Annotated in this window: 95 protein-coding genes and 1 pseudogene (1 of these 96 only partly in view); 52 read left to right on the top strand and 44 right to left on the bottom strand. The window is 54.7% G+C overall.

Going from position 1 to position 115,343, the window contains the following annotated elements:
• Nucleotides 1-2,567: the 3' portion of an SUMF1/EgtB/PvdO family nonheme iron enzyme gene (locus E9954_RS11365; RefSeq protein WP_136079286.1), read on the top strand. 949 nt of this gene lie to the left of the window's left edge; only the last 2,567 of its 3,516 coding nucleotides appear in the window; the start codon falls outside the window, past its left edge; its stop codon occupies nt 2,565-2,567.
• Between the two features lie 21 nt (nt 2,568-2,588).
• On the opposite strand, the gene E9954_RS11360 is transcribed toward E9954_RS11365, so the two are convergent.
• On the bottom strand, nt 2,589-3,791 hold the full coding sequence (locus tag E9954_RS11360) for an adenosine deaminase family protein (protein ID WP_136079285.1): 1,203 nt from the start codon (nt 3,789-3,791) through the stop codon (nt 2,589-2,591).
• A 46-nt stretch (nt 3,792-3,837) separates the two neighbouring features.
• Between E9954_RS11360 and E9954_RS11355 the strand changes: the two genes are divergently transcribed.
• The 5 genes from E9954_RS11355 to E9954_RS11335 all read left to right on the top strand — a co-directional run bounded on the left by E9954_RS11355 (nt 3,838) and on the right by E9954_RS11335 (nt 7,384).
• Complete coding sequence (locus E9954_RS11355) at nt 3,838-4,659, top strand: lipoate--protein ligase family protein (protein ID WP_136079284.1); 822 nt, start codon at nt 3,838-3,840, stop codon at nt 4,657-4,659.
• Between the two features lie 62 nt (nt 4,660-4,721).
• Nucleotides 4,722-5,201: a hypothetical protein gene (locus tag E9954_RS11350; RefSeq protein WP_136079283.1), complete on the top strand. Its 480-nt coding sequence runs from the start codon at nt 4,722-4,724 to the stop codon at nt 5,199-5,201.
• Complete coding sequence (locus tag E9954_RS11345; RefSeq protein WP_136079282.1) at nt 5,201-5,473, top strand: HPr family phosphocarrier protein; 273 nt, start codon at nt 5,201-5,203, stop codon at nt 5,471-5,473. Before E9954_RS11350 ends, E9954_RS11345 begins: the two co-directional genes overlap by 1 nt.
• Before the next feature lie 228 nt (nt 5,474-5,701).
• Nucleotides 5,702-6,772, top strand: coding sequence for a class II fructose-bisphosphate aldolase (gene fbaA / locus E9954_RS11340; protein WP_136079281.1), 1,071 nt, complete (start codon nt 5,702-5,704; stop codon nt 6,770-6,772).
• Nucleotides 6,773-6,931: 159 nt separating this feature from the next.
• Complete coding sequence (locus tag E9954_RS11335) at nt 6,932-7,384, top strand: thioredoxin family protein (RefSeq protein WP_222847154.1); 453 nt, start codon at nt 6,932-6,934, stop codon at nt 7,382-7,384.
• A gap of 523 nt (nt 7,385-7,907) precedes the next feature.
• Here the strand turns inward: E9954_RS11335 and E9954_RS11330 are convergent.
• On the bottom strand, nt 7,908-8,666 hold the full coding sequence (locus E9954_RS11330; RefSeq protein WP_136079280.1) for an IclR family transcriptional regulator: 759 nt from the start codon (nt 8,664-8,666) through the stop codon (nt 7,908-7,910).
• 89 nt (nt 8,667-8,755) lie between these two features.
• Here E9954_RS11330 and E9954_RS11325 point away from each other — a divergent pair, with 89 nt between their 5' ends.
• The 9 genes from E9954_RS11325 (at nt 8,756) to E9954_RS11285 (ending at nt 20,595) form a co-directional block, all read left to right on the top strand.
• Entirely contained in the window at nt 8,756-9,022 is a 267-nt protein-coding gene (locus tag E9954_RS11325) for a hypothetical protein (protein WP_136079279.1), read from the top strand.
• Nucleotides 9,023-9,070: 48 nt separating this feature from the next.
• Nucleotides 9,071-9,454, top strand: a complete 384-nt coding sequence (locus tag E9954_RS11320) for a VOC family protein (RefSeq protein ID WP_136079278.1) — start codon at nt 9,071-9,073, stop codon at nt 9,452-9,454.
• Between the two features lie 76 nt (nt 9,455-9,530).
• Nucleotides 9,531-10,403 (top strand): DUF4861 family protein, encoded by an 873-nt coding sequence (locus E9954_RS11315; protein WP_136079277.1) that lies wholly within the window; start codon nt 9,531-9,533, stop codon nt 10,401-10,403.
• Between the two features lie 41 nt (nt 10,404-10,444).
• Nucleotides 10,445-12,799, top strand: coding sequence for a glycoside hydrolase family 88 protein (locus tag E9954_RS11310; protein ID WP_168442176.1), 2,355 nt, complete (start codon nt 10,445-10,447; stop codon nt 12,797-12,799).
• 83 nt (nt 12,800-12,882) lie between these two features.
• The gene (kduI, locus tag E9954_RS11305) at nt 12,883-13,710 is read left to right on the top strand and encodes a 5-dehydro-4-deoxy-D-glucuronate isomerase (protein ID WP_136079275.1); all 828 of its coding nucleotides are present in this window, start codon (nt 12,883-12,885) and stop codon (nt 13,708-13,710) included.
• A 108-nt stretch (nt 13,711-13,818) separates the two neighbouring features.
• Nucleotides 13,819-17,481 carry a glycoside hydrolase family 88 protein gene (locus E9954_RS11300; RefSeq protein ID WP_222847153.1) on the top strand — a complete coding sequence of 1,221 codons (3,663 nt, stop codon included), beginning with the start codon at nt 13,819-13,821 and terminating at the stop codon, nt 17,479-17,481.
• An 89-nt stretch (nt 17,482-17,570) separates the two neighbouring features.
• A complete protein-coding gene (locus tag E9954_RS11295; protein WP_136079274.1) occupies nt 17,571-18,587 on the top strand; it encodes a TRAP transporter substrate-binding protein in 1,017 nt (338 codons plus the stop codon).
• 11 nt (nt 18,588-18,598) lie between these two features.
• Entirely contained in the window at nt 18,599-19,087 is a 489-nt protein-coding gene (locus tag E9954_RS11290) for a TRAP transporter small permease (protein WP_222847152.1), read from the top strand.
• A complete protein-coding gene (locus tag E9954_RS11285; protein ID WP_136079272.1) occupies nt 19,087-20,595 on the top strand; it encodes a TRAP transporter large permease in 1,509 nt (502 codons plus the stop codon). Before E9954_RS11290 ends, E9954_RS11285 begins: the two co-directional genes overlap by 1 nt.
• A 34-nt stretch (nt 20,596-20,629) precedes the next feature.
• Here the strand turns inward: E9954_RS11285 and E9954_RS11280 are convergent, their stop codons facing one another.
• The 5 genes from E9954_RS11280 to mntA form a co-directional block, all read right to left on the bottom strand.
• Nucleotides 20,630-21,709, bottom strand: coding sequence for a Gfo/Idh/MocA family protein (locus tag E9954_RS11280; protein ID WP_136079271.1), 1,080 nt, complete (start codon nt 21,707-21,709; stop codon nt 20,630-20,632).
• A 59-nt stretch (nt 21,710-21,768) separates the two neighbouring features.
• Nucleotides 21,769-22,914: a Gfo/Idh/MocA family protein gene (locus E9954_RS11275; RefSeq protein WP_136079270.1), complete on the bottom strand. Its 1,146-nt coding sequence runs from the start codon at nt 22,912-22,914 to the stop codon at nt 21,769-21,771.
• 175 nt (nt 22,915-23,089) lie between these two features.
• Nucleotides 23,090-23,764 carry a type 1 glutamine amidotransferase gene (locus tag E9954_RS11270; RefSeq protein ID WP_136079269.1) on the bottom strand — a complete coding sequence of 225 codons (675 nt, stop codon included), beginning with the start codon at nt 23,762-23,764 and terminating at the stop codon, nt 23,090-23,092.
• Nucleotides 23,765-23,868: 104 nt separating this feature from the next.
• A complete protein-coding gene (gene hepT, locus E9954_RS11265; protein WP_136079268.1) occupies nt 23,869-24,330 on the bottom strand; it encodes a type VII toxin-antitoxin system HepT family RNase toxin in 462 nt (153 codons plus the stop codon).
• Nucleotides 24,314-24,685 (bottom strand): type VII toxin-antitoxin system MntA family adenylyltransferase antitoxin, encoded by a 372-nt coding sequence (gene mntA / locus E9954_RS11260; RefSeq protein ID WP_168442175.1) that lies wholly within the window; start codon nt 24,683-24,685, stop codon nt 24,314-24,316. The genes hepT and mntA overlap by 17 nt, the downstream gene beginning before the upstream one ends.
• 440 nt (nt 24,686-25,125) lie before the next feature.
• On the opposite strand from mntA, the gene E9954_RS11255 reads away from it, so the two are divergent.
• A complete protein-coding gene (locus E9954_RS11255) occupies nt 25,126-26,211 on the top strand; it encodes a formylglycine-generating enzyme family protein (RefSeq protein ID WP_136079266.1) in 1,086 nt (361 codons plus the stop codon).
• A gap of 46 nt (nt 26,212-26,257) precedes the next feature.
• On the opposite strand, the gene E9954_RS11250 is transcribed toward E9954_RS11255, so the two are convergent.
• From E9954_RS11250 to E9954_RS11240, 3 genes are all read right to left on the bottom strand, one after another.
• Complete coding sequence (locus tag E9954_RS11250) at nt 26,258-30,061, bottom strand: DUF3857 domain-containing protein (protein ID WP_168442174.1); 3,804 nt, start codon at nt 30,059-30,061, stop codon at nt 26,258-26,260.
• A gap of 115 nt (nt 30,062-30,176) precedes the next feature.
• A complete protein-coding gene (locus tag E9954_RS11245) occupies nt 30,177-31,109 on the bottom strand; it encodes a LamG domain-containing protein (RefSeq protein WP_136079264.1) in 933 nt (310 codons plus the stop codon).
• A gap of 118 nt (nt 31,110-31,227) precedes the next feature.
• A complete protein-coding gene (locus E9954_RS11240; protein WP_136079263.1) occupies nt 31,228-31,398 on the bottom strand; it encodes a DUF362 domain-containing protein in 171 nt (56 codons plus the stop codon).
• A gap of 144 nt (nt 31,399-31,542) precedes the next feature.
• Between E9954_RS11240 and E9954_RS11235 the strand changes: the two genes are divergently transcribed.
• Nucleotides 31,543-32,022 (top strand): Fur family transcriptional regulator, encoded by a 480-nt coding sequence (locus E9954_RS11235; protein WP_136079262.1) that lies wholly within the window; start codon nt 31,543-31,545, stop codon nt 32,020-32,022.
• A gap of 8 nt (nt 32,023-32,030) precedes the next feature.
• On the opposite strand, the gene E9954_RS11230 is transcribed toward E9954_RS11235, so the two are convergent.
• Nucleotides 32,031-32,243, bottom strand: coding sequence for a hypothetical protein (locus tag E9954_RS11230; RefSeq protein WP_136079261.1), 213 nt, complete (start codon nt 32,241-32,243; stop codon nt 32,031-32,033).
• Nucleotides 32,244-32,378: 135 nt separating this feature from the next.
• On the opposite strand from E9954_RS11230, the gene E9954_RS11225 reads away from it, so the two are divergent.
• The 3 genes from E9954_RS11225 (at nt 32,379) to E9954_RS11215 (ending at nt 36,366) form a co-directional block, all read left to right on the top strand.
• Nucleotides 32,379-33,653: a tetratricopeptide repeat protein gene (locus E9954_RS11225; protein ID WP_136079260.1), complete on the top strand. Its 1,275-nt coding sequence runs from the start codon at nt 32,379-32,381 to the stop codon at nt 33,651-33,653.
• Nucleotides 33,654-33,681: 28 nt separating this feature from the next.
• Nucleotides 33,682-34,803, top strand: coding sequence for a glycosyltransferase family protein (locus tag E9954_RS11220; protein ID WP_136079259.1), 1,122 nt, complete (start codon nt 33,682-33,684; stop codon nt 34,801-34,803).
• A gap of 81 nt (nt 34,804-34,884) precedes the next feature.
• Nucleotides 34,885-36,366: a ComEC/Rec2 family competence protein gene (locus E9954_RS11215; protein ID WP_168442173.1), complete on the top strand. Its 1,482-nt coding sequence runs from the start codon at nt 34,885-34,887 to the stop codon at nt 36,364-36,366.
• Here the strand turns inward: E9954_RS11215 and trhO are convergent.
• The 12 genes from trhO to E9954_RS11155 form a co-directional block, all read right to left on the bottom strand.
• The gene (trhO, locus tag E9954_RS11210; protein ID WP_136079257.1) at nt 36,349-37,332 is read right to left on the bottom strand and encodes an oxygen-dependent tRNA uridine(34) hydroxylase TrhO; all 984 of its coding nucleotides are present in this window, start codon (nt 37,330-37,332) and stop codon (nt 36,349-36,351) included. The genes E9954_RS11215 and trhO overlap by 18 nt on opposite strands.
• Before the next feature lie 60 nt (nt 37,333-37,392).
• A complete protein-coding gene (locus tag E9954_RS11205) occupies nt 37,393-38,055 on the bottom strand; it encodes a ferredoxin--NADP reductase (RefSeq protein ID WP_136079256.1) in 663 nt (220 codons plus the stop codon).
• A gap of 59 nt (nt 38,056-38,114) precedes the next feature.
• Nucleotides 38,115-39,050 (bottom strand): putative 2-dehydropantoate 2-reductase, encoded by a 936-nt coding sequence (locus E9954_RS11200; RefSeq protein WP_136079255.1) that lies wholly within the window; start codon nt 39,048-39,050, stop codon nt 38,115-38,117.
• Between the two features lie 95 nt (nt 39,051-39,145).
• A complete protein-coding gene (locus E9954_RS11195; protein WP_136079254.1) occupies nt 39,146-39,325 on the bottom strand; it encodes a hypothetical protein in 180 nt (59 codons plus the stop codon).
• A gap of 189 nt (nt 39,326-39,514) precedes the next feature.
• Nucleotides 39,515-40,327, bottom strand: a complete 813-nt coding sequence (locus E9954_RS11190; RefSeq protein ID WP_136079253.1) for a TrmH family RNA methyltransferase — start codon at nt 40,325-40,327, stop codon at nt 39,515-39,517.
• Complete coding sequence (locus E9954_RS11185; protein WP_168442172.1) at nt 40,312-41,592, bottom strand: Mur ligase domain-containing protein; 1,281 nt, start codon at nt 41,590-41,592, stop codon at nt 40,312-40,314. Before E9954_RS11185 ends, E9954_RS11190 begins: the two co-directional genes overlap by 16 nt.
• Nucleotides 41,593-41,602: 10 nt before the next feature.
• Nucleotides 41,603-44,065: a type II secretion system secretin GspD gene (gene gspD / locus E9954_RS11180; protein ID WP_136079251.1), complete on the bottom strand. Its 2,463-nt coding sequence runs from the start codon at nt 44,063-44,065 to the stop codon at nt 41,603-41,605.
• A 123-nt stretch (nt 44,066-44,188) separates the two neighbouring features.
• Entirely contained in the window at nt 44,189-45,937 is a 1,749-nt protein-coding gene (locus tag E9954_RS11175) for an NADH-dependent [FeFe] hydrogenase, group A6 (RefSeq protein ID WP_222847151.1), read from the bottom strand.
• Nucleotides 45,938-45,949: 12 nt separating this feature from the next.
• Nucleotides 45,950-47,728, bottom strand: coding sequence for an NADH-quinone oxidoreductase subunit NuoF (locus E9954_RS11170; protein ID WP_136079250.1), 1,779 nt, complete (start codon nt 47,726-47,728; stop codon nt 45,950-45,952).
• A gap of 12 nt (nt 47,729-47,740) precedes the next feature.
• A complete protein-coding gene (locus E9954_RS11165; protein ID WP_136079249.1) occupies nt 47,741-48,130 on the bottom strand; it encodes a (2Fe-2S) ferredoxin domain-containing protein in 390 nt (129 codons plus the stop codon).
• 16 nt (nt 48,131-48,146) lie between these two features.
• Nucleotides 48,147-48,692 carry an ATP-binding protein gene (locus E9954_RS11160; protein WP_136079248.1) on the bottom strand — a complete coding sequence of 182 codons (546 nt, stop codon included), beginning with the start codon at nt 48,690-48,692 and terminating at the stop codon, nt 48,147-48,149.
• Nucleotides 48,693-48,762: 70 nt separating this feature from the next.
• Nucleotides 48,763-49,248: an NADH-quinone oxidoreductase subunit NuoE family protein gene (locus E9954_RS11155; protein WP_136079247.1), complete on the bottom strand. Its 486-nt coding sequence runs from the start codon at nt 49,246-49,248 to the stop codon at nt 48,763-48,765.
• 299 nt (nt 49,249-49,547) lie between these two features.
• Here E9954_RS11155 and E9954_RS11150 point away from each other — a divergent pair, with 299 nt between their 5' ends.
• Together E9954_RS11150 and E9954_RS11145 are read left to right on the top strand one after the other, a co-directional pair.
• Nucleotides 49,548-50,192 carry a redox-sensing transcriptional repressor Rex gene (locus E9954_RS11150; RefSeq protein ID WP_136079246.1) on the top strand — a complete coding sequence of 215 codons (645 nt, stop codon included), beginning with the start codon at nt 49,548-49,550 and terminating at the stop codon, nt 50,190-50,192.
• A 664-nt stretch (nt 50,193-50,856) separates the two neighbouring features.
• Nucleotides 50,857-52,338, top strand: coding sequence for a tyrosine-type recombinase/integrase (locus E9954_RS11145; RefSeq protein WP_136079245.1), 1,482 nt, complete (start codon nt 50,857-50,859; stop codon nt 52,336-52,338).
• 899 nt (nt 52,339-53,237) lie between these two features.
• Here E9954_RS11145 and E9954_RS11135 read toward each other — a convergent pair.
• The 4 genes from E9954_RS11135 to E9954_RS11120 all read right to left on the bottom strand — a co-directional run bounded on the left by E9954_RS11135 (nt 53,238) and on the right by E9954_RS11120 (nt 57,223).
• Nucleotides 53,238-53,528, bottom strand: coding sequence for a hypothetical protein (locus E9954_RS11135; protein WP_136079244.1), 291 nt, complete (start codon nt 53,526-53,528; stop codon nt 53,238-53,240).
• A gap of 10 nt (nt 53,529-53,538) precedes the next feature.
• Complete coding sequence (locus tag E9954_RS11130; RefSeq protein ID WP_136079243.1) at nt 53,539-54,681, bottom strand: coiled-coil domain-containing protein; 1,143 nt, start codon at nt 54,679-54,681, stop codon at nt 53,539-53,541.
• Nucleotides 54,678-55,934, bottom strand: coding sequence for a Cdc6/Cdc18 family protein (locus E9954_RS11125; protein WP_136079242.1), 1,257 nt, complete (start codon nt 55,932-55,934; stop codon nt 54,678-54,680). Before E9954_RS11125 ends, E9954_RS11130 begins: the two co-directional genes overlap by 4 nt.
• 560 nt (nt 55,935-56,494) lie before the next feature.
• A complete protein-coding gene (locus E9954_RS11120) occupies nt 56,495-57,223 on the bottom strand; it encodes a hypothetical protein (protein ID WP_136079241.1) in 729 nt (242 codons plus the stop codon).
• A 120-nt stretch (nt 57,224-57,343) separates the two neighbouring features.
• Between E9954_RS11120 and E9954_RS11115 the strand changes: the two genes are divergently transcribed.
• The 7 genes from E9954_RS11115 to E9954_RS11085 all read left to right on the top strand — a co-directional run bounded on the left by E9954_RS11115 (nt 57,344) and on the right by E9954_RS11085 (nt 63,022).
• Nucleotides 57,344-57,691 (top strand): helix-turn-helix domain-containing protein, encoded by a 348-nt coding sequence (locus E9954_RS11115; RefSeq protein ID WP_136079240.1) that lies wholly within the window; start codon nt 57,344-57,346, stop codon nt 57,689-57,691.
• A gap of 666 nt (nt 57,692-58,357) precedes the next feature.
• A complete protein-coding gene (locus tag E9954_RS11110; RefSeq protein ID WP_136079239.1) occupies nt 58,358-58,678 on the top strand; it encodes a hypothetical protein in 321 nt (106 codons plus the stop codon).
• A 475-nt stretch (nt 58,679-59,153) separates the two neighbouring features.
• Entirely contained in the window at nt 59,154-59,705 is a 552-nt protein-coding gene (locus E9954_RS11105; RefSeq protein WP_136079238.1) for a glycosyltransferase family 4 protein, read from the top strand.
• A gap of 76 nt (nt 59,706-59,781) precedes the next feature.
• Nucleotides 59,782-60,042 carry a hypothetical protein gene (locus E9954_RS11100; protein WP_136079237.1) on the top strand — a complete coding sequence of 87 codons (261 nt, stop codon included), beginning with the start codon at nt 59,782-59,784 and terminating at the stop codon, nt 60,040-60,042.
• Nucleotides 60,039-60,323: a hypothetical protein gene (locus E9954_RS11095; RefSeq protein ID WP_136079236.1), complete on the top strand. Its 285-nt coding sequence runs from the start codon at nt 60,039-60,041 to the stop codon at nt 60,321-60,323. The genes E9954_RS11100 and E9954_RS11095 overlap by 4 nt, the downstream gene beginning before the upstream one ends.
• A 154-nt stretch (nt 60,324-60,477) precedes the next feature.
• Nucleotides 60,478-61,035 (top strand): hypothetical protein, encoded by a 558-nt coding sequence (locus E9954_RS11090; RefSeq protein WP_136079235.1) that lies wholly within the window; start codon nt 60,478-60,480, stop codon nt 61,033-61,035.
• Nucleotides 61,025-63,022 carry an ATP-binding protein gene (locus E9954_RS11085; RefSeq protein WP_136079234.1) on the top strand — a complete coding sequence of 666 codons (1,998 nt, stop codon included), beginning with the start codon at nt 61,025-61,027 and terminating at the stop codon, nt 63,020-63,022. Before E9954_RS11090 ends, E9954_RS11085 begins: the two co-directional genes overlap by 11 nt.
• A 103-nt stretch (nt 63,023-63,125) precedes the next feature.
• Here the strand turns inward: E9954_RS11085 and E9954_RS11080 are convergent, their stop codons facing one another.
• The 5 genes from E9954_RS11080 to E9954_RS11065 all read right to left on the bottom strand — a co-directional run bounded on the left by E9954_RS11080 (nt 63,126) and on the right by E9954_RS11065 (nt 66,076).
• Entirely contained in the window at nt 63,126-63,386 is a 261-nt protein-coding gene (locus E9954_RS11080) for a hypothetical protein (RefSeq protein ID WP_136079233.1), read from the bottom strand.
• Between the two features lie 216 nt (nt 63,387-63,602).
• Complete coding sequence (locus E9954_RS33890) at nt 63,603-63,836, bottom strand: DUF6527 family protein (protein WP_407947756.1); 234 nt, start codon at nt 63,834-63,836, stop codon at nt 63,603-63,605.
• Between the two features lie 142 nt (nt 63,837-63,978).
• Nucleotides 63,979-65,364, bottom strand: a complete 1,386-nt coding sequence (locus E9954_RS11075; protein ID WP_168442171.1) for a ThiF family adenylyltransferase — start codon at nt 65,362-65,364, stop codon at nt 63,979-63,981.
• Between the two features lies 1 nt (nt 65,365).
• Nucleotides 65,366-65,764 (bottom strand): E2/UBC family protein, encoded by a 399-nt coding sequence (locus E9954_RS11070; protein WP_136079231.1) that lies wholly within the window; start codon nt 65,762-65,764, stop codon nt 65,366-65,368.
• Between the two features lie 3 nt (nt 65,765-65,767).
• A complete protein-coding gene (locus tag E9954_RS11065; protein WP_136079230.1) occupies nt 65,768-66,076 on the bottom strand; it encodes a multiubiquitin domain-containing protein in 309 nt (102 codons plus the stop codon).
• Nucleotides 66,077-66,278: 202 nt separating this feature from the next.
• Between E9954_RS11065 and E9954_RS11060 the strand changes: the two genes are divergently transcribed.
• The 15 genes from E9954_RS11060 to E9954_RS10990 all read left to right on the top strand — a co-directional run bounded on the left by E9954_RS11060 (nt 66,279) and on the right by E9954_RS10990 (nt 77,400).
• A complete protein-coding gene (locus E9954_RS11060) occupies nt 66,279-66,857 on the top strand; it encodes a hypothetical protein (protein WP_136079229.1) in 579 nt (192 codons plus the stop codon).
• Nucleotides 66,844-67,383 (top strand): hypothetical protein, encoded by a 540-nt coding sequence (locus E9954_RS11055; RefSeq protein WP_136079228.1) that lies wholly within the window; start codon nt 66,844-66,846, stop codon nt 67,381-67,383. The genes E9954_RS11060 and E9954_RS11055 overlap by 14 nt, the downstream gene beginning before the upstream one ends.
• A gap of 5 nt (nt 67,384-67,388) precedes the next feature.
• Complete coding sequence (locus E9954_RS11050; protein ID WP_136079227.1) at nt 67,389-68,309, top strand: ImmA/IrrE family metallo-endopeptidase; 921 nt, start codon at nt 67,389-67,391, stop codon at nt 68,307-68,309.
• Between the two features lie 95 nt (nt 68,310-68,404).
• Nucleotides 68,405-68,584: a hypothetical protein gene (locus E9954_RS11045; RefSeq protein ID WP_136079226.1), complete on the top strand. Its 180-nt coding sequence runs from the start codon at nt 68,405-68,407 to the stop codon at nt 68,582-68,584.
• Nucleotides 68,585-69,232: 648 nt separating this feature from the next.
• Nucleotides 69,233-70,519 (top strand): DUF2201 family putative metallopeptidase, encoded by a 1,287-nt coding sequence (locus tag E9954_RS11040; protein ID WP_136079225.1) that lies wholly within the window; start codon nt 69,233-69,235, stop codon nt 70,517-70,519.
• Entirely contained in the window at nt 70,516-70,899 is a 384-nt protein-coding gene (locus E9954_RS11035) for an ATPase (RefSeq protein WP_136079224.1), read from the top strand. Before E9954_RS11040 ends, E9954_RS11035 begins: the two co-directional genes overlap by 4 nt.
• A gap of 91 nt (nt 70,900-70,990) precedes the next feature.
• Nucleotides 70,991-72,466 carry an AAA family ATPase gene (locus E9954_RS11030; protein WP_136079223.1) on the top strand — a complete coding sequence of 492 codons (1,476 nt, stop codon included), beginning with the start codon at nt 70,991-70,993 and terminating at the stop codon, nt 72,464-72,466.
• A 4-nt stretch (nt 72,467-72,470) separates the two neighbouring features.
• On the top strand, nt 72,471-73,850 hold the full coding sequence (locus E9954_RS11025) for a hypothetical protein (RefSeq protein ID WP_136079222.1): 1,380 nt from the start codon (nt 72,471-72,473) through the stop codon (nt 73,848-73,850).
• A gap of 22 nt (nt 73,851-73,872) precedes the next feature.
• Entirely contained in the window at nt 73,873-74,115 is a 243-nt protein-coding gene (locus tag E9954_RS11020) for a hypothetical protein (protein WP_136079221.1), read from the top strand.
• Between the two features lie 87 nt (nt 74,116-74,202).
• Entirely contained in the window at nt 74,203-74,508 is a 306-nt protein-coding gene (locus E9954_RS11015) for a 50S ribosomal protein L31 (protein WP_136079220.1), read from the top strand.
• Entirely contained in the window at nt 74,505-74,753 is a 249-nt protein-coding gene (locus E9954_RS11010) for a hypothetical protein (protein WP_136079219.1), read from the top strand. The genes E9954_RS11015 and E9954_RS11010 overlap by 4 nt, the downstream gene beginning before the upstream one ends.
• 140 nt (nt 74,754-74,893) lie before the next feature.
• Entirely contained in the window at nt 74,894-75,181 is a 288-nt protein-coding gene (locus E9954_RS11005) for a hypothetical protein (RefSeq protein ID WP_136079218.1), read from the top strand.
• A gap of 202 nt (nt 75,182-75,383) precedes the next feature.
• Nucleotides 75,384-75,731, top strand: coding sequence for a hypothetical protein (locus E9954_RS11000; protein ID WP_136079217.1), 348 nt, complete (start codon nt 75,384-75,386; stop codon nt 75,729-75,731).
• 66 nt (nt 75,732-75,797) lie between these two features.
• Nucleotides 75,798-76,685 (top strand): ArdC family protein, encoded by an 888-nt coding sequence (locus E9954_RS10995; RefSeq protein WP_168442170.1) that lies wholly within the window; start codon nt 75,798-75,800, stop codon nt 76,683-76,685.
• 61 nt (nt 76,686-76,746) lie between these two features.
• On the top strand, nt 76,747-77,400 hold the full coding sequence (locus tag E9954_RS10990; protein WP_136079215.1) for a hypothetical protein: 654 nt from the start codon (nt 76,747-76,749) through the stop codon (nt 77,398-77,400).
• 86 nt (nt 77,401-77,486) lie between these two features.
• On the opposite strand, the gene E9954_RS10985 is transcribed toward E9954_RS10990, so the two are convergent.
• The 4 genes and pseudogenes from E9954_RS10985 to E9954_RS10970 form a co-directional block, all read right to left on the bottom strand.
• On the bottom strand, nt 77,487-77,699 hold the full coding sequence (locus E9954_RS10985; protein ID WP_136079214.1) for a hypothetical protein: 213 nt from the start codon (nt 77,697-77,699) through the stop codon (nt 77,487-77,489).
• Nucleotides 77,700-78,247: 548 nt separating this feature from the next.
• Nucleotides 78,248-79,096, bottom strand: a complete 849-nt coding sequence (locus tag E9954_RS10980; RefSeq protein ID WP_136079213.1) for an inositol monophosphatase family protein — start codon at nt 79,094-79,096, stop codon at nt 78,248-78,250.
• A 329-nt stretch (nt 79,097-79,425) separates the two neighbouring features.
• Nucleotides 79,426-81,118, bottom strand: a pseudogene (locus E9954_RS10975) (glycoside hydrolase family 43 protein).
• Nucleotides 81,119-81,224: 106 nt separating this feature from the next.
• Entirely contained in the window at nt 81,225-83,042 is a 1,818-nt protein-coding gene (locus E9954_RS10970; RefSeq protein WP_136079212.1) for a DUF5060 domain-containing protein, read from the bottom strand.
• Between the two features lie 392 nt (nt 83,043-83,434).
• Between E9954_RS10970 and E9954_RS10965 the strand changes: the two genes are divergently transcribed.
• Complete coding sequence (locus E9954_RS10965; protein WP_168442169.1) at nt 83,435-84,868, top strand: sulfatase-like hydrolase/transferase; 1,434 nt, start codon at nt 83,435-83,437, stop codon at nt 84,866-84,868.
• A gap of 435 nt (nt 84,869-85,303) precedes the next feature.
• On the opposite strand, the gene E9954_RS10960 is transcribed toward E9954_RS10965, so the two are convergent.
• The 6 genes from E9954_RS10960 to E9954_RS10935 all read right to left on the bottom strand — a co-directional run bounded on the left by E9954_RS10960 (nt 85,304) and on the right by E9954_RS10935 (nt 92,422).
• A complete protein-coding gene (locus tag E9954_RS10960) occupies nt 85,304-85,924 on the bottom strand; it encodes a sulfatase/phosphatase domain-containing protein (protein WP_136079210.1) in 621 nt (206 codons plus the stop codon).
• A gap of 9 nt (nt 85,925-85,933) precedes the next feature.
• Complete coding sequence (locus E9954_RS10955; protein WP_136079209.1) at nt 85,934-86,863, bottom strand: IS110 family RNA-guided transposase; 930 nt, start codon at nt 86,861-86,863, stop codon at nt 85,934-85,936.
• 208 nt (nt 86,864-87,071) lie between these two features.
• Complete coding sequence (locus E9954_RS10950; protein ID WP_136079208.1) at nt 87,072-87,680, bottom strand: hypothetical protein; 609 nt, start codon at nt 87,678-87,680, stop codon at nt 87,072-87,074.
• 166 nt (nt 87,681-87,846) lie between these two features.
• Nucleotides 87,847-89,370 (bottom strand): MFS transporter, encoded by a 1,524-nt coding sequence (locus E9954_RS10945; protein ID WP_136079207.1) that lies wholly within the window; start codon nt 89,368-89,370, stop codon nt 87,847-87,849.
• Nucleotides 89,371-89,446: 76 nt separating this feature from the next.
• Nucleotides 89,447-90,583, bottom strand: coding sequence for a GntR family transcriptional regulator (locus tag E9954_RS10940; RefSeq protein ID WP_136079206.1), 1,137 nt, complete (start codon nt 90,581-90,583; stop codon nt 89,447-89,449).
• Between the two features lie 57 nt (nt 90,584-90,640).
• The gene (locus E9954_RS10935; protein ID WP_136079205.1) at nt 90,641-92,422 is read right to left on the bottom strand and encodes a beta-galactosidase; all 1,782 of its coding nucleotides are present in this window, start codon (nt 92,420-92,422) and stop codon (nt 90,641-90,643) included.
• Between the two features lie 308 nt (nt 92,423-92,730).
• On the opposite strand from E9954_RS10935, the gene E9954_RS10930 reads away from it, so the two are divergent.
• From E9954_RS10930 to E9954_RS10900, 7 genes are all read left to right on the top strand, one after another.
• Nucleotides 92,731-95,484 (top strand): dockerin type I repeat-containing protein, encoded by a 2,754-nt coding sequence (locus tag E9954_RS10930; protein WP_136079204.1) that lies wholly within the window; start codon nt 92,731-92,733, stop codon nt 95,482-95,484.
• 75 nt (nt 95,485-95,559) lie between these two features.
• Complete coding sequence (locus tag E9954_RS10925; protein WP_136079203.1) at nt 95,560-95,850, top strand: hypothetical protein; 291 nt, start codon at nt 95,560-95,562, stop codon at nt 95,848-95,850.
• A gap of 2 nt (nt 95,851-95,852) precedes the next feature.
• Nucleotides 95,853-96,272: a hypothetical protein gene (locus E9954_RS10920; protein WP_136079202.1), complete on the top strand. Its 420-nt coding sequence runs from the start codon at nt 95,853-95,855 to the stop codon at nt 96,270-96,272.
• A gap of 113 nt (nt 96,273-96,385) precedes the next feature.
• Nucleotides 96,386-100,249: a sulfatase-like hydrolase/transferase gene (locus E9954_RS10915; RefSeq protein WP_168442167.1), complete on the top strand. Its 3,864-nt coding sequence runs from the start codon at nt 96,386-96,388 to the stop codon at nt 100,247-100,249.
• Nucleotides 100,250-100,297: 48 nt separating this feature from the next.
• On the top strand, nt 100,298-103,981 hold the full coding sequence (locus E9954_RS10910; protein WP_136079200.1) for a dockerin type I repeat-containing protein: 3,684 nt from the start codon (nt 100,298-100,300) through the stop codon (nt 103,979-103,981).
• A gap of 12 nt (nt 103,982-103,993) precedes the next feature.
• Nucleotides 103,994-108,370, top strand: a complete 4,377-nt coding sequence (locus tag E9954_RS10905) for a sulfatase-like hydrolase/transferase (RefSeq protein ID WP_136079199.1) — start codon at nt 103,994-103,996, stop codon at nt 108,368-108,370.
• 125 nt (nt 108,371-108,495) lie between these two features.
• The gene (locus tag E9954_RS10900; RefSeq protein ID WP_136079198.1) at nt 108,496-111,849 is read left to right on the top strand and encodes a glycosyl hydrolase; all 3,354 of its coding nucleotides are present in this window, start codon (nt 108,496-108,498) and stop codon (nt 111,847-111,849) included.
• A gap of 152 nt (nt 111,850-112,001) precedes the next feature.
• On the opposite strand, the gene E9954_RS10895 is transcribed toward E9954_RS10900, so the two are convergent.
• On the bottom strand, nt 112,002-113,963 hold the full coding sequence (locus tag E9954_RS10895; protein ID WP_136079197.1) for a right-handed parallel beta-helix repeat-containing protein: 1,962 nt from the start codon (nt 113,961-113,963) through the stop codon (nt 112,002-112,004).
• Nucleotides 113,964-113,995: 32 nt separating this feature from the next.
• On the bottom strand, nt 113,996-115,255 hold the full coding sequence (locus E9954_RS10890; protein WP_168442166.1) for a right-handed parallel beta-helix repeat-containing protein: 1,260 nt from the start codon (nt 115,253-115,255) through the stop codon (nt 113,996-113,998).
• Between the last annotated feature and the right edge of the window lie 88 nt (nt 115,256-115,343).

Below are 115,343 nucleotides of genomic sequence, written 5' to 3'. Positions count from 1 at the left end.
CGCCGGTGATGCCGGAGATCGACAACTACAACGGGGTCTACCTGCCGAACGGCAAGATTCTGTTTTGTTCGACGGCCTCGCTCAACTCCGTCCCTTGTGTCGGCGGCTCCGACTATGTGGGCACGCTCTATGAGATCAATGCCAATGGAACCGGCATGCGCCAGGTGGCCTTCGACCAGGAAAACGACTGGTATCCGTGGGTGAAGGAAAACGGACGGGTGATGTATTCGCGCTGGGAATACACCGATAACTCGCACTATTTCACCCGCATCCTGCTCGAGATGAATCCGGACGGAACCGCCAACCGCTCGATCTACGGATCGAACTCCTACTGGCCCAATACCCTGTTCTATGCCAAGCAGATCCCCGGGCATTCCTCCAAGTTTGCCGCCATCGTGTCGGGGCACCATGGAACCGCCCGTGCCGGCGAACTGATTATCTTCGACCAGAACAAGGGCGATTTCGAGGCCGATGGCGCGTTGCAGCGTATTCCCGGGCGCGGTCAGAAAGTCGAGCCCGTGATTGTGGACAACTACATGAACGGGAAATGGCCGCGCTTTTTGCACCCGTATCCGTTGAGCGAGGATTTCTTCCTGGTCTCGGGGCAGCTCAAACCCAACGAAAAGTGGGGGCTGTATCTGGTGGATACGTTCGACAACCTGATCAAGCTGGGCTCAAGCGATGCATTCATGTTTGAACCGGTTCCGGTGATGGAGCGCAAGCGGCCGCCGGTTATTCCGGATCGACGGAACCCCGACGCCAGCAGCGGAACCCTGTTCATCCAGGATATTTACGAGGGCCCCGGGCTGAAAGGCATTCCGCGCGGCTCGGTGGCCGCCCTGCGGCTGTTCACCTATGGCTATGCCTACCGCCTGAATGGATCGCACGATGCGCTTGCCATCGAAGGCGGGTGGGATACCAAGCGCGTTCTGGGCACCGTTCCGGTCGAGGAAGACGGATCCGTTATGGTAACGGTGCCGCACAGCCGCCCGATCTCCATCCAGCCGCTCGACAAAGAGGGGCGGGCGTTGCAGGTGATGCGAAGCTGGACGGTCGCCCAGCCGGGCGAAATTGTTTCCTGTGTGGGATGCCATGAGCCCAGCAATGCCGCGCCGCTCTCCCGCCCGGCCCTCGCAACGCGGAAGGCGCCGCAAAGAATCACCCCCTGGACCCAGGAAAAAATGCCCTACGGATTTGGCTTCAAACACGAGATCCAGCCCATTCTCGATACCTACTGCGTGGGATGCCACGATGGACGGAAGCCGGAGCGCCCGAATTTCAAGGACGACTCCGAGCAACGGTTTAATGCCAAGGCCAACTTCGGGAAATCCTACATGGCGCTGCACCCCTATGTGCGCCGCCCGGGGCCGGAGAGCAATCTGCACATTCTCGAGCCCATGGAATACCACACCTCGACCAGTCCGCTCTTCCAGCTGCTCGAAAAGGGGCACTATGGCGTGCAGCTGGACGACGCCTCGATGCGCCAGCTGGTCACCTGGGTCGACCTGAACGTGCCGTACCACGCCACCTGGACGGAGGTCAACAGCAGCGACAAAACGCTCGAAACCGCCGCGCTCACCATGAAGTACAAGAAGCAATTCAGCGGCATCAACGACAACATCGAGTGGATGCCGCCGTTGTCGCCCATCCGCCCATCGTTCGTGAAGCCGGAAAGGCAGCGCACCCCGAAGGCGCAGACCCTCGCGGGCTGGCCGTTGGAGCAGCCGGCCAAAGTCGAGAAAAAGACCGTGAAGTTCGGCCGCCATGAATTGACCTTTGTGAAAATCCCCGCCGGAAAATTCGTGATGGGTTCGGTGACGGGTGCGCCGGACGAATTCCCGCAGGCCGTGGTCGGAATCGAGAAACCCTTCTGGATGTCGACCACCGAGATTACCAACGAGCAGCTGCAGGAATTCATGCCGGAGCACGATAGCCAGGTGATCGACCAGCAATGGAAAGACCATATTTATGCCGGCTATCCGGCCAACGAGCCGCAGATGCCGGCCGTCCGCGTGAATTGGAACGACGCCATGGCCTTCACCCAATGGCTCTCCGAAAAAACCGGGGCATCGGTGAACCTGCCCACCGAGGCGCAATGGGAGTGGGCGGCGCGCGCCGGAAGCGACCAGCCGTTCTTTTTCGGGGAAGCCGGTTTTGAGAAGCACGCCAACCTCGCCGATCAAAGCATCGGCCTGCTGGCCGTGCGCGGCGTGAATCCCAAGCCGGTTGCCGAGAAAGCCCGCACCCCGCTCAACGACTTTGTCCCGCGCGACGATTCGTTCAACGACGGCATCATGGTGCCGTCGGGTACCGCCCAGTTTGCGGCGAACCCGTGGGGGCTTCACGATATGCACGGCAACGTGGCCGAATGGACGCGCTCGTCGTACAAACCCTATCCATACAGCGATGCCGACGGTCGCAACGATCTTTCAGCCGATGCCCGCAAGGTTGTTCGTGGCGGCTCGTGGCGCGATCGCCCGCACCGGGCAACGGCATCGTTTCGCCTGCCCTACGAACCCTACCAGCGGGTGTTCAACGTCGGGTTCCGCCTGGTGATCGAGGAATAGCGTTTCCGGGGCAATCCCCGCTCAGCCCAGATGCTGCTTGGCGATGCCGTCGTAGAGGTTGATGGCGCGGCGGACATAGTTGCGCTTGTCGGAATAGGGGCCGGGGAAAAAACTGCGCTTGAACCCGGCCAGGACAAGGTCGCGGAACTGGCTTTTGGTCAGGTCGAGGTGTTCCGAGCAAAGCAACAGCTCTTCGGTCACGCTGGTGTGCGAAACCAGGCGGTTGTCGGTGCTGACGCTAACGGACAGCCCATTGTCGACCATGAGTTGGATCGGGTGGTCGCCCAGGCTTTGAAATTCCGGGATGGTCTGCAGGTTTGAGGTGGGGCAGACCTCGATGGTGATGCGCTGGTTGGCGATGTATTCAATCAGTTGCCCGATATATTTCGATTTGTCCCGGATCGTTTTCAGTTTTATGGCCGCCTCGGAAAACAGGAACGTACCGTGGCCGATGCGGTTGGCATAGCACTCGGTAATCGCCTGGAAAATGGACTCGGGGCCGTAGGCCTCGCCGGCGTGCACGGTCTTTCGCAGGAAATGTTTGTGCGAATAATCAAAGGCTTCCTTGTGGTGGATGGCGGGATAGCCGGCTTCTTCGCCGGCCAGATCGAACCCGACGACCGGAAGGCCTTCGTCGCGTAGTTTGACGGCTTCCTTGGCAAGCCCGAGCGACGCGCGGGCATAGGTGTAGCGGATGTTGGTTTTGCCGACGCGGTTGATGAGCCGGTCGTAGTAGGGCGACATCTGGCGGTTGAAGCGCCGCATGGCGCACAGGATGACGCCGCACTCGAACGGCATGTCGTTCTCCGCCACCGAGGCGTTGAGGTGTTGTTTGGCCCTCCCAAGTCCCCGGCAGACGGCCCGGACGACGTCGCCAATTTCGGTGCCGTGGGTGATGTGCAGCTGCGGGGCGAAGCGCACTTCGATGTAGCGGACGCCCTCGGCATGCGAATCCTCGGCCAGCTCGAACGCGGCGCGTTCGAGGTTTTCGTGGTTTTGCAGCACGCCGACGGTGTAGGCGAAGCCGGCCAGGTATTCGCCCAGGTTGGCGTAGCGTTCCTTGAACACCAGCTCATTCAGGCCGGCCTCCTCGTAGGAGGGCAGTCCAACCTTCCCGGCCTTCGCCATTTCAATGAGGCTTTGCAGGCGCAACGAGCCATCGAGATGCAGGTGCAGGTCGGTCTTCGGGATTTTTCGAATGAATTGTTCAGTGATCTTTGACATTGTTGCGCTACTTTAGCCGCCAACAAGAAACCGGACAAAATAAAAAATGCTGATAGTTGAATCCCAGAGCCTGGACGTCTACCGCAACCTGGCGATCGAACAATATCTCATGGATACGGTGCACGACCAGGGGCCGGTGCTGTTCCTTTGGAGGAGCGAGTGCGCGGTGGTGATGGGCAAGAACCAGAATCCGTGGCGCGAATGCCGGCTGGACCTGATGGAGCAGGAGGGCGTTCCGCTGGCGCGGCGCATTTCGGGGGGCGGCACGGTTTATCACGATACGGGCAACTTGAACTATTGCGTAATCGTCGGGCGTGAGGAATATCGCGAGGAGCGGGCCTATGAAATGGTTTTCCATGCCTTGGAAACCTTCGGCGTCCGGGCCGAGAGGACGGGCAAGAGCAATCTGAGCGTGGACGGGCTGAAGTTTTCGGGAAATGCATTCGCGTTTCGCCAGGGGAGGGCGCTGCACCACGGAACATTGCTGCTCAATACGGATATGGAACGGCTCGGCCGCTATCTGGGAACCATGCTGGAGGGCATTCAAACCCATGCGATTGCCTCCGTCCCCGCATCGGTGGCAAACTTGGGGCTCGATCTCCCGTCCGTTGCCGATGCGCTGAAAAAAAGCTTCGGCATTTTCTATGGCAATGGCGGAATTCCCCGGTTTTTGGACGATGAATTTCCGCAGTCGGGCATTCGCGGGTTGGTCGATCTCCAGCAGTCCGACGTTTGGCGCTACGGCGCGACTCCGCGGTTTTCTTTGCAAATCAACGGGTTGCCGATGGAGGTGGTCCGGGGGATGGTTGTGGCCGGGGATGCCGCCGGAATGCCGTTCAAGGATATTGCGTTTTCCTTGGTTTGCTAGGTTGACTAAAAGGGGTTAAATACTTAGATTGTAGTCCGAAACCTACGATATGGAGGCATTACATGAAGGTGTTGGCTAAGTTTTTTGTTTTTGTAACCATCGCGACCGTGATTGCTGGGTGTGCCAGCGACACGGCCTATATCCCGCGCATCCCCCCGGAAGCGCAGGCTAAATTGCTCGATTATTTTGAAAAACCCGATAACAAGGTGTTCATCATTGCCATCGATCCGGGCGGCGACTTTGCCTATGCCTACGACTATGGCAAGTCGACCCTCAAGGAAGCCGCCCGCGTTGCGGTTAAGAAATGCGACGAAAGCCGCAATGACAATGGAATCATTGCCCGTCCCTACATCTACGCGATGAACAACGAGGTCGTTTATGAAAAAATGATCCGTTCCGCGCAGAAGAGCGGTAATGTTGAACAAGAGCGTGAAGCCCAGAAGCAAGAGCTTGAGCAGGTGGATGAGGCCGAGAATCCCGAAGCCGTCAAAGAGCTCGAAGCCGAAGACGCTTCGGCTGCAGAGCCAGTTGAAGAGATGTAATGTTCGAAGCTCAGGCAGTCGTTCAAAACGAGGCCGGCATCCATTGCCGGCCTTCTGCTATTCTGGTCCGGGAAGGCTCGGCCTATTCCGGCGAGATCCTCGTGAAGGCCGCCAGCGGCGCATGCACCCTGACCTCCGCCCTTGAATGCATCATGCTGGGGCTGGAAAAGGGAGCCGAAGTAACCATCCAGGTGACCGGCCCCGATGAAGACGGGTTTGGCAAAAAGCTTGTTGAGCTCTTTGAAACCCACTTCGACTTTCCCCCGCAGTAGCCGGTTCCTCCGGAGCCGGCCTAGAGTGGGGGAAGCGGTGAGGGGGCGAGTGGGGGATGATTCTCCCTGTCTCCGATTCCCCCCGTCTCCCACTCATGTTTTATCCCCCTCATATAATCCCCCACCGGGGTTGACCCCCGTTCGTTTACTGGTATAGTTCCCGCGAATTTTTGCCAAATACATTGGCTTTAAAGAATAATCCAACCCCATAACCAGGAAGGAAATATCATGTCTACTAAGGTTCTTGACGCTGTAAAACCCGGTGTTCTGTTTGGTGACGACGTTGCCAAGGTGTTCCAGATTGCCAAGGAAAACAAATTCGCCCTGCCGGCCGTCAACGTTGTTGGCTCCGACTCCATCAACGGGGTTCTCGAAGCGGCTGCTTCGGTCAACTCCCCCGTAATCATCCAGTTCTCCAACGGTGGTGCCGCCTTCACCGCTGGTAAAGGTTGCCCGGCCAACGGCGCGGCTCTCGGTGCAATCTCCGGTGCCCAGCACGTTCACATGATGGCCGAAGCCTATGGCGTTCCGGTAATCCTTCACACCGACCATGCGGCCAAGAAACTCCTCCCGTGGATCGATGCCCTGCTCGAAGCCGGCGAAAAAATGTTTGAGGAAACCGGCCGCCCGCTATTCTCTTCCCACATGCTCGACCTCTCCGAAGAGTCGCTCGAAGAAAACATCGAGATCTCCGCCAAATACCTGGAGCGCATGTCCAAGATCGGCATGACCCTCGAAATCGAACTCGGCTGCACCGGCGGCGAGGAAGACGGCGTCGATAACTCCGACATGGACGAGTCCAAGCTCTACACCCAGCCCGAAGACGTGGCATACGCTTATGAAAAGCTCTCTGCCATTAGCCCCAACTTCACCATTGCGGCTTCCTTCGGCAACGTGCACGGTGTTTACAAGCCGGGCAATGTTAAGCTGACCCCAACCATCCTGCGCGACTCCCAGGCCTATGTGTCCGAAAAATTCGGCACCGATGCCCAGCCGCTGAACTTCGTGTTCCACGGTGGTTCCGGTTCTTCCCCGGCCGAAATCGAAGAGTCCATCGGATACGGCGTCATCAAGATGAACATCGACACCGACACGCAGTGGGCCACTTGGGAAGGCATCCTGAACTTCTACAAGGCCAACGAAGCCTACCTCCAGGGACAGCTCGGAAACCCGGAAGGCGAAGACAAGCCGAACAAGAAATTCTACGACCCGCGCGTATGGTTGCGCAAGGGCCAGGAAGGTCTCGTCGAGCGCATCAAGCAGGCCTATTCCGACCTCAACGCCGTTGGCGTCAACTAATCTGTTTTCAGATGGGTTGCAAAAAAAGCCGTCCTTCGGGGCGGCTTTTTTTTGTATCGCAAATGAACATATTGCCCGATAGGCTGTCGTTAATGATGTATCTTATGAACTGGCAGTCGGTTGTTTGGTGAAAAATACTAATCCCCCCAGGAGGGCAGCATGAAGAAATGGTTGATGGTAATAGCGGCGGTGGCAATCAGCGCCGGGGCGTTTGCGGCGGACGGTTGGATGACCGACTTTGAAAAAGCCAAGGAGCTGGCAAAGGAACAAAAACGGCACATCCTGATTGATTTCAGCGGGTCCGACTGGTGCGGATGGTGCATCAAGCTCGATAAGGAGGTCTTCTCGAAGCAGGCTTTCAAGGATTATGCAAAAGACAACCTGGTGCTGGTCTTGGCCGATTTCCCGCGCGACAAGTCCAAGCAAAGCAGCGCCCTCCAGAAGCAGAACGAGGAGCTGTCCAAGAAATTCGGCGTTCGCGGATTCCCGACCGTCTTCATTCTCGGACCCGATGGGGAAACCGTGGCTAAGACCGGATACCAGGCCGGCGGTCCCGAAGCCTACGTCACGCACGTCAAGAAACTCATTGCCGACGTCAAACCGGAAAAGTAGACGGATCTTTTCGGAAGACAACATGGGCCATCCTTGAACAGGGTGGCTTTTTTTTTGATCCGTCCATGGAGGCAAAAGTTTCGTGGTGATTCCTTTCCCGCATTTAGGTTCATGAATCTCAAGACTCTGTGTGGAGGGCGAGGTTCCATCCGAGCCGCCCGCCGCCACGCGGGCAGGCTTTCCTGTCTGCCCATCCCGGCCATGAGCAGGCAAGAAAACCCGCTCCACATTTGGAGGGACCGGTTCCGATCCTTGAAAAGAAGGTTCTTCGTGGAATTGTGTGGGGAAAAATGTGCCGTTGGCACATGAGCTATGGATTGCTCCCATAAAAATCTAAGTAAACCCAAAAAAATAGTGAATATCATACTTATGCAAGTATGATGATTTGCTCCCGGCTTCGAGTCGATGATGCTTCTCTTGAAGGGCAGGATTGAAGCGGTTGGTTGGGGAATGCGTGTGCTCGCCCATCCGTGGCGGGGCACTCCTTCCACCTTTCGCACCGCTCGCCGTGTTGGCCCAGGTTCTAGTGCTCGAAGCCCATGTTTGCGGAAATTTCGGCCGCCGCATCCTTGATCTTGGTGGCCATGGTGGAAATCTTTGCCTTGGTGAAGGTGCTGGTGGAGGCGGTGATGCCGACGGCGGCGATGGTTTTGCCAAAGGCGTTCGTGACGGGCGCGGCAATACAGCGTACGCCGAGGACATATTCCTCTTCGTCCATGGCATAACCCTGTTTGCGGGTTTGTTCGATGCTGGCTAGCACGGCTTCCACCGTGGTGTCCGTGTTTGGGGTGTGCGGGGTAAACTCGAGCGTCTGGCAAAACGTTCCCGGCTCGGGAATGCTGAAGGCCAGGAAAACCTTGCCGGTGGAGGAACAGTGCAACTCCACCAGGGTGCCGGGGCGCGAGGCGATGCGAACGGGGTGGGGACTGTCGGCCACTTCGACGAGCATCGATTTGTCGCCATTGAGCATGGCGAGGTGCGACGATTCGCCTGTGTCGGCCGAGAGCGCCTGGAGCGCGGGGCGGGCGAATCCGCGGATATCGAGGTTGTCGAGCGCCTTCACGCCAATCTGCACCAGCGTGGTTCCGAGCGTCAGCTTTCCATCTTCGCTTGCTGCAAGAAAGCCGGCTCCCAGCAGGGTTTGGGTAATGCGGAGCGCGGTCGTTCGGGGGATATCCAGTTTGGCCGAAATGTCCTTCAACAAGCATCCGCCGGGCGTATTGGAGATGAGCTCCTGCACCTCGCACGCCTTCCCAAGGTTGGGGATGTGGTATTTGTTCATGGGTGCAGTCTGTCCATATTTGAATCAAAGTAAAATTTTTTGAACGCAAAAGTTGAGGTGGGAATTGAATCGGAGCAAATTGCACCATCATGGAAAAGAATACCTTTGCTGCATGTGCTTTGCTTCTGTCCTGCCTTACGGCCCCTGCGAACGATGCAGAAATCGTCCGTAAACAATGCATCGAACAGTTCACGTGCGATACCGTGGTCGGGCGCCATCTGGATACGATGCGAACCGATGGAACGTGGGCGGACGTGGACTCTGCAGGCCAACGCCCCAAAATGGTTGTGCTTAAGGGGGGTATGAGGAAGCTGCTCATCGCTGCTAACTCCGCCGTGAAAAATGCTGAAATTTAGGTTGCTCTCAATCACTCTTGCTCCAAGGGTTGCCAAAAAGGAATAAGTATGAAAATCGAACATTTTGCATTTCAGGTTGAGGAACCGGCGGACGTTGCCGCATGGTACGTGGAGCACTTCGGTTTTACGGTTAAGCGTTCAGCGGACGCGCCTGTCCCGGTTCGTTTCCTGGCGGACGAAACGGGCGATGTGATGATCGAAATCTACAACAACCCCGCGGTCGAAACCCCCGACTATGCCTCCATGGATCCGCTGATCCTGCATCTGGCGTTCATCTGCAACGACATCGAGGGGGCCATCGAGCGCCTGATGGATGCAGGCGCAAACCTGCTGACGATGGATGCCACGCCCCATGGCGACACCCTTGCCATGCTGCGCGATCCATGGGGACTGGCCATCCAGCTCTGCCACCGCGCCGCGCCGATGGTGTAGTTCATATTTGAACAATTTTGGCAAAAGTTGAATCGGCCCGTTGCGTTCCGGAAAAAGCGGAGTAAATTACGGGACTATGAAAACTAAAATCCTTATTCCGTTGGTGGCGCTGCTGGGGGTTGTGTTTGCCGCATGCGCCGAGACCCCGAAACCTGCAACCTTCTGCCGCTTTGTTCCGGAGCGCGCGGACGACTTCGCGTGGGAGAACGACAAGATCGCCTTCCGCGCCTATGGCCCGGCGCTGAAAGAAAAGGGCGAGGACAGTGGGTTCGACTGCTGGCTCAAGCGCGTTGATTATCCGATCGTCAACAAGTGGTATAAGGAAAACACCGAGGGCAAGTCCTACCACAAGGATCATGGCGAAGGATACGATCCCTACAAGGTGGGCTCCTCCCGCGGCTGTGGCGGGCTCGCGCTTTGGATCGACGGAAAAATGGAAATCTCCAATGTTTTCACCGATTCAAAGGTCATCAAGTGCACCCCGGAAGAATCCGTCTTTGTGCTGAGCTATGAATACAAGGTCGGCGGCGACACCTACACCGAAGAGAAGGAAATCTCCATCAAGCTGGGCGATCGCCTGTTTAAATCCACCTCCACCTTTAAGAAGAACGGCAAGATTGCGGCAGACCTTCCGATTGCCATCGGGCTGGTGCGGCATCATAAAACGGATCTGGTTTCCAAGGATCTGGAAAAAGGGTGGATGGCCATCTGGGAACCGATGGATGATTCGGAGCTGGGAACGGGCGTGGTGATTGATCCGAAGCGGATCGCAGACTTCCAGCTTTTGGAAACCGGCAAGACGCTCGAAGACCATGCGCTCATCATCACCAAAACCGACGCCGCCGGGCAGCTGGAGTATTATGCTGGCTACGGCTGGAAAAAGGCCGGCGAAATCAAAACGTCCAAGGAGTGGAACACGTACCTGACTGACTTTTCAAAGGGGCTGTAGTGACGGTCGGAAGTTTCCTTTGTGCTTTTTTGTGCTTTTTTGTGGCTAAAACCTCTGTAGAGGCGCAGCCATATTCGAAGCTGGACGAATATGCGTTCCGGTCGGAGACGATTGAATCGACGATCCGCTCAGCGGCGGAGTATCAGCTGGGGTTGTACGGGAAAAACATCCCGACGAAAAACTGGCTGGTTGGAACGTTTTTCTCGTCGTTTGTGGCAGCCTCTGAACAGACCGGAGATGCATGGTATCTGCAGCAAGCGCTGAAGTGGAGCGACGCTTCGGAGTGGGATATCAATAATGAGTTTCATGCCGACGATGTCTGCCCGGGGCAGACCTATCTCGATATCTGGTTCCTGAAGGGCGGCGATGAAAAGATGGCCAACCTGAAGGCGAAGCTCGAGCCGCTGCTGGATCGTGACGTGATCAAGCCGGGCGAGCTTCATGATTGGGAGAAGAAGGACAAGCCGTTCATCGGTCGCAACATCTGGAGCTGGTGCGATGCGCTCTACATGGCGCCGCCGGTCTATGCCCGCATGGGCAAGGCAACGGGCGATGCCCGTTACTACGCTCAGCTGCATAAACTCTACTGGGACTCGGTCGACTTCCTCTACGATCGGGATGAGCAGCTCTTTTATCGCAACAGCAAGGCGCAGACCGAAAAACTCAAAACGCCCAACGGAAAACAGGTGTTCTGGGGCCGTGGCAACGGCTGGGTGATCGGCGGACTGGCGAGGTTGATTCCCTATTTGGCCGAAGACGATCCGATGCGGCCAAAGTATATCGAACTGTTTAACGACCTCGCATACAGCCTCGCGAAGTACCAAGGCGGGGACGGCCTCTGGCGCCCGTGCGTCAACGATCCGGAGTGGCACCAGATGAAGGAGACGACCGGCTCCGCGTTCTTTGTCTATGCCCTGGCCAAGGGCGTGAACGAAGGCTGGCTGCCGCGCAAATATTTTGAGCCGGTAGTGATGCGTGGCTGGTGCGGTCTGGTGGACTGCGTGTCGCCGGAAGGCCGGTTGGGCTGGTGCCAGTTGGTGGCCGGGTCGCCCCACGAGGCGCGAGCCGAGGATACGAAGGATTATGGCGTCGGTGCCTTCATCCTGGCCGGAGTGGAAATGCTGAAGTTCCAACCCTTGGAAAAGATGCAGGCGGAGATCCTCAGGCCGTTTAAGCCGCGCTCCGTGGCCGACGACGGCGCATGGACGTGGTATAACGACGAGCGCGTGGTGTTCCACAACGGGGTCTTCTATGCGAGCTATGTGAAGAGCGATGGAAAGACCGCGCTGACCGCATTCGGCCTGGAAAAGATGCCCAGCGCCCATGCCCGTAAGGAGATGGTGCTCAGCTCGAGGGAACAAAAGGACGACCACAACAATGCCGCATTCCTCCCGCTGAAGGATGGGCGTCTGCTGGCCTGCTACGGCACGCACAACATGACCAAGTCGTTCTATCAACGCAAACTGACGCTCTCGCAGTGGAAGGAAGCCAAGGCCAGCGATGAGCAAAGCTTCGAGGTGGTGGAAACCAAACGGGGCTTGAGCTATCAGAATCTGCATCGGGTGGAGGATGAGAACGGCCGGATCTACAACTTTTTCCGGGGCAACAATTTTAATCCGCACTTTGTTTTTTCCGACGACGAAGCGGAATCGTGGAGCAAGCCCATCCAGTTGATTCGCATCGGGCAGGGGAACGACCGGCCTTACATCAAGTATGCTTCGAACGGCCGCAACCGCATCGATCTTCTTTACACCGACGGCCATCCACGCATTTGCACGCAGAACAATGTGTATCACATGTTCTATTCCGATGGCGCCTTCCGCCGGTCGGACGGTTCGGTTATCCGGACATTGGAAGAGCTGAAGGCCGATCCCATGACGCCGGAGGAGGGGACGCTGGTGTTCGACGGCTCGACCCCGAACGGCCGCGGCTGGGTGTGGGATCTGGAATATGATTCCAAAGGACAACCGTTCGGTGCGTTTATCTCATCGCCCAGCGGGCAGATGGGCACGGACATGCGCTACTGGACGGCCCGTTTTTCGGATGGCCGGTGGACGTGCGAACAGATCGCATTTGCCGGAAGCAATCTTTATCCGAAGGAGCAGCACTATGCCGGCGGCATTGCGCTGCATCCGGAAAATGATCAGGAGATCATCATTGCGGCCGATGTTTTTCCAGACTCTGGAAAACCGTTGCCGAAGCGGGTCTATCAGTTGTTCAAAGGCTCGAAAACTTCCAGGGGTTGGACGTGGGAACAGCTGACGCACGACCCGGTGAACAACCACCTGCGCCCCGTGATTGTGCGCGGCAAGGAAAACGCCCTCTTCTGGTTTGCGGGTGAATACAGGCGCTACCAGGAATATGATTGTGAAATCATGATGAGCATGGAGTTTTAATATATATATATACTGCATATTGCGTACTGCGTATTAGGAAATACGTAATACGCAGTACGCAATAATCAATACGGAGTAGAATTATGGACGTACGATACACTGTTGGAAAAAACGAATATAAGCGGATGACCACCGATGAGCTGCGCGAAGCGTTTCTGGTTAACCTCTTTGAAACCGGAACGATCAACCTGCTCTATTGCGAAGTGGAGCGTTCCATTGTTGGCGCCGCGGTTCCAACCGTTGGAAGCCTGAAGCTGGAGGCCGGCAAGGAACTCGCTTCCGACTATTTCTGCCAGCGCCGGGAAGTGGGCGTGCTGAACATTGGCGGCAACGGAACGGTGACGGTCGATGGAACCGAATATACCATGGAAAACCTCGATGGCCTCTACATCGGCCGGGGATCGAAGGAAATTGTGTTCGATAGCGTCAGCGGCGAAGAGCCGGCGCGCTTCTACCTGATCTCCTATCCGGCGCATGCCGAGTATCCGACCACGCAGGCGAAGAAGGCCGATGCCAATGCGCTCGAGCTCGGTTCGGTGGAAGATGCCAACAAGCGCACCATCTACCAGTACATCCACGAGAACGGCATCAAGAGCTGCCAGTTGGTGATGGGCTTCACGGCGCTGGAGCCGGGGTCGGTCTGGAACACCATGCCATGCCACACGCACGAACGCCGCACCGAGGTCTATATGTATTTCGGACTCGACGAAGCATCGAAGGTGTTCCATATGATGGGGCCGGGTGAAGAGACGCGCCATATTGTGGTCGGCAACGAACAGGCGGTGATTTCGCCGATGTGGTCGATCCACTCCGGTTGCGGCACGAAGGCTTATACCTTCTGCTGGGGCATGGGCGGCGAAAACCAGCGCTTTGATGATATGGATCATATTGCCATTGGGGATTTGAAGTAGGGGATAGGCTCCAGGGAATGTAGCCGCGATCCATGATCGCGGAGTATGTAGCCGCGATCCATGATCGCGGAGCGAGTTCGCGGAACTCGCCTACGCTTTGAGGGATTGATGATGAAGTGTTATGTGATGATGATTCTTTCAGCTGCCGTGGCGGGCAGCTGCTTTGCAGTGGAAAAACCAACGCCGGGCGACGTGAAGGCGGTCACGAAAAAGGTCGCCGATTGGCAGATGGAAACCTTCGAGGATCAGGTGAAGTATCGCGCCGTGGCTTCCGATAAACGGGAGAAGCTCGAGCGGGCCAGGAAGGATCCGGAATTCAAACCGGATTGGTATACGCTAACCTTTGCGAAAAAATGGCACGACCTGGAATGGCACAACGCCGCGCTTTATGCGGGCATGAACGAATGGCGGAAGGTCGCGGACGATGGCCAGGCCTACACGGATTGGCTGAGCATGATCGGCGAGCGCAACGACTGGCAGCCGCATAATCGTAAATACAATGCGGATGACCACGCGGTCGGGCACTTCTATCTTGCGCTTTACCAGGATTCGCCCGATCCGAAAAAGATTGCGCCGATGCGGGCGCGTTTCGATGAGATTTTGGCAAGCCCGAAAACCGGGTCGTTGGAAATGAAGAAGGGAACGGATGCCCATACCCGTTGGGGCTGGTGCGATGCGCTCTTCATGGCGCCGCCGGTTTGGGCGCGCATGGCCAGGATCACAGGCGAAAGGAAATACCTCGATTTCATGGATCAGGAATACCATGCCACCTACGACCTGCTGTGGAGCAAGGAGCATCATCTCTTTTTCCGCGACTCCCGGTATTTCGTGAAAAACGAAGCCAATGGAGAAAAGGTTTTCTGGTCGCGCGGCAACGGCTGGGTCTTTTCCGGCCTGGCGTTGATGATCCCCGACCTGCCCGCTGATTGGGAGGGCCGGCGGTTCTACATCGAAACGTTCAAGCAGATGGCGGAAACGCTGAGGAACACCCAGCGCGATGGCGGCACTTGGTCGATGGGGCTGCTGGGCGATCCTAAGGATTATCCGATTCCCGAAACCAGCGGCACGTCGTTCTTCACGCACGGGCTGGCGTGGGGCATCAACAACGGTTTGCTGGATCGGGCAACCTACGAGCCGGTGGTGCTCAAGGCCTGGGCGGCGCTTACGGCGTGTGTTCAAGACGATGGTTTGCTGGGTCACGTCCAGCCGGTCGGCGCGGCACCGGGCGAGTCCTATCCCGACAAGTCGGAGGTCTATGGCGTGGGGGCCTTCCTTGCGGCCGGGACCGAGGTTTATAAAATGGTGAGCGGCGGACGGCCGACGCCGAAGCAGGTGGCGCAGCTGACGAAGAAGGTGGCCGATTGGCAGATTGAAACGTTTGAAGACCAGCTCCAGTATCGCGCGCAGAGCGCCGGTACGAAAAAGTCGATTGCCAGGTACCATGCCAATCCAGACGATCCCAAATATGATTCCGAGTGGGGCGTTAGGCGGACGGCCAACAAATGGCACGACCTCGAATGGCACAACGGCGCGCTCTTTGCCGGAATGAACCAATGGCGCAAGGTTTCGGGCGATCCCGACGCGGAGGCCTTCCTGATGAAGATCGGGAAACGCAACGACTGGAAGCTGTTCAAGCGCCCGTACAATGCCGACGACCACACGGTCGGGCAATTTTATCTTTCCCTCTATGAAGAGACGAAAGATCCAGTGATGCTGAAACCGACCCAGGAGCAATTTGACTGGATCCTCGCCAATCCGAAAACCGGGACGTTGGAATGGAAGGCGAAGCCGACGGATGCGCATAACCGCTGGGGCTGGTGCGATGCGCTCTTCATGGCGCCGCCGGTCTGGGCGCGCTTGGCCAAGGTGACGGGCGAGAAAAAATACCTCGATTTCATGGATCAGGAATACCATGCCACCTACGACCTGCTGTGGGACAAGGACGACCATTTCTTCTGGCGCGACTCCTCCTATTTCAAGAAACGCGAGGCGAACGGGCGCAAGCTTTACTGGGCGCGCGGAAACGGTTGGGTGTTTGGAGGCCTGGCCTTGATGATTCCCGACCTGCCGGAGGAGTGGGAAGGGCGGCCGTTCTACATCGACCTCTACAAGCAAATGGCAAAGAGCCTGAAGAACTGCCAGCGCGAGGACGGAACCTGGAGCATGGGACTGCTCGGCGGTGCCGAAGCCTATCCGAACAAGGAGACCAGCGGTACGTCGTTCTATACCTTTGGCATGGCGTGGGGCATCAACAACGGGTTGCTCGATCGCGCCACCTATGAGCCGGTGGTGCTCAAGGCGTGGAATGCCTTGACCGCGTGCGTGACACCCGAGGGCATGCTGGCCTGGGTGCAACCGGTCGGGGCGGCGCCGGGCGAGTCGTTCGGCGACAAGACCGAGGTGTATGGCATCGGCGCATTCCTTGCCGCCGGTTCCGAGGTCTTCAAGTTGGTGGGAGGCGAGGTTCCCGCCTTCGCCAAGGCTACGGCGGGCAAGCAGGCCTCTGGAAAAAAGTCAGGTAATCAGCTGACCACCTTCATGAAGGATACCGGCTGGTGCTGGTACGAGGATCCGCGGGCGATCATCCATAACGGCAAGCTGGTGGTCGGCGGCATCAGTGGGAAGAACGGGGATGCCAAGGTTGGCGTTTATGATCTGAAGGCCGACCAGCTTCTTGGTTCAACCGTGCTCTATCCCAAGTTCGAGCGCGACGACCACGATTCCCCGGTGTTCCATGTCCGTCCCGACGGCAGCCTGCTGACGGTCTATGCCAAGCACGGGAAGGAAAAGATCCACCACTACCACATTTCCGATCCGAAGGATTATCTGAAGTGGGGCGCGCGCAAGGAATTTCATCATACCTACGAAGATAAGCGCGGTGCGACCTATATGAACCTCTACACCATGAAGGACGAAGGGCTGCTCTACTGCTTCTTCCGCGATGGCCAGAACTTCAATCCGGCCTTCATCACGTCGTCGGACAACGGGGAGACGTGGGGGAACTACACGCACTTCATCACGCACGACATCGGAAGCCGCCAGCGTCCGTATGCCCGTTACCACCAGGTGGATGAAAACACGGTCGGCATTTCGTTCACCGACGCCCATCCGCGCCAGTACGGCAACAGCCTGTACTATGCGGAGTTCCGGAACGGGACCTTTTATAACGTCGATGGCACAACGATCAAGGAGCTGTCGGATGGCCCGCTCGTAACCGTTCAGGCGGAGAAGGTTTATAAAGGCAGCGAGATCAAGGAATGGAAGGGCAACAACCACAGTGTTTCCAATGCGGCCTGGACGGTTGCAATTGAAAAGGATGCGCAAGGGAACCCGCACATCGGCTACACCGTCTACCACACGCACGACGACCACCACTACCGCATCGCCTCCTGGGATGGCACAAAGTGGAACGACCGCCAAATCGCCTTTGGCGGCACCTGCCTCTATCCCCGGGAGAGCAGCTACACGGGCCTCCTGGCTTTTGATCCGACCGACCCGACCAGGGTCTACATCTCCACGGACGTCGATCCAAAGACCGGCAAGAGCCTCGGAGGTGTCCACGAAATCTATGCCGCGAAAATCGGAGCCAACGACGATGTGGGCTCCATTGAGTGGAAGCAGCTGACCTTCGATTCCACGCATAGGAACATCCGCCCGATCGTCGTGGCCGGCGGAGGCCATAAGGTGCTGATGTGGCTCGGCGGTGCGCCGTGGAGAAACTTCTGCGACTATGAAACCGATGCCATAGGCATGATCCTCGAGCGCCCCTGAGCGGAGCGCGGGTCATGCGTTCGGAGGATGAGAAGATCTTGACCTCAAACGTTTGAATAAGTATCAATGTATGTTTTGAAAGGGGTTTTATGAATAAAGCGACATCCATGTTTGTGGGGGGAATCCTGGTAGGGGCCATGTTGGCGACCGCCGGATTTTCAGTGTATTTGCGTGGCCAGCAGGCGAGGGGCGGCCGCCAGGGCCAGATGGTCTTGAAGCTGGGGCATGGGCTGGATACCGGACATCCGGTGCATAAGGCCATGGAGTTTATGAAACAACGGATTGAAGAGCTTTCCGGTGGATCGGTCACGGTCGATATCTATCCGAGCTCGGTGCTCGGCTCCGAAACGCAGTGCATCGAGCAACTGCAAAACGGCGCACTGGCCATGACGAAAACCTCGGCCGCCGCCATGGAAAATTTCATCCCCGCAATGTCCGTCTACGGGCTTCCCTATGTGTTCCGGGATTCGGAGCACTATTGGAGCGTGCTCAACGGCGAAATTGGCCGGGGTATGTTGCAGCAGGGCGAATCCAAATTCCTTCGCGGACTTTGCTATTACGATGGCGGAAGCCGGAACTTCTACACCAAGGAAAAGCCGATCCGCACGCCGGAGGATCTCAAGGGGCTTAAGATCCGCGTCATGAATTCCAAGACCGCCATGGATATGGTCAAGGCCATGGGCGGGGCGCCGACGCCGATCGCGTGGGGCGAGCTCTATTCCGCCCTTGCGCAGGGCACCGTGGATGGCGCGGAAAACAATCCGCCCAGCTTTACCTCCAACAAGCACTACGAGGTGTGCAAGCACTTCACGCTCGACGGGCACACCCGCATTCCCGACATGCTGTTGATCAGTTCCAAGGTATGGGAAAAACTCGACCCGCAGGTGCAGGCCTGGGTGCAGCAGGCCGCCGACGAGTCCTCGGAGTTCCAGCGCGAGCTGTGGAAAAAGGAAACGGTGGTTGCTCTGGAAAAGGCAAAGGAAGAGGGCGTCGAGGTTTACGAAGTGGACACCGCCGCCTTTGCCGCCCGGGTTGCGCCGATGCTTGCGGAAATCCCAAATCCTGAAGTCCGCGCACTGCTGAAACAGATTTCCGAGGTCAAGTAATGCTGGAGGGCTTGCTGAAATTTAAAAAGTGGATGACCTCCGCGCTCAACTTCGTATTGATTATTGTCGTTGCGTTGTTGGTCGTTGATGTGGTCTGGGGCGTGTTCTCCCGCCACGTGCTGGGGGAACAGACCAAGTGGACGGAAGAGCTTGCGCGCTTTCTGCTCGTCTGGGTTTCGCTGCTCGGCGGTGCCGTCGCCTTCGGAACCAAGGGGCATCTCGGGGTCGATTATTTTGTCGGAAAATTCCATCCGGAAACCCAGCGGCTCATGGCCATCGTTTCGCACTTGGTGGTGCTCTTCTTCGCCGCGGCCATCTTTGTGTATGGAGGAGGCCGTGTCGTGGCCGACGCGCTAACCATGGAGCAGACCACGCCCGCGCTGGGTTGGAAAATGGGGTATGTCTATCTGGCGCTGCCCATTGCCGGGGTTTTCATGATCATCTACACCATTGAAAACCTCGTTGAGACGCTGGTGACACCGGTTGGGGAGGGTGAATAATGGGAACCGTTGCTCTTGTTCTAGTGGTTGTCTTTGTCCTGCTGCTCGTCATGAACGTGCCGATTGCGGTATCGATCGCGCTGGCCACCTTTTTCGCGATCTTGGCGGACGGATCCGATCCGACGGTCATGGTGGCGGCCAAAATGGCCAACGGGGTAAACAGCTTTGCCCTGCTCGCCATCCCCTTCTTTATTCTCTCCGGCCACTTGATGGGCAAGGGCGGGCTTGCCCGGCGCCTGATTGATTTTGCCGCCACGCTCGTGGGCCGGCTGCCCGGGGGCTTGGGCTACGTGAACACGCTCACCTGCATGCTGTTCGGTTCCATCTCCGGTTCGGCCGCCGCCGCGGTTTCATCGGTCGGCGGGTTCATGATTCCCGAAATGAACCGCAAGGGGTATGGCCGCGAGTTCAACGTGGCGGTCACCACCACGGCCGCCACAACCGGCCTGCTGATTCCGCCCAGTAACATTATGATCGTCTATTCGGTCGCCGCCGGTTCGGTTTCCATCGCCGCCATGTTCATGGCGGGCTTCCTGCCCGGCCTGATCACCGGGCTCTTCATCATGCTCGTAGGCGGCGTCATTTCCATCATGAAGGGCTACAAGGGCGAAGCGCTGGAAATGCCCCGCTGGAAGCCCATTGCTGCAACGTCCGTCATCGCGCTCATGATCATCCAGATCATTTTGTCGCAGAAAGGTCTGATGGATCTTGGATTCTGGATGTTGCCCAACGGGATCATCTGGTTCCTGATCTGGTCTGTCGTGTGCTGTGCCTGCTTCAAGACATTCCGGCGGGCCTATTTCACATTGCTGCTGATCGTGATCGTCATCGGCGGTATCCTGGGCGGTGTCTTCACCGCCACCGAAGCGGCCGCGATTGCCGTGGTATATTCCTATCTGCTTTCCGTCGTCATCTACCGCGAAATCAAGCTGAAGGAACTGCCGCAAATCCTGCTCGATACGGGCATCACCACCGCTGTCGTCATGCTACTCATCGGCGCCAGCTCCGGTATGAGCTGGATCATGACCATGGCCAACATTCCCCAGACGGTCAGCGCCGCATTGCTTGGGCTTTCCGAAAACCCGATTATCATTCTGCTGACGATCAACCTGCTGCTGATCGTGGTCGGCACCTTCATGGATATGACTCCGGCCGTGCTGATCTTCACGCCGATCTTTCTGCCCGTGGTTTCACAGTTGGGCATGCACCCGGTCCATTTCGGCATCATGATGATCGCCAACCTTTGCATCGGCCTCTGCACGCCGCCCGTGGGTACCTGCCTGTTCATTGGCTGCGGGGTGGGCAAGACCACGATTGCGAAGGTTACGGGGACGTTGCTTCCCTTCTTCGGCGCCATGATCGCCGCGTTGATGGTCGTCACCTACATTCCCGCCACGTCACTGTGGCTGCCGGTGAAAACCAAGCAGCTCAAGGCCGAGGATGTCCAGAAGTGCGATTTCATGAACCGCAACGCGGACGACCCCGTCGGCGAGGCCGCCGCTCCTTGATTAAGGGGCATCCGCCTCGATGACGGGGGCGCGCTTACGAGCGGTCGGCCATGGCCTGTGCCTGGAGCGAAAGCTCGGCGGCCTTGAAGGCATGCTCCTGGGTCATGGCGTTTTCGGTGCGGTGGATGCAGTCGAGAATCAGCTCGCCGAAGAAGGGGAAGCCAACATTTTCGAAGCACTCGATTTCCTGCACCTCGTCCCCGGTCGTCAGGAAAATGCGGCTGTCCGGCGCCTTGCGGCCGACATCCATGTATTTACGCGCTTCCAGCGTGCCTTCGGTTCCCACCACAAAAACGCGCCCGTCGCCCCAGACGGGGGAACCGTCGGGCGTGAACCAATCCAGGCGGCAGTAGAACGATGCGCCATTGTCGGCCGTCAACGAGGCTTCGCCGAAATCATCCAGCCCGGGCGTGTCGGCATTGTTGAAGTTCTCGACGCGCGCAAAATTGATGGTTGCATCCTTTGCGCCCGTGTAGTGCAGGAATTGCTCGAACTGGTGCGAGCCGATATCGGTCAGGATGCCGCCATACTTTTCCTTATCAAAAAACCAGTCGGGACGGATCGACTTGCTCAACCGATGCGGCGCGAGATTGATCACCTGCAATACACGGCCGATCGCGCCGTTGGCAATCAGCTCACCCGCTTTCATGCTCGCTTCGTTATGTAGGCGCTCGCTGTAGTAAACCATGTATTTCTGCCCGGTTTCCGCCACCAGTCGACGGGCCGTATCGAGCTGCCCGAGCGTCGTGAAGGGCGCCTTGTCGGTGAAATAATCCTTGCCCGCTTTCATGGCCTTGAAGCCGATTTCCGCGCGCTCGCTCGGAACCGCAGCCGAGGCCACCAACTTGACTTCCGGGTCCTCCAGGATTTGTTCGTAGGATTCGGCCACCTGCGCTTCGGGGTTCTTTGCAACAAAGTCCGCCACCTTTTTAGGGTCGGGATCGTAGACCCATTTCAGCGTTGCGCCCGAATCCTTCAATCCGTTGGTTTGGCCATAGATGTGGCCGTGGTCCAGAAAGGCCGAGGCAAAGACAAACTCGCCCGGCTCAACGACTTTTTCGGCTTCTGCGGTCGGCGCATAGTCGGCGCCGCTGGAAATCTGTGTTTTGCTCATGGTTGTGTCCTGGTTGGGGTCGGTGGGCTCAAGCACACTTGCGCAAGTGTGCTTGGGGGTCACCGGTATGATTTCGACATGTCTACTTTGGCTGCGGTCTGAAGCACTTCGCGGGGTTTCGACTGCGCAATTTTTTCCAGAATCGCCTTTTCATAGGCCATGCTGTCGAGGGGCAATGAAACCTCATCCTGGATCCAGGTGGAAAAAATCATGGCCCCCGCCAGCTGCAGCGACTCGAGGCCGGCATCGGCCGGGGCAATCAATTCCGCCTCGCCGTTGGCGGCTTGCACAAAGTTGTTGAGGATGGCGGCGTGTTGGTTGACCGCTTCCGTTGGGCGGTAGACCTCTTCAGTGGTTTCCGGTGCGCCGAACATTTCATCCGTTCGGCGGCTGAACCCCGAAACCGATTCGCTGTTTCGGAGTAGCCGCGCTTCGTTGCCGTCGGTGATGATGGTGCCGAGATCGCCGACAATTTCGAGCCGGTTGCTTCCGGGGGCCTCGCCGGTGCTGGCGGAAAATTGCCCGGTGGCACCGTTCGGGAATTCGAAGTAGGCATTCACTTCATCCTCTACTTCAATATCATGGTATTTACCGAAAGAGCATTGGGCCCTGACATTGGACGGCATGCCAACCAGCCATTGCAATACGTCGATATTGTGCGGGCACTGGTTCATTAAAACACCGCCGCCTTCGCCTTTCCAAGTGGCGCGCCATGGACTGGACTGGTAGTAGATTTCCGGGCGGAACCAGTTGGTCATCGTCCATGAAACGCGTTGCAGTTCGCCGGTTTCGCCGGCATCAATCCACTGCTTGATCTTCACATAGCAAGGGTGGGTGCGCTGGTTCATCATCAGGCCGATGGTTTGGCTTTCGCTTTGACGCGCCGCAAGAATACGCTCGCCCTCGGCCTTATGGCAGGCGAGCGGTTTTTCCATGATCAGATGCAAGCCGGCTTCCAGCGCCTGGATGCCGATCGGCGCGTGCAGGTGGGTGGGTAGCGCCACAATCACGGCATCGCATAGTCCTGATTCAATAAGCTCGGACGCATCCCCGAAACAGGCAATGCCTTGTGCCTTGAAATCATCCATTGATTCAATGGGTTGGTTCGCAACCGCCACGAGTTCGGCGTTGCCGACCAATCCATCCTGTATGTTTTTTGCGTGGACACGGCCAATGTTGCCGAGTCCGATAATGCCAAATTTCATAGTGAACCCCTAATTTGTCATTTAAAGTAACAATGTGGACGTGGTCATGTCAACCGTCGGGTCGATACGAAATCACGGAAACGGACCATCCCGGAAGTATATCATCCAACCACCACGATCGTGGTGGTTGGATGATATACTTCTTGGACGTGAAGAGCTTGGGAGGGGTGCGGGTTTAGTGGGTAAGCGCGTCCAGCAGGTTTTTCATGGCGGTGTTTATCGATGGGATATGGCGGAGGCCATCCCGTATTTGGTTGGCGGACTGGATGTAGGGGGCTTCGACCAACTCGTGGCCGCAGTTGTTGATCAGGGCCTCCATGCTTGCCGGTGTGGTTTCCATGTGGAACTGGAGTCCTATGGCCTTGTTGCCGTGGATAAAGCCTTGGTTGATGCCCGGTTCGCTGGTGGCCAGCGGAATGGCGCCCTGCGGAATGTCGAAGGTGTCGCCGTGCCAGTGGAAGACGGTTGGCTTTTGGGGAATCAATTCCGGTGCATCCGGCGAGCGCTCGATGGGAAACCAGCCAATCTCCTTGAGCGGGCCGGGGTAGACCCTTGCGCCGAGAACATCGGCCATCAGCTGTGCGCCCAGGCAGATGCCCAGTACCCTTTTCCCGGCATCGATGGATTGCCGGATGAATTCCTTTTCGGCGATGAGCCACGGGTGTTCGGCATGGTCGTAAATGCCCATCGGGCCGCCCATGACAACCAGCAGGTCGAAGGAGTCGATTCCCGGGGGTGTTTCTCCGGCAAACAACCGGGTGCAGGAAAGCTGCGCCCCGTTGGCGTTTGCCCATTCTTCGATATATCCGAGTCCCTCGAACGGGACATGTTGTAGCCAGTGGAGTTTCATATTAGTCCCTCTCTATTCAAATCCTATCATGTTTGCGACGGATTTTTTTACCACTGAGGACACGGAGGCACAGAGGGATGGGGTTCTCTGTGTCTCGGTGCTCTCTAGCGGAGCGGGTGGTAAAATTTGGTTCCGGCTCCGCCGGGTTGGGCAACAATCGTCATGCCTAGTGCAGTGCACAGTTTGACAAAGTCCAGATAGCCTTCCCGCGCGATGTAGTGGAGGATGTCCGTATCCAGTTCCTGATACTCATGGATCGCAACGTTCCTAAATCCAGTCATCGCCCGGAGGGATTTAGCTAGTGAGGTCGGGATTAAGTCACCTTTGCGCAGGAGGTCGAAGGCTTCGGCACTGTTTTGGGGAAGGCCAAGATGTCCGGTCGAAACAAGATGCATAGACATGTCGATCGCCGCTTGGCAGGCACGTTCAATATTCAGTGTCAGGGCATCCACATGGGTTTGGTTCCTAAGGTCGGGGGATGCGGCATACTCTTCCTTAATGCGGCGAATGCAGCGCTCAATGATTGCGGCCTTGTTCAGCAGGACATCGTTAGGCGGTGTAGGCATCCAGAACCTCCTTGCGTTGCTGTTGCAGTTCGGCATACATGGCTAGGCTGGTAGCCATGAACAGATCGGATTTGAAACGGTTGCGCGTGAATATTTCGCGGCCATGGGCAACGACTTCCTTGGCATAAACCACATTGCCCGAACTCAGTTCACCAACATCTACCGCGGCACCGAGTTGGGCTTCCAATTCCGCTGCATATTCCAGCCGCTGCCTTAGCGGCAACCGATGTCCCGGTTCCGGAAGCAAGGCGATGTCGATGTCGCTGTCCTGCCGGGCGGTTCCCTTGGCTGTTGATCCATGGAGATAGGCGGCTAGGATCATGGGGTGTTTTTCCAGAATCTGCCTTGCCTTCATCAACTTGTCCGTCGTCATTACCATGGCGCATTATTAATTGAATCGGGACGGGGAACCAAGGGGATTGTTGCTCCTATGTTTCCAGTCGGACCTATTAGTCCCTCTCTATTCAAATCCTATCATGTTGAATCGATCGCGTTGCTCCCTATTTTCTTTCAGAAAATGATGCTTCGCGGCGACGGATTTTTTTACCACTGAGGACACGGAGGCACAGAGGGATGGAGTTCTCTGTGTCTCGGTGCTCTCTAGCGACACGAAGTGAGGCTGGCGCGAAGCGACGGCAGCGAAGCGGCAACCGGGTGGTAAAATTTGGTTCCGGCTCTGCTGGGGTAGGCATTTGGAATCCATTTGACGGAAGGAAAATAGATTAAGTTTCCATAAATAATAATTGCGATTTGGTTTTCTTTATTCGAAATGCCGTAAACCAACAGGGGGTTTCCATGAAGAAGATGCGGATAGGTTTGTTTCTGTTTTGGTGTGCGGTTTCCGGGGTTTTCGGACAAACCAATGACGCGGCGTTTTTCCGGATATCGAGTCCATCGAATGCGGTGATCACGCAATTCGATCTGATGGCGGGGACCATCACGTGGTCGAACGGTGTGGCCGGGGTGACGAACCAGCTCCAGCGGGCGTATGACTTGATTGGAACCAGCAACTGGGTGGATTTTGTCCAGCTGGTTTCAACCGGAGCGGTCTCTTCGGAAAAAATCATCGATCTTAGCCCGCCCGAAGGCATGGCCTACATCCCCGGCGGCAGCTTCAGCATGGGCGACAATCTTGATGGCTTGTCGTCTGCCCAACCGGTCCACTCGGTTTATGTCAATGGGTTTTACATGGGCAAGACCGAGGTGACGAAGGCGCAGTGGGACGAGGTGTACAAATGGGCCATTGCGAACGGCTACAGCTTCGACCATGCCGGGTCGGGCAAGGCGTCGAACCATCCGGTGCATACGGTGAGCTGGTACGATGTGGTGAAATGGTGCAACGCGCGGAGCGAAAAGGAGAACAAGACGCCGTGCTACAACCTGTCGACCTGGAGCTGCAACTACAACGCCAACGGCTACCGCCTGCCGACCGAGGCCGAGTGGGAAAAGGCCGCACGAGGCAACCTTTCCGGCAAGCGCTTCCCGTGGGGCGACACCATTCAGCACACGCGGGCGAACTATATCAGTTCCACTTCATACAGCTACGACGCCAGCTCCACGCGCGGCGACCACCCCACCTACCACGACGGGGTTTCCCCATACACCAGTCCGGTGGGTTCTTTCGCGCCGAACGGCTACGGGCTGTACGAGATGGCGGGCAATGAGTGGGAATGGTGCGGGGACTGGTACGACGGCGCGTATTATGGCACCTCGCCCTCGTCGAATCCGCGCGGGGCGTCTTCGGGCTCCCGCCGCGTGCTTCGCGGCGGCTGTTATGGCAACTCCGCCAACCTCTGCCGCGCGGCCAATCGCTTCTTCAACCGCCCGGGCTTCGCCCCCAGAACCGTGGGCTTCCGGGTGGTCTTGCCCCCAGGTCAATAGCGCGCTCAAGCAAGAACAAGCAAGTATGTCCGGTCGGGCTTCCTCGTTATCGATTCGAGGACGAGCGTTCGATGTAGGAGGACGAGGACGATTTTCTTTTTAGCAGAATCGTGCGCATGTCGGGGTGGGCGAGCTGCTTGGAGGCGGCGACGATTTCCGGGAAGGCTTCGGCGGGAATGAGCGCTGGTTTGAGGTCGGCGATGTGCACCATGCGGATGGCGTTGGCCCGTTCGGAATATTCCACCGCCACCTCGACCATGCCGGCCCCCTTGGGCGCCTGCCACGAAAACTTTTTGGGCATGATGACGGGTTCATAACCATCGGGAAGGACGATGTTGTATTCGATGACACTATCGACATGGCTGTTCCAGGCCAGCGGCAGGGTGCGTTCGTTGGAACGGTATTTCAGCAGGCCGCCGAGTCCGCCGGGCACGGTGAAATAGAGGTAGTCGCCATCGGCCACGGCGTAGCGGTCGGCAACGACGGAGTATTCCATTTTTCCGGGATAGCTTTCAAAGTCGGTGATCAGATCGGATGCGGCCTTGGCCGACTGCGATATGCCGGAAACCAGCTCGAGATAGTGGCGCCGACGGTTTTCGGGGGTGATTTCGGCATAGCCCTGATGGAACCCTGCGAAGGCGGTTCCTTGCTCAATGGTGCTTTGCGTCAGGCCGACCTGTCCGTTTTCCGAGATGCTCATTTCGTAGACGGTGCGTGAGCGGTCGTCCTTGCCGGGAGCGACCTGGACCTTGCCAATATCCCCGTTGTCGAGATCGAGCATGTTGCGGCGGTGGTAGCTGGAGGTGCCGAGTTCGGCATATTGGGACGAACCATTCATGTAGAGGGTTTCTCCGTCCACATCCACCTTGACGAGCACCGCGTTGAATGCGTTGCGCGAAGGCACTTCCAGCGTGGGTGCCGATTCTTCGGGGATGAAGGAGGTGGCTCCGGATAGCACGAATTCCGGTTTGAACTTTCCCGCCTTGAGCAAGGTGTAGAGCACGACCATTCGGTCGGCATTGTTTCCGTAGCGGTCGATGAGCGTTTGGTCGGCCGGGGTAATGGCCGAGAGCGGCAGACTCGTGAGTGCCGGGCCGGCGGCCCGCAGGTTCTTTGCCACCCAGTCGCGAATGACGATGGCCTTGTTTTTTTCGCTGCGGATGCCGAAGGTGAGTTGCTTGGCGAGCGCCTCTGTTGCTGGTTGATCCTTGGATGCCGCAAGGAGGTGGTCGCGGATTTCGTTGCCGTACGTTTTCCATTTGCCGGTTGAAATGAAGACCGAGGGATTGAAGGTGTGCCATTGCGGCAATGCCTCCTCGACCTTGACGGCGGGTTCGTCTGCCGCGCTCCAGGTGTAGGTGATGGTTCCTTCGCTTTCGGTTTTATTCTCCGCCACGCCGTTGTTGCGGATAGCTAGATCGATGGAGCCGGGGGCCGACACGGTGAATGTCTTGCGATCGACCGGTTCATGGCCGTTGAAGGTCTTGCCGGTTGAGAAGAAGGGCTTGCCGTCGACGGTCGAGATGAACTCGTATTCCAGGATGCTGCCGATCTCGACGCCCGGCAGGTTGGCCACGAGGATTTTCGATGCCGGATAGCGCGGGGCGGAGGCGACCCAGCTTGAATCCATGATGTTGATTTCCTCCTCGCTGATTTCCTTGACCGTGCCATCGGGTTGCGTGACCTTTGCCATGGTCAGCTTGATGTCCTGCCATGCCGGGTTGTAGGTGAGCTTGATCTCCGAATTGCTTTTCTTTCCCGCGTAGGTGAGGATCTCGATCTTGGAGCGGGAGGTTTCTTTCCACTGGGTCGGGCTTTCGAGTTCGATGACGGTTTCGCTCGAGAGGATGCGGACATCGGAGTCAATTTGATTGCCGGCTGCGGGGAGATCGAGGATGAGTTTCTTGCGCAGGTTGTATTCGATTTCCTTCAGGCTCTTTTTGAGCGCCAGGTATTCCTCCGGGCTAAACTCCACCGTGTTGAGCAGGAAGGTGTTGGTGGCAACAACCTTGCCGTCCGCTTGCCCGACTTCGACGTTCCAGGTCAGGTCTTCGGAGGCGATTTTTTCGTATTCGGGAATCTTAATGGTTCCGATGCCGTTGGGAACTGCGAGTTCAAGGGTCTCGCGAATGCCGGCGGTCATGCGGTTGAAGAGGGGATACTTGCGTTTTTCGAGTCCGGTCTGGCCGAGGAGGAAGTTGGCGTAGCCCAGGGAGCCGCCGAGGCGCGGCAGGTTGAGCATCTTGTTTGCCTCGCCTTCGATCAGCAGGTTGTCGGCGGTGTAGGAGAGTTCGATGGTCATCGGCTGCGAGGTGTCGCGCAATTCCTTCGGGAGGATTTCGAACGATTGCAGCTCGGCGGTGGGCATTGATTTCTTGATGTGGCCTTCGAAAAAGCGGCGGCGTTCCTCGGGCTTGATGCGCGAGAAGTAGCCGCGGTAGACGGTGTCGTTGATGCCTTCGAAGACCAGTTTGCTTTGGGCTTCCAGATTGCCCAGTTTATCGAGCGATCCGGTGGAGGTGATTTCCAGCAGGTTGTCGATGGCCGGAATGGTGGGGGCGGTGAGGAGCGTTTCGCCTTCGGGGCGGGCGACGATGTAGCTGGTGTTCTGGAGGTAGGAGGGGAAGATGTCCTTGGTGTTTTCATCGGTTGGGTCCATCAGGACATATTCACCATGGTCGTCGAGCGCGGCGGTTACGGCGTGGTTGAAGAAGGCTTGCGGAACCTCTTCATCCTTTTTGGGGCCGGCCATGATGATGACCGGGAAGGCTTCGACATCCACGATGCGCAGCATGGCGGCAAGCAACGCCGCCTTGTCGCGGCAAACGCCGTAGCGGTTTTCGAAGGTGATGGAGACATCGTGCGGTTCATAGCCGGGGGCTTCGTCTTCGGTGGTGATGCCCATATAGCGGATGTCCTGCGAGACAAAGTTGAAGACGCTCTTAATCTTGTCCATCGTTGAGGTGCAGTCCTTCACGAGATCCCTGGCCTTGGCCTCCATTTCGGGAGTGGTGGCTTCCAGGCGAGGCTTGCACAAGTCCCAATACCATTTCGACAGGTTTTCCCATTCCTTCATGGTGCTCACGAGCAGGCGCTGGACAACGGTATAGCGCGTGGGCATGTTGGGTTCGTCGAACATGCGCGGAACATCGCGCACTTCCCATGTGTAGACGATCTGCCCGCTCTGCTCGCTCTTCATTTCGTGATAGGTCACCGTGCCCGGCACCTCGGCCTTGAGGGCGGTCTTCACGAGCGGGCGCTCCTTCGGGGCGATCACCTGGTAGGTGGTGCGCTCGATCGGGCTGGAGTGTTCGAAGACCTGGTAGTCGCTCCACACATTCGGGACCACCGTCTTCGTTCGTATGCGGTGGGCGATGTAGCGTAGCGTGTCGCCGATTTCCAGTCCGGGAACGGAAAGCCGAAGCACCTTTGAGTTGGGGTTGTAGATGTTCGATCCCATCTGGCTCGGGTCAACCATGACCTTGCTGTTGATCTCGGTATCGATTTCGTTCACGGAGCCGTCGGGTTTGATGACCTGTACCTTGGTGAAATAGTTCGTGCCGTATGCGACGTCGAACCCGAGCGAGAGGGTGCGGTTGTCGCGCTTGCCTTTTTCGGTGAGGATCTTGATGGCGGTGTCGCTCCACGAATCCGACGTACCGTCGGGTTGGTATTGGATCTGGGTGAAATCATCGAGCAGGACATCGTCCGAGTCGGGATACTTTTCCGTCGAGGCGCCTGCTGCATACTCGATGATCCTGTCGATGGAGAGCAGTTCCTTGGCGGAAAGGGGGGCGGTGAACAGAATTAGGGTAAGAACAGACAAGCCGACGCGAACAATATTCTTCATACAGATCTCCATGGTAAACTCGGGAAAAACTACCGGTGTGGCAAACATCCCGCAAACTCTTTCTATACGACAACGTCGATCGGGATACGTTGAGGGAAAGCTTTGGGAATGGGATTTACTCGGCGGCAGGCTTCAACTCATCGGCCGTCAACGCATGATTGTATACCCGCAGATTGTCCACGAAACCGTGGAAGGCGCTGCCGTTCGAATAGTTGGTGAAGGTGATGTTTTTATCGAGCTGTTCCCTTTTGGATCCGACCACTTCCAACTTGAAGTCTTCGGGAAGCGAGACGGGCGGGAGCAGGTTTCCGTCGTAGGAAATGTTGATGGTCTTGGTTGCGGGATTCACCGAACAGATGATGTGGTGCCACTTTTGCGGTTCGATCCTGATGCCCAGCCCATGCCTGAACCGTCCATTGTTCATGGAGATGGTCGCCTCGTTCTCCTTGCCGGCAACGATCCCGAACCATCGGTACGAGGTTCCGCCCATGACGACCACATCCCCTTGCCGAATATCGATCGGCCAGAAATGATGGGCGAAGGTAAACCCTTTGAAATCCAGCCCGGGAAGGTAGGCAACCGCCTTGTAGCCTGGAGCCGAGCTGTGTTCATAGCATCCGTTCAGGTAGAGCGTTCCCTCGATCAACTGCGTGCGCTTTTGCATCAGCTCATCGAAGGGATCGACTTCATCGAAGAATCCTTCGGTGAAAGAAAAGCGGCGGATCAGGCCGTTCTCCGGAAGACGGGGTTCCGCTGGAAGCGGAAGCAATTGTTTCGCCAGTACCTCGAGCGCATCGTCCTGGTTCCGGTAGCGTGGTTTTTCCTTCTTTCCTTCCTGTTCGATCTCGTCCAGGTGCGGTTCAAGGGCATCGTAGATCCGGGACAGTTTTGTGTCATGCTGTTCGAGCAGCTTTCTGATTTCCCGAAGTTCCTCCATCACCTTCCGGTAATCCGGGGGGTGGTTTGTTTCCGCCCAGCCGGTGGGGCAAGCGGTAATCAGAAGCCAGAGGGGAAGGATTGCCGATTTGGAGCGCTTGGGTTTTTTCATGACCGACTTTCCCTTCCTTGTTTTGCTTGTTGCCGTGCAGTTTGCTCCCGATGGTGGTGTTAGGACACAAAAAAAAAGCGGCCGAATGGGCCGCTTTTCATTGTGCCGAATTTCCGATTTAGCCTGCGGAGATCGCGTCTACCGGGCAGGAATCGGAGCAAGCGCCGCAATCGGTGCAGGTGTTTGCATCGATAACGAACTGGTCATCGCCCTGGCTGATGGCTTCCACCGGACAGGTGGACTCGCATGCGCCGCAGGAAATGCACTCGCTAGAAATTACATAGGCCATGGTCTTACTCCTTTATTGGTTAATTACATATCTTTTTGCTGAAAGCGTTGCAATATACCAGCAAAAACCTTGATTACATCATCAATTGTGCGCCATAAACATGTTTATATATAGATTCAATTCAAAGAAGGAACGAGCGCCGCGATGAGTGTTGATGAACAGAATTTGCCCGAAGAGGTTAAGCAGTCGGTGGAAGAGGCTTGGCCGTTGTTTGTCGATTTCCTAAAGAAAAAAGAGGCGCGCATAACCCAGGCGAGGAAGATTGTGCTGACGCAGGTCTTTTCGCGCCACGACCACTTTTGTGCCGATGACCTGGCGGCGGAGCTTTCGAGCGGAACAAACCATGTGAGCCGGGGGACGGTATACCGCACGCTGGCCTTGATGGAGGAGGCCAACCTGGTTCGGGTTATTCGCGATACCGATGTTCATGCGCACTATGAGCACACGTTCAACCACCCGCATCACGAGCACATGATTTGCGACAAATGCGGAACGTTCATCGAGTTTTCCGACGACAAAATCATGGAATTGATCACCAAATCCTGCAAAGCGCACCAGTTCGGGGAGCGTACCCACCGGATTGTGGTATTCGGAACCTGCCACAATTGCGCTGAAAAGGCCTAGCCGCCGTCTTATGCGCTCTGTTTCTGCACGTCTAGCTGGGCCTTGAATTCCCGCAGTTCGCAGGATGGGCACTGGACTTTTTCCCCCTTGTAGACGACGCAGTCGTGGTTCCCTGAACAGCCGGGTTGTTTTTTTCGCATGGCGTTGATGGTTGCAAGAAGCGCAAGGGGAATCCCAACGAAAATCAACGCGGCGATGAATAATGTGAGAAAAGAAGTCATTTTTTACCTGATAATTAAATAATGCCTGATCGGAGCAACACTTGACACTTACCCTTAGCTGAATGATACTGCAACCCCTTTTGTATACGGAAAGGTTTTTTGCTTCATCTCCATGGGTTTGCAATTGATAGGTTTATGAGAAAAAAACACCAAAAACACAGCCACAATCAAGGGTCGGGCGGCTTTGAGCATCTAGCCGCCAACGCCGATTTCTATTCCGGTGGCGCCCCCGAGGAACAACCCCTTTATCAGGATCGGCCGGTCTCAAGCTCCCGCGAAGTTCGCAAGACGGGCCGTCACCAGGCCGTCAGCGGGCGCCGCAAGGAAGCCATCGACCCCCGCGAAAAAATGGCCCTCTTGGCCATTCTCAAATCCGCCATCATGATCCTGCTCTTGATCATTGCCTTTTTCATGCTCAGGAAGGGCATTAGCCTTTACGAGGAAAAGGTTTGGATGGATACGCACGGTTCGGAAGAGGTGTCGCCGGTTCTCCGTGAAGTTGTTTTGGTTCAGGAATTCGATATCGAGAACCAGGATGCCCGGGAAATGTTCGCCGAGCGGGTCGAGGTTTGGAAGGAGTCCGAGCGTCTGGTTCGGTCGGCCGATGGGTTGCTGCTGCGCGGCAATGTGGACCAGGCCATTGCCCGTTGTCAGGATGCATTGCGGCTGGACGCTGCCCACATCGGCGCCCTTGAGCGCTTGGGCGACCTTTACTACAAAAAGGGGCTGTATGTCGAGGCCATCAATTCCTACATCCGGTTGTTGAGTGTCGATCCTTCGCGCAAGGAGCTGCAGGAGCGCTTGATCAAGGCGCTGGATGCCCACGACGATGCGAAGGCCGTCGTCTTCATGGCGAAATGGTACCTTGAGCAAAACACCTACAATGAAAATGTGCAGCGCTACATGGCGAATGCGCTCTTCAAGCAGGAGGATTTCTCGGGGGCCGCCGAAGCCTATGTGCGCGCCCTGAAAGATGCCCCGCACGATATTGCCGCCCGGGAGAAGCTGGCCGAGTGCTATATGTTGCTTGAACAGTATGACAAGGCTCTTGTTTCGCTGGAGGCGCTGCGAGAAACGAATTACCGCGACCCGAACTACTACCACGATATCGCCATCTGCAATGCGCAGTTGGGGAACAGCACCGAAACGGTTCAAACGCTTGGGAAAGCCGCCCATTTGTTTGGCCAGCAAGTGGTCATTGGCTGGGTTCAGGACCCGAAGCTGGATCCCGTGCGGGAAGACCGCACGTTCCAGGCCTTTGCCGATCGGGTGGGCGGCGAGGAGTTCCGGAAATGGCTTGAGCAAGTGGCCAAGACCATGGAAGGCAAGGACCGCGAGGACGTGGCTCCTCAGCTAAAGTTGCCGGAAACCGACATGCTTGAGCAGGATCTGCTGAAGCCGTCTAATTAAATAGACGATCCATCACAATAGGGGGGCTATGAATATTCTATTCGTATGCTTTGGGGAACTGTCAATCAAGGGCGGGGCAATGCGCGCCGTCTCGATGGTGCGCGCACTTGCCGAAGCGGGGCATCGGATTGATATCGTTGCCGCAGATGCCGAGCTGCAGGAGCATCCCAACATAGGGATTATCGAGGGCGGGGGAACGGCATCCGCATCCCGGCACCGGTTGCGCATGGCGGTTCTCCGGGCAACGGGGCGGAAAAGCTACGACTGTCTGCATGGCGTCGATGAGGCGGTTGTCTTTCTTTCCCGGATTGCCCGGTTCCGGAAAACCAAGTTGGTCTACGCCGCCTCGCGCTGCTTTACGGGAACGATGGGCATTGCTCCATCGAGGCTATGGAATCTTTTGCCCGGATATTTTTCCCGATTGGAAAAACGCATCCTTTTGCAGGCTTCGATGGTGCTGTCTTCGTGTCCCGCCTTAAGCTCCGATTTGCGTGGGCTTGCACAGGAAACAAGAATCAACCAAATCGAGGATATCCCTGCCCAGTCGATGTTCTGCGGCAGAATCCTTGGCCGTTCCGCTTTGTTGGACCGGTTCAAAGGCAAAAGTTCCTCGGTGGTTGTCTGCAGTATTCTCCCCGGAAACCGCAAGGAATTGCGCAAGCTGTTGATGGCCACCCGTAAAGTCATAGAATCCATTCCCCATGCTTCGTTCTTTTTCAAGGGGAGCCTGGTTGAGGAGGCCGAAAAAATGGCGGCCAATCTGGACATCCTTGGCCGCTGTTCGTTCCTGTTGCCAGAGGAAACCGAAGCCTTCCTTTCCGCGCTCGACATTGCCGATGCCGTGCTGCTGGTCCCTCAGCCGGGGGGACGCTACCTGCACCAGGAGGTTTTCACACTCCTCCAGGCTCCGGCGCCGCTGGTGGCCGTTCAGAGTCCGGCGTACGGCAAGTTGCTGACCGATCTCAATAGCATCCAGGTTTTGCCCAGTTCCGAAGCCATGGCCGAAGGCTTGCTGCGCGCAATCCAGGAACCGCTTTTTTCCCTAGGAATCGCGACCGAAGGGCAGCAGTTGATCGCCGATAACTATTCCTTTTCCAGCTTTAAGCACAAAGTACGCATGGTCTATCATGGCTTGCTGAAGAAGGATTAGGAGGATGGCATCAACGAATCGTGTCCAGCGATGGTGCTCCGGCGTCCAATGGTTGGGGGGGCCTGCGCAGTTGCAGGGGGTATGCTTTTTGCGTCCCTGGGGTTGGTTCCCATTGGCTTGTTTTTCTTCGGCACATTGTTTTTGATCGGTCTCGCTTTTCTCTTTCGACAGAATCGATTCTCCTCCCTGTTGACCTTTCTGGTGGTTGCGATGGTTGCCGCCAGCCATTTCCTGGTTTCCGGTTCGCGGCTCGAGGGCGGGGCATCCGTGGATCGACTCCGGGATCGTCTGCCATTGGGCGGCGTCGGCGTGGTTGGCCATGTTTCGGGGTTCCCCGAATACCATCCCTACCGCTCGGGCGCGCGCGGAACCTGGACGTTCCCGCTTCGATTGGAGGGCATATCGATATCCTCGGGCTGGGTGAAAAGCCGGGGGGTGATCGATGTCCGCATAACGGGGGCCCGCCCGGAATCGCTGGTCGGCCATGGGCAGCGGGTTCTGCTCGAGGGCCGGCTTTGCCGTAGCTTGTATCCCGGCGGGAGCACTATCCAATTAGAGTTGGATCATGATGGGCGCCAGGTGGTTCTTTCCGAAAGGAACCGGTTTTCGCCTGTCGTTTGGGGGCGGGCGTGGCGGGAGTCCGCCGCTCGGCGCCTTGAAGCGGGAGTCGGGGGCTATCCCTTGCAGCAGGCGGTAATGAAGGCCTTGGTGCTGGGGTATCGAAAGGAGATTCCTCAGGAGACGCTTTCCCGTTTCCGTCGCACCGGATCAGTCCATGTTTTCGCCATCTCCGGCCTGCACGTGTGCATTGTCGGGTTGCTTCTTTCCATTGTGCTGAAGTCGCTCGGCGTTCCGCGCGACTGGATCGGGGTCTGGCTCTTGCCATTGCTTCTCTTCTACGTCGTTTCGACGGGGATGAAGCCCAGTGCCATGCGGGCCTTGGCGATGGCCGGCGTCTTTGTGCTGGCCCCGCTGTTCCGCCGCAAGCCCGATGTTCCCTCGTCGGTGGCTCTTGCTGCCGTACTCCTTTTGATCATGCGGCCGGCCGAGCTCCTTTCGGCAGGTTTCATTTTTTCCTTCACGGTGGTTGTCTTTATCGTGATGGTGTTTTCGAAGGTTCCGGACAGGCTTTTGAAGGGCGGATGGATAAAGGGCTATACCGGATCGCTGGTGGTTACATCGTTTGCGGCAAGCCTGGCCTCCATCCCGTTGGCTGCGCTTTATTTCGGCATGTTTTCGCCCATAGCCTTGGTTGGCAATCTCATTGTGGTTCCTCTGACGTTCTGCATTGTGTTGTCCGGATGGTTGTCGATCCTATTGCCGGTCGCCTCTTCCGTATTCAACTTTTCGGGCATGGTTTTCATCGATCTGTTGCTGGGGTGCGTGCGTTGGCTGGACCGGCTTCCTGGATCATCCTGGCAGGTGTCGCCTCCGCCGTTGCTTGCGGTGCTTGCCTGGTATGGAAGCCTGATCTATCTTTTCACCCATGCAAGCAGCCGGCGGCAGTGTTGGTTCGCCGCGGCCGGGGTTTGCGGTGCCGTTGTGCTAACCGCGCTGTCCTGATGCCGCTTCCTTCCTCGCGCGCTTTTGTTTTCGCCGGTGCTCTGCCGTTGCGCAGACGGTTCCGCCAATGTGCTCCTCGCCACGCTTGCGCGCGAGTTCAACCTGGCGTTCGCGCTCGTGGTAGCGTTGCTTGCGCTCTTCCGAGAATTTCCCGTGGCAATGGGGGCAGCCGACCCCTTCCTGATCGTGCTCGCTTTGCCGGTCCGCCTCCGTAATCGGCATGCGGCAGGCATGGCACTGGCCATAGCTTCCTTTTTCAAGGGAATGGCGAACGGACGTTCGGTTGTCGAACACGAAGCATTCGCCTTCCCACAGCGACTCCTCTTCGGGCACTTCCTCCAGATAGTTCAGGATGCCGCCTTTCAGGTGGTAGACTTCCTCGAAGCCAAGCTTCTTTAGATAGGCGGTGGACTTCTCGCAACGGATGCCGCCCGTGCAGAACATGGCCACTTTCCGGTGCTTGGCCGGATCAAGGTTCTTGGCAACATATTCCGGAAACTCCCGAAACGTTTCCGTATTGGGATTCACGGCGTTCCTGAATGTCCCGATGCCCACCTCATAGTCGTTGCGGGTGTCGATCAAGACCGTTTCCGGATCGCTGATGAGCTGGTTCCAGTCACCGGGGGCAACGTAGGTTCCCGCAGCATGGCGGGGGTTGATGCCTTCCACCCCGAGCGTGACGATCTCTTTCTTGAGTCGAACCTTCGTGCGGTAGAACGGATGGGTTGCGTGGAATGATTCCTTGTGTTCCAGCCCCGCAAGCCGGGGATCCGATTTTAGGCGGTGCAGGAGGGCGTCGATGGCCGACCGGCTCCCGGCCACCGTTCCATTCATTCCTTCGTTCGCAAGCAGAATCGTTCCCCGGATTCCTTGTTCATTCAAAAAATCCAATAGGGGCTGGCGCATGGTTTCATAATCATCCAACGCCACGAATTTATAGAGTGCGCATACAACAATCGGGTTCATGGCGGGGGTGTTTAGCGCCGGGCCTCCGGCAAAGCAATGAACAATAGGTGAAAATAAGTCCTATCCATGGAAGAAGACTTCGCGGTGGATCCTGGATAGGTCAATCCCTTTTGCCTGCAACCAGGCGGAAACATCGTTGACCATGCTCTCCAGCCCGCAGCAGTAATAGTGAACCTGCTCGTTAAGCGGAAGCGTGTCGAGCAAGTCCGTGACCCGCCCGAAATGATGCCCGCTTTGCTCCCTGGAGACCGCGAGCCGGGTGGGGCAGAAAGCTTTGAGATCCCCGAAGCCCACGGAGTCGGTCTCGTGTCGCACCCCATAGAGGCATTGCGTGGGTGCGCGTGCACCGCTCTTCATGTAGGAGAGGAAGGGGGCAATGCCCGTCCCCGTGGCAATAAAGGCAAAGTCGGCCGTTCCGATATCCTGGCCCGGCCGAAACCAGCCGAAGGGCGGGGTGATGCGGACGGAACCGCCTGGCCGTTGCCGCATTAGCCACGGGGAAACCTCCCCCCCATCCATCGAGCGAACCACGAAGCGCAGTTCCTCTTCATCCGGCCCGGAGGCAATGCTGTAGGGGCGCGACTTTTCTTGATCGGTGTAGATGGCAACGCAATCCCCCGGCGAGAATTCAAGGCCATCGCGCTTGAGAACCAGTTCAAAAAGATCGTCGTTGGCCATTCGCACATCGAGAACAGCGTGCTCGGTATAGTCCAGATTAAGCATGGAAACCTCGTGTTGTTGCCGGAGGTTATCCACGATTGATCGGCTAAATGCAACTCCGTCTAAATAGCGAGGTGGCTTGCCAGTAGCTGGCGGTAGAGTTTTTCGGTCTCCGGCATAGCCACATCGGCGGCACGGGCCGCCCGGATCGGGTTGCCATAGATGCTTTCGATCTCCATCGGGTTGCCTCGGTCGAAATCCAGTTTCATGCTGGGCGCATACGGTTCCATTCTTTCGGTGTCCGCGATCATCTTTTCCATGAAAGCGGGGTCGATCGGACGGGCGCAGGCCTTGGCTCCGGCGGCAACCTCGTTCATCAGCGTTTCGCAGAGCGCCCTTGTTTCCGGATTCGCAATGAGTTCGTTCGTCAGTTCGTTCCGGACAACGGAAAGCCCGTTGAAGGGAATGTTCCAGACCAGTTTTTTCCAGCGGGCGAGGGCAAGATCGTCGACCAGGCGAATGGGGATTCCGGCGGCCTGCAGGTTTCCACCTAGTTTTTCAAGCCTGGGCGTGATCCCCCCCGCCGAACCGTCCTTCCTGTATTCACCAAGGGTGATCAGCCCATAGTCAAGATGCCGGATATGCCCGGGGGCAACCTTGTTCGAACAAAGGAAACAGAGGCCGCCGATGACCTTGTCCGGCCCGACGATCTCCGCAATTTCCTCCTCGCTTCCAAGTCCATTTTGCAAGGTCAGCACAATCCCGTCATCCTTTGCCAAATGGGGCAAAATCGAGGGGAGGACTGCATTGGCCGTCGTTTTGAGGGCAACCACCACCACATCGCACCGGGGCATGTTACGGGGATCGTCATAGGCATTAACGGGTGCCAGCTCAAAGTTGCCATTGGGGGAATCGATCGCAAGTCCATGCTTTCGAACATGGTCGTAATCCGAGTTCAGAAGAAAATGGACATCGAATCCGGCTTTTTGCAGCAAGCCGCCATAATAGCCGCCAACCGCCCCGGTCCCTACTATGGAAAAATGATTTTCATCACGCATGCAATCATCATGTCATATGCAGACGGCTGAAAAAATAAAAACCGATGCCCTTGCTGAAGGCCATCGGTTTTATCTAGCGGTATGCGAATGGTGCCCTACATTTCCTGGAGCTTAAGCTTCCTTCCGGACTTAATCCATTCTCCCAGGATGATTTTGCAATAGGCACCGGTTGAGAGCTGCATCGACGCTGCGCGGCGTTCCAGCTCCTTGGCCATCTCCAACTTCATGTTGATGCCAATGGTCTTTGTTCCTTTTCCTGCTGGATTGGTAGCCATAACCAACCTCCTTCCGTCCGTTTTCCTGAAGCGTACAGCCGATCCTTCCTAATGCAATGTTTTTCGTTGAATAATAAACTCTTGATTCGGTCTGGAGTGCCAAAAAATCTTTTCGCCAATTGCGGGCAAGTGAAGTAAGAAACGTTGAGTATTTTGTCAATATTTACAAATTTCAGGAAATGTGGCGCGCTATCTCACCTTTCGGCGCTGGCGAACGGCCTCGTACAGCAGGATGGCGGCGGCGGTGGAGACGTTCAGCGAGTCGTTTTTCCCCAACATCGGTATGCCAACCCGGATGTCGGCCGCATTTTTCCATTGCTCCGTAAGCCCTTCGTCCTCTGCTCCCACGACAATGGCGGTGCCTCTAGTCATATCAACTTCCGTGTATTCCTGCTCCGTTCCCGGAACCGCGGCAAGCGACTGGATTCCACGCTCCGCCAACCATTGCAGGGTTTCCTCTGTTGAGGCTTCAGCCACCGGCATAAAAAACAAGGTGCCAATACTCGCGCGGATTACATTGGGGTTGTTGATGTCGGTTTTGTGGTCGCAAGCGATTACTGCATCCACCCCGGTGGCATCGGCCGTCCGAAGGATTGTGCCCAGGTTGCCGGGTTTTTCCAAATCCTCTGCAACCAGGATCAGCGGATTTTCAGGTAGATCGAGCTCAGCGAGTTTCTTGCCAACCAGCGGGGAGAGTGCCATTAAACCGTCCGGTGTGGTCCGGTACGACATTTTGCGGAAGGCCTCCTCCGAGCACCGGAAGGCCGGCACGCCGCTCAAACGGATTTTCGAAACCAGTTGGTCTTCATCGATGGCAAGATAGAGTTCCGGGCAGTAGTATAGCTCGATGAATCGCCAACCACTCTCGAATGCGCGGCTCATTTCCCGGCACCCCTCAACGAGGGTGTGCCCGGTTTCTGTCCGGACCTTGCCCTTGCGCAATTTCACCGCCGCCTTCACTCGCGGGTTTTTCGGACTCTCGATTGTCAGCTGTTCTTCCATCCATAAACCAGTCGTTTCGCGAACTGTGGCAGTTCGGGGTCTCGGGCGCCCATTCCCAGGATGGCATCGCCCGCGGCCGCGCATGTTTCCAGTTCGCATTGCAGTGCGTCATAATCTTGCACAAGCTTCGCCGCAACGCCAGTCGATTCAAGCCGGTCGACCAGATCCTCCGAACTCGCATTCCGCTGCACCGTTCCTCCCGCATAAAAGACCGGCAGTATGAAAATCGATCCGCCATGCTGGTTCCAGTGCTCGGAAAAAACCTGGATCAACTCCTCCATATTCTGGAAGAGAGGGGTAAATCCATGTGGACGCCAAAACGCGTGAACGGTTCCATATTTCTCCGCAACCGCCAACAGCGCTGCCTTGATTTTGGCGGGGTTGTGGGCATAGTCGTCGATCACGGTAATGCCGTTGGTCTTCCCGGCGATTTCCAGTCGGCGTTCGATGCCGCGGAAGGTGCCTACGGCCTCCCTCACCCGATCCATGTCCAAGCCAAGCGTCTCGCAAAGCCGCATGGCGCACAGGGCGTTCTCTGCATTGTGTTTCCCGAGCATTTGAATGCGGGAGGGGTCGGTCCTCGGGTTTAAGGGGTCGCTTAAATCCGAGGACCGACCCCTGATGCGACCCCTGATGGTGATGCCGCTGGTTTGGGATTCAAACTGGTCGAAGAGGTCGTGGAGCTCGTCGAGTTCGTAGTGGTCTTTTGAGATGTTGGTGATGATGGAGTGGGCGGGGTGGAAGTTGAGGAACGACTTGTCGGATTCGTCGGCCTCGATGATCCATAGCTTGGAGTTGCCTTTGCGGACGTTTCCAAGCACACCGTTTGTTTTCCAATTGAGCACCGCCGCGCCGTTGTAGACGGAAGGATCTTTGCCAAGATGTTCGAAAATCCAACCGAGCAACCCGGTGGTCGTGGTTTTTCCGGCGGTTCCGGCAACGGCGATCAGTTCGTCGTCTCCAATGAGTTCCTTGAGGAATTCCGCGCGGTGGAGCAGGGGAGCGCCTTGGGTTTGGGCGGCTTGAATGTCGGGATTGTCGGACTCGATGGCGGTGCTGAACACCACTTGATCCGTGGTATTGGAGATACCGGAACCGTTCTGTGGAAAAATCTTAATGCCGAGCTTTTCCAGACATTGGAAAAGCCCGGCCTCGGGGGCGTAGGAGCGGTCGGAGCCGCTGACGGAATATCCGGATTGGGCGGCGAGCTGGGCGAGGCCGTTCATTCCGACCCCGCCAATTCCGATAAAATGGACGCGCCGCATCGGGGCTTTCTTACTCCGCGTCCTCAAGCTCTTCCATCATTCTCAGAATTTCATCCGCGCTCATGTCCATCGGTGCTTGGGCTGTGGCGGGGTTGGGCTCCGGGGTGATAACCGGTTGGGTCGGTTGGTAGTCGGGCTCCATCGCTTCCTCGCCTTCGATGGGGTCGGGGATATCGCGAAGCTGGCTCTCGGACCAGGAGCCTTTCCAATTTTCCTGCCTTAGGTTCGTTCCCTTGTATAGGCGCTTGGTTTGGCTACCCATTTCGCTCATGTTCGACATGACATAGGGCGTCATCAGGACGACGAGTTCCCGTTGCGTTTCTGATTTGCTGACCGAGCTGAACAGGTAGCGGCCGAGAAAAGGGATGTCGCCTAGAATGGGAATTTTTGTGACATTGTCGCTCTTTTCGGTGGTGATCAGACCCCCCAGGGCAACGGTGCCACCGTCGGGGACGGCGATGGATGCACCGAACTCGCGGTTTAGGATGATCGGAACCTCGTTGCCGTCGATGCTGACGTTTCCGCCAAGCTGGTCGGCCTTCTGTTCCAGTTCCATCACGACAAACCTTTGGGGGTTGATGCGCGGTGTCACGGTCAGCTGGATGCCGATATCCTTGTATTCATAGTTCGAGCGTTGCGATCCTGAGCCGCTGACGTAGGAATCGGTGGAGGTCACGACGGGGCGTTGTTCGCCAATGCTCAGCGTTGCTTCCGTGTTGTCGGTGGTCATGATAACCGGCGTGGCGAGCAGGGTTGCATCGTTGTCGGTTGCAGCGAGGTTGATCGCAATCTCGGTGTTGATGCCGGTGATGTTCTGGTAATAGGTGAGGGCTCCGGATGCAACGGATTCGATGCCTCCGTTGGTGATGAGGTTGTTGCCATCCCATGCGCCGACCTTATCCAGGTCGGAGGATTTGTAGAGCCAGTCGATTCCGTGGCGAAGGGAGTCGGAAAGGCCGATCTCGAAGATGGCGGCCTCGATCACCACCTGTTCAAGCATCACGTCCAGGCTTTTGATCAGTTGCTTGATGGCTGCAATGTCGCTCTTGCTGCCCATCAGCAGAATGGCGTTGGTTCTTTCGTCGGCCAGCACCTTGGTGTCTTCCGAAAGGCGGTTGAGGTTTTCAATGGATGCTGCTCCGGCGGCGGGAAGGGCGTTGGGTGTGATGCGGGAGGAGGAGGACGAGCTGCCGGGTGCCGTCGACCGCGAGCTGCCGGAACCCGTGGTGCGGGAACTGCTCGAACCTGTGCGGGAACTGCTCGAACCCGTGCGGGAACTGGAGCTCGATCCCGAAGAGCGCGAACTGCTGGCCGCGCCAATGAGGTCGTTAATGGTTCCCGAAAGCTCAACGGCATCAGCATATTCGAGGTTGATGACCTCGAACGTGGTGGCCGGTTCAACCTCAACGTCAAGCACCTTGATGATTTTGTCAAAGAAGGCGAAGTTATCTTCCAGCGAAAAGATGATGATAATGTTGGTGCGGTCGTCGGCCATCACCTTGACGGTTCCTTGGATGATGACATTGCTGCCGCTCTCCGTGCCCGTGACCGTGGCTGCGGTCGGGGCCGCTTCGGCTGAAGAACGGCTTCCCGCGCGGATGACGCCGGGGGGGGTGCGGGCATAGGGGTTGCCGACGGGAATCTGGGTGGCTGTTTTTTGATCGCCCTGCGCCGCCGCAACAATCTCATTGATCTTCGACGCAATCTCGGTCGCATCGGCATAGAGGATCTGGTAGATCTTCGGCTCAACCTGGGCGGTGGCCTGGTCGATGAACTCGATCAGTTCGCGGGCGCGTTTGATGTTCGCCTCCGTATCCGTGATCATAATGCTGTTGCTACGCTCCAGCGTCAGGATTTTGCCATAGGTGTGCAGGACATGCTGGACGGCGGCCTGGACTTCCGGAATCGTAACGTTCTTCAGCTGGATGATGGTCGTGATAAACTTGTCCGAGGCATTGAATGCCAAACTCGGATCCATGTTGATGTCGAGCCCCTGGGCGGTCAGATCGGCAGCCGTCGCCAAGACCACCTTAAGATATTTTTCACCCATGGGGACCAAGGCGATGTTGTTCATGGCGAGGATGGCCTCCACCACTTCAATGGCCTCTGAAACGGGGATCTTCTTATCCGAGCGGAGCGTGATGCTGGCTTTAACGGCATCGGTCTTCAGGTAGATCTTGTCCGTCCAGTCGCAATACTGCTCCATCACCAGGTCAAGGTCCATTTGCTCCATGGCAAACGTAACGAGTTCCCCCTCCTTTTTGGAGGAAGGCCTGGTCTTGGGGGCCGGCGCCGCCGCGATGGCGGGCGTTGGGCGAACGGTCTGGGCGGTGGCCGGGGTGGGTTTCGCCGTGGGCGCCGGAGCGGACGGCCTCCCCGCAGGCGCGGCGGGCGGCCCCCCCTGGGCACCGGAGCGCATGGTGGTCAACACGGTAATCGAAAGAGCCAATAATAAGAGATTTCTATGATTCATAGGTGCAATATAACCCTGTGGTTGTCGATTTATTGCAGTCTAGTTGCCTTAATTAATAAAGCAAGACGGGGGCACAAAAAAACCGCCCCCCGGAAGGAGCGGTTTTTGGGTGAAAACACCGGGTTAGCGCTGGTAGATCGGGCGCTTTTTGTAGGTGGTGTGCAGTAGCTCGTGCGCCTTGTGGCCCAGGGGTTCGCCGAGGAACTCTTCGTACACTCGGGTGATTTCCGGGTTGTGGTGCGAGCAGCGCAGCACGGATTTTTCGTCGTCCGTGTAGATTCCCTTGGTGCGCTGGGCGCGGATTTCGTCCGTCGCGCCATGGGGCTGTCCGCCACCACCGATGCAACCGCCGCGGCAAGCCATCACTTCGATGAAGTGGTAGGGAGGCTCTTCGCCCTTGTCGCGCGCTTCACGAACCTGGTCGATGACCGCCTGGCAGTTACCCATCTGGTGGGCGACCGCAATGCGCACTTTCGTTCCCTTGATGTCGATCTCGGCTGCCTTCACACCTTCCATACCGCGGACGGCTTCGAACTCAACCTTTTCAAGGTCTTCCTTGGTGATGAGGTAGTAGGCCGAACGCAACGCCGCTTCCATCACGCCGCCGGTCACGCCGAAGATGGTGCCCGCACCGGTGTACTGGCCGAGAATGCTGTCCACTTCCGAGTCCGGCAGGTTCACGAAGTCGATGCCAGCCTGCTTGATCATGCGGGCGAGCTCGCGGGTGGTGATCGAATAGTCGATGTCCTGGTAGCCCGAAGCGAACATTTCGTCGGAACGGGTGATCTCGTACTTCTTCGAGGTGCAGGGCATCACCGATACCATCGTGATGTCTTTGGCATCGATGCCGGCCTTTTCCGAATAGTAGGTCTTCGACATGACCCCGAGCATTTCCTGCGGCGACTTGGCCGTTGAAAAGTTTTCGGTGAAGTCCGGCGCAAACTTTTCCATGTAGTCCGTCCAGGACGGGCAGCAGGAGGTGATCAGCGGCAACGGGCCATTCTGGGTGAAGCGCTTCACGAACTCGGAGCCTTCCTCGAGGATCGTGAGGTCGGCCGCCCAGTTGGTGTCGAACACGGCGTCGAAACCGAGGCGGCGTAGCGCGGTATAGATCTTGCCGGTCACGAGGGCACCCGGCTCCATACCGAACGCTTCGCCGAGGGCAACGCGGACCGCCGGGGCGATCTGCACCACCACGTGCTTCTTGTCTTCCTTGATTTCGTTCCATACATGCTTGGTATCGTCGCTCTCGTAGATCGCGCCGACGGGGCAGTGCGCGGAGCACTGGCCGCATTTGATGCAGGGGCTTTCTTCGAGGTTCACATCCGCTGCCGGGGCAAGGCGGGTGCCGTCGCCGCGGCCGATGAATTCGAGGGCGTGTACGCCCTGCATGTCCTGGCAGACCAGCACGCAGCGGCCGCACTTGACGCACTTTTCAGGATTCAGCACGATCGACGGGGTCGAGGTGTCGGGTTCGATGCGCTCGACGCGCTCTTCGAACGGGATCTCGCGGATACCGAAGTCGGCGGAGAGGTCCTGCAGCTCGCAGTTGCCGGAGCGGCCGCACTTGAGGCAGTCGTTCGGGTGCGTGGAGAGGATCAGCTCCAGAACCGTGCGGCGGACTTCCACCACTTCCGGGTCGTGGGTGATGACCTTCATGCCGGGGCCGACGGGTGTGGCGCAGGCGCGCAGCATTTTCGGGGATCCTTCCACCTTCACGACGCAGATGCCGCAGGCGGCCCAGGCGTCGAGGTCGGAGTGGTAGCACAATTTCGGAATCTCAACGCCCACTTCCTTGGCAGCATCCAGGATGGTGGTTCCTGCCGGGACGGTTACTGGAATTCCATTGATTTCACATTCAATCATAGACATTTGTTTATCTCCTTATCCCTTGAGGATTGCGTCAAATTTACATTTTTCGAAGCACTGTCCGCACTTGATGCACGTGTCCTGGTCGATCACGTGCGCGGCTTTCACTTCACCGCTGATGCAGTGGACCGGGCAAACCCGGGCGCAGGCGGTGCAGCCGATGCACTTGTCTTCGACGATGGTGTAGGCGAGCAGGTCTTTGCACTTGCCGGCCGGGCACTGTTTGTCGTTGATGTGCGCCAGGTATTCGTCTTCGAAGTAGTTCATGGTCGACATGATCGGGTTCGGCGCCGTCTGGCCCAGTCCGCAGAGCGATGCCTTGCGCATGGCCTGGGCGAGGGTCTTGAGCGTTTCGAGGTCTTCCATGGAGCCTTGGCCCTTGGAGATCTTGTTGAGAATGTTGTAGTTGGTGCGTCCGCCGATACGGCAGGGGGCGCACTTGCCACACGATTCGTCAACCGTGAACTCGAGGTAGAACTTGGTAACGTCGATCATGCAGTCGTCTTCGTCCATCACGATCATGCCGCCGGAACCCATCATAGAGCCGATGGATTGCAGGCTTTCGTAGTCGATCGGGGTGTCGAGGTATTCCTCGGTGATCACGCCGCCGGACGGGCCGCCGGTCTGGGCGGCCTTGAACTTCTTGCCGCCGCGGATGCCGCCGCCGATGTCGTAGATGATTTCGCGCAGCGTGGTGCCCATCGGCACCTCGATGAGGCCGGAGTTGTTGATCTTGCCGGTCAGGGCGAAAACCTTCGTGCCCTTGGTGGTTTCGGTGCCGATATTGCTGAACCAGGCGGAACCCTTCAGGATGATCATCGGAATGTTCGCCCAGGTTTCAACGTTGTTGATCACGGTCGGCTTGCCCCACAGGCCTTTGACGGCGGGGAAGGGAGGACGCGGGATCGGCATGCCGCGCTTGCCTTCGATCGAGGCGAGCAGGGCGGTCTCTTCGCCGCAGACGAACGCGCCGGCGCCGAGGCGCAGCTCGATGTCGAAGCTGAAGTCGGAACCGAGGATGTTGTCGCCGAGCAGGCCGTATTCGCGGGCCTGGTCGATGGCGTTGTTGAGGCGCTCGATCGCGAGCGGATATTCCGCACGGATGTAGATGAAGCCCTGGTTGGCGCCAACGGTGCGGCCGGCAATGGCCATGGCTTCGAGAACCGAGTGGGGGTCGCCTTCGCAGGTGGAGCGGTCCATGTAGGCGCCGGGGTCGCCTTCGTCGGCGTTGCAGACGATGTATTTCTGGTCGCTCACGGCGTTCTTGGTGAAGCCCCATTTGACGCCGGTCGGGAAGCCGGCGCCGCCGCGGCCGCGGAGTCCGGCGGCCTTGAGCTCTTCGATCACTTCGTCGGCCGACATCTCGAACACCACTTTTTCCAGGGCGGCGTAGCCGTCGCGGGCAATGTATTCGTCGATGTACTCGGGGTTGATGACGCCGCAGTTGCGCAGCACGATGCGCTGCTGCTTCTGGTAGAAGTCGATGTTGTCGGAAGAACCTTTCTGGTCTTTGTCGTAGAGGAGTTCTTCGACCTGGCGGCCCTTGACGATGTGCTCGGAGACGATTTTCTTGGCGTCGTCCGGTCCCACTTTAACGTAGAACGATTCGTCGGGGAGGATCTTGACGATCGGGCCCTGTTCGCAGAAGCCGAAACAGCCGGTCTTTACGAGCTGGGCTTCGGTTTCGACGCCCTGCGCCTTGAGTTCTTTTTCGAGCTCGTCGTAGAGCGCGATGCCTTTGCTGGATTCACAAGCGGTTCCAGCACAAACGAGGATATAGTTTTTGTATGCCATGGTTGTGCCTGCCTATTTGATGATGTCTACTGCGGGTTTGTCGAAGATGTGGTCGGAAACCAGCGACTTCTCGATGATGTGCTCGCGAACGATGCGGCGAGCCACCTTGCCATCGACGTTGCCGTAGATGACGCGCGGCATGCCCGGCACATCCACTTCAACCGTCGGCTCGGAGAAGCAAAGCCCCATGCAGCCGGTCTGCGTGATCTTGGTATCCTTGATCTCGTGGCTGTTCAGCTCGTCGAGGAAGGCATCGAATGCTTCCTTCGCGCCGGCCGCGATCCCGCAGGTGCCCATTCCGATGATGATCTGCGCCGACTTGTCGTTGCTGTCGCGCTGGGTCATCTCTTTCTTTTTTGATTCGCGCAGGTTGCGCAGTTCTTCAAGTGTCATTTTAGCCATGTTGCCCACCTTTCCTTTATAAAGTTCCCAATTCCTCTTCTTGTGAGCAGATGAACTGCTTCAGCAGGGTCAGGCTTTCCAGATCGTTCAGATCGCCCAGTGCCTCTATCAGTTCATGTTTGCTCACTTCGTATTCTTTTCCGCCTAAACTTCGTCTGATCGTCAGGTTCCCGTCGAATCCATAGGTCATCAGCGTGACCGCCGCCGTGGTGAAGTTGCCGAACATCGGCAAGTCCACATTCGCCGGATCGAGGTTGAAGGTCACCGTTGTTCCAACGCCTTCCTCCGATTCGATCCCCGCGGTGCCCCCGGTCATTTCCGAGGTTTGGAAGAGGAAGGGGAGGCCCAGGCCTACCTTGCGGTGCTTATGCTTGAGTCCGTCCGACCAAAAGGGATCTTTGGCCTTCTCCAGCGTTTCGGCGCTCATTCCTTTTCCGTTGTCCGCAATCACGACTTTAAGATTGGTTCCGGTCTCCTCGACGTTAAGGGTGATTTCACTCGCGCTTGCCTCGATTGAGTTTTGGACCAAGTCCGTAATTAAATCGCAAATCGTGGCATGCATGGTTTCCTGATGCGTGAAACGTGATTCGTGATATGTAGTGGATCACGCCTCACGGCTCACTCGTCATTCCCTACTTCCCTTCAAACTGGTCGATGATCTTGCCCATCTGCTTGGTTTCAACGCAGCCGAACACTTCGCCGTTGACGGTCAGAACCGGGGCGAGGCCGCAGCAACCGATGCAGCGAACCGCTTCAACGGAGAATTCGCCGTCTTCGGTAACCGTATTGAGGCCAACGCCAAGCTTGCGCTCGCACTCGTCGATCAAATCCTGCCCACCCTTAAGGTAGCAGGCGGTGCCCATGCAGACCGCAATCTGGTTCCTGCCCGGCTTCGTTAGCTTAAAGAAGTGGTAGAAGGTAATTACGCCATAGATCTTCGCGACCGGAATATCCAGGGCGGCGGCCACTTCGAACGCGGCTTGGCGCGGGATGAAGCCAAATTCTTCCTGAACACGGTGAAGGACCATGATTAGGTTGCCCGGCTTGTCGATCCACTTTCCAATGAAAGCGTCGATTTCCGGTGTCAGCAGTCTTTCTTTCTCAGCAGTTGCAGTCATTTCTTTATTTATCCTCCGTGCGCGACCCGAGGCCGCCGGCTATTGTTTTCGGTTGGTGTTATCCCCGAACAGCTTAAGCGGGAAACTCTAGTCCTTTGCCTTGCCTTGGCAACACCTTCCGGCAACTTCTTTCGTTCAACAAATTCGCGGGAACATATAGGAACGCAAGGGACGGTAAACAAAAAAAGAGCGTTTTGCGTTGTTTATACGCAATGTCGGTAATATTAATGACAACAATACGTTACGGGGCTCGATAATATGTTACGGAATAACATTAAAACGGTAGGGGAGTGTATGGCATGAACTCGAACCAGGAAGTGATTAGGCGCCTTTCCAGATACCGCAACGTCATGCGCAAGATGAAAGCGCTCGGGCTCGTCAAGGTCTTCTCCGACAACTTGGCCGATGCCATCGGCGTTTCACCTTCGCTGGTGCGCAAGGACTTTTCCATGTTCAACCTCACCGGCAACAAGCGTGGCGGCTACCGCATCGACGAGCTCGTAACCAAGCTCAACGTGCTGCTCGGAAAAGACCGGAAGCAGAAAATCATCATCGTCGGATGCGGCAAGCTCGGGCAGGCGCTCATGAACCACAACGGCTTTCCGCGCGTCGGCATCCGCGTCGTCGCCGCGTTCGACTCCGATCCCGAGGTGCTCGATCCCGAAGCCCCCATCCCGATCCTGCATGTGAAAACGATCCGCGATTTCATCGAGGAAAACCAAATCCGCGTTGCCGCGCTCACCGTCCCCGAGCCCGCCGCGCAAGGCATGATCGACACCCTCAAGAAAACCTGCGTCAAAGGCGTCATCAATTTCGCCCCCGTCTCCCTCAAGAGTTCCGACGATTTCCTCGTCCACAACATGAACATTGAGCAGGAAATCGAAAATCTCTTCTACAACATCCACTTTGCCGAGACCAGTTTGGCGAAAACAGGCGAAAAATAGCGATATATACGATGTGTGCTGGCTTTTCCGTCAGGGGTGTTGTTCGCGAGTGATACAACCTGTGCGCTTAAGATCGATCTGTTTAAGGTGCATTTATACCCCCGAAATACCCCCGGAAATACCTGCCGAAATCTGTGTTGCTCTCCGTGCAGGACAACACTCCGTTGTGGAGTGGCGTTGAGTCTTGAGATCTGATTGTTGGTGCAAGTCCTGTAGTTCGCAGCCTTGAAAGCGAAACCTTTATATATTTCGGCATCTTCTCAGGTATTATTTCGGCATAGTACAGATGACTCAGTAGCAAACTCGTTTGATCAGTTTCGAGCAGGGAGTTTTGTGTAAAGAATAAAAAAACCCCGTAAAAACGCTGTTTTACGGGGGGGTCAAGATGGTGGTGGGGGATGGATTCGAACCATCGAACTCAGAGAGGGCAGATTTACAGTCTGCCGTAATATTGCTCAGTTCAGATAGAGATCTTTCAGGTAGTATTCATATTTACTATAATAATAAGGCAGTATAACTACATATTTCCTCAATCATTTTATTAAAGAATGATCGGACTTCTTGTGTCTCGGGTGTGACATGGGTGTGATTAACTTGCATCTTACCTCCAAATCCGTATTCTGTTTGCATCTCAATGCATCAGTAGCGAACAAAGGAGACAGGAATGACCACCGGGAAGCAAGGCAGTGCAGGCCGCGCCAAGCGCGGGATGGGGCGGTTATATATTCGCTCAAGAGATAAACGTGATTTTCCCGCAGGAACTCCGGGGGTCAATGGTGGAGTTTACTGGATCGAGTATCAGAAACCAACCGGCAAGACAGACCCGGTTACAGAGAAACCCATTAAAAATAAAAAGCGGGAGAAGCTTCTGGATGAGGATGGAAATCCGATCACGACGCTTAAAAAAGCCCGTATTGCTCAGGAGAAACTCATGGCGCAGTATGTCACGGGTGACAGGGTCGGGCTCCTTAAGGCTGAACTGCAAAGGGTCGAGGCCAGGCATCTATCCGTAATAGAAGATGCAGACCCACCTTTGACTGTCGAGGACGCGTGGAGCTGCTTTAAGGATCATCCCGCATTGGATTGCGGATCGACGATGCTCTACAACTACCACGGTCATTGGAATCAGTTTGTGGGGTGGTTGACGTCGTATGACTCAGAAGTTGTCTACATGCGAGATATCGATAGAAAGGCCGCATTTGAATATGCCAGATTGTTGGGTCGAAAAGCTGCCTCTGGCACCTACAACAAACACATCAATTTCCTTAAACTTATCTACTACGTGATGAAGGAAGAGATACGGGGTGATGTTTCGCCATTTGCCGACCTTACGACTAAGAGCTTATCGAAGGCCAAGGCGAAAGCCCGTGCCAAGGAGCATACACGCAGGGATTTGACCGAGGAGGAATTGGTGATGGTTCTTGATAGGGCAGAAGGGGATTTCCAGACATTGTTCATGCTTGGAGCTTATACGGGATTGCGCTTGGGAGATTGCTGCACATTGAAATGGGATGAGTGCCTGCTCGATATGCCAATGATCAAACGAGTTCCAAGTAAGACGCAGTCTGAAGCGGTGAAAATCGGCATACCTCCAAGATTGGTTCGTCGGTTGTTGGAAACCCCAAAGTCAAAACGGAGAGGTTATGTGCTGCCAGAGTGCGCTGCGGATTACAACTACGTTTCTGAAAAGGGGAAGAATACGCATCGCACCCGCATAACGAACCGGATTCAAAATCATTTCGTATCATGCGGTATACAGATCCATGCCGACGGTACTGGATACAAGGTCGAACCAGATCCCGAAAATAAAGGGAAGTACATCAAGGTGTATACAGGGGAAAAGGCCGTTGTTGCCGTCGGGTTTCACTCCCTTCGGCACACCTTCATATCCATGCAGGCGAACAAGGGGACGTCGCAGATTATCGTGCAGAAAATAGCAGGTCATGGAAGCTCGGCGATGACCGGTTTGTATGCCCATGTTTCGGACGATGCTGCAAAAAGAGCAACGCTGTATATTGGAGACGATGTGAAGGATGCCGAGGCTGAAGTCATCACAGATCCATTGCCTCGGTGGGTGCGGGATAAGCTCGAGGCTATGACCGAAAAAAACTGGAAGCAGCTTAAGGAGGAATTACTGCAAAGATAATTATGAGCCCCAGTTTGTTCGTATGGGTGCGAAACCCTTGGATGATGAGTATAATATCTTTAGCGCTCGAGACTAGTAAGTATTCGACCCATGACCAGCGTCAGTTAGCTAATAGTTGGTTTCTATCTCACAAACTTTACCGGAGTTGAGTGTTTGTTGGAGCTAATGCCTCTCTCTGATGCTGTGATCGGCTAAATATCTTTAAATAAAGGGGGAATTATTGGTGCACGGGATTCAAAATCCCGCGGAGAAATCTGTGTGGGTTCGAGTCCCACCTCCGGCACCATTACCTTTTATGCCTGTTTCAAGGGCTAAGTCCGCAAAGCGTTGTTCTCAAAAACCCTCAACTGTTTCTACCAGATCAAACTGTCTGATCGTTCGAAGTACCACTGAAATACCACAGCACTCTGTAGATGTATGTGAACTACTACGTCGCGTGGTGGCGTTTATTATTCATGCGTTTGCAAAAATTTCTGTTTAAATCTGCATTGCTGTACCATCTCCGGTAGATTCGCTGCTCATGATCCAGTTCGAACCGCCAAGGGAAGAGAAAGAGAAGTGCCTTTCGCGTGGTTTCAGCTTCTATGACATCGTCCCTCGAAAACGAAACCTTTATATATTTCGGCATCTTCGCAGGTGTTAGAGGTGCCTATGATGTCTGTATTTTATGAAAATTGGATCGACCTGCACGAGAACCACGTATTGAATGACCTCATTGTGGGAGATCCAGTTCCAGATGATTCATGGACCTCGTCCCCAAACGGGGATATTCATTCTCAAGTCGATCCCGAAGCCTATGCATGGCAGAAAGCTTTCGCTGGGCGACATTCTGAAATCGTGAGGCGGGAGTTCGGCATTGACCGAAAGCCCTATCCGCTTTGATTAACAACCTTCTCCATCTAGGGCTGCATTTCCAATGGTTCCAAGACTGAAAAATCCTGAGGGCATCGTATGGCGATTTGCTCGCGATCACCATGGAGCGAGCAGTTGCTTTGCATGAAGTCCGGCATCGCCACGTGGGCATCCCCTGTAATGCGGATAGGCAGCTCCGGCGTATCCCCGCATTGGATGACCAAGCGGAAGATCTTTGGCGCAGAAACGTTGGTCGCAATGTCTCCGATCGCGCTATTTTCTCCACAGCCTGTCAGCAGGACCAGCATAATCACAAATAAACCTGATATAATTTTCATATCTCTCACCTCATCCTTTTTCTTTTTTGATTTTCAGGCGTGTCAGCTGCAGCAACTTTTTTTCCGCGCACTTGAGTTGATCCAGGTCGCTTTTTTGCTGTTCTTCGAGCTGAATTGCCTTTGAAATACTATGTGCCGCACCATCGCGGTCTTCAATTGAACATGCCCGGGATGCCTGGTCCAGGCCTTGGCGGATCTGCTGATGACGATGTTCGCATCGCTCCGCGAGCTCCACGATTGCATGCTCCTGGACGATCTTTCGGCGCTCCAGCAGAATCTGTTCTTTCAATCGTTCCTTGTCGTTCTCGTTCAAATCACGGTAGTAGCTGCTGAGCTGTTGCAGCTCATGCCAATCAAAATTTCTCAAGCGGCGGTCCAGGGTGCGAATACGGTCGATGGCCTTCAGCACGTCGTCGGAACCGTGGCCGATATCGGATAGCGCGCGTTCGATGGCTTGCCATCGTGGTGGGTCGCGCTTCAGTTCCCGCAAAAGACCCTTCAGGTTCCTCTCGATCCGTTTCGTTTCGCGTCTAACTTCAGGAACCAGCTTCCGCTTAATACGCTTCTCAACCTTTACCTCCCGATCCTCATGTTTGCGGTCCAAGGTCGCGATGAAGGCCGAGTCCGAGTCCTTGGCTGCATGGTGACCACTACTCTTGGGCCAGATCGCCACGCCCAGTTGCCAGACACAGATGAGAAAGATGATAGCGGACAGCAGACCGATGAATGGAACACGGTCGGTAATCGCCCGCCACAAGGCCGGGCTCATTGCTCGGACAAAAAGATACATGAGTATATAGGTCAACGGAACCGCCAGCTTCCAGCTGACATGCACCCGGATCAGGACATGCAGTATCAGGAATCCGACAAGAAGCATCGCAATGAAGACGGCGATAGGACCCGCCTGGCGCAGGTTCATGCCGAACTGTTGCTCTGCCAGGGTCAATGAAATACCCAAAGCCAGACCAATAGCGGTGGCCATGGCTTTTCCGGCGCGTCCGCTAAACCGCTTCGTGAATATAACGTGAGCCAGGGCAATGAAGATCGTGCAATAGATGACCAGATCGAAAAAGCCGGAATATTTTTCATAGGTGGCCGATATGTCCCACCATGCGAAGGGATCGAGTACGCCATCAAATGGATCACGGCTCATGCGTAGCTCACCCCGGAATCCAGATCGAAATTGCTCCTGATAACATGAAGAAGCCGTTTGTGAATGTTGGGAGCCAAGGTCACGTGGATGTCCTTGCTTCGGCCATAGCGACCTCGGGATACGGTCCGTGCCCTCAAGTATCCATACATATCCAGTTCGCATAGCAGATCGCTGAACGCCCGCTGGGTTACCGGTCGAAGCCCGGACTCTGCACAGAATCGCTCGTAGACCAAATATGCATCACCGGTGTGAAGGACGCGCCCGCCCTTTGGTTTGCCCGTCAGCGCTGCATAGAGCGCGGCCTGAAGCTGCTTTGGGCTGCCCCGGATCATATCCACGTACTTGTCACGTTCGATTTCTTCATATGCGCGACCAATGGTCTCAAGAGAGATCGGAGTCCGATCCTCCTCCGCCAACTCCGCGGAACGCCGTAGCAGATTGACCGCTTTCCGGGCATCGCCATGCTGCTGGGAGGCCAACGCCGCGATCTTGGGAATCACCCCTTCTTCAATTCGATCAGAACGCATCGCCTTCTTGACCCGGATTTCCAGTATCCTGTGCAGACTGTCTGCGTCGTAGGGCTGGAAGATCATCTCACGCAGCTTTAGGCAGCTTTTTACTCGGGGATCGAGGTTCTCCATCCAATTCAGCCGGTTGGAGGCAAAGACCAAGATCAGCTTGGCCGATATTCGCTGTGGAAGCCGCTTGATGAGGAACTGATAGAAGGTGTTGAAATCGGTTCGGACATTGTCCGCCTCATCGATGAAGATCACCAGAAATCCCCGTAGCGAAGCCAGCTTCCGCTCAATTCGAACCATCAGTTCTTCGAGGCTGATGCCTTTGCGGTAGGCCTTGCTGGCATCCAGCAGACAGGCCAATGTGTTGAGCGCACGAAAACACGGAACCGGGCAGCAAAAATCCAGATGCACCTGCCGGAATGGAATGTCCCGCTCTTTGCAGAGCTGGGCCACCTGGGCAAGGAACCAGAGAATCGTGATGGTCTTCCCCGTGCCGGTCTTGCCGCCAAGTCCAAGGTGGTTGGGATGCCCGCCCCGAAAAACAGGAGAGAAGTGGTTGCTGATCGTCCGGATCTCCTGGCTCCGGATGTTCATATTAAATATTTCGCTCAGGACTTCGAATTGGCGCTGGCGCGTAAGCTGCTCGTCGTCCAAGTAGTCCTGATTGACGACAACCGAATTCTCTGTTGCCTGCTCTATTTCAGCCCATATGCGTTGTTGTATATTGCTTTCCACTGGAAAATCACACTCCAGTGGAAGTGTAGATGGGGGAACTATTTAAATCTTTTGCGTCACTGGGGTGTAGTGGCAGAAAACATGGATACCGCCTGCGGGCGAAATAGGTCTTCGAAACAAGTTCAGGGCTGGACAACTCCAAAAAACGAAGCCCAAGCTTAGACAATGTAGATGGAGCTTCCAGCTCCGCCATGCATGCGACATCCGCTTGCCACCCCTGGACAATGGAGCTGGACGCGAAGCGGGGCTTTCCGAAGGAAAGCAGCGAATGAAATGAGTGGCAACCTCCATCTACATTCTCGGCGGCAACATTTCACAATCCGCTCAAGGCTTCATGCTTGATGGATCGTAGATGGCATAAGGCGGCATGCCCGCCAGTGGGAGTAGATTTCCAGTGGAGCCTACTACTACTTACTACTATCTATAACTACTACTATACTACTACTACAGGACTACAGTTATAAATCTATTGGAGGAATGAAAAGACGCGCGGCCGATTCAATGGGATGAACCGACCGCGCTTGCGTAGTGTTCCAGTGGAAGTTTACTCTCGCTGGGAATCAGCAGTCCCCGGCAAGAATCTCCCGGGCACGTTCCGCGGGATTGGGGCGCTGCATCAGGTCAATGGATTCATATCCATATCGGCTATGCAGATCCTCCCGAATCCGTTCCCGGTGCTCCAGTGTATCGAGCAGGTCGGCGCACTGTCTCGCCCGGTTGAATTGATCCGGATAGGAGGAGGTGCCGGCCAGTTGCGACGCGAGTTCGCGGGCGTCATTATGTTCATGGTCAATCGCCACGATCTTGAGGCGGTTGTCAAGCTCCCTGAGGTCGGCGCTAACCTGGGTCTCGGCCAGTTCAAGCGAGGAAGCCGTGTCAGCCAGTCGATTCCTGAGATGATGTAGCCGATCGATCTCGGCAAGGAGATGGTCGTACCGCTCAACCGTCCGGGCTAGGGAATCCGGGGCGGTGCTTTCTCCCATATCGACCAGGTCACGGATTGCAGTCCTGCATTCCGATTGCCGCCGTTTCAGAGTTTCGATCCGGCCATCCAGAATCCGCAGGCGGACTGAGGCGTCCGACACGGCATACCTCACCTGGTCGCGTTCGCGATTCAGATCCGCCATGCAGGATTCAGCGTAGGCGACCTTCGCCCCAAAGGGCAGGTGCTTCGAGAGGGATCCGTTGACAATGGATCCTACAGCCCGAGGTATCGGGATGAGCTTGTGGGCGTCGAAGACCGTTACCAGTGCCAGGACGACCAATGCGGTTGCTATGATGTATTTCATTTTCGACTCCTTTCATTTAGTATAGTTGAAACAATACTATATAGCTGTTGTGCGTCAAGAAGGGAATTCAGATTTTACCTGACTTGTCTGCGGGCGGCCGGTAGGATGTCGGCTCAATAAATGAGTGGTTCAGGATCCAACAAAATAGGCAAGGCGATCAAGGCACAGCGGACAACGCTCGGGCTGTCTCAGAAAAATCTGGCAGTCCAGGCAGAGACCACGGAGTCCGCGGTCTCCCACATCGAACGGGGCATACGGAAGCCTTCGGCCGAGATGCTTGCCCGGCTGGCCGGTGCCCTGGGGTGTTCCGTGGATCATCTTCTCGCGGGTGTGGTTCCAACCTCAAAACAGAGCCTCTACATGCAACGAGTCCTCCATGCCATGGAATCCATGCCTCCCAGGATGCAGGAGCAGGTGGCGGATTTCTGTGACTTCCTGCGCCAGAAAAAACAGTCCAAGCGTTCGTAATAGCGGTAGTAACGCAAGTACCAATAATCGGTCTTCAGAGTAACAAAAAGCCTCTTTGGAACCCGGAAACCGTATCTTTTCGTTACCCCTCGAAATCCCGTAAGTGCCTGGTTGGCAATTGATATTGGAGAGTATCAAAAAGCGACTAGGTAATATTTTCTATTTGTGAAGGGGAACCAGGGATCTATCTAGGATCAGATCAGCGTGAGCGGCGTAACCAGCATGAGCAGCTAGATCGGTAGAGCGGCCTGATCGGTAGAGCGGCGTAACCAGCATGAGCAGCTAGATCGGTAGAGCGGCCTGATCGGTAGAGCGGCGTAACCAGCATGAGCAGCTAGATCGGTAGAGCGGCCTGATCGGTAGAGCGGCTTGATCGGTATGAGCAGCTTGAACAGCATCGCCAGCATGATCGCGTAACCAACACAATCAGCGTGACCAGCATAACCATCACGATCATCATGGCCGGATTGATCAGCTCGATCAGCATGATCCGCAAGGGCAACGTAAGCCGCGCGAAGGCTGTCCGTCGATCGGGGGAAACCGCCGGCTGCTCTGGATGCCAACCATGTTGTGCAATCCATTTCGATCCCCTTTCGTCCACCCGCACGGGGCATCTGTTCCAGATGTCAGATGCCCCGCAAAGACGGGGTGTCCGAGGTGACCAAAATGGATAGATACAATACGCACAACATGGTTGAGTACATCAAAACGCAGCCGGAGTTTCCCTTTGACGCGATCGACGTCGAGGAGTCGCTGGACAACGTCCTCTGCTACTTCGGCCTTCATCCGAAACTCGATGAGCAGGAGCGTCACGAAATCACTCGTGATCTACTCAAGCTTGCCCTCAGCGGAGAACTCGCCGAGATGCAGCGGATCGTTGATCTGGGCCTCATGTCTGGGATCGATCATGTTCGAAACACACGCCTTCCCCGGCAGAGACCATCAATCTCTCCCGCTCAGTTCATGGAGGAGCTGCACCTGGCCTAGGTGCGCTTTTCTCGATCCGAAACCCTTAAAAGGCACTCCGACTCACTTTGTCGGAGCTAGCCATTTAAGGCTGTCGGATCTTCGGCATCTCCGTCGCATGCCCTGGATCGACACGGCTTGCCTTGCGGGGTGGAAGACAAGCCGCACATGAGATGCGGTTGTCGAGGTGATATCCATGAGGACACAGACAGCTATCATAGGATCTGAACACGTGGGCACACGAAGCCAGCGTGTCTGGCACTGCCCATTCTGCGATCATTCGTTGATCTATTCGGAAGAGCACCGTGAGGTGGCAAGGCTGGCGGCAAAAAGCCATGTCGGTCGGCGACATTCTGGCCGCTACTGGGCAAACTTCACCCCAAGGAATCTTCTGCTCAACAGCATCAGCTCGTAGTCCGTGGTACATCCCACGCACAGCTTGTCTTCCTGCTTCGCAGACAAGCCGCACATGAGATGTGGCTGATGAGGTGGGAAAATGTCTACAAGAGGTTGTATTGCACGATTGACCAGCAGGTCGCCGATTTGTTTCGAGGGGGTCTACCATCACTGGGACAGCTACCCGTCCGGCCTGGGACGCATGCTCTACCAGCTCTGGAACCAGGACTTCCAACGCGATACGCAGGCTATGCTTCGGACATTGATCGATGCACATGGAGCGGGTTGGAGCACAATCGTCGGATGTCGGTTCAAAGACGGGCAGAGCGACGCTGATGAGTCTAGGTCGCCAAGTTGCTACTGCCACGGCGGCCGGAGCGAAAGCGCTTGGCGGGTTACCGAGAAGAACGCCTCCGGCAGCGGCATTGAGTACGTGTATGCCTTCGACGGCGACACGATGGTGGTGCTCGGATCTTTCATCGAGGAGGGTCAGAAAATGATCGGCATGTTCGGAAGCGGCGACCCCAACGCCTCCTGGCGGATCTTGGCTGAGATCAACCTCCTTGGCAGGGAGCCGGACTGGGAGGCGCTGGATGGGGGCATATTGATCTACCCGGTGCAGATGAAACCGCAGCGGCGAAAAAGCCGCTAATTGGTTGGAGTGCACAGCCTGTCTCACGAGGTGAAGACAGGTTGTGCAGAAGACACAACCAACCGGAGGAAATAAAATGGCAAACGAAAGACCAATCAAAAAGTTCAAGGCAGGCGGTATCCAGGTTGCTGTCTGGGAGAACCGGGTCGTCGGTCGGGACGGCAATGAAGAGACGCTGCACAACGTGACGGTTGAGCGGCGATACAAGGACAAGCGTGGCGACTGGAAGGGTACGTCGTCCCTCAGGATGGCGGACGTTCCGAAGGCGGTTCTTGCGCTGAACAAGGCGTACGAGACCATGTCCCTTGAAGTGGTGGACGAAGGTGATGCTTTATGAGGATGGAGTCACAGCGCCTCTTTGCATCGATTGCCGGCCGGAATCCCGATTCCGGCATGGTTTTGCAGGGAGGCCTGGCCAGCCCCTATGGGGATCAATGGGAATGGGAGTGCCCCTGGTGCAACCACTCCATTCTGTTTTCATCCGGAGACCGGCGTGTGGCCGAGGCTGTGGCGCGGACCCATGTGCTGGGAACGCATGGCACTCGACTGTGGGATGATGCGATCGAGGCGCTTCAAACCCTGCGCGGTTCCTTGGGTGGCGGTCATCGCTTCGGATAGGGGGCAGGCAAGCAGACAAAGCCCGGCCAGCTGGTTATCGACGTGAATGGTCACCTCGAACCCGGCTGTCCGGGCGTCTTTTTTGCCTACATCTGCGTCGGAACCGAAACCTTTATAAATGCCAACCCATTTATTCCTACCGGAGAGTGGTAATATGGCATTTGAAGACAAATACGGAATACCGTTGTATGACGCCGAGGCGGAGCGCCAACAGGACGCATACAACTATCATGTTGAAACCGGGCAGCCCGCCTTCGAGATCATCCGGGAGATCAAGCCGGACAAAAGTCCCTTCAAGAATCCCGACGAGCTGACCGAGAAGATTTTCAACAGCAGGAACGCCTACGAGGTCGAGCCGCTGGATTTTGCGACCGACCGGCTGCACCTGCATGGCGATCACATCGATATACTGGTCAAGCAGCTCAAAGCACGGCATGCGATTTCATACGGCATTGTAAAGAGCACCGAATACGAACAGCTGCGGGTTCACGGCATCCTGTCCGAGCTGCGGAACTGGCCAAACTATAACGGCATTCACAGCCGGTTCGAGTCAGAGCTTGAAAAGCAGATTCATTCCCTGGCCAAGGAAAGGCATGCCGAAGAGGTGGCCTGCTGGCGAGATACCAACCGGTTGCTGGGCGACATATTCGAATCATGGTCAGACTATGCCGGTGAGCGGAGGATTAAGAGGGTGCTGAACGATGATCTTTGAGGAATCGCTCAAGAAACTGGCCGACTATATCGGCAAATCCAAGGCGCTTAAAATCTGGCGCCAGCACCAGTTGAGCGACAGCGCCGGCAAGCGCGATATCGAAGCCTTGGTGGAGCTTCAGCTCGAACGAAAATTCGGCGTCAACCCGCTCGTTGAAAACGGACTCCATATTCCGCCGGAAGGGAATGCCGCCGGGCAGTATGAGCTGGGAAAGGTTCTGGCGCACGACCAGGTCTTGTATCCCTTTGGAATCTGCGAAGACGAGTTCATCCAGCACATGGCGATTTTTGGCCGGAGCGGCGCGGGGAAAACCAACACCGTAGCCCTGCTCATAAAAGAGCTGGTACGGCACAAAAAGCCTTTCCTGATTTTCGACTGGAAACGGAACTACCGCGATCTGCTGGCGCACGATGTTCCACTGGAAATCTACACCGTTGGCCGACCCGTTCATCCGCTGCATTTCAATCCGCTGATCCCGCCGCCGGGCACCGACTTGAAGGTCTGGCTCAAGAAACTGATCGAGATTATCAGTCATGCGTATTTTCTGGGGGAGGGGGTCATGTTCATTCTTCTGGAGGCCATCGATGCCGTCTACACAAAATACGGATGCTACACCGCCGACCCTGAACGGTTCCCGACCTTGAAGGATGTTCTGGAGTTTCTCGAAAAGATGCCTGTTAAAGGCCGGAAGGCCATGTGGCTCGATTCCACCATGCGTGCCGTTCAGAGCCTCTGCTTTGGACAGGTGTCCGACGTCATCAACACCGAGTCCCAATCCGGCATACAGGAACTGCTCGATAAAAACGTCTGCCTCGAACTCAATTCACTGGCGCACAACGAAAAGATCTTCCTTATAGAAACGCTGATGGTCTGGATCCACCACTGCCGGATGCTTGAACCCGACCGGGAAACCTTCAAGCACTGCGTCATTGTTGAGGAGGCGCACAACATCCTCACCAACACCGGCAAGGAAACCGTCATCGATCTCCTCCTGCGTGAAATCAGGGAGATGGGCGAATCCATCGTGCTGGTCGACCAGCATCCCAGCCAGATTTCCGTCCCGGCGCTCGGTAATACCTACTGCACCATCGCGCTCAACATGAAGCACAGCAAGGACATCAATTCCCTTGCCGAAATGATGCGTATCCCGCGGGAGCACCGCGAGGTGCTCGGACTCCTGCCCATCGGCCACGCCGTCGTAAAACTCCAGTCGCGCTTCATCTTCCCGTTCGAGATTCAGATCCCCAAGGTCGATCTCGAAAAGGGCTCCGTCACCGACGCGCATCTCATTCAGCGATACGGAACCTATTCCAAGGATTCCTCAAGGGAATCTCCGGATAAAGCGGATTCCAACCCAACCAAGGATGTTCCCCATATTCATAGAATAGGAAAGAACGAACCTGGAACCTCTCTTACTGAAGTGGAGAAAAAGCTCATGAAGGATATATACCGAAACCCGTTTGACGGAGTCGTAAAACGCTATTCACGGTTGACCATCAGCCGGAGACGCGGCAACCATGCCAAGCAGGGACTTATTCTAAAGGGCCTTATCCATCCCGTTGATATTCCAACTCGAACCGGAAAAGTGGTGCTGCTCGATTTTACCCCGGACATGCGTGACGCCATGAAACGAAACAACGTAGAGGTGGCCAAGCGGAAAGAGGGCGGCCTCATCCATAACTATTGGAAAAACGAGATCCGCCGAAAGCTAGACCGCGAGGGCTGGACGGTTGAGCTGGAAAAGCCCATCGGCAACAACCAATGCATAGACCTGCATGCCGAAAAGGAAGGGAAACGCATGGCCGTTGAAATCGAGACCGGATCACGGGGTGCCGACAATATCCAGAAACTGCTGGAACTCGGTTTTGATCAAATCATCAGTTTCAGCACCGCCGAATCCGTAAAGCACAAAACCCTGCGCGATCTCAAGTCGCGGAATATATCCGTCGACAACCTCCGGTTCATTTCCGATCCCAACAACCTCTAGCTCTTGAAACAGTGCGGCGATCCGACGCCTCTATCAAACTGCTGTTCCATCACCCCGCCCGCCGCCCCTCCCGCGAGGCGGCGTTCTTGCTTCTTGAGTAAACTCAATCCTGGATTTCAGGGTTTTCCGCATTCTTTTCCAGCAGGTACAAAGCCGTCAGAATTGAAAGTGTTAATTTATCCGTTTCAACCGAGAGCTTGGGAGCCTTGCTCTCGACGTCGTGCATGTAAACCTTCATGAAATATTCAATCAGCGGGACTTCGGCCACCGCTTCAGTCTGCAGGTACAGGAACCTTTCAGGCTCATTATTCATCATCGCGAAAGCACTGGCGAACTCTTCCGGCTTTATATCTTTGAGGTTCATCTGATGTCTCCCTCGGCATTTGACTGGCCTCGGATGGTAGCGGCTTTCTCATTCTATTTCAACAGCCAAGGTCAGACCTGGGGCAAGTTCCACTGGAAAACCACTACTGAATGGGGGACTGTTTCACGAAGACAAATATTCAGCACGGAGGCGTTGAGTGCGAACTCTGTCCTGATTTGTCCGGCTAGTAAAAAATATTAGAAAGAGGGTCTGCGGTCAGTCCGACTCTTGGCAGTGCTGAAAGCCAGAACTATGTCTGTTCACACCCCAATGCCATTTAATGCTGCTGCCGTGGACAGAAAAGTGTGCTCCGCAATCATGGATTAACCATACTGATGGATATATCGACATCAATCCAGTTTCCTGTTCGGAATAACGCCAGCATGGCCAACAATCCTGGAGAATATTCAGCTCCACACGGTCGCCACACCCACAGGGACATTTGAACATCAAAGACCATGGATATGGTTTTCCTACAACGTATATGGTGTCTAGCAAAAGGGAGAATGGTTGATCTTCTACATGCTCGATTCTATGAAACCTTCGTCGCCTTCGAATAAACAGAAACGCTTTTTTGATAAATCGGGGCATGTCATTCCAATCCGATGATGTCCAGTAGCGGGGTGGTGTCCCCTCGGCCGACTCGCTTCGCCAGGGCAGCGCAAGGTAAGCCGTCTTCTGCCCGATAAACATTATCAACGTCTTCAAGGTTGTACTGCTGTATTGCCAATTCGGCATCGTCTGTAATTCGGTATTTGTGGATTCTAGCAAGGAACTCCAGCACCAGCAGGCTGGCATAGTGCATGTTGATTGGCAGAACGGCTGGGCTGTCTTCTTTAACGCCAGCAATATAGTTTTGCTTCAGATGATTAGCGTAGAGCTCAGGATCTGATCTTCTTAATGCTTCGGCTTCGACCTCTTCCTGGGAGTAGATACCTCTGCTCAACAGGCTTGAGCCTCCCGGCTGAATGTAGTGCACGGCTCCTGTAACCTGGGAGATGCCTCCATGCTCGCTAGCCTGGAGATCAATTCCTACATCAAAATACGGAATCACATAGTATGAAGAAATCCGATTAAGGATATGGCGACCCTCTGCGCCATCCACGCATCCAAAAACCACGTCGCATGACGCAATTTCTTGGATGGGTTTTGGTGCGACCAGGTTGGTCGCAATGCGAGTAACCTGCGTTTCAAATCCCATTTTCTGAATCGCATCGCTTAATACATCCACCTTTGATCGTTCGTTAACAGCGTCCTCTTCGGTCGTGTTAAGGACTCGGTTTAGGTTCTTTTTCTCGACAATGTCGGGATCCACAAGAACCAAATGTCCGACTCCCAGGCGCGCCAATTGTTCGACAACTATACTGCCAGTGCCGGAGCATCCGATCACGCCAACCTTAAGTCGCTTCAGAATTGCGGTGGTTCCTGCACCGAAGGTCTGGAGGTTTCGGGACTCAGCATCGCTAAAGACGCACTCCTGATCCGTTGGCTGCCAATAATGTAATTGATTGCCGGCAACAGCTATTGATTCTATCGGGATAAACTGATGACCGGCATATCCCATTCGCCCAAAAAGTTCGCCATCTGGCAGCATTATGACACTTCCGTGTGGCGTGGCGCGGTCATACAAAATAGACCATTCGTTCAAAATGCCGATATCTGTCAGATCATCCCGTTCTGAAAAGAAAGACCCGCCACCTGGATGGCTATGGAATTTAATCAAGGAAAGATCCTCTGATTCAGCGTGGTTGAGAACGTCGATCATCCATTGTGTATCCCACTCAAGATAGTCGGGTTCACGGGACTGATACGCACCAAATGGAACTGCATGGATTTTCTGCACGAGCAAGGTGGTGCATCCTTCTGAACCACGCCGGCCACAAACTGCGATAGCCCCTGCTTCTTTCCAGTCGCCGGGATATAGCGCATCTCTTAATTCAGCATAATGAATGCCTGCTATTCTTAATTTGTACTGCATTTTATGCTCCTTCGACTTCGGCTGAGATGACGCCTTCAATATAGGCCACATGGGTTCCTAGAAAATCGACACCGTCTTTCCAATCCACCGGGGCAGGGCGATGCCGTGACCAGCGTTGCCATTGCTTTCCATCGAGATTGTGGTTGGCAAGGGCGGCAGGATTTTTTCCATCGCCCCGCTTTAAGGGTGGGTGGAAATAAACCATGTCGATTTGTGTGGAAGGATAGGCCGGGGGCAGCATGAATGCTGCCGAAACTGCTTCAGGTATATACCCCGTAGGAGGCTGGTATTCATGAAGAATATACCAGAGGCGGCTTCCTTCGCGCACAGCTTCCCAGGGTGTCCCAAGGCTCTCTAGGTACGCAAGATCCTCGTCATAGGGGGTGAAGTCGCGACGCATTGATCAACCCTCCTGAGCGGTACGTTTTTGGGTCATAAAGCGTTCGATTCCGGGGTCGAGGAAGCTGAAGTGCGTATCCAATGGGACTTCAACTGTCTTACCGTTGCATTTTTTAAACAGTATCCGGTATTGATCCGGTTTCTTGTCGGCGAGCTTTAGCAACTCCGCACCAGTAAGCGCTGCTTGCTGAACGAGATATTTTTCCCGGTCAATTCTGATACGGAATAGTTTGCAATCCTTTGGTACAGGCTTGCGGGCTTTGGCATACACCTCGAGTTCTACAACTTCTGCTTCATTATGTTTTTCTGTCATTCTAATTTCACCTGTAATTTCTTAGCTACACACCATGTGCAGCTTTCAAATCGGTATGACGGGTAGTGCGAAAAAAACGGACATCAAATTTGAAAAATGCGTGCCTAAAAGAAAATTGAACTTTTTTGTCCGTCAATTTGGCTGAACTTGTCATACACATGTGAACGGGAGCTCCAAACCAGATGACAAAGGGTGACGAACAATGGACTCGAATGAATATTATACTCAGGAAGAAATAAGCGGATTTTTAGAGAATATATCAGATGAAGATTCTGCGCATCTGATGAAAATGGCTAAAAGAAGGTGGAAGGTTGCTAATCTGCGAGAATCCCGAGATGGATCGGCAAATGACATCTTGCATGAAGCCGTTATGTTGACTTTAAATTGCGATCATAAATGGAAACGGGGCATTGAACTAAGGTTGCATTTTTGGTGGGTAATCAGAAATATTGGCGGAAGGTGGGCTGGTAAAGGATTGAAATCGACCCAAGGAGCGACGGTACTTGAAGAAAAAGAAGCTAGTGAAGAACGCATTGCAACATATACGAGTCCAGTATTCGAGTGCGCTAGGGAGCAGGACGCCTTTGATCATGCACATAAACTATTTTTTTCAGACGATGAACTCGCCTGGAATGTCTTCGAATCAATGATTCGTGGCAAAGGCAAAAAAGCCATAATGAACAGCTTCAGTTTGGATGATAGAAATTATAACCGAATCTTGAAGCGAATTAGGAGAAAGTTAGACAACAACGAAAATGGAGAAAACCATGAATTCAGGTGAGAACAAAACAGGTAGCAAGGATGCGTTCACTCCTTCTCTGCTTAGTTCGTATCTTGTAGACGCTAGCGGTATCAACGAAAAGGATGATGAACTAGAAGCAATAGAGGGTCTGGCAGCACAGGGGAAAGGAATAATTAAGCACGCTTTGACGGAGTTCCGTCAGCAAGGCAACGTGAAAACCATATTCCAGGATTTTGGAATGTTCGTAGAAATGCTTCGAAGACGGGATAAGTTGACGAGAGAGGAGCTTGCAGTTAAATCTGATATTGAATTTGCTGAGATCGTTCAGATTGAAACAAATCCGGATTATGACGTTTCCCCAAGAACGCTCTTTCATCTTGAAAGAAGTTTTCAGCTACAAGAAAACACTCTAAGCAAACTTTCCGGCGCGGTCACCTCACTGGAGGGAGATGTCCAAACAAATATTGTGCGTTATGCTGCGAAGGCAAAGCATGCAAATCACCTTAATGATGAGGAACAGCAAATCCTCAACGAGGTGATCGCCCTCTTGAGTGAGAAGGGATAAGGATAATGCTGAATGTAATTCCTGATAGAAAAACAGCTATAGAGATAGAGGGTCAAATGAAAAGGATTCTCCGTGATCTGGGGAATCCTGAGCCTCCATTCAAAATAGAGGATGCACTGTATTTATTGGAATTGGACAGGAAATATTATTCATGTGCGGACGAAGGTTTCCGGCAAGAGGTTATTCATAGAATAAAGGTTGCGGGGAAGCAGTTGATTTCTCGACCCAGTCTGCTCGGAGAAGTAATCAGTAAAGCTGATTTAAAGGCGTTGTGGTTGCCGGATTCAAAACAAATACTCATTGATCAGAATATGCCACCATTGAAACATAGATGGGCAGAAGTGCATGAAATAGCCCATTCTGTCATCCCGTGGCATAAGCAGTTTTGTCTTGGTGACCCCGCTCAAACTCTAAGTTCCTCCTGTAGAATTCAGATAGAAAATGAAGCAAATTATGGAGGGGGAAACTTGGTTTTTTTGGGTGAGCGATTCAAGTTAGAGGCAGCAGATTATTCCTGCAATCTTGAATCAGTTAAAACTCTTGCAAATATTTATGGAAATACAATTACCTCAACTTTGTATAGATTTGTGGAGCAGGCGCACGACCATCTTCCGATGTTTGGCGTGGTGTGTGATCATTGGTTTGATTCAAACATAGTTTTTAATGCCCAAAATCCATGCGAGCATTTGATTTTCTCAGAATCTTTCCGAAATCGATTTTCAAATTTTGATCAACATCAGGCGTTTGACTTGATCCGTGGGTATTGCTCACAAAGAAAGGGCGGTTTGTTGGGTGAAGTGGAGGCTACGGTGTTGGACGATAATGGAGAGGCTCATTATTTTCGGATGGAGAGTTTTTCAAATAGCTACAAGATACTGACTCTGGCGGTTTATATGAATCCTATAGCACCCCAAATTTGTTTGTAGGAATGCCGTTTGCTTCCAAGTGAGTAACTTATTGTTGCTAAAGCAGATTCTTGCTCAACGAAATATTTATAAACTGCGACTACTTTTGAGTAGTTATGAAAGCAGATCAGCAGAGTGTTGATGCACTCGAAGCAAAGCTTGCGGATATCGACCGCCACCTGCTGGACATCCGATCGGATGTCTCGAAAATTCTGAACATACTCCAGAATGAGCTGGAGCACTTCAGGGAGCGGGAGTTTTGGCAGGAATACCGCGAGACCTACAACCAGGAGTAAGGGCGATTATGCCTTTACTCCTTTTTTAATATCCAACCACGAAATACACTAAACACACGAAACAAACTGGAAAGTATTGCCCGCAGATGAACGCGGAACAACGCAGATATTCAAATACGAGATCCCCTTCAATTAGTGTCTATCAGTGTCCATTAGTGGTTTCATAATTAACTCCCACCGGAGCCTGCTCGTGATTCCAAAATAATTGGCCGCGAGAGCACGCATAGAAAACAAAGAAATCGTACGGACTGTCTTTGCGTTTCTCTGCGCTTTTTGGTGGCTACATTAAATCCCTCAGGAACCTGCCCGTGGTTCCATATGTAAACTATTCGATTAACAAAAAACCGTTTGATGCCATATGCTTGAACGAGTTTTTCGCGAAAGAGCTGATGCCGATATCCGGCTGAACACAGTGGATTCGCCTTGAGGTTTACGGCTTCGCCGAACCTTGATCTGTAAACACGTTCCCCGTCGAGAGGAACCATTTATGTAGCGACCGCTATGCATTTCTAAAACCCTGTTTAACCACTGAATATACCGACTACACGGAAATATTTTGACCGCAGATCACGCGGATAACGCAGATGAATTTGAACCACGAAATACACCAAATACACGAAAACTAAACCAACAGGAAAGGAGGGTGCTATGCACCTGATTACATTGGAAACAGTACGGCAGATGATGAAGCGCGAGTTGGGCGCGGATTCGTTTGTTGCGGGGATCGTGGCTTCGGTGAAGGCCGATCCCAAAATCCCGACGGCATGTATCAATGCCACGGGAACCATGAAATACAATCCGGACTTTGTTTCGGAGCATGTGAAGACGGAGCAGGATTTGTTCTGCCTTGTCTTTCATGAAATTCTGCATCCGGCATTTGGGCACTTTGTCCATAAGCGGGATGAAATCAGCAATATTGCCTGCGACGCGATCATCAACGCGTTGATCAGTCAGTTCTACGGCCAGTCGTCGGGTGGCGGTTCGTTGTTTGAGCGTTTCTATAATGTCCAGGGATTGGAATCAATCCTTCGACCAAACAGCAAGCATCGGAACAGCCGGTACAGCTATCTATATCAGCATCTTTATCCGAAATGGACGCACCACGATGTGCTCAGCGCGGGGGAGGTGATCCAGACCCTGAAGATGTTGGTGCCGCAATCCGCCGGCCGACCGAAACTAATCGGTTCGCATGGCGCGGCCAATCATTGGAACTCAGAACAGTTGCAAGACATTGCCCAAGAGATCGGGACACGAGTGCAGGAGCATAGCGGTTGCAGTGGAGGCATGTTCGACAGTCTTCGGAAAATGATTGTTGAGATCATGAAGACGAAGCGAAGCATTCGCCAGGAGTTGCTATTGAACTACAGCACCCGCAAACGGCTAGATGCTTTTTTTTGCACGGAACGCGAAATGCGACGAACAACGTCGCCGTTTCCTATCAATCCGTGCCGACGCGACATGGTGTTGCTAAGCGCGGATATCTGGCCGGGGTTCTTTCGGAACCGTCAGCCGGAGATTAAGAACAGTCGGGAAGGCATTGCCATTTTTCTCGATGTATCGGGATCGGTAAACCAGTCGTTGCCGGGGATCGTCGGGCTGCTGGCAAGGTATCGGAGAAATATTCGCTCGGTCTACCAGTTCAGCAATGCGGTTTCGGAAATCACAATGGACGCGCTATTGCGCGGCTATGTGGAGACCACCTACGGCACCGACTTTAACTGCATCGCAAAAACGATCCTCACCGAGGAATTCACGCGGGCGGTAATCATTACCGACGGCTATGCCACAATGAGTGAAACGAACCAGTCGGCCTTGCATGAAGCCGGCATCCAACTACTGACCATCCTGTTTGGCAATCACAACAACGGAGACGTGTTGCGGCCGTTTGGGGAGGTCATGAACCTGAATGAAATAACAGAAGGAGCAATAAAATGAAGAGCCATGTTGGAATGGAACAAAAGGTGTGTCCGGTTTGCGGTCAAGCCTTCGATACGGGAGCAATCTTGCTGGACAAGCGCCTGCGGAACACGCTGGAGCGGAAGACGGTCACGGGATGGGACTTGTGTCCGGAGCATGCGAAGCAGTGGGAGAAGGGATATATCGCGCTCGTTGAATGCGATCCTGAAAAATCCACATTCACTGACGGAACGATAAAACCGCAGGATGCCTATCGCACCGGGCGCATCGTCCATATCCGAAAGGCGGCCGCCGACCGTATCTTCGATGTGGAGATAAAATCACCGGTGGCGTTTGTCGAACCGGGCGTCGTGGACGCGCTGGAGAAAATGCAGGAAGGAGAGACAAGCGGAGACTGAACATGAAACATCAAAATCGTAAAGAGCCGATTGGGCAGAAATGCCGGGTCGGCTCTTTTTTTGTGCCTACACATAAACAAGGAGCAATAGAATGAATACAAAACTACTGGAACAACTGGGCATCTATGGATGGAGCCTGGAAGATGAAAACCTGGCAATGGCCTCGCTGTTGACAGGCGATCCGCTGCTGATGGTCGGCGCGCATGGCGCGGCCAAGACCCATGCAGCGGGAAAAATTGCGCAGGCGATGGACTGGAGGTTCATGGCCTACGATGCCAGCAAGGCATTGTTTGAAGACGTCCTGGGTTTCCCGAATGTGGAGAGCCTGAAACAGGGGCGAGTGGAATATGTGCCGAGTGCAGTCACGGTATGGGACAAGCAGTTTGTGCTGATCGATGAGATCAACCGCGCGGTTCCCGAACTGCAGGCCAAATGGCTGGAGATTATCCGTTCCCGCAAGATCATGGGATTTGAGACCGAGGTTAAATGGGTCTGGAGCGCCATGAATCCGATGGGACGGCAGTACAATGGCACCCAGCAGATGGATGCCGCATTGATCGGTCGCTACGCCATCTTCCTTTATCCACCGGAAGCGTTGGATATGGATGAAGAAGACCGCATCAAGGTGCTGCGCCATATCAATGGCGACGATGCACCAAGCATTGGAGAATGGTGCCCGCAGTCGGAAACCAAAACCGTTGGCAAGGAGCAGACGGTTGCAACTGGAAAGCAGATCCGCGAAGTCCTCTTAATGGCGGGATCGCTTTTCCAATCATTGGAAAAGGATTTCCAATCATTGGGTGAATTCCTCTCCAGACTGGCGGTGCTGGTAATGAAGGAGACGGACGGCAACGTTAAGCTGGATGGACGTCGGTTGGGTTTCATCTACCGCAACCTGCTAGCCAACCGGGCAATCGAGCTGGCACGGCAGGCATTGTATGGAAACTATCTGCCTGCATTTGCGCAGAGCGCGAAGAAGGTGATCCTGTCGAGCATCCCCATGGGATTGAACGACGAAGGGATCAACCGCGAGGAAATGCTGCACAAGGTGGAGGTCTGCCTGGATTTGTTGGCGGACTATTTCAGCGAAGGCGGAAACTTCCAACGGGTGGAGACGGTCTATCGGCTGTTCACGACAACCGACCTGTTCGAGAAGGCAGAAATCCTGCTCGGTGAAAACCTGTCGGAAATGGTGAAGCTCAAGGCGTGGAACGACCTGTGCGACACGTCGGAGTCGATCACGCCTTTGGCTTATATCGCATTGCGTGTCGAAGCTAACCATCCCGGGAAAATTCCGTCGGAACTGCTGGAAAAGGTGGGCGGCCAAATCGACCTGCAAAACCTGGAAACAGATAGTATTCCAGGATTAAGAGGCCAACACATCGAGCTGCTTGAAAGCGTTGAAGCCCTCTTGGATCAACCCGACGACCTGCGGCGTATGATCGCCTATCAAGAAGTGCGTGGTCTCGTGATGTGGCCACGGCTTGACGCAGTTGACATTAGCAAGACCGCAGAACGAATCAAATCAACTGCGGCTCGGATCGAGTCGTTGCTGGGGAAAGGATAATCAAATGAAGATATATGGATTGAAAGTATGGTTGGAGCCGGATCATAGGATACCGGCTTTTTTGCGTATGGGCTACGAACTCATCGAGGTGCCGATCGAGGATGTGCTGCTCAAGGGCATCCATCCGGAGTCGGTCATGGGCGTGTCGGGCGACTACTGCCAGGCGGCGGAACTCTTCAGCCGCAAGTTGAACGAAGCGGAGCACCGCTTCGAGCCCCTGTCTGTGCAGCACCTTAATGCAGAAATCGTCATGGCGCAGCATGGCAACTACCACGACCGGCGCACTGCATTAGAGCGGACATTGGAGATGGTAGGGCATGGCGTCTATTTTGCGGAAGACGTCTCGTACGACCGGATTGTGAAGCTGGCTCGTAAATATGTCAGCTCGCACTGGTCGCACGAGCGAGCCTGGAACCTGCTGCGTAGTAGCCGGTCGGGCTTTTCGGAGCTACGGGCGTTTCTGAAACAGAAGCATCCAAAGCTGAAGGTCGGCAGCTATGACGACATGAACGACCTTGACCTGGCGAATCTGTTGTCGGTCGGGGATTTCATGGATGAGGAGCAGAGTCTGGTGCTTGAAGCCCTTTGCTGCCGGAACTTTCGCAAGGTGTCGGCGTTGCGCGGCCTGACCGATGACAGGCACCGGCTACGGTTCCGCGACCGGATCGATTGGTTTGAGCTGGTGATTAACAATGGTCGTTTGCATGACCACGGGCAGGTGAAATATTCCTGCGGGGTGCATGGCAACATGGTTCATTTTGAGCCGGAGCTGACGCATGCCGTTGCGCAACGCAAGTTTGCCAAGGAGTTTGCCCGGAGCTACCGCACGAGCGGTGGCGATTATTGTTTCGTCGCATCAATGGCGCGGCTTCAGGAAATTCTGGATCGTGAGGAAGTAGCGGTACGGTTTAGCAATGTCCGCTATCTGCAACGGATCTATCCGTTGAATTCGTCGGCGCGGCTTCGCAAGGAGCAGATTCCAAGGTTTGGAATCACATGGCGCAAGATGGAGACTCTCGATCAGTTCCGCGATGCGCTGCGGGCGCACGGCTGGAAGATATCCGGTCGAAAGTCCGACCTCGTCAAGCGCACGGCCAAGCTAGCTGCTGATCGGTATGCGGAGATAGCACCCATGCTGAGTGAATGGTTTTCGGATCAGCGCTTCGTGCGCGTTCCAAAAGACCAGACGTTTGCCGAACCGTTCCCCCTGCTTGAAGACGAGTCGCTGAAGAACCTGCTCCTGAGCATGTTTCTACTGCGGCATCTGCGGGGCAATACGGTGGTGGACACCAACCACGAAAACCAGTCGGTGCAGCCGGAGGATATGGCGGAGGCGTTACTCAACGGCAAGGCCAGCCTCACCGGTTGCTTCTTAAAGGTATGAATCCAGTGAAAGGAGATAACTAATGAAAATATGGTTGGCGGCGATATCGCACAAGCACGGGTCAACCGTCTATGCGGCGGTGTCGCGGGAGCGGTTGATCCATGAACTTCACGGGTATGTGAAGTCGTGGTGGAGCCGAGAACTGCCGGAAGAGGTTTTTCCGGACGGCATGCCGGAGGAAGAGGCGGTTGACCGCTATTTCGGAAAAGTCGGCCACGAATACCTTGAGTTCATTGATGAAACCGAGCTGGCAGGAAGCGACTGACAGAGTAGCAAATGCAAATAGGAAACCTGAAGAGCGCGATTGGCCATGGCCACCGCGCTTCTTTCATAAATAGAAAGGAAGACAAGCATGAAAAAGGAATATGAAGCAACCTTCCATGAAACCCGATCCACCTATGGAGTGGAACTGGACATCGACGTTCCAGGCAATCCCCATCCCGTGCTGGTTGCGCAGGATGTGTTTGGCGAGATAGAGGAGCAAATGCAGCTGCTGGTCTATCCGGCAGGGGTTGATCAAGAGACCGAGTCGGCGGTCAGCATCCGGTTCAACGATGACGGCAGTATTGCCGAAGTGGTGGTGCCCGATGGTGCCATTGTACTGAAGTGGGAAGATACAACGGTGTCGGACTGGCTGAAACGGAGGGACGGACAATGAAGATCACGATTGGAAAGACGCTCTACGTGAACGTTGAAAACGTTTCCATCGTGGATGCGTTCGAGGCCAAGGCTCCCTATTGCCAACTGACGGGTGAACGTCAGGTGGTGATCGATGCCGAGTGTTTCGAGGTTGGTCTGAAGGAAGGCCAGTTCAACGAGCCGCCGGAGCTTTGCCGTATCGCCGGGGCGGTAGCCCTGAAGATAGCGGAGGAACAACCGGATGATATCAACATCTACTGTTGACTGGAGAAGTAGGGAATAACCAAGGCGGGCAGGGGAATTCTCCGGCCTGTTTTTCAAATGTGTAAAACAGCCGCGTGAGCGGTTGAGCTGAATATAGGCGTCCCATGGTGGGGCGCCTTTTTAATGTATGGAGGTAAGCAATGATCATGACACAAAAACCAAGATTCAATACGGGGCAAATCTGCTCCACTCCAGGAGCGCTCGAAGCGATGATGGATGCACTGCAAAGCCCGGTGGAATTCATCAGTCGCCATATTAGTGGAGACTGGGGCGAAGTGTGCGCCGAAGACCAACAAGCCAATGAGGAGGCGGTTGATGCCAACCTTCGGCTGTTGAGTGCATATCGGACGAAGAAGGAGGTTAGGCTTTGGGTTATCACCGAATCAGATAGAAGTCTGACGACCATTCTTCTGCCGGAGGAATACTGATGGATGCGGAATATACTGAATGGTGCCCCGATTGTGGGGAAGAAACCAGCTACAGCATTCAGCAACCGTTCAAATGTTCGGGGTGCGACCGAATCCTGTTCCCGTGCGATGCCTGCCTTCAGGAGCGTGGCGTTGACGGCGTGACTTGCCAAGCATGTCCATGGGAGACGGATGAAACTGAAACAGTAACCGGAGGTGAAGCATGAGCCGGTATTACGAAGCGAGTGTCGAAATCGAGCAACCTGATAAATCACGGCGGGAGCAGATCATTGAAGCCTGTTGCGAAGAATGGGCATTCGACAAGGAGTCCTTCCAGGACTTTGAGCGCGGTAATGGCGCAAAAGGGATCGAGGCCGTTGCACAGGATCGGCTGTGCGGTGGTGAAACCGAGGACGAGTTTGCTGCAAGGATTGCTGCGGCGATTTGGACAGCAAACGGCGGTTATTGCCGCGTGGTGGTCAATGCCCTCTATTTGGAGGAGTTGCCATACGAGGCTTATCCGATGGAGGAAGCAGAATACGAAGAAATAATGAACGGGGCGGAGTCGTGAGGCTTTGCTCTTTTAATGATGAACCAAGCCGTCCACTCCGGGCGGCTTTTTTATTGGAGGTATACAATGAAGAAGAACGCACGAAATAAGATCAATGAAATGATTACGCAGAAAATGGTTGAGCGGATCAGCGCAACCGGAACACTGCCGTGGCGCAAGCCATGGGTCTCGCAGGATGCGCGGCCGCAAAATCTGGTTAGCCGGAAACCATACCGGGGAGTCAATGCCTTTCTGTTGCATATGATGGGCTACGCACAACCGTATTTCCTGACAATGAAGCAGGCGAACCAGCTCGGAGGAAAAGTCCTAAAGGGTGAGCATTCAATGCCGGTGGTTTTCTGGAAATTCGTGGAGCCGGATGAAACCAGCACGGATCCCGATAAACAAAGGGGCTATGCAATGCTTCGTTACTACCACGTGTTCAACGTGGCGCAGTGCGAGGGCATTCCCGAACGGAAGATTCCGAAGCTTGAAAAGCCGGATCGGGAGATATGTCCGATCATGGAAGCTGAACAGCTGATCGAGGATATGGCGAATAAGCCAGCGATTGAATACGGGCGCACCTATGCAGCGTACAATCCGTTGACGGACACCGTGCATATGCCGCCGCAGGAAATGTTTCTGAGCGACGAGGCATTTTTCGCTACGTGTTTTCATGAAATTATTCATAGCGTTGGCCACAGTTCGCGCCTTGCGCGGAAAGGTGTGACGGATGCGGTGCGCTTTGGATCGCATGAATATTCCAAAGAGGAACTCGTTGCCGAAATGGGTGCGGCTTTCCTTTGTGGCCATTGCGGAATCCTTCCAGCGGTGGAAGACAATTCTGCGGCCTATCTCAACGGCTGGTTGGAGCGGCTTAAGGCCGATCCGTCCATGCTGGTATCCGCCGGGCAACAGGCGCAGAAGGCATACGATTATATCGTGGCCGAAAAGCTGGAGCCGGTAATGGCATAATGAATATAGGGGCAGCCCTCATCCCAGGGGGATGCCCCTCAACTAATTGGAGGTAATAACCATGAAACGTTTTTATGAAAAAGTAGATATGAGAAGCCGGGAAGCGATGATCCAGTATTTGGAAAACCATTTTCGGTACAGCTCCATGAACAGCTGGAACCGGAGTACATCCTATGCCAATTGCGTGAAGATCCATAGGCTGGATCTCACAGCGGTGCAGATGGAACAGGCATGGGGAATGCTCGAATGCGAGGACGTGTCCGATGCCATTCAGAACCTGATCCGTAAGTGGTCGATGGAGCGCGAATGGTGCTGGCAGGTGGGTTTCAACGGTCGGTCTAGCGGCTATCTTGTGCTTTACCAGGGAGGTCTGGACTACAAGAATGCCCATACCGCCCGCTGCGATATGTGCGGGAAGCAAACCTGGCACAAGCAGGATGTCCCCTGTACGACGGACTGGTGCGACGGCACACTTCGTGTCCTGCCCAAGCCTATACCTCAAATAGTGACCTATCCAGGTCGCGGACTCGATGAAAACGAAGAGTTCGTGGAATGGGATATGGAGAAGCTGCGCGACCGCGTAAAGCTGGTGCAGGAATTCGACAGGCTGTGTGGCGACATCGTCACCATGTTTGCGGGATTCTGTGACCACTACAAGGTCGTGGATGAGCAGATCATGGTGCCTAAGACCGCGAAGGTGTTGCAGCCGGCCTGATGGCCGGCAGCAACTGAATCACCAGAGACCTGAATTGTATTAGAGCGGGAGAGATCACGTGATTTCGGTTGCCGGAATCATATCTCTTACTGAGCGAAGAAGATCTCTTCTGCTTCTTCTTTTCTTTCTTCGCCTGGGTCGTTTTGATCCGGGCTTCCTTCGCCACTTAGCGACAGCTCCGTTCTACATTCCGTTTCATGGCCGGTTTCATCTTCATTTTCATCGGTCTCTTCCCGTTGCTCCGCCTGATCAGGAGCATCAGCGAAAGGTTTGCCCGAATACTCGTCGGGTACTGGCACCGGATCCTCGACAGCGGGTATCGCTGATGACTGGCCTTGCACCGGCCCTGTCGTCCAGCGCCTTCCGCAAACCTTGCAACGCCGAAGCCTGACTTTTCCTCCCTTGTTGTATCTGAATCCCTTCGCCACGTTTGTCGTGGCCTCGCAGTATGGACATTTGTATGGTCGTCCTCTTGCCATTTTATCACCTCAGAGCTATACGGGACGCGGGGCTTTATATGTGTTTCGGTGTATGAGCATTCTGGCTCTTCACAAGGACGATAGCTCCATGGTGGCAATATATTAGTTGTGCAAAATTTACTAATCAGCCAACCATCTGAACCCTGCGGCCTGAGCATTATTGTGTTGCGGTTGGTTCGTCTGTTTGTTGTGCATAAATCAAATAAATCCTCTTGTTGACGCTTGTTATCACTACTGGGGAGGGAGGACTTTACATTTATATGCGTGATGCCGTTTCTGTGTGGAATGGAGGTTCAACACCCGTTAGCAGCGTTTTGTGTGTGATGATCGATATTCGGTATTTGGATCGACCGACCAGTTACAAACCTTTAAGCAAACATCGGATTCGCGTTCAGCTGTATAAACTGTTTTGCGTGTGTGGGATCTGTGGCAAACAGCACGCCGCAATGGCTGAGAGTGATTGCTTCCGGGCGGTTTAGCTGAAGGGTGTGGCCTTGTACATCGGAGGCCCAGAGGTCGAGCTCATTGTATATGCAGGTGATGGCTGCAAAATCCCAGAATGAGCCGCCGAGGTTTCCGGTGGTTGGAAACTTAAAATAACAGGCCGGCGGATTTTCCAGGCACCAGAGCGCATTCATCACGGCTCCGCCGTAGGTGCCGGATTCAGCATCCATCGCCTTGACCATGGGCTTGAACTTCGGTCCTTCTGACTCGTGGCGGTCCGTGAATATGCGCAGCCGGTTTCCAACGTTTGGAAGTTTCCAGGGATTGGAATTCCGGAAGGCACCGCCTCCTCGAACCGCGTGATACAGCGTGTGCGTCCAGGGATCGTACACCACGCCGATCTGCGGAATGCCTTCCTTGGAAATCAAGGCAATGGAAACGGCATAGCCCGGAGTCCCCTCAATAAACTGAAGGGTTCCGTCAATCGGGTCGATGCACCAGAAATAGTCTTTCTCCAACCGGCTACCGTCGTCCGGGCTCTCTTCCGTCAGCAGGGCCAGATCGTATTCCTCAAGGCTGGGGTTCAGAATCTTAAGGATGAGTTCCTGACTTTGGCGGTCCACCTCGGTCACGACGTCTGTAGCCAGCGATTCACCGGTGCCTTTATGTTCAACCTTGCCCGGTTGTGATTCAGATATAAACTTTCCCGTCCGCACGGCGGCATCGATGGCGAGGTTGGCCAGTTTCTGTAGGTCTTCTTCCGTCAGTTTCATGGTTGCCCTTTGGTATGAAGCGAAAACTACTGCTAACCTTTCCTATCTACAAGTTTGATTGTGACGTTCAGTCGTGTGCCAAGAAACCATGACTTTGGAAAGGGTAGGGATGCCTGTCCTTCGCGTGACCGCGTTGGCGCGGAACGCGACTCACGCGACAGGCGTCCGTGCGCATGTTGAGCCAATCCGCCGAGCGGCGGGGTGGGGACACCCAGCCCTACCTTAAATTTAAGAACCGGCCGCCATCCCAGTTTGCCCCCGACTGACTTTCGCCGTCATAAAAATGACGAGGTTTCTCAACTGTCTGGCTCTTTAAATTCAAACTATCTTTATTTAATTTCCTGGTATTCAAACCAGTCAAAAAGGGCCTTGTTGTTACTCTGTTCTCCATTTGAAGAAGCGTAGATGCCGACAAAAGAACCGGTCCACCTTCCCCCTTTATGAAAATCATTGCTTCTGCAATCCACTTTAGCGTCCATTTCGATCCACTTTTTGCCATCGAGTGAATAGTTGAAACTATAAAGAAAACCTACCGATGAAACTCGTAACTGAATTTTATCTGAATTGATGTTGGTTAGAGCAATCAACGAATCATCAGTATCAGGTCCATTTCTCAGGATGAGCTTAAGAACCGTTTTGTTTTGGACTTTAGTCACTACAAATTTCACATGGTAATCACGGTCGCGTTCGATGACCAAACCAGCTTCCTCATGACGCGATTGGGGGGTGAAGTCAAGCTCTGTTGCCGCCTCAAAATTAAAGTGAGCGAGTCTTTTTCCTAAGTAGGAAGGGTTAACCATCTCGGATAGTTTTTCTGGACTGGAGTTGCATGAATCCTTTTTTAGCATCTAAAGACCACCATTGAGTACGCGGTGTTCGTTTGAACGTCCAATGGGGATTTAGTTTGGACTCTGAAAAATCATCTCTAAAGTCGTTTACCCCATTTTTGCTTTCTTTGAGGCCAGCTTGCTTCATTTGGACCAGTTCACTGCGTCCAACTTTTCGGTCTGGATTTACAATGGGCCATTCTCCCTTCCAATCAACGGGCGAAATAAACGTTTCGCGACCCAGCATAAATCTCACACCATCGTTGGGGCGCTTGCCAAGATATACCATCCACCAATCGCCATCTTGCGTTTCTACCAAATCGGCATGACCGGTTGTGGTAATTGGATGCGTTCGTGATAAATCGCGGTGCGTAAGAAATGGGCTGGTTGGATCCATTTCGTAGGGGCCTGTAACCGTTGCACTTTTCATCATCGCAACGGCATGGTTGTGCCCAGTGCCGCCCAATGAAAATAAATGATAGTAAAAGCCATCTTTTTTGTAGACGTGCGACCCTTCCGCGGCATTCAAATAATGCTCACTTCCTTTATCGAGCGATGTGCCTTTACCGCGATAATCACCTGCATCGAATATGATGGTCTTTTCGCCAACGAGCTTCCAGGTCTTTACGTCCAGCTCCTGAAGCCAAATGGCGTTGTGACTGCTCCAGAGTTTTTCTTTGGGTTTCGTGTTTCCAGAAATATAAACTTTCCCATCGTCATCAAAAAAGAGCGACGGATCAATGCCCGGTGCGTTCTTAATAAAATGCGGCTCGGACCATGGTCCGGCAGGGTCTGTTGCCGTTACAATAAAATTACCTACATTGCGTCCAACCAACGTTGTAATCATATAAAATACACCATCATGATATCGAATGGTGGGTGCAAAAATTCCTTTTGAACATCCATACTTATCCAAATCCAATTGAGAGGGGCGGTGTAACGCATGGCCTATTAATTTCCAATTGGCCAAATCGGTACTGTGGTAAACCGGAACCCCTGGGAAATATTCAAAGGTTGAATTAACTAAATAATAATCCTCACCCACTCTGCAGATACTTGGGTCAGGGTTAAATCCTGGAATAATAGGATTTTCGAAAGTGTTTTCGTTTAATTCTAAATCAGGAATATGATCATTTTTAAAGGCTCCCGTTTCGCCGGCAAAACCATGGCTTGTTATTCCTAAAGAAAGCAGCATTAAAAATCTGAAGCTTCGCTTGGTCCTATTGAATCTATTTTCCATACCTATTTAACTCCTACATTGATCAGAAATCGCTTTTTACGAGATTGGGGCCGTCCGCAATTTACATGCGTTTTAGCAGGTACACCCAATCTTCCTCTGGCTCGGCAGGCGCGTTGCCCAATTTCACGTTCTTACCCGCCGACACGGTTTCGTTGTTTCCCTGAAATTTTCCCGTGCGCGGATTAAACCAACGGCCCTGAAACGTGCCCGTATCCTGGGTCAGGTTGAGCGTTCCGGTCTCGGTGGTCGCGGGAAAATAGATGGCATAGACTTCGCCCGGCTTATGAAAGAGCTGAGCGCCCAGTTGAAAGGATCTGTTTTTCCCGGTCCCGACCGTAATGGTGGACGCTCCATCAACCAACGAATCCGCCGGTTCCATTTCCCAAAACGGGAGATGTTCTTCCATGAAGGTGCGGGCAATGCCTAGTGACCTCCAGAGTTCGACCAGGTTCTCTGTTTTGAACGATTCGACCCACAACAGCTTTTCCAGAATAAATTCGATTTGGCCGCCTGAAAAATACGTAGGCCAAATCCGCTGCTTCCGGTGCAATACGGGACGATCAAAGGGTTTCCACCCTTGTTCCTGCCCGACATCGAGCACAAATTCATCCATTGAGATGGGCACTGGGCGTCCCGCTTCAGCGGTCGCTTTTCTAAAATCCTCGACCAAGGTATCAATACGTCGCCGATTCAGCTGAATAGACGTCATGCTGAAGCGGGGATCGCCAAACGTAAAGGCTAGCTCCTTTAACGGATCATGCGCCGTGTGCACCGAAATAGGGTGCTGGTACGGATCAACCGCCTGGATATAATCTGCAAACGCTCTGATCCGATCCGGACCAAAATCAAAGCCAATATTGTACTCTTCGCATAGATTCCATCCCATCGCCAGATGGTGCCCAAAGCGGGCAATGAGCTCGCGATAGTAGAGCTTCCGTTCAATGCCCAGTTCGCCGTTGTCGAGCTCTTGTTTGTTCGGCGCTTCGGCTTCATTCAAAACAACGTGAAGAAAGATTCCTTTTCGTTGCGCATGCGAAAATACCATTTCCCACTGTCGAAGTTTACTGAGATCGAAATGCAGATTATCGTTTTCAGGAGCGCCTTTCGGGTTTGGCGTTCCCGCCCAAGGCCAAACATCTTTACCATCGCCCCCGATATTCATGGTGAGGAAATAGAGGCTGTTGACCTTCCGTTCAGCGAGATCGTTCAGAGCGCCGATAATGGCCTTGCCCTTGCCATCGTTCCAGTCGGGATCGCCTTCGCGCCAAGCTGCAGTGTGAACCGCATAGGCATGCTTGGGCGGGGTGTCATCAAAACCCGCGTAGGCCAAAAAGTTTTCCGGGCTATCCACTCCGCCGCGAATCCAATAGGAACCGTCTCTAAACTTTAAATAATGGCCGCCGGCATATTCCAAAAGACCCCACTTGTAAAACCCATCCGCTTCGGGGTTACGCGGTTTAACGGTGAAGGTTCCTTTTTCTCCATCAAAGGCCAACGCTTTACCCTCATTTGCGACGAGAGAAATCGATACATTGGGTCCCTGTCGAAAGGAGATGGTGTACCTCCATTTCCCCGCTTCATCCGGCGAAAACTTAACGCGCCAGACGCTACCGGTTGCTCCTCCTTTTCCATCCCCATCAAAATAGCCGGGAACCTGAACAGTTTTACCGGAAGGGGCGGTGAGCTGGACCTGCATCCGATAATCAAGAAACGGATTGGGGCTCTGATCCATCTCACTGGCAACAGGCCCCGAAAAGCTGATCGTCAAAGGGTGCCAAAGAACTCGATTCCCCTCCAACAACGGACGTGCCAGGGTCCCATTCACACAGAGCAGAACCAGCACCGTAACCAAACCAACACGTAAACCATTTATCTTCATGTCTATACTTTCCTTTTATCTGTTCTTCTGTGGGAAAGCCGATCCGGATATTCACAGACTAGGCACCCTTCACTTCACCCGACCATAGGGATGACATAATCACCCAAAAGGGTTCTTAAAATACTGCTGCTAAACGTCGCGTTGCGCATGGGATCCCCCGTAAAGATGCGAACACCAGTTCTTCAACGTTAGATGTCAAAATAAGGATTATGTTTGCATTTTTCCGATCGGTAAACCTTAAGTATAGTTTATGAAAACTGGAGTATATTTTAGTCCAAAGGTGTTTTTTTATTCCAGTTTATGATGACACTATAGAACATCATAAAATGAGCGATGCAGGCGCTTCAGACGAAGCGTTCACTGAGCGGTTGAAGTCTAAGGAGAATGAAGAGATGAAGGGATCGAAACTGAACTATGCCTTGCTGGCGGCGGGCCTGATTTTATCAGGCGTTGCAATCTCGGGGGCGGCACCGCTCAATAATTCCCGGCCCAATATGGTGCTGATCATTGGCGACGATATCTGTTGGCGCGACTTTGGGTTTATGGGTAGCAACAATGCAAAAACTCCGAACATCGATAAACTGGCGGGCGAGGGCATGGCGTTTGACCGCCTGTATACCGCCGCGTCCATGTGCGCACCGTGCCGAACACATATCTATACCGGATTGTATCCCGTCCGAAGTGGCGGCTATCCAAACCACTGTCTCGCAAAAGAGGGGACAAAAAGCATCGTTCACTATCTGCAGGAGCAAGGCTATCGCGTCGGGCTGACGGGTAAAACGCATATTGGTCCGAACTCCGTCTTCCCGTTTGAGCATATCAAGGGGTTTGAGCACAATTGTAATGCGGCTGAGTCCACCGATAATCTGGCTCCGAGTATTGAATTCATGACCCGGGATCGAGAGCAGCCGTTTTGTGAAGTGATTTGTTCCATTCATGCGCATAGCCCTTATACGGCCGGGGATCCGAGTCAGTATGATGCCTCAACCTTAGAACTGCCGGAAAATATCTGTGACACTCCCGCCATGCGAGGGATGTTGCGTAAATACTATGCCGAGATTGGGGCGCTTGATGATCAGGTCGGCGCGATTATGGAAACCCTTAAAGAGAATAACCTCGCCGAAAATACGATCATCGTTTTCCTGAGTGAGCAGGGCTATTCCATGCCGGGTGGAAAATGGAGCTGCTTTGAGGATGGATTGCGTGCGGCGGGATTCGTGTGGTGGCCGGGAAAGGTTAAGCCGGTTCGTTCCGATGCGATCGTGGAGTATGTCGATATCCTACCGACCCTGATTGAAATCGCGGGCGGTAAAGTGAACGTCGCTGATTTCGATGGGAAAAGTTTTGCCGGGTTGCTGGCGGGAAAAACAACGACCCATAAAACGGAAGCATACGGCCTGCAGACCAACGTCGGAGTCCATGGCGCGCTGCCGTATCCGTCGAGAACCGTGCGCGATGAACGCTACCGCTTAATCGTGAACTATATGTCGGAAGACGAATATGTGGTCGGGATCACCAAGGGGGGCATGCTTACAGATTGGAAAAACGCGGCCTTAAAGAATCCTGACTATGAAAAGTTGGTGCAGCGCATCATTCAGCGTCCACATGTGGAGCTGTATGACCACAAGACCGATCCGTTTGAAGTGAATAACCTTGCGGCAAATCCAGAATATAAAGCGATTGTGGAAGGACTGCAGACCAAATTGGAAGCCTGGCAGGTACAGCAGGGGGATTCCGATCCGGTTGAAACCGAGATGGCGGCGATCGACCACCTCGCCGGCTTTGCCGTTGAGAAAACACAGAAAATGCTCGATGGGCTTAAATAGGCTACCGAAAGGAAAATCCTTCAACAGGACTGCTTTATTAACAGAACTGTTTGATAACAGGACCATTGGCCTAACCGCCTTCTATTCAATAGGAAATAGTCCTGTGATCAATGGTCCTGTAAAACTCCTGATCTGATCGAGAAACCAGAGAACACTGTTTGGGGACTTTATCAACAGCCTGGGCGTTGTAGAACGCGGTTCTTTGCGCAGTAAAGGCCGTGTTTCTTATGGCATTTTGGCGCCAACACGACAGATCATGTTCCGATGAGGCACGTTGTTCTACACCCCGAGCCATTCAGCTGAGCGGCGGAGTAGGGACACTCTGCCCTACCTCGATGTCTTCTAGTTGCCGATTTCCAATGTCTGGAAAATGGTAGGGTTGGTTCGATGAGCCCGCCGCATCCCGCATGGTGATCACGACGAGAGTTAGTCGCATCATTCTTTATTCCCATTGTAGGTTGGATCTCCGGCGTCTTTTGGCAAACCCATGTTCCACTGCACAATGGCTTTTGCTAACCGTTCGACGATTTCGGGATGTTGATTGGCCAAATTGTTCGCTTCAGAAGGATCCGCTTCGAGATCAAATAACATCGGACGCCCGCCTCCATAGTCACAGAGCAGTTTCCATTTCCCGTAGCGGATTGCCAAATCGGGCAAATTCTTTAGATTTCGGAAACTCTTTCGATCTGGAGGACGGCGAAAATAGAGGGCGCCTTTATGCGAATCGACCGATTTTCCCAACAGGGTATCCAGCAGCGGTTGCCCGTCAAATTGAACGGGTTCAGGCACAGACACCTTTGCGAAATTCAACAACGACGGAGTCAGATCAATCGCGGAGAAAACGGATTTTGTATTTACGCTTCCGGGTTTTTCTGGATGGGTAAATCCAGGGCCCCAGACGATCAGCGGCGAGCGTACCCCCCCTTCAAACAGGGTAGATTTTAATCCTTTGAAGGGACCGGCAGAGCCGCAGTGAAATTCAGGGCCGTTATCAGAACAGATCACAATCAGGGTATTATTCCTTAGTTTTGGATCGTTCTTTATCCGGTCAAACAAGCAACGGTGTTAAACAGCAATACAAAACTCAGGATTCTTCACCGAGGAATTAGCGGCAATAGCCAACTTTCTCATCACGGCGGTCAAGGCGACCTTTTTCGGTCGATGGTTCTCTTCAACGAGCCGACGATAGAACTCTTTCATATGCGGATTGCATCGGACAGCTGTCAAAGCAGCCATGTAGAGGCAAGCCCTCAACCGTTGACGGCCTCCGTGGATATGGCGACGTTTACTACTCGTTCCGCTGTCCCGGTTATAGGGGGCCAGTCCTACCAGGGCCGCAACTTGCTGTCGGGAAAGTGTTCCGATTTCAGGAAGATGAGCAAGCAACGTCGTAGTACAAACCTCTCCAAGTCCTTTAATGCGCCGGATACACATGGCTTTTGCCTCCATTGACACATCTGCATGAACTGTTTCGATAATCTTTTCTTCAAGAGACTCCAACTCCCTCTTCAGCCACCGAAGATGCTTCTTCACCATTTTTCTAAACCCGGGATCTGCTGCAGTTTCCAATCGGTTGGTTTCCATTGTTCGAATGTCAATGAGCTGCTGACGCCGGTCAACCAGAGACACAAGCATCCGTTGTTGCTTCGAAGGCTTTTCCGATGGCTCGGGCTTCGCCGTCCGAGCAAATTCGGTGATCATGCCCGCATCGATGGGGTCGGTCTTGGCGAGCTGCCCCATGCTCAGCGCATAGTGCCGAACCCGAGAAGGATTGACGATACTCACCTCCAGCCCTGCATCCATCATCAGCCAGGCGGCCATGCGTTCATAGCCTCCTGTGGATTCGAGCACGTAATGTGCTTTGCCGATACGGTCAACCATTGCTCTGGCACCCTTGACGGAGTTCTCGAAACGGTCTGGGCGACCCTTGAACAACACATCCAGATGATCCTTGGAAACATCCACACCGCAATATACTCTTTCTTTATGGTTCATGTTTGCTCCTTCTTGTTAATGCGAGCTCGCTTCAACAGCGGCTCATGCAACGGTTCGAGTACAACATGGCAACCACCTGGCGGATCATGTCTTATGGACGTTCTGCTAAAAAAGCGAACTTGGTCTGACCCGATCACGTCCAGGCGGGAACCTCTCTCAGTCGGCCAACCGGGAGAGGAACTCCTCTTTGAGGATTGCACACCCCTGTTCACGGGAAAAAGCATTTCTCCGACGGTATGGAAGTTCCATTCTCGAAATGCTTTTTCCCTACCCAATGTGAATTGATTGGAATACATACAAGGTCATACTCCTTGATTTTCTGGCATGGATAATAACCCATCCTGTCTGTTTCCTGCCCATATCTGTTGTCTGGATCGGGCTTGGTCTGCTGTCCCTTCCAGATTTCGTATTTCGCTGAATCAAGGTTGGCCACATACGCCCATTCGCAAAAGCCGCTGTTGTGAATAAAATCCGATGCATCCGGCATGAACATGAGTTTGCCATCCATGTATGGCTTCAGTGTTCCCTGTAACGGCTGATAGAGATCATAAATATTCTGAAGACTCCCGTCATATTTCAAGTTGGGGAATGCCCTTCGCACCTCCGACTCTGCCATGCTCGTATATTCATTCAACCTTCTGGTTTCAGGGATTGGAACCAGTTCATCGATACGATCGTGCACTGTATTCCAGTCCTCAACGTCGCGCAGCTCCCGCAAGACATTCAGCCCGAGCGTGTCCGGATGGGAATCCGCATGGTTGTATGCCAGCCTGTCTTTTTCCTTATACCGAAATCCAGTTAGTCCTTGTGTTGTCATGCTAAAATGTCGACACGACGCTTTATAAACTTGGTGGCGATTCAGTAGGGAGACGCAGTTCAACTCCCGTCAGCGGAGTCTCAATTGGGGTTGAGGACGTCTCAATTCTACATGTAATCAGGTCGACTGGTGCATTACCTGGATCGACCTGAATGATTCTTTGCGATTATGCGTTTGCGTGGCGTTCAGCCAGCTGCTCTTTCACGCGTTCGGCATCCTTTTCGGTGAAGGGGTAGCGGAAGACGAAGAAGCCGCCGATGAGGGTGAAGATGGAGGGCAGCAGGGTGAACAGCATCCGCATGTTGAACACCGCTTCCGGGGTCTGCACATTGGCGCTGTCGACAATCCCTGCAACGTTGATGAGCCATCCGCTGGCGGCCATGGCGATGGTGACGCCGACTTTGAGCAACCAGGCGGAGGTGGCGCTGTACATACCTTCACGACGCGTACCCGTTTCGAGATCATCCCGGTCGCAAATGTCGGCGTACATGGAAGGAAGAATGGTCCAGACCAGGATCAGGCCGGGGTAGATGAGGATGGAGAGCCAGACTTGCAGGAAGGGGTTTTGCGGAACAAAGAAAAACCATTTTATGAGCTGCCCGATGACGATCAGGGCGATTCCGCCGATGAGCGTTTGTTTTTTTCCAAAGCGGCTGGCACACCAGGAGATGATCGGTACGGCCACCAAGCTTGCGATCGCACCGACAGTCCCCCCCCAGCCCATGATGTGGGATGCGGCTTCCTTTGCTTCATCAATGGGGAGGTCGCCGTACACAAAGAACACATTGATATAGTAGCCCATGCCGCCGACCATCACGACGCCGCCACAGAACAGCGCCGTAAAGACGCACAGTCCGACAAAGTGCTTGTTTTTAAAGGTATATTTGGCTGATTTCAGGAAGGAGACCTTCGGAGCCGCTTTCTTGACGGTGTGCGATTCGTTACAGAAAAACGCGGACATAATTGCGGTGAGGATCATGATGGCGCCCACGATGATCCCAACGGTGCGGACGCCGATGACCTCGTTCGGAATGCTTTCGCTATAGGTTTGCCCGGAGAAAAATGTTGCTATTTCGGGCAAGTTCAATACCTCGGTCACCTTTAACGCCCAAGCAGACATATTGGAAAAATCGCCTTTAGCGATTTTTCCGAAGAAGATGGCCAGCGGCATGATCCATGGAATAATAAAGGCCGCGCCAGTGGCGAACATGCTACGCGTGGCTTGTACGCTGTTGCGCTCCTGCACGTCCGGGGTCAGGTCGAGTCCGAGCGCCATCCATGGAATGTTCCACATGGTGAAAAAGGTGAAGAAAAGCAGGCTCATCGCAATAAACCACGCCAGCAATCCGGCTTCGCTCCACGATGTGTTGGGCATCCAGAGCATGGCAAAGGTGAGGCCCACCCCGATACCGCCGAGCAGGATGTAGGGGCGCCGGCGGCCCCAGCGCGAGCGGGTGTTGTCGCTGATATGCCCCATCAGTGGGTCGGCGATAGCGTCCCAGATGCGGGGCAGGGCCAATGCGATCCCGATCCAGGTGGCTTTCACGCCCAGGCCGAGCGAAAAAATCGGCATAGCAAGCAACATTAGGGCGTTGACCATGTCGTTGGTGAGGCCACCCAGTCCCCAGGCAATCTTTTTGGGAAGCGATACGCAGTGAGCAGGCTTGGTAGGTTTTTCGTCTGAATTCATGGCAATCTCTTTAAATGAAAATCTGTAATATTGTTATACGTCAATTCCCTAACGTCAGTAGTGGGAAGGTTTTCTCTTATCTGGATGGCGCGCTCAGCGTCTCTCCTTCAACAAAGAAGGGGGCGGCGAGCATCGTGCTGAGCTTCCATCTGCGGTCGATCATCTGCCGGCGCAGGAACTGGATACAGAGGCCGATTTCATGCTCCGGTGAAAACCCGATGCCGGAGAGCATTTTTCCATTCGGCATGGGGTAATCGGACGTCGGGTTGGCGGATACAACACTGATCTTTTCAGGTACATCGCGTTTGAGGAGCTGCAAAGCGCTGATCAGCTGTTCGGAGCGGCCGAGCGACATGCTCAGGAAACAGGTCGTTCCGTTAGTTTTATCAAGCGCCTTGGTGAGTCCGGCGGTGTCGCGCAGGCTGGTCTCAGAAAGAGTATCCAGCAGGTTTTCATGCGGCTCCAGGCCCGCCTCACGAATGGCGGCCCGGTAGCCGCGGATATAGCATTCCTTAACATACGGGGTCAGGATCGGACAGGGAACAAGGCTGATGTGTTTATGTCCTTCTGCTATGGTTTCATTGGTCAGGTGATAAAAGGCTGCTTCATAGTCGCTGGCGATGCAAGGGGCGCAGCGGTGGTCGGGTTCGCACCAGAACACCAGTGGAATCCGGTCGGGATCCAGGGTCGATTGCAGTGGCCGGTGAAACGGGAAGAGGGAGATGATTCCCTTTACCTTTTCATCGAACAGATAACCGGCTTTGTTGAGGTCTTCGTGGTTGTCCTTAGCGCTGACATAGACCACTTTGGTCTGGTAGTTGACGGCTTCGGCCTGTTTCATGAAGGCGTGAACCAGTTTTTGTTCAAAGGCGAGGAAATCGAGTTCCCGCTCGTTTTCCGAGTCGGCCAGCAGCAGGATGCCGATGGTTCCGATCGGTGTGCGGCCTTCGGGAGCCATGGAGGCCAAATAGACGCCGGAGCGGTTTTCCTGCCGCAAATAGCCTTCCGCACCGAGGCGCTCGATGGCCTGCTGCACCGGCATGCGGCTGACTTCGCATTCGCTGGCAAGGGTCATCATGCTGGGCATCTTTTCATCGATTCTCCATCGTCCCGCATGGATTTCCTCGCGGAGGATGTCGTAAATCTGGTCGGCGAGCAGCAGGTGCCCCGACTCGCGCGTAACGGGATGTCCAAACAGTCTGGTAATTTTCATGTTCCGGAATCTGTCATATGAAATCGCCGTATTCAATGACAAAATTCCGGATGCGTCTCAGGTATTTAGTTGAGGGGTTGTGGTGAATAGATCTGTCTCACCGGGGTCGAGGGTGATGGAGCCGCCTGTTTTCCCGGAGAAGCAGCCTTTCCATGTGCCGTTCAGGGTTGCTGTTGCGGTTTCTTTCTCGATGTTCTGCAGGGCAATGAAGGCGGGAGCGTCATTTCGGTAAAGGACGTCGAACTGCACGCCGGGATCGGCCTTGATTGTTGGCGGTGATGCAATGCCGGTTTTTTCCAAAACCCGGGCGAGGAGGGCATTCGCGCCTTGCGGACTTTGTTCCAGCGCGCCGCCGAGGTTGGTGCCGCAGTAGATGACCGTGCCGCTGCCGATGGAGCGGGTGGCGATGACGGTTTTTCCGTCGTGCGTGGCCAGTGGCGTCCAGTCACCGTTGGTCAGCTCGGCAAAGGTGTCGGAGCCGAGCAACGTTTCACCGCTGTTAAACTGAATCGGGAAATAGAGTCCGCCGCTTTCTTCGCCAAGCGCCTTGGCAACATCGGGATTGATTCCACCGGCCATATGCTCGCCGACGGCGTCGCTCAGATGGAGCGATGCGCAGCTGTCGGTTTCGTGCAGGTTCCATTTTGCGGCGAGTCCGCATCCGGGCACGGACCGTTCGTGGCGGCCGGCGGTTTCGTTCCAGGCGCCGAGGTGGGCTTCGCACAGCAGGGTGCCGCCGGCGCGTACCCACTGGTCGAGCGCGTTGGCTTCCGCTTCGCTCAGGCAGTAGCACGCTGGCATCACAAGCAGGCGAATGCCGTCGAGCGCACCCTGTTTGAGCAGGATGTCGTTGATGTTGATCGTGGCGATGTTGTGTTTGCGGAACCAGACGCGGTAGCCCTCGACGTGGTCGGCAAGACGGCTGAGGTCGCCGCGCGCGCAAAATTCAAAGAGCTCGTTGCGGGTGCTTTTCCAGATGGCAACCTGTGCAGGTTCCGGTTTGCATTCGGTCAGTTGCTGCATGATGGGCGCGAGCGCTTCGCCGAACTGATGCACGGCGCGGGTGACCGGGCGGTCGGAGCCGTCGGGCCGAACGAGCCCCCAGGCAGGCGCTTCGGTGCCGAGCACTTCCGGGCGATATTGCCAGAAGAGGAAGCCTTTCACGCCGGTGCCGATTTGCGGCAGCAGGTCGCTGAGCACATCGCCGAGTTCGAGCGGTTTCTGATGGAGTGAAATCTGACCGGCGTTGAGATGGCTTTCGACGTTGTAGCAGGTTTTGCCGCGCCCGGCGGAGATCAGCTGGTTGGGCCAGATGGGTCCGCCGTTGGAGGTGGAGGCAAACAGGTCGCACGGTTCCGCCATGGCAAAGTCGTCCACACCGGTAACGGAATTGAAGATGCGCATGGTGTTGGGTACCACGTGCAGGTAGGCGGGGTGGTTGGGATCGTTGGCCCTGACGCAATCTAGGCGCGCCTGGGCTTCGCGCTCCATGACACCGAGCTGGTAGCGGCGGAAGTCGATAAAATCCTTGATGGTTTGCGCGTTGCGCGGTGCTTCGACCTCGTCCCAGCTTTCGTAGCAGCGGCCCCAGACGGTGTTGAGCGCCTGGATGGTGCCGTATTTGGTTTTCAGCTCTTTGATAAATCCGGCCAGGCAGTGCGGGCAGAAACAGGTGAGTTTGTCGGGGGTCGGTGCGCGGTTTACAAAATTCTGCTCCGGCTCGTTCCAGGCATCCCACATGCCCATGGCCGGGTGCTCGGCATAGCGCTTGACGGTGGTTTCGAGAAAGTGCATGCGCGCCTGTTTGGCTTCCGGATGGTTCAGGTAGGGGTGGAGCACAGTAGTGTAATTGCAATTGCCAAAATATGTCGCATATCTGCTCCTTTGAAGGTTTGGGGGCGCTGTGTTCGTTTATTTATGGAAGACAGTAATATGGGCGTCTGTCAATGGTGTTCCGGCAATTTAATGGGTTAATGGGGGGGGTAATAGTGTGGTGCCGGGTGTTGAAAAATTAAATTAGCCATTGCGCACGCCTGTTAGAAATGATAGATAGTAATTAACATGCGAGAAAGGCTATGTGTTGAATGGTAGGGAAGGTCGGCGGATCTCGCTCCAAATAGATGAAGGTTAACGTAAGGAGAGGATAGATGAGGAAAGCATTGAAATGGATGATGATGGCTGTGTTGTTCGCGGTTGGCGCGCAGGCGGAAGTCGTGGTGAGTAATACAACATGGACGGGTGCGCTCGCGGGGTGGAATGCCTATGCGGTTAATATCACTCCGGCTCCGACGAATGATCTGGGTGGAGGTACCTATGACGGGGTGTTTTTTGATGTGGGGGCGCCAACGTCAGCGCATCGCTCGAATATCTATAAGGAACCCGGCTACGGGCGGAATACGGCGATGGGGCCGAATGACCTGAACTATTTTGATACGCCATTGAACATTCAATGGGAGTTTTCAGACCTGAGTGGAGATCCCGGATCGAAAAACACTTCGGCCTATTTGGGGATCTTTGATAACGACAACCGCAACAAATACTATTACGGAAAGGGGAATGACGGGTTGCTGTTTTCTATTACCCGTAAATATTGGGCAGCGGGGACGAATGACTATTATTATCTCCAAATTATGCATACGACTGCGGAAGCAGGTCCCGTCGAGTTGTTAAAACAGAATTTTACGCTTCCTTCCGGAACCAACGAGGTTGATCTCGTTGCTCCGACCGGGCTGGAAATTGAGTTGGACGGAACTGGTGCGGATATCAGCTACAGCATTACCGTTTCCGGAACCACCTTTGCCGGCGGCGACACGACCATCACCGGCAACCTTGCGGCCATTGCGGAAACGAATTACAACGTGTTTGCGCTGGCAATCGGGGCCTGCAATGTGGGTGCGGTAGACGGCGGCCCCTCCTTTGTTACGGATTCGATTATTGTTGAAAGCGTTCCGGCCCCGGTGGAGGATGCGGTGGTCAACGACGATACCTGGACGGGGGCGCTCGCGGGGTGGAATTCGGCAGGCACAACGCTGGATCCGGTGGCAACGAACCTCGTTGCGGCGGATACCTATGACGGCGTGTTTATTGATGTGGGTTCAGCCGTGACATCCCAGCGTTCCTACATTTATAAGGAACCCGGCTATGGACAGAATACCGGCATGGGAACGAATGAACTGAACTATTTTCAGGGGCCTTTGAGCATCCAGTGGGAATTCTCTGACCTAGCGGGGGATCCGGGTGCAAAGGTGACGTCGGCGTATCTGGCGCTGTTTGATGATGCGAGTCGCACTAAATATTTCCCGGGCAACAATAACGATGGCTTTTCATTTTCGGTCAGCCGTAAGCATTTAGCTTCGCGGACGAATGATTATTATTATCTGCAGATTCATCGCATCTATGGGGACGGGTCAACTCAGCCCCAGTTGATCTCCAAGCATAATTTCACCCTTCCGAACGGCACCAATGAAGTCGATCTCATTGCTCCGACCGGGCTGGATATTGAGCTGGATGGAACAAGCGGAACGAATGTGAGCTATAGCGTGACTGTTTCCGGGACAACCTTCGGCGGCGCATCAACAATCAGCGGAAGCACCACGAATATTTTGGAATCCGACTACAGCAATTTTGTGCTGGCGATCGGGGCTTACAACACGGGTGCCGTCAATGACGGGCTATCCTATATCCTGGATTCCATTGTAGTCCAAAAGCAGCTGGAAGAAGTGGCTCCGTTCGATGTCATTTCCGGCCCGAACTTTATGCCCAACGGCGATCTGACTCAGCTTTCGGGGATGACCCCGCCCGGTGAAAACAAATACAATGTGCAGGGATCCTTCGGCGATTATTCAGGACTCTGGGGGAAAACAGCAACCGTGGATGGCTGGTCTCCCTATTACGACGACCCGGACGGACTCACGACGAACATTGGAGCTCCGCACACGGACGATGGCGGACTGCTGGGCGGAACCTTCTATCTCGATACGCACATTACCACGGACGGTGAATTGACCCTGAACTCATCCATGAATTACCTCAATGGCATGAAACAGGAGAATTTCCTCAGTCAGGTGAATTCGAATGCGACCTACGAGCTGCGTATTGATGTGGTGCAGAAGGATGGCGGTACTGACCAGTCTTCGGCCACGTTTACTGCTGCTCTCACGGCTGGTGCAGACGCGACCAACACGGCCAATGCGGTTTCCGGATCGTTGATGTCGATTGCGGCAAGCACGCTGCCGACCGCTGAAGGAACGTTCCAGACGGCCTCGATAAGCGGTGCCGACCTGCTGGCGGCGCAGGCGCTCGGGCAGGTGAACGTGATCTTCGATCATGTCAACACCGAGGCCATTGTCGATTATCCGGGCGGAACGCCCGATCCGACGGATGCGAATCAGGTTTCGCAGTTGAAGGTCTATGAGGTCGCTCTGGTGATCACGGTTCCCGAAGCCGGGGATGTCAACAAAGACGGCGTCATCGATGCCGCCGACCTCGCGCTGGCGGAAACCTATCTGGCGGGCGACGGCGGCGATTCGGCCACCAACCGTCAGGATATCCTGATCGGACAAGGCAGTACACCCGCCGAAGCGCTGGCTACACTCAACCTGACGGACTTCGATGTGGATGGCGACGGCTATTTTGATGCCGACGATGTGACCGCTCTCGAAGCGTTGTTGGTGCCTGATCCGGTGATGGTTCAAGTTGATCTCATTGCGGGCACGCTGGATTTCGCGTGGAACAGCAACGACGGAAAAACCTATGACCTGCATTCGTGCAGTTCCTTGACGCTCAATGATTGGGATGCTCATGGAAGTTTCACGAACATTGCGGCGACTTTGCCGACGAACAGCCTCAACGGAGTGGCGACCGACGGTCTGGCTCGTTTCTTCCGGATCATTGAAAAATAGCTTCCGTCTGTTTCCATCCTCAATGTGGCGGGGAAAACCGCCGCATTGAGTTTTTTTATATATAGGAGGCATATCATGAAACGTGCGATTTTGACCGCGCGGTTGAGCCTGGTTGTGTTGATCAGTGTGGTATTTATGGCGGTCAGCTATGGCCAGACCGCCGTGCCGGATCATGCCCATGTTTCCTACGGATCAGGGTCGGAGGAATGGCTGAATATCTATCAGGCGACGAACTCAGGCCCAAACCCAGTCCTTAAAGTAGGACAGCGCTTCCAGCCTGTCCACCGCGGCTCGGCGATGCAAATGCAGACAGGCTGGAAGCACTGTCCTACGTTACTTAACTGCCATGGAAACTGCTTAACTTAAAAATGAATCATCCACTTCAACATACGTTTTCCCGGTTCTCTGTTCTTCTGGCCTGCCTTTTGGGCATTGCTTCTGTTGCATTTGGCGAAGGACACATGCAGGTGACGGTCTGTCCGCGCCTGACACCAGCCGCCTTGGGTGAAACGAATTTTGTCGAGCAGGTGGAAGACCTGTTTATCAATCAGACGAATGAATGGGATGATGTCTTGTCTCAAATTTCGCATTTCAAGTTCTACTCCACGCCGGTTACCTGGCTGAAGAACAATGAACCCGCTCTTGCCGCGATGGGTAAGGCGTTTGCGGTTGAGGTGGGGATTCGTAAAGGACACGAAAATACCGAGGATAACATATTTGATCCGATCACTGCGGCTGGCGGGACGGTCGATTTTGTCATCATGAAAGATAGTTCCAGCTGGCGATAGTAGAAAAACAAGACATCCATTGACAAAAATACGCTGCCGTATTATAGATAGTAATAAGCAGGGCATGGGCTTTCGGTTGAGGCATGTGCGTCATATCGGCGCAGGAGAGAGGAATGGAAATGCTGAGTGAAATTAAATTGAAAAGCCGCCTTGCAGTCATCTCCACGATAGCGGTGCTCCTTTCGGGAACCAGTTTGGCTGATGTTTTTGACATAACCATGTACGGGGCTACACCGGATGATGGCACGAATGATACGGTCGGCATCCAGGCGGCGCTCGATGCGGCGGATGCCCTGGCCGGCGTGGATGAGGTGTATCTTCCGCCCGGTGATTACTGGGTGGATACACTGAAAATCGGGAATGATACCATCTTTCGTGGCGATGGCAGTTCGGTTACCCGTCTACAGGCGAATGATTATCGACCGAATGGATCCAATATTCTCAAGAACAAAAGCAAGCAGTCCGGCAACGAGAATATCACCATCCGGCAGGTATGTTTTGACGGGCGGAGATCGAGCCAGACCAATGACTATCTCCACTCGGTAAACATGCAAAATGTGGTCGGGCTGCTGGTGGAGGATTGTGCGTTCGAAAATTCAAAGAACATCGGCTGCGTGGTGCAGGGGACACAGGTGGAGGATTGCCAGACCGAAATCCTGAACTGCACCTCAACCGGCAATGAACTTGGCTTTTATGCGCAGTCGCGCGATGGGTTGATCGACAGCTTAAACGGCATCGTCTACAGCAACTGTGTATCCAGTGCTGATCGCTGGGGGTTCGATGTCTATCTGGCCAGTAACGTGCTTTTCATGGCCTGCGAAGCCAACAGCGCTTCAAACGGGCATGGTTCGGGTTTTACATCGGATTCCTGCACTGATCTCAACTATTTCGATTGTCTGGCGGAAGGCAATGAAAAGCGCGGCTTTGCCGTGTTCATTAATAATAACAATCTGCGTCAGCCTTGCGACATTACCTTTTCCAACTGCGTTTCACGCGGGAATGGGCAGAACGGTTTTGAAATCGCCAACGCCTACGATGTGACCCTGACCGATATTCAGAGTTATGAAAACGGGGAGTACGGCATCGTTGCTCTGAGCAGTTTCCGTTACGACCGGCTGAGTACCGGCCATCTGATCGAAAATTCCACGATTGTTTCCAATGGACTGGACGGGATATTTCTGCGGGGGATTCAGGATTCTGAAATCCGCTCCAATACCATTACTGATAACGGTCTGGATCCGGCAGACGATGCGTCCGGTATTCTGATAGCCAACGGTACCTATCTCGTGCCGGATATGCCGTCCACCAATATTATAATTCGCAACAACATCATTGGCGGTGCAGAGCAGGACTATGGCGTTGAATCGATCGGTTTGACCGATGGGATCACGCTTCAGAATAACGACCTGGACGGAAACCTGATCGCGCCCTACAGCCTGGTAGGTTCAAATAATACGATTATCAGTTCTCCGAATATCGTGGTGATCATGGCCGACGATATGGGTTGGCGTGATCTCGGTTGTTTCGGCAGCACCTTCTACGAAACACCGCATATTGATCAGCTCTGCTCCGAGGGCATCGCCTTTACCGATGCCTATGCTTCCGCGCCGCTCTGCTCCGCCAGTCGTGCGGCCATGCTCACCGGCTGGGCGCCCGCGCGCCAGCACATCACCGGCGTACCGCCGGCCACACGTTCGGACCCCGAGTTTAATTATACGAACTGGACCGATCCGGCGGTGATGAAAAATTCCAAACCTTATCCGGTCACCATTCCGCAGCAACAGGAGCAGTTGCCGCTCTCAAGCATCACCATTGCCGAGCGCCTCAAAGAGGCAGGCTACGCCACCGGGTTTTTCGGCAAGTGGCACCTCGGGCCGGACGCCGACAAGATGGCCAGCCAGCAGGGTTTCGATGTTGCCAAGGCCGACCATCATCTGGGTTTCCCGAAAAGCTATTTTTCACCCTACCAGAATCCGCATCTGACCGACGGGCCGACCGGCGAGCAGCTCACCGACCGCCTGGCCGCCGAGGCCTGTACGTTTATCAGCAATAATGTCGCCGCCTCCACTCCGTTCTTCTGCTATGTGCCCACCTTCGCGGTGCATGGCCCCTATGAGGCGAAGCAGGCCTACATCGACTACTTCACCGGCACACGCGATGAGACCAATGCCCAGAACTTTGCGATCTATGCCGGCATGGTCAAGAGCCTCGACGATGCGGTGGGAACCATCGTCGCCGAGCTCAAGGCGCAGGGCGTCTACGAAAACACCATCATCATCTTCACCTCCGACAACGGCGGCATCCGGATGGATGCGCCCGACAAAACGGACGGAAATAAGATCGTCACCTCCATGCGTCCGCTGCGCGGTGCAAAGACCTCCACCTACGAGGGCGGGCTGCGCATTCCGACCATCGTCCGCTGGCCGGGGGTTGCTCCGCGCGAGTCCGATGAAGTCATTGTGACCCACGATATTTATCCGACGCTGCTGGATGCCGCCGGTCTGGAACAACTGCCGGGCAACCCGCTCGACGGCATTAACCTCAAGCCCTACATCACCGATCAAACCCCGACGGGGCGCGATTTTGTTACTTGGTTCTTCCCGCACTACACCCTGATCGGTCAGCCGGAGTGGAACCGCAGCGGCGCCGTTATCCGGAAAGGAAAATGGAAGCTTCGCCACTTCTGGGATGGAACGGATAATCCGGTGCAGCCCTGGGCTAACGAACTCTACGACCTCGATGCCGACATCGGCGAAACCACCAACCTGGCCGATCAATATCCCGAAAAAGTCTCCGAACTTGAAGCCCTGCTGCTGGCTGAGCTGACCGCACAGAACGCGCATGTTCCGGTACCTAACACAACGAACTACGATGAAGCGCGCTGGTTCTCCTATTGGGACGAGCAAAAGGCGGCGAAGGAATATCTGTGGAGCACCCAGCAGGGCACGCCCCTGATGTGGCTTTCCGACTATGAACTGATGGACGGCTTTAACTGGCATGCCGCCGACTGGAAGGATATCAACGGCGTTCCCGCTTGGCAGGTCTATACCAATGGAGGCATGCCCGTTCCGTTCCGCATGGACGCTGCGGGTGGGACGATGGATTACCGTCACCCGGTTCGGGATGGTTATCGTTATGCCGTCATGGCAACCGAATCATTGACCGATCCCCATTGGCAGGAAGTGTCCGCCGACGTTTCTTCGAGTAACGGTTTTAAAAATATCACGCTGCCGGTCGGCGGCGATATGAACCGGTTTTATTCGATCTGGGAAACCCTCGGCGGGCAGACCAATGTGATTTGGAGCGAAAGCTTCGGCGAGGCATCCCTCAATACCAACTGGACGGCATATACACAGGGGAGCGGTGCCAGTGTGATCCAGACCGGCGGGCAACTCGTATTGGATGCCAGCATCACCAATAAGAGCGCTCAGGCCGCTCTTAACACGACCACCGATCAGACGGGAACCATGACAACATTCGTCGGAGAGAAGCTCTACAACTTCTACGACCACCCGGTTATTGCGCGTTTCGATATTGCCTCGATCAGCGGCACCAACGGCACCGGGAAGAGCGAGTTCTTTTTCTCGATCGGCGATGATGCCGTCGGAAAATATCAGCCGCAGGGTAACGCACTCGATGATGGCATCGGGTTCCGATTGGAACAGGCGGGAAGTCCCGGTGCATGGCGCATTGTCTATCAGGCGCTGGAGGGAGCAAGTGCCAGCGGGGGAACCGTCGCCAACCTCAGTGGCATTCCCAGTGCAATCACATATGTGATGGATGGAGCGCAGGCCACTATTCTGTTGGAGGACTCAACAGACACATCGAACGGCAGCTCGGAAGTAACCGTAACGCTGGAGGATTATTCTGCCAATATTACGGGCTATACGCTGGCCTTCGGTGTGTTTAATCTTGGAAACGTAGATACCAAAACCGTCGCCACACTCGATGCGGTTTCCATCGAGGTCACGGAGTAGGGGAGAGCACGTACCGCAGGCGTCTCGCCTGCATCCATGTTTTGAGAGATGATGAAAAGTATATTCAAGTGGATGGTTATCGGGTTGGCTCTTGCGGGCAATGCATTGTTCGCAGCGGAGCCTATGCAGATTACCGTCTGTCCTCGCCTGACACCTAACGCCCTGGGAGAAACGAATTTTGTCCGGCAGGTGGAAGAGCTGTTTATCCATCAGTTGGATGAGTGGAGTGCTGTGCTGGAGAATATCTCCCATTTCAAGTTCTATTCCACGCCCGTCGTTTGGCTGAACAAGCGTGAACCCGCGCTGCTGAGCCAGTCGGTGGCGAATCTGGCCGCGATGGGCAAGGACTTTGCGGTCGAGGTGGGGATTCGGAAAGGACACGAAAGTACCGAAGAGGGCATACTTGATCCGATCACTGCGGCTGGCGGGACGGTTGACTTTATCATCACGGACAATGTCTTCGTTAAATCGCAGTTTAAAGCGAGCACGACCAATATTTATAACTGGACCTATGAGGACGCCGTAACCAACTACGCCACGTATGTGGCCGGGATTAAAGAAAATTATCCGGATCTGAAAGTGGGGATCCTTGAAGCCGCGTTTCGCTTCCATTGGGAGGATCAGGCGATCTTCCCCGCAGAAGATCCGTCGAAGGACTATGGCGACTTGAAAACGATTCTCGTCGACGTCATCGCGGCCTGTGATGCGCTGGGGACAAAGATCGATATCTTCCAACCCGAATATTCCTATGAACGGATTGTGAACACAGAGAACGGGTGGGCAAAGCTCCAGGCCATGGAAGCGTTCTGCGAACAGCAGGGGCTGGAGTTCTACTTCCTGTTTAATGATCACACCGGCGGAAACACCTCCGATCAACTCTTCCATGAAAACGTGATGAACTGCCTGCGGGAGGTCAAAGCGAACGGGCTGACGCCGGCGTTGGGAACAGTTCAGTCCTGGTACGACCATCCCGTTGCAATCCTGCCCGAGGATCAGCCCTATACCTTCATGTATCTGGCAAACGCGTTTATTCGGGAAAGTGTGTCGACCTGGACGTGGTCGGGCACCGAGTTTGCTGAGTGGGATTTCAATTCAACCACACTGGATCCGGTGGGAACCAATCTTGTTGCATCCTCCAATATCTATGACAGCGTGCTGATTGATGTGGGCACCGGAACCGGATCGCACCGCTCGTTCATCTTTAAAGAGCCGGGTTATGGAAAAAACGGCGCAATGGATGTTAATGAGCTGAACTATTTTGATAACGGCTTAAGCATCCAGTGGGATCTGCACGACCTGACCGGCAACACGGCCGATGGTGGCTCTACGATGGCGTACCTGATGCTTTCGGATAACAACAACCGCGCCCGCTACTATCCGGGCAAGGATAACAACGGTCTATCTTTCTCGATTACCCGCAAGTTTGCGTCATCGCTGACGAATGATTATTATTTCCTGGAGATCCATCGCCTTTCGGATGATGGCGCTACCGCGCCGCAGCAGATCCTGAAGCAGAATCTGGCGTTACCATCGGGAGGCAGCGCGCCCGTCGCGCCGACCGGGCTGAATATCACGCTGGATGGAACCGGTACCGATGTGAGCTACAGCATTTCTGTTTCCGGGACGACGTTTGTGGGCGGCTTAACGCAGGTCAGCGGAAGTATCACAAATATTGTGGAGGCGGATTACAGCAACTTTGTGCTGGCGGTCGGCGCGTACAACAGCGGCGCGGTCAACGAAGGGGCGTCCTATGTGCTGGATGCTGTTGTGACCGACCCGCTTCCGGCAGACACGGCGGAGGTGGTTGTCCACGCTGAGAACTGGAACGGGGCGCTCGCGGGATGGAACGTGTATGCGTCTACCGCCGGGCAGCAACCGGTTGCAACCAACAGCATCGGGGCCGATACTTATGACGGGGTCTTTTTCGATGTAGGCAATATTACGAACGCCCAGCGCTCGTATATGTACAAGGAACCCGGTTATGGGCAGAACAGCGGCATGGGAGCCGATGAGCTGAACTATTTTGAAAAGCCGCTCGATATTCAGTGGGACCTTTCAGAGCTGGCGGGTGACCCCGGTTCTAAAGCGACTTCGACCTATCTGGGGCTGTTTGATACTAACAACCGGAATAAATATTATTACGGCAAGGGGAACAACGGACTCGTGTTTTCCATCAACCGGAAGTATTGGGCGGGGGGAACGAACGATTACTACTACCTGGAGATTATGCACACGACGTCGGCGGCAGGCCCGGTTCGGTTGCTGAAGCACAACTTTACGCTGCCTTCCGGAACGAATGAGACCGACCTCGTTGCTCCGACCGGACTGGATATTATGCTGGACGGTACCGGTGGGAATGTGAGCTACAGTGTAACGGTTTCCGGCACCACTTTCGCCGGCGGCGACAGGGAGATCAGCGGAAGTTTTACTAATATTGTGGAAACGGATTACAGTGCGTTCGCGTTGGCGATCGGAGCATGCAACGTGGGAGTGGGGGTTGTAGATGCTCCTTCCTTTATCACCGATTCCATCGTGATCGAGGCACTTCCGATTTCTGCACTGCCGTTTGATGTCATTGTCGGCCCGAACCTGATTCCCAACGGCAGCTTCGGCCAGCTTTCGAATATGACCCCGCCCGGTGAAGACAAATACAATGTGGCAGGTTCCTTCGGCGACTATTCGGGGCTCTGGGGAAAAACGGCGGACGTGGTTGGCTGGTCGCCTTACCATGCCGACCCGGACGGGCTTACCGGGCATATCGGAGCTCCATATACGGATGACGGCGGCCTGCTGGGCGGAACGTTCTATCTCGATACGCATATTGCCTCGGACGGTGAATTGACCCTGAATTCTTCCATGAATTATCGCAATGGCATGAAGCAGGAAAACATTCTCGGCCAGGTCAGCCCTGGTGCGACCTACGAACTGCGTGTTGATGTGGCGCAGCCCAATTCCAATACCGATCAGTCTTCGGCCACCTTTACGGCTGCGCTCACTGCCGGTGCTGATGCAAGCAATACCGCCCAGGCGGTTGCCGGTTCGTTGATGTCCATTGCGGCGGATACGCTGCCGGACGCTGCGGGAACCTACCAGACCGCCACCATCAGCGGGGCCGACCTGCTGGCCGCTCAGGCGCCGATCCATGTGATCATCGATCATGTCAACACCGAAGCCATCGTCGATTATCCCGGCGGAACACCGAATCCGACGAATGTGACTCAGGTGTCGCAGCTGAAAGTCTATGAAGTGGCGCTGGTCATCACGGTTCCGGAAGCCGGAGACGTCAACAAAGACGGCGTCATCGATGCGGCCGACCTGGCATTGGCTAATACCTATCTTGCAGGAGACGGCGGTGAAACAGCCACCAACCGGCAGGCGGTTCTGATCGCTCAGGGCAGTACGCCGGTCGAGGCGCTGACTGCCCTCAACCTGACCGACTTCGATGTCAACGGCGATGGCTATTTTGATGCCGGTGATGTGACTGCTCTCGAAGCGCTGCTCGTGCCCGATCCGGTGGCGGTTCAGGTTGAGTTCAGTGCGGGCATGCTGAACTTTGTATGGAACAGCAACGATGGAAAAACCTATGACCTCGAGTCCTGCGATAATCTGTCATTTACCAATTGGACCCCGCATGGAAGCCATACGAATATGTCGGCGGCTGAGCTGACCAACACCATCATAGGCGTATCGGCCGACGATCCGGTACGGTTCTTCCGTATCATCGAAAAATAAAAAGGTTAGAGCATGAAGAATGTGTTGAAAGGGCTGGTTGCCTTATGTTGTGCAGTTCTTGGAGTGGAGGCTGTAGCGGATGGAGCATCGCGCAACCCGAACGTGATTATCATTTATACGGATGACCATGGCGTCACCGATTTGGGTCTGCACGGGATTGATCCTCATGTGGATACGCCAACGCTCGATACGCTGGCTTCCGGCGGTGCGCTGATGACTTCCGGCTACGCCAGTGCACCCAAGTGCGTGCCTTCGCGCGCCGGGCTGATGATGGGTCGCATCCAGAACGAGGTGGGCCTGATCATCAACACCGACGGCCCGCTTCCGTTGACCGACCCGGAGGGCGATCCTATCGTTCTGATTCCGGAACGCATGCGGGATCTTGGCTACACAACGGGACAGGTCGGCAAGTGGCACCTCGGCGACGAGGGCGATCATTTTACCGGCGCGCGCGGTTTCGATGAATACTACACCGGCGTCTACACCGATTATGAGGTGAACTTTGACCTGGACGGCAACTCCGTTCCGCGGCAGGACGTGAGCCATATGCGCAACCGGGTGACGGTGCAGGGGGAAGCCGCGGAAGCCTTCATTGACCGAAACCATACCAATGAATTTTTTCTGTATCTCGCATTCTATGGCCCGCATACGCCGCGCATCTCGACGAACGATTCCTATTATGTGAATTTTCCGGAACTCGACTATCCCAACTACAGTGACGAAATGGATGTAATCCGCCGCCAGGGGCTGGCGCTGATTAAAGCCATTGATGACTCCGTCGACGGCGTGATGCAGAAACTGCGCGAGCACGGCATTGAGGAAGACACGCTCATTTTCTTTGCCGGCGATAATGGCGCGTGCCCCAAATTCGGGACTGATATCGGCGGCGTGAAATCGCTGGAGACGGCGGACGGATCGGAAAACGTTCCGCTGCGCGGCGAGAAGGGGACGCTCTGGGAGGGTGGCATCCGTGTGCCGATGTTTGCCTACTGGAAAGATACGATCCCGCCCGGCCTGGTGATCGATGAACCGGTCTCCACGCTCGATTTTACCGCCACAACCTTGATCGCTGGCGGGGGAACGCCCACGGCGGAAATGGATGGCGTTAACCTGCTGCCGCGACTGACCAATGGAGCGCCTACCGTGATCCGCGACACGCCGCTTTTTTGGGATCATGATCAGGCCATCGCGATTCGAAAGGGCGATTGGAAGCTCCAGCGCGACGCCACGGCGGATTATCTGTTTAATCTGGCGGACGATCCGTGGGAGCTGACCAACCTGCGCTATCAGAATCCGGCGAAGCACGCCGAGCTGGTTGCCGACTTGCTGGCCTGGCGCGACTCGCTCCCGCCGGAGGGGCAGTCCACGCTGGGGAATCCGCGTGGCCCGGTCTATGTGAACGGCGCTCCCGTGGGCACCGCGATTGAACCGCGCTATGTGATTCCCTATACCAACGCGGCACCGGCGGCCTATCCGGTTGCCATTGAGACGCCCGGGGAACCAGCGCTGGATATCGATGGCGACGGCATGCTGAATGACGATGAATTTGCGGCCGGCCGCGATATGAACGATGCTTCCGACCTTGCTTTCGAATTCAATGCCGATGGCGATTATCAGGGATGGGACAGTGTGATGGCATCCATCTCTAATGCGACCGTGACCAGCGGCATTCTCTCCGGACAATCCGAGAGCAAGTCGGGGCGAATTGAAAGTGACGATTTCTCTTTTGACAGCGGTGCGCTCTCGAACCTGCTCGTACGGGTGAAGTCCGATGCCTCGTCCACACTGACCTTACGCTGGGCAACCAGCTCGAACGATGTGATGGACAACACACGTAAAATCGCTATCCCGTATTCAAGCGGACAGTTTGAAACCGTCATCCTTCCGCTTGGAGGAAACCCGGACTGGGATGGACAGACGATCAGCCGAATGCGCATCAATCCCTGCAACGGCCTCGGAAATTTCGAGATCGACTGGGTGCGCGCCTCCGATGGCGATTATGACAACGATTCGCTTTCTGACATCTATGAACAGGCGAACGGGCTCGATCCGCTGGATCCTTCCGACGGAATGCCCGATACGGGCGGGGTATCGTTTACGAATGTTTTGATTATCTTCGCTGACGACCTGGGCTATGGCGATGTGGGGTGTTATGGCGCGACGAATATTGCGACGCCGCACATTGACAGCCTCGCCGCAAACGGCATGCGCTTTACCCAGGCCTATACGCCGTCGTCAACGTGTTCGCAGTCGCGCGTCAGTCTGTTTAGCGGCCGCTACTGGTGGCGCAGTCCGCTGCATCCGCCGACCGGCGTGATCCATCCCGCCGGGCCGAATGCATTGTTGGAACGCGGGGTGGTGGCGTTGCCGACGCTGTTCCAGCAAAAGGGGTACAATACGGCGGCGTTCGGAAAGTGGCATCTCGGCGTCGGCTACGGCGATTCGTATGGCGAGCGCTACGACTGGAGCCAGCCGACCATTGAGGGCGGGCCGTTGGATGTCGGCTTCAACCACTTTTTCGGGCTGGCCGCCAACGTGTTGAACGAACCGGATTTTTATATCGAGAACGATAAATTTTACGGGCGCGGGTCAAATGATGTGGTGACGGTGAACAGCGCCAACAGCGTAGATCCTTGGAGCGAAGATGTGCGTTTCGCGCAGGATGAAGTGGCCGGCGACACCCTGGCCAAGGCGGTTGAATATATTGAGTCGGCGCCGACCAACGAGCCCCTGTTCCTCTTTTTTTCATCGACGGTGCCGCATAAACCCATCACGCCCGCCGCGGAGTTTATCGGCAGCAGCGGCATCGGGCTTTACGGCGATTTTCTGCATGAACTCGACGGACAGGTCGGTGCACTGCTCGATGCATTCCGCACCACGGGTCGGCTGGATGATACGCTGGTTATTTTTACCAGCGATAACGGGGCGGTTATTTCAACAAGTGAAGCCTCTGCGATACAATGGGGAAACGAGCCGATGTGGGAAGCCTATTCTGCAGGGCATCTGAGCAATGGAGAACTGCGCGGCGGAAAACATGCCGTTTTTGAAGGCGGCAGCCGCATACCGTTCATCGTTAGCTGGAGCAACCACATTCCGGCAAACATCACCGATGATCGTCTGTTCTGTTTAACGGATGTGATGGCAACTTGTGCGGATCTGCTTGATGTGTCTGCGCCTGAAAGCGCGGTTGACAGTTTGAGTTTCCTGCCGGTCTGGACAGGGGAGAGTGCGGCATCGCCGCGCGATACGGTTCTGACGCGCAGCCCGAGTGCCATCTATTCGATCCGGCAGGAAAAATGGAAATATATCGAGCACGATCCGGACAACCCGACGGGACGTGTAACAGAAAATGCCGACCAGCTCTACGACCTCGACCTTGATCCCGGCGAATCGGACAACCTTTTTGACCAACACCCCGAAATCGTTGCTCCGCTCAAGGATGCGCTGATCCCTCTGAAGGCGGCTTTAAACGAGGGGATTCCATTTGTGGTGGCCCCGTCGGTGTCCGGTTCCCAGATTACGTTGCGCCACCCGGTTCGCCAAACCTACCGCTACGACATCCTGACATCCGAGTCGCTGACCGATCCCGACTGGCAGGAAGTTTCGGTTGAATTGGCGGCATCCAACGGGCTCATGGAAATCGTGGTTGAAATGGACGATGCCACCAACCGGTTTTATGTTGTGAAGGAGTCAAGCGGCGGAATTGGCGTCGAGGTTTGGAATGATTCCTTCGGTGGGTCACTCAATACCAACTGGACGGAATACCTTCAGGGGGCGGGAGCAGCAACAACCCCGACCGGCGGGCAGCTGGTGATGGATGTCGGCATTCCGAACGGCTCAGCCCAGGCCGCGCTCAACACGACCGTGAACCAGGACGGGGATGTGTCGATGTTCAATGGCGCGAAACTCTACAATTTTTACGATCATCCGGTATCGGCCCGTTTCGATATTGCTTCGATTACCGGGGTCAACGGGGGCGGCCGGAACGTGTTCTATTTTTCGATCGGCGACGATGCCGCCGGAAAGTTCAACCCTCAGGCCAACGCGCTGGATGACGGCATCGGGTTCCGGCTGGAGCAGCAGGGCGACCCCGCTTCGTGGCGCATCATTTATCAGGCGCTTCAGGGGGCGAGTGCAAGCAGCGCAACGGTGGCTAACCTCAACGGCCTGCCGAGCACCATCACCTTTACGCTGGATGGCACGCAGGCCGTCATCGAGCTGGAGGGCACCACCAGCACGGGCGGGGATTCGGTGCTGACGCAAACCCTCGCTGATTATTCCGCCAATATTTCCGGCTACACCCTGGCTTTCGGTGCACTGAATTATGGAACCGTCACCGAAAAAACCGTCGTCACCCTCGACGCGGTTTCTGTTGAGGTTGCGGAATAGGAACGGGAATTTTTTTTGACGGGATAACATGGTTTTGCTTTACGTGGAGCAGGCGGGACGCCTGCGGTACGATGGATTGTATCGCAGGCGTCCCGCCTGCTTCCAGGGTTTGGAAAGGTTGTTAGATGAAGAACGTATTGAAATGGATGTTGGTGCTGGGTTTGGCCGCGAATGGGTTTGCCGGCGAGTCGTTGGTTGAGAAATTTGAACAGCCGCCTGCCGAATGTGCGCCGGGTGTTTTCTGGTATTGGTTGAACGGGCGCGTAACGGCTGAAGGCATTGATGCCGACTTGGAGGCGATGAAAGAGGCGGGGATTCAGGAGGTGAGGCTATTCAATGTTGCTCACTTTTTCACACAGCCCAGTACCGCGTTGCAGCCCGTAAGGGTGCTGAGTCCCGAATGGCGCAAGCTGATGAAGCAGGCGCTCAAAAAAGCGGACGAGCTGGGGATGAGCGTCAACCTTTATAACTCGATGGAGGGGTGGTCATCGACGGGCGGTCCCGCCATCACGCCGGAACTGGCGATGCAGCGCGTGACGTGGAGTGAGCTCAAACTCAAAGGAGGAACACGTTTCCAAGGCAAGTTGCCGATGCCGCGCCACGGTTTCGACTTTTACCGCGAAATCGCCGTCGTCGCTTTCCCGACTCCGAAAAGCGAAATCGATGAGCCCGTTCCGGTCATTACTTCGGACGTGTCCGGTTTTGATCCGACCAAACTTTCGAACGATCCGGTTCCGTCCATCGGGTTCAGCAGCTACTGCTATGACTTTAAGCAAACCCGAGCCGACCTTGCGATGCTGCCGGCGGCGTTGGAAAAAAAGCGCCACATTACACTGACCTATGAGAAACCCTTTGCCGCACGTTCATTCCGTCTCTACCCTGCGTTCAGTACGCCGTGGATTTCGGATATGCTGGCGACCGGCGAGCTGCAACGCTCGGACGACGGCACAGCGTGGGAAACGGTTCATCCGTTTGCACTTCAAGGCTACACGCCGCTTGATTTTAACTTTACGGCCAAGCCCGCCAAATACTGGCGCGTCGTATTGTCGGGCGAACGCGATTTGCCGCTCGATGAGCTGAGGCTCAGTGCGGCATATCGTATCGGAAACTGGACCTCCAAATCCTTTTTCTCATTCCGGCACCTAATGGAGTTTTCTGAGATTGAGCATTATGAAAACCCGGCACCTGCATCGGACATCATCAAAAAAGAGAGCATCATTAACCTGTCCTCCAAGATGAATGCCGACGGCGAACTCGATTGGAAGGTTCCGCCCGGCAACTGGACGGTACTGCGTTTCGGCTACACACCGACGGGCTCGGAGGTTCGTCCGGCAGGGTGTGGGGCGGAAGGGCTGGAAAATGATAAGCTCAGTGCAGCATCGCTCGACGCCCATTGGGCGCAGGCAATTCAGCCGTGGCTCGACGATCCCGAAACACGCGGCCGGTTCGATACGGTTCATATCGACAGTTATGAAGCGGGCTCGCAGAACTGGACGCCGAAAATGCCCGAAGAGTTCGAGAAGCGGAACGGGTACGACATTACGCCGTATCTGCCCGTGATGATTGGCCGGGGGGTGGATTCCGACCTGGATTCTGAACGGTTCCTGTGGGACTTACGCACGACGGTTTGCGACATGGTGACGGAAAACTATTTCGGGCATTTCCGTGATTTATGTCATGCCGCAGGCAAGAAAAGTTCATTGGAGGCGTATGGTGATAACGGAACGTTGAATGTGATTTCAGCCGCCAAAACCGCCGATTTGACGATGGTCGAAAACGGCGGATATTATTACACAAAAATGGCGAGCAGCCCTGCGCACCTGTATGGGAAAAAAGTGATTACCACCGAGGCGTTTACCGTGACCTCGACAACCAAGGGAACTGATTTCAGTACCGCGTTTTGGGATCTGAAACCGTGGGGCGACAGTTTCTTTTCTGCCGGAATTAATCATGTTGGATATCACGTCTACACCGCGCAGCCGTATGGGGATGACATAAAGCCGGGGCTTACGCTCGGGCAGGCGGGAACCCATTTTAACCGCGGTCATACATGGTGGCCGGAAATGCCCGCCTTCAGCACGTATCTAGCGCGGACGAGTTATCTGCTCCAGCAGGGGCGCTTTGTTGGCGATGTGCTCTTCTTCTATGGGGAAGGTTCGCCTAAAAACTACAGCTTCACAAAACTGCATTCGGATTCGATCTATTCATTGCCGCGTGGATACGATTGTGATTTTGGCGATCTGGACGTGCTGCTTACCCGCATCACCGTCAAAGATGGAATGCTCACAACGCCGGACGGTATTGCGTATAAGATGCTGGTGGTTCCGAACGAGTCGGATGCGATGACGCCGCAGCTCGTCAAACGCATTGGCGAACTCGTTAAGGCGGGGGCAATCGTGATGGCGCCAAAACCGAAGCTTTCGCCGAGTTTGCGCAAACAGCCCCAGGCCGATGCCACTATCCGGAAAATGGCGGATGAGATCTGGGGCGACTGTGACGGCGTTAAGGCGACAGCACATACCTATGGGAAAGGCAAAATCCTGTGGGGCGAACCGCTCGCAGAGGTGCTGGTTAAAGAGAAGATGGAGCCTGCGGTCATCAGTCCGGTTTTGACCGGTGTCCATCTGGATGACCATGGAACAAGTCGGGGCCATTGGAAATGGATTCAACGTCGATTGCCCGAAGGTGATCTGTTCTTTGTGGTGAACGGAACCGATGAAAACGTAACGACCGAATTCTCGTTCCGCACCGACGGAACTTCGCCGCAGTGGTTTGATGCAGTTACCGGAAAGGCCCGAATGCTGCCTGAGTTTAAGAAGTCGGATGGCCGCGTCAGTTTGAACCTCGAATTTGCGCCGCGCCAGTCGGGCTTTATCTTTTTCGCGAACCAGGAAAAACCGGCAACGGGCACGAATATTCAGACGCTCGAAACGATGAAAACGCTCGAAGGTGCGTGGGAAGTCAGCTTTGATCCTGCGTGGGGCGGGCCGGCGAAAACCACCTTCCCGATGCTGACCGACTGGTCGAAGAATGCCGACGACGGCATCAAATATTATTCGGGCCGGGCGACCTATACGAAAAGTTTTACGATGCCGTCGGCCGAGAAAGGTCGGAAATATTTCCTGGATCTGGGCACGGTTAAGAATCTGGCGAATGTGACGCTCAACGGCAAAAAGCTCGGCACGGTCTGGTGTGCGCCGTGGCAGATCGAAATTGAGCCGAAGCCAGGCAAAAACGTAGTCGAAATCGAAGTGGTCAACCTCTGGGTGAACCGGCTGATTGGTGATATGAAATTTGATCCCGATGGCGTGGAACGACACGCAAAGGGAACCGCAAAACGCCTGCCCGCATGGCTGGACGGAAGCGTTCCGCGCTCCGATAAGCGCTATACTTTCTCGCTTTACAATCCCTGGAAAGCCGACTCCCCGCTACAGCCCTCCGGCCTGCTCGGCCCGGTGACCATCAAGGTCGTGGAGTAGCGAGTTTTTAACAGGATTTACATGATTTGAAGAAGGGCTGCAGAGCATGGGTTGCTCTGCGTGGAGCAGGCGGGACGCCTGCGGTACAGTTATTTGTATCGCAGGCGTCCCGCCTGCCCCGCGTATGTCTGTTTGGGGGATAGCGGGAAACGCTATTCGATGAGGTCTCCGGTTCCCGAGTGGGTTCCGGTCAGGCTGACGGCTGGAGATTGGGTATTGTTGCGGACATCGCAGCCCAGAACGTGCACATGGTCAGTTTCTTCGATTGTTCTCACCGCATAGTTTTGATTTGCGCCTGAAATGGTGCATTCCGCAACGATCACTCGTTTCGTTGTCCGATCGTAGTCCGTCACTTTTCCTTTCATGCGGATTCCATCAAATCCTCCCGGCTGCGAGCTGGAGTTGTTGAGAATGTCGCAGTTATGAATCGTGCCGTATTTGACTCCGTGCAGAAGAATGCCTTCTTCACCGTTATCGGCAATCAGGCTGTTGCTGATGGTAAAGTTTTCCAGCTTCATTCCGGCCTCGTTATCGTCGTGCGTTTTCAAGAACTCGATGCCGAAGGTCCCGTTGTTGGTGACCATGCAGTTTTCAATCGTGGTTCGGTCGGCAACTCTCATGGAGATGCCGGAACCGGCGTTGTTGCGGGCAATGCAGTTGTAAAACGCGATGTCTACGGGCGGAAGGCCGTTGGATGTGTGTGTATCTACGGTGGAAAGCGCCCACCAACCGCCGGCATAACTGTCTTCGGCAAGGCAGTTGATCACTTTAACCTGCTTGGAACCATCAAAGGTGTAGGATCCGGACGTTTTGCCGTGGAACTCTTCCCTCCATCGGCATCGACGGGCTTCGCAGTTGAGCAGGGTAAGGCTGTTCAGATTCCAAAAACCGTAACCCTGCGCGCCACAGTAGTCCGCGATGGTATTTTCCATAACCACCTGATCGCAGGAGTAAAAACTGTAGGCCAGGCTGTGGTTATCAATACCAAGGCAGTCGCGCACCGTCACATACGAACAGCTCATGATCAGCAGGGCCGTCCGAAAATCTTCAACCGTGCAGCGCTCAACCAGCAGGTTGTCGATACTATGAAGCCGGGTTGCCCTCATGACCGGATCCACATCGTTAACGGCGGCATAGTGATCCTGATTGCCATACATCGTGAGGTCGGAGAGGGTGATGTTTTTCTGGCGGCTCCCATCAGGTGTCTGGAGGATCCAGCTCGGTGATATCGTAATGTTGGTTGGCAGCGACAGGATGGAGGTCGCGCGGTCATCGCCGCGAACCGTAATATTATCGGTCAAAGTGACACGATGCGCATAGAAGGTTCCGGCAGGAATGCGTATCACACCGCCGCCGGCCGCTCCGGCCGCATTCACTGCCATCTGAATAGCGGCCGTATCGTCAAGCTGGTCCGTGCCGTCGGCGCCGTAGTCTTCAATGTTGTATACCGTCGATGGCTCCGGGATGGGAATAATATCCATTCCGATCTGCTCCAGGCGCGTATCCGTCCCGGAATGAACCACGGCAAAGAGGTCTCCATCCGTGATCGTTTGATGCACTCCCGGCGTGAACGTTTCCCCTGCACCAGTCGTTCCGACAGCAACATCGGTTCGCTTCCAGTAGGCAACGCCTGTATCGGCCTTTACCTGCGTCAGTACCAGCGCTGTATTTTCAGCAAGATTAAGTGAACCCAGGTCGAACTTAATCATAATCGCCTGCCCTGCGTTTATTAAAAGGTTCGAGTCGCCCACACCATTAACGCCTAAACCCGAGTCCTTGTAGTGGAATTTTGCAGTTCCATCCGTCGAAAATTCACCCGTCAGGTTGCCTCCATTCCACTGGTCTGGGCTGAACGTCGCGTCAACCGCCAGATATTCAATCCGGATGCTGCCCGACGCGGAATTGGTGCTGAAGGCGTTTTCGGTTCCATCGACCGCACCGAGAACCGGGCTGCCATCCAACGTAACCGTGCCGCCCAGATTAGTGAGCGTATGGGTCTGGGATGGTGTGTTTGCCGAAGCGGAGCCTGTTTTCAGGTTGATTACGACACTCGCCTGGGTCAGCATAGCAAAAGCCGCCATCGCACTGGTCAGAACTGTTTTTTTTATCTTCATACGCTTGCTTCTTTACGTTTCAGGCCATTCATTCAGAGGGTAATGTTCAAGGTCGCGGTGTTGTTGGTGCCTTCCAGCTGGATGGCCGGGGTGCTGCTGTTGCCGGCAACGTCGTTGTAGAGAATGGTCATTTCATCGCTGCCGCCGGTCGTTGTGATGCCCCGCCTTTGGGTCGGGACAGGCTGGGAATCGATCAGGGAGCATCCGGCAATCCGGATGCTGCTGCAGGTTTGTCCCCCGCCGTCGGCCATGTGGATTCCGTCGTAGGCGTTGGTCTGTGATTGGGAATTGTTATTGATGAGGCATCCTTCGATTTTGCCGGCGGTCGCGCCCAGCAGGGTAATGCCTTCTTTCTGGTTGCCGACCATATGGCACCCAGTGAGTGAAAAGTCGCTGCATAGTTGCAGGTTATCCACCAGGGCCATCCCGGTTCCGTTTTCATTGGCCATGCAACCGGCCAGATCAAAATGCCGGGCGTCGGTGATGGAGAACCCGGTGTCGTTAAGCCGGGCAACGCATCCGTTAAACGTAATGTTTTGGTTCAGCAGGGCGGTGGAATAAACCCGGAACCCGCTGTTCGTATTGCTTTGAGCCAGACAGCCTTCCAGCACGACGTCGTCACAACTGTCTATAAAGAAACCGGACCCGTTGTTTTCCGTGGCATGTGCGGCGGAAAATTTAACATTCCCGCAGTTTTTGAATTGATAGCCGTGTTCGCCACTGGTGCGGGAAAAACATCCGGCAACCTGTATGTTATCGCAGGCGACCATGTAGACGGAGGCCGCGGTGCCATCATAAAACTCACAATTCCTGATGGTGCCGTTGGTTGTTCCGTTGCAATAGAGCGTGTGGCCGGTGGAATCGTGCAGCACGCAATCGGCCACCAGAAAATCTTCCGTATCGATAAAACGCAGGCACTGGGGGGTACCCGATGTCTGGGCTTTATTGGCGTTGAAGGCGATGGCGCGGACGGTAATGTTGCTGACCGCGCCGGCCACCAACAACGGCTGGTCGGTTCCCGGTTCCCGTTTCAGGACCGTGGCGCCGGCCCGGTCTCCGATCATTTCCGTGTTGCTGCCGATATTCAGGCTATCGACCTCATAGGTTCCTGCCGGAAGATACACCGTTCCGCCTCCCGCGGACGTCGCTGCGCTTAACGCCGCCTGAACCGCTGCCGTGTCGCTCAGTCCGTCGTTGGCCACTGCCCCGTATGCCGTCACATCATATACCGGGCTCTCCGGTGCCTGGGCGGGACCGATAAAAAACAAAAAAGCAAAAAAGAATCCAGTCATTCTATTGCTCCGGAAGTTAAATATTGCGAATTCCATGGAACGGATTTATGGCCACAAAGAGGCACAAGAAACACGAAAACACAATAGC

Origin of the sequence: Pontiella desulfatans (genome assembly GCF_900890425.1) — a bacterium.
GTDB lineage: Bacteria > Verrucomicrobiota > Kiritimatiellia > Kiritimatiellales > Pontiellaceae > Pontiella > Pontiella desulfatans.
This window is presented reverse-complemented; position numbering and strand designations above follow the sequence as displayed.

Coding starts and splice junctions, on each gene's coding strand:
- E9954_RS11120 (WP_136079241.1), bottom strand. CDS start 57,223: ATGAAATACATCATAGCAACCGCATTGGTCGTCCTGGCACTGGTAACG.
- E9954_RS11225 (WP_136079260.1), top strand. CDS start 32,379: ATGAGAAAAAAACACCAAAAACACAGCCACAATCAAGGGTCGGGCGGC.
- E9954_RS11060 (WP_136079229.1), top strand. CDS start 66,279: ATGGACTCGAATGAATATTATACTCAGGAAGAAATAAGCGGATTTTTA.
- E9954_RS11070 (WP_136079231.1), bottom strand. CDS start 65,764: ATGCGTCGCGACTTCACCCCCTATGACGAGGATCTTGCGTACCTAGAG.
- E9954_RS10980 (WP_136079213.1), bottom strand. CDS start 79,096: ATGAAACTGACGGAAGAAGACCTACAGAAACTGGCCAACCTCGCCATC.
- E9954_RS11085 (WP_136079234.1), top strand. CDS start 61,025: ATGATCTTTGAGGAATCGCTCAAGAAACTGGCCGACTATATCGGCAAA.
- E9954_RS11325 (WP_136079279.1), top strand. CDS start 8,756: ATGGAAAAGAATACCTTTGCTGCATGTGCTTTGCTTCTGTCCTGCCTT.
- hepT (WP_136079268.1), bottom strand. CDS start 24,330: ATGCCTACACCGCCTAACGATGTCCTGCTGAACAAGGCCGCAATCATT.
- E9954_RS11295 (WP_136079274.1), top strand. CDS start 17,571: ATGAATAAAGCGACATCCATGTTTGTGGGGGGAATCCTGGTAGGGGCC.
- E9954_RS11155 (WP_136079247.1), bottom strand. CDS start 49,248: ATGACTGCAACTGCTGAGAAAGAAAGACTGCTGACACCGGAAATCGAC.
- E9954_RS11195 (WP_136079254.1), bottom strand. CDS start 39,325: ATGGCTACCAATCCAGCAGGAAAAGGAACAAAGACCATTGGCATCAAC.
- E9954_RS10910 (WP_136079200.1), top strand. CDS start 100,298: ATGATGAAAAGTATATTCAAGTGGATGGTTATCGGGTTGGCTCTTGCG.
- E9954_RS10945 (WP_136079207.1), bottom strand. CDS start 89,370: ATGAATTCAGACGAAAAACCTACCAAGCCTGCTCACTGCGTATCGCTT.
- E9954_RS11360 (WP_136079285.1), bottom strand. CDS start 3,791: ATGTCAAAGATCACTGAACAATTCATTCGAAAAATCCCGAAGACCGAC.
- E9954_RS10970 (WP_136079212.1), bottom strand. CDS start 83,042: ATGAAGATAAATGGTTTACGTGTTGGTTTGGTTACGGTGCTGGTTCTG.
- trhO (WP_136079257.1), bottom strand. CDS start 37,332: ATGAACCCGATTGTTGTATGCGCACTCTATAAATTCGTGGCGTTGGAT.
- E9954_RS11165 (WP_136079249.1), bottom strand. CDS start 48,130: ATGGCTAAAATGACACTTGAAGAACTGCGCAACCTGCGCGAATCAAAA.
- E9954_RS11285 (WP_136079272.1), top strand. CDS start 19,087: ATGGGAACCGTTGCTCTTGTTCTAGTGGTTGTCTTTGTCCTGCTGCTC.
- fbaA (WP_136079281.1), top strand. CDS start 5,702: ATGTCTACTAAGGTTCTTGACGCTGTAAAACCCGGTGTTCTGTTTGGT.
- E9954_RS11220 (WP_136079259.1), top strand. CDS start 33,682: ATGAATATTCTATTCGTATGCTTTGGGGAACTGTCAATCAAGGGCGGG.
- E9954_RS11250 (WP_168442174.1), bottom strand. CDS start 30,061: ATGAAGAATATTGTTCGCGTCGGCTTGTCTGTTCTTACCCTAATTCTG.
- E9954_RS10930 (WP_136079204.1), top strand. CDS start 92,731: ATGAGGAAAGCATTGAAATGGATGATGATGGCTGTGTTGTTCGCGGTT.
- E9954_RS11315 (WP_136079277.1), top strand. CDS start 9,531: ATGAAAACTAAAATCCTTATTCCGTTGGTGGCGCTGCTGGGGGTTGTG.
- E9954_RS10900 (WP_136079198.1), top strand. CDS start 108,496: ATGAAGAACGTATTGAAATGGATGTTGGTGCTGGGTTTGGCCGCGAAT.
- E9954_RS11030 (WP_136079223.1), top strand. CDS start 70,991: ATGAATACAAAACTACTGGAACAACTGGGCATCTATGGATGGAGCCTG.
- E9954_RS11330 (WP_136079280.1), bottom strand. CDS start 8,666: ATGAACAAATACCACATCCCCAACCTTGGGAAGGCGTGCGAGGTGCAG.
- E9954_RS11115 (WP_136079240.1), top strand. CDS start 57,344: ATGAGTGGTTCAGGATCCAACAAAATAGGCAAGGCGATCAAGGCACAG.
- E9954_RS11080 (WP_136079233.1), bottom strand. CDS start 63,386: ATGAACCTCAAAGATATAAAGCCGGAAGAGTTCGCCAGTGCTTTCGCG.
- E9954_RS10940 (WP_136079206.1), bottom strand. CDS start 90,583: ATGAAAATTACCAGACTGTTTGGACATCCCGTTACGCGCGAGTCGGGG.
- E9954_RS11110 (WP_136079239.1), top strand. CDS start 58,358: ATGGATAGATACAATACGCACAACATGGTTGAGTACATCAAAACGCAG.
- E9954_RS11090 (WP_136079235.1), top strand. CDS start 60,478: ATGGCATTTGAAGACAAATACGGAATACCGTTGTATGACGCCGAGGCG.
- E9954_RS11335 (WP_222847154.1), top strand. CDS start 6,932: ATGAAGAAATGGTTGATGGTAATAGCGGCGGTGGCAATCAGCGCCGGG.
- E9954_RS11015 (WP_136079220.1), top strand. CDS start 74,203: ATGAAAAAGGAATATGAAGCAACCTTCCATGAAACCCGATCCACCTAT.
- E9954_RS11200 (WP_136079255.1), bottom strand. CDS start 39,050: ATGCGTGATGAAAATCATTTTTCCATAGTAGGGACCGGGGCGGTTGGC.
- E9954_RS11245 (WP_136079264.1), bottom strand. CDS start 31,109: ATGAAAAAACCCAAGCGCTCCAAATCGGCAATCCTTCCCCTCTGGCTT.
- E9954_RS11320 (WP_136079278.1), top strand. CDS start 9,071: ATGAAAATCGAACATTTTGCATTTCAGGTTGAGGAACCGGCGGACGTT.
- E9954_RS11185 (WP_168442172.1), bottom strand. CDS start 41,592: ATGCGGCGCGTCCATTTTATCGGAATTGGCGGGGTCGGAATGAACGGC.
- E9954_RS11065 (WP_136079230.1), bottom strand. CDS start 66,076: ATGACAGAAAAACATAATGAAGCAGAAGTTGTAGAACTCGAGGTGTAT.
- E9954_RS10990 (WP_136079215.1), top strand. CDS start 76,747: ATGAAACGTTTTTATGAAAAAGTAGATATGAGAAGCCGGGAAGCGATG.
- E9954_RS10915 (WP_168442167.1), top strand. CDS start 96,386: ATGGAAATGCTGAGTGAAATTAAATTGAAAAGCCGCCTTGCAGTCATC.
- E9954_RS11270 (WP_136079269.1), bottom strand. CDS start 23,764: ATGAAACTCCACTGGCTACAACATGTCCCGTTCGAGGGACTCGGATAT.
- E9954_RS11105 (WP_136079238.1), top strand. CDS start 59,154: ATGTCTACAAGAGGTTGTATTGCACGATTGACCAGCAGGTCGCCGATT.
- E9954_RS11050 (WP_136079227.1), top strand. CDS start 67,389: ATGCTGAATGTAATTCCTGATAGAAAAACAGCTATAGAGATAGAGGGT.
- E9954_RS11040 (WP_136079225.1), top strand. CDS start 69,233: ATGCACCTGATTACATTGGAAACAGTACGGCAGATGATGAAGCGCGAG.
- E9954_RS11355 (WP_136079284.1), top strand. CDS start 3,838: ATGCTGATAGTTGAATCCCAGAGCCTGGACGTCTACCGCAACCTGGCG.
- E9954_RS11275 (WP_136079270.1), bottom strand. CDS start 22,914: ATGAAATTTGGCATTATCGGACTCGGCAACATTGGCCGTGTCCACGCA.
- E9954_RS11095 (WP_136079236.1), top strand. CDS start 60,039: ATGAGGATGGAGTCACAGCGCCTCTTTGCATCGATTGCCGGCCGGAAT.
- E9954_RS10895 (WP_136079197.1), bottom strand. CDS start 113,963: ATGAAGATAAAAAAAACAGTTCTGACCAGTGCGATGGCGGCTTTTGCT.
- gspD (WP_136079251.1), bottom strand. CDS start 44,065: ATGAATCATAGAAATCTCTTATTATTGGCTCTTTCGATTACCGTGTTG.
- mntA (WP_168442175.1), bottom strand. CDS start 24,685: ATGAAGGCAAGGCAGATTCTGGAAAAACACCCCATGATCCTAGCCGCC.
- E9954_RS11255 (WP_136079266.1), top strand. CDS start 25,126: ATGAAGAAGATGCGGATAGGTTTGTTTCTGTTTTGGTGTGCGGTTTCC.
- E9954_RS10925 (WP_136079203.1), top strand. CDS start 95,560: ATGAAACGTGCGATTTTGACCGCGCGGTTGAGCCTGGTTGTGTTGATC.
- E9954_RS11135 (WP_136079244.1), bottom strand. CDS start 53,528: ATGAAAATTATATCAGGTTTATTTGTGATTATGCTGGTCCTGCTGACA.
- E9954_RS11230 (WP_136079261.1), bottom strand. CDS start 32,243: ATGACTTCTTTTCTCACATTATTCATCGCCGCGTTGATTTTCGTTGGG.
- E9954_RS11075 (WP_168442171.1), bottom strand. CDS start 65,364: ATGCAGTACAAATTAAGAATAGCAGGCATTCATTATGCTGAATTAAGA.
- E9954_RS11235 (WP_136079262.1), top strand. CDS start 31,543: ATGAGTGTTGATGAACAGAATTTGCCCGAAGAGGTTAAGCAGTCGGTG.
- E9954_RS11280 (WP_136079271.1), bottom strand. CDS start 21,709: ATGAGCAAAACACAGATTTCCAGCGGCGCCGACTATGCGCCGACCGCA.
- E9954_RS10905 (WP_136079199.1), top strand. CDS start 103,994: ATGAAGAATGTGTTGAAAGGGCTGGTTGCCTTATGTTGTGCAGTTCTT.
- E9954_RS11150 (WP_136079246.1), top strand. CDS start 49,548: ATGAACTCGAACCAGGAAGTGATTAGGCGCCTTTCCAGATACCGCAAC.
- E9954_RS11300 (WP_222847153.1), top strand. CDS start 13,819: ATGATGAAGTGTTATGTGATGATGATTCTTTCAGCTGCCGTGGCGGGC.
- E9954_RS11045 (WP_136079226.1), top strand. CDS start 68,405: ATGAAAGCAGATCAGCAGAGTGTTGATGCACTCGAAGCAAAGCTTGCG.
- E9954_RS10950 (WP_136079208.1), bottom strand. CDS start 87,680: ATGACAACACAAGGACTAACTGGATTTCGGTATAAGGAAAAAGACAGG.
- E9954_RS10920 (WP_136079202.1), top strand. CDS start 95,853: ATGAATCATCCACTTCAACATACGTTTTCCCGGTTCTCTGTTCTTCTG.
- E9954_RS11215 (WP_168442173.1), top strand. CDS start 34,885: ATGCTTTTTGCGTCCCTGGGGTTGGTTCCCATTGGCTTGTTTTTCTTC.
- E9954_RS11240 (WP_136079263.1), bottom strand. CDS start 31,398: ATGGCCTATGTAATTTCTAGCGAGTGCATTTCCTGCGGCGCATGCGAG.
- E9954_RS10965 (WP_168442169.1), top strand. CDS start 83,435: ATGAAGGGATCGAAACTGAACTATGCCTTGCTGGCGGCGGGCCTGATT.
- E9954_RS10890 (WP_168442166.1), bottom strand. CDS start 115,255: ATGACTGGATTCTTTTTTGCTTTTTTGTTTTTTATCGGTCCCGCCCAG.
- E9954_RS11020 (WP_136079221.1), top strand. CDS start 73,873: ATGAAAATATGGTTGGCGGCGATATCGCACAAGCACGGGTCAACCGTC.
- E9954_RS11205 (WP_136079256.1), bottom strand. CDS start 38,055: ATGCTTAATCTGGACTATACCGAGCACGCTGTTCTCGATGTGCGAATG.
- E9954_RS11025 (WP_136079222.1), top strand. CDS start 72,471: ATGAAGATATATGGATTGAAAGTATGGTTGGAGCCGGATCATAGGATA.
- E9954_RS33890 (WP_407947756.1), bottom strand. CDS start 63,836: ATGTTCAAATGTCCCTGTGGGTGTGGCGACCGTGTGGAGCTGAATATT.
- E9954_RS11055 (WP_136079228.1), top strand. CDS start 66,844: ATGAATTCAGGTGAGAACAAAACAGGTAGCAAGGATGCGTTCACTCCT.
- E9954_RS11345 (WP_136079282.1), top strand. CDS start 5,201: ATGTTCGAAGCTCAGGCAGTCGTTCAAAACGAGGCCGGCATCCATTGC.
- E9954_RS11170 (WP_136079250.1), bottom strand. CDS start 47,728: ATGGCATACAAAAACTATATCCTCGTTTGTGCTGGAACCGCTTGTGAA.
- E9954_RS10955 (WP_136079209.1), bottom strand. CDS start 86,863: ATGAACCATAAAGAAAGAGTATATTGCGGTGTGGATGTTTCCAAGGAT.
- E9954_RS11145 (WP_136079245.1), top strand. CDS start 50,857: ATGACCACCGGGAAGCAAGGCAGTGCAGGCCGCGCCAAGCGCGGGATG.
- E9954_RS11350 (WP_136079283.1), top strand. CDS start 4,722: ATGAAGGTGTTGGCTAAGTTTTTTGTTTTTGTAACCATCGCGACCGTG.
- E9954_RS11100 (WP_136079237.1), top strand. CDS start 59,782: ATGGCAAACGAAAGACCAATCAAAAAGTTCAAGGCAGGCGGTATCCAG.
- E9954_RS11160 (WP_136079248.1), bottom strand. CDS start 48,692: ATGCATGCCACGATTTGCGATTTAATTACGGACTTGGTCCAAAACTCA.
- E9954_RS11010 (WP_136079219.1), top strand. CDS start 74,505: ATGAAGATCACGATTGGAAAGACGCTCTACGTGAACGTTGAAAACGTT.
- E9954_RS11000 (WP_136079217.1), top strand. CDS start 75,384: ATGAGCCGGTATTACGAAGCGAGTGTCGAAATCGAGCAACCTGATAAA.
- E9954_RS11035 (WP_136079224.1), top strand. CDS start 70,516: ATGAAGAGCCATGTTGGAATGGAACAAAAGGTGTGTCCGGTTTGCGGT.
- E9954_RS11175 (WP_222847151.1), bottom strand. CDS start 45,937: ATGTCTATGATTGAATGTGAAATCAATGGAATTCCAGTAACCGTCCCG.
- E9954_RS11190 (WP_136079253.1), bottom strand. CDS start 40,327: ATGGAAGAACAGCTGACAATCGAGAGTCCGAAAAACCCGCGAGTGAAG.
- kduI (WP_136079275.1), top strand. CDS start 12,883: ATGGACGTACGATACACTGTTGGAAAAAACGAATATAAGCGGATGACC.
- E9954_RS11005 (WP_136079218.1), top strand. CDS start 74,894: ATGATCATGACACAAAAACCAAGATTCAATACGGGGCAAATCTGCTCC.
- E9954_RS10995 (WP_168442170.1), top strand. CDS start 75,798: ATGAAGAAGAACGCACGAAATAAGATCAATGAAATGATTACGCAGAAA.
- E9954_RS11130 (WP_136079243.1), bottom strand. CDS start 54,681: ATGAGCCGTGATCCATTTGATGGCGTACTCGATCCCTTCGCATGGTGG.